Source organism: Pseudomonas sp. SHLD1 (assembly GCF_028640935.1).
Taxonomy (GTDB): domain Bacteria; phylum Pseudomonadota; class Gammaproteobacteria; order Pseudomonadales; family Pseudomonadaceae; genus Chryseomonas; species Chryseomonas aestiva.
The window spans coordinates 397,090-508,442 of record NZ_JAQZAD010000023.1 but is presented as its reverse complement, the minus strand read 5'-3'; the positions used below and the strand labels follow the sequence as shown (position 1 = coordinate 508,442).

Below are 111,353 nucleotides of genomic sequence, written 5' to 3'. Positions count from 1 at the left end.
AAGTTCAGCGCCATCACCCTGCGTGAATTTCGCCAGGCCGTGGACGTCCTGAAAGCCCACGCCGGCCTGCGCGGCGTCATCGTCACCAGCGGCAAGGACGTCTTCATCGTCGGCGCCGACATCACCGAATTCGTCGAGATGTTCGGCCGGCCGACCGAAGAGCTGCAGGCCGGCATCGCCGAGATCAACCGCATCTTCAACGACTTCGAAGACCTGCCGGTGCCCACCGTGGCCGCCGTGGGCGGCATCGCCCTGGGTGGCGGTTGCGAGATGACCCTGGCCGCCGACTACCGGGTGCTGAGCACCGCGGCGCGCATCGGCCTGCCGGAAGTCAAGTTGGGCATCTATCCGGGCTGGGGCGGTACCGTTCGCCTGCCGCGCCTGATCGGCAGCGACAACGCCATCGAGTGGATCGCGTCCGGCAAGGAAAACGACGCCGCCACCGCCCTCAAGGTCGGCGTGGCCGATGCCGTGGTCGCGCCCGAGCACCTGTTCGACGCGGCGCTGGACCTGGTCCGCCGCGCCGCCGCCGGCGAGCTGGACTACCGCGCCAAGCGCAAGCCCAAGCTGGAAAAGCTGCAGCTCAATGCCATCGAAGCCATGATGGCCTTCGAATCGGCCAAGGGTTTCGTCGCGAGCCAGGCCGGCCCGCACTATCCGGCCCCGCTGGAAGCCATCAAGGCCATCCAGAAGTCCGCCAACTACGGTCGCGACAAAGCACTGGAAGTCGAAGGCGCCGGTTTCGCCAAGATGGCCCAGACCTCGGTGTCCGCCAGCCTGGTCGGCCTGTTCCTCAATGACCAGGCGCTCAAGCGCAAGGCCAAGGTGCTGGAGAAGCAGGCTGCGCCGGTCAAGCTGACCAGCGTGCTGGGCGCCGGCATCATGGGGGGCGGCATCGCCTACCAGTCCGCGCTCAAGGGCACCCCGATCCTGATGAAGGACATTCGCGACGAAGCCCTGGAACTGGGGCTGAGCGAAGCCAGCAAGCTGCTCAACAAGCGTGTCGAGAAGGGCCGCCTGGAGCCGGCGAAGATGGCCGAGGCGCTCAATCGCATCCGTCCTACGCTGTCCTATGGCGACTTCAAGAGCGTCGACCTGGTGGTCGAGGCCGTGGTCGAGAATCCCAAGGTCAAGCAGGCCGTATTGGCGGAAGTGGAAGGCCAGGTGCGCGAGGACGCCATCCTCACCTCCAACACCTCCACTATCTCCATCAGCCTGCTGGCCCAGGCGCTCAAGCGTCCGGAAAACTTCTGCGGCATGCACTTCTTCAACCCGGTGCACATGATGCCCCTGGTCGAGGTGATCCGCGGCGAGAAGACCAGCGAAAGGGCCATCGCCACCACCGTGGCCTATGCCCGCCAGATGGGCAAGAATCCCATCGTGGTCAACGACTGCCCCGGCTTCCTGGTCAATCGCATCCTCTTCCCGTACTTCGGCGGCTTCGCCGCGCTGCTGGCCCAGGGCGCCGACTTCCAGCGCGTCGACCGGCTGATGGAGAAGTTCGGCTGGCCCATGGGCCCGGCCTACCTGATGGACGTGGTCGGCATGGACACCGCCCACCACGCCCGCGACGTCATGGCCGAGGGCTTCCCCGAGCGCATGAAGGAAAGCCGCAAGACCGCGGTGGACGCCCTCTACGAAGCCCAGCGCTTCGGCCAGAAGAACGGCAAGGGCTTCTATGTCTACGAGACCGACAAGAAGGGCAAGCCGAAGAAGGTCGCCGACCCGGCCGTGGCCGAGTTGCTGGCACCGGTCACCTACGAGCAGCTTGAGTTCACCGACGAGCAGATCGTCGAGCGGATGATGGTGCCGCTGTGCCTGGAAGCCGTGCGCTGCCTGGAAGACGGCATCGTCGACAGCGCCGCCGAAGCCGACATGGGCCTGATCTACGGCATCGGCTTCCCACCCTTCCGTGGCGGTGCGCTGCGCTACATCGACAGCCTGGGCGTGGCCGAATTCGTCGCCATGGCCGACCAGTACGCCGACCTCGGGCCGCTGTACCACCCGACCCCCAAACTCCGCGAAATGGCCGCCGCTGGCCAACGCTTCTTCGGTTGAGCCTGGAGTAAAGAAATGAGTCTGAATCCGAGAGACGTCGTCATCGTCGACTTCGCCCGCACGCCCATGGGCCGTTCCAAGGGCGGCATGCACCGCAATACCCGCGCCGAGACCCTGTCCGCGCGGCTGATCGACGCGGTCCTCGACCGCAATCCCCAGGTCAATCCGGCCGAGGTGGAAGACGTGATCTGGGGCTGCGTCAACCAGACCCTGGAGCAGGGCTGGAACATCGCCCGCATGGCGTCGCTGCTGACCCGCATCCCCCATACCAGCGGCGCCCAGACAGTGAGCCGGCTGTGCGGCTCCTCCATGAGCGCCCTGCACACCGCCGCCCAGGCGATCCAGACCGGCAACGGCGACGTCTTCGTCGTCGGCGGCGTGGAGCACATGGGCCACGTCGGCATGATGCACGGCGTCGATCCGAACCCCCAGCTGTCGCTGCACGCCGCCAAGGCCTCGGGCATGATGGGCCTCACCGCCGAGATGCTGGGCAAGATGCACGGCATCACCCGCGAGGCCCAGGACCAGTTCGGCTACCGTTCCCATCAGCTGGCCTGGAAGGCCACCCAGGAAGGCAAGTTCAAGGACGAGATCATTCCCCTGGAAGGTCACGACGAGAACGGCTTCCTCAAGGTCTTCAGCCATGACGAGACCATCCGTCCGGAAACCACCCTCGAAGGCCTGGCTGCCTTGAAGCCGGCGTTCAACCCCAAAGGTGGTACCGTGACCGCCGGCACTTCCTCGCAGATCACCGACGGCGCCTCCTGCATGCTGGTCATGTCGGCGCAGCGCGCCCAGGACCTGGGCCTGCAGCCGTTGGCCAGGATCCGCTCCATGGCCGTGGCCGGGGTGGATCCGGCGATCATGGGCTACGGTCCGGTCCCGGCCTCGCAGAAGGCCCTCAAGCGTGCCGGCCTGACCATCGCCGACATCGATTTCATCGAGCTCAACGAAGCCTTCGCGGCCCAGGCCCTGCCGGTGCTCAAGGACCTCAAGGTGCTCGACAAGATGGAGGAAAAGGTCAATCTGCATGGGGGCGCCATCGCCCTGGGCCACCCCTTCGGTTGCTCTGGCGCCAGAATTTCAGGCACGCTGTTAAATGTCATGAAACAGAATGACGGCACCTTCGGCCTGGCCACCATGTGTGTGGGGCTTGGCCAGGGCATCACCACGGTGTTCGAACGCCTGCGCTGATCCGCCGCAGCGTGCGTCATCCGACCGGGGCGCCCCCAGGGCTGCCCCGGTTTTCTTTTTTCGAGGTGGAACATGGCATTGCAGACGGGACTTTACCGGCACTACAAGGGTCAGCAGTATCGGGTGCTGGGTCTGGCCCGGCATTCGGAGACCGAAGAAGAGCTGGTCATCTATCAGGCGTTGTATGGTGAATATGGTCTCTGGGCGCGTCCCCTGAGCATGTTTCGCGAGAGCGTCCAGGTGGATGGCGAGCAGGTGCCGCGCTTCGCGCTGATCAGCGTCGAAGCCGCTCCCTTGGGTCTGGATGCCACGCCGCAGCCTTGACCTTGCCGACATCGCCACTATATATAGCGGTGCCGCGTTGGCCGACCGCCCCCGGCGCACCAGACTGAAATCGATCTGGTCCTCCATCCGCCTTTATGGCGCTCGCCTTTCGCTCGCTTACCGCCTTCAAGCAGGAATCTGACTCTCCCATGGGTAAATCGCTGGTCATCGTGGAATCCCCGGCCAAGGCCAAGACCATCAACAAGTATCTGGGTAACCAGTACGTGGTGAAGTCGAGCATCGGCCATATCCGCGACCTTCCCACCAGCGGCGCCGGCACCGCCAAGGAGCCCGCCGCCAAGACGCGCAAGACCGCCGCCGAGGCGCCCGCGCTGTCACCCAAGGAAAAGGCCCGGCGCCAGCTCTTCACCCGCATGGGCGTCGACCCCGAACACGGCTGGAAGGCGCACTACGAAATCCTGCCCGGCAAGGAAAAGGTGATCGAGGAACTGCGCCGCCTGGCCAAGGACGCCGACACCGTCTATCTCGCAACCGACTTGGACCGCGAAGGGGAGGCCATCGCCTGGCACCTGCGGGAAGCCATCGGCGGCGACGACTCGCGCTACAAGCGCGTGGTCTTCAACGAAATCACCAAGAAAGCCATCCAGGAGGCCTTCTCCCGGCCGGGCGAACTGGACATCAATCGCGTCAACGCCCAGCAGGCGCGGCGCTTCCTCGACCGCGTGGTCGGCTACATGGTCTCGCCGCTGCTGTGGTCGAAGATCGCCCGTGGCCTGTCCGCCGGTCGAGTGCAGTCGGTGGCGGTCAAGCTGGTGGTGGAGCGCGAGCGCGAGATCCGCGCCTTCGTCCCCGAGGAATACTGGGAAATCCACGCCGACCTGGCCACGCCGAAAAAGGCCCAGGTGCGTTTCGAAGTGGTGCGCGAGAAGGGTGAAGCCTTCAAGCCGCTGAACGAAGCCCAGGCCAAGGCCGCCCTGACCAAGCTGGAAAAGGCCGCCTATCGCATCGCCAAGCGTGAAGACAAGCCGACCAGCAGCCGGCCCTCGGCGCCCTTCATCACCTCCACCCTGCAGCAGGCGGCGAGTAATCGCCTGGGCTTCGGGGTGAAGAAGACGATGATGATGGCCCAGCGTCTCTATGAGGCCGGCTACATCACCTACATGCGTACCGACTCGACCAACCTGTCGGGCGATGCCATCGCCATGGCCCGTGGCTACATCGAGAGTGAATTCGGCAAGCAGTACCTGCCGGAAAAAGCCAATGTCTACGGCAGCCGCGAAGGCGCCCAGGAAGCGCACGAGGCCATCCGCCCGTCCGACATCAACGTCAAGCCCAACAGCCTGTCGGGCATGGAGCGTGATGCCGAGCGCCTGTACGAGCTGATCTGGCGCCAGTTTCTAGCCTGCCAGATGCCCCCGGCCGAATACCTGTCCACCACGGTGACCGCGGCGGCGGGTGACTTCGAGCTGCGTGCCCGTGGCCGTATCCTCAAGTTCGATGGCTATACCCGGGTCCTGCCGCAGCAGGGCAAGCCGGGCGACGATGATGTCCTGCCCGAGATGAAGCAGGGCGAGGACCTCGGCCTGGTCAAGCTCGACCCGAGCCAGCACTTCACCAAGCCGCCGGCCCGCTTCTCCGAAGCCAGCCTGGTCAAGGAACTGGAGAAGCGCGGCATCGGCCGGCCGTCGACCTATGCCGCCATCATTTCCACCATCCAGGATCGCGGCTACGTGACGGTGCACAATCGCCGGTTCTATGCCGAGAAGATGGGCGACATCGTTACCGACCGGTTGAACGAAAGCTTCGCCAACCTGATGGACTTCAGCTTCACCGCCAACATGGAAGGCAACCTGGACAACGTCGCCCAGGGCGAACGGGACTGGAAGAATCTGCTCGACGAATTCTATGGGGATTTCAAGCAGAAGCTGGAATACGCCGAAGCGGGCGAGAAGGGCATGCGCGCCAATCAGCCAACCCTGACGGACATTCCCTGCCAGCTCTGCGGCCGGCCGATGATGATCCGTACCGCCTCCACTGGCGTCTTCCTGGGCTGCTCCGGTTACGCCCTGCCGCCCAAGGAACGCTGCAAGGCCACCATCAACCTGGTGCCGGGCGACGAGATCGCCGAAGACGACGAGGGTGAATCCGAGTCCCTGGTCCTGCGCGGCAAGCACCGGTGCCCGATCTGCAGCACCGCGATGGATGCCTATCTGATCGACGAGCACCGCAAGCTGCACGTCTGCGGCAATAACCCGGACTGCCCGGGCTACGAGATCGAGGAGGGCAGCTATCGCATCAAGGGCTACGAAGGCCCGTCGCTGGAATGCGACAAGTGCGGCAGCGAGATGCAGCTCAAGACCGGCCGCTTCGGTAAGTTCTTCGGCTGTACCAACCCGGCCTGCAAGAACACCCGCAAGCTGCTCAAGAACGGTGAGCCGGCGCCGCCGAAGATGGACGCCGTGCCCATGCCGGAGCTGCGTTGCGAAAAGGTCGACGACACCTATGTGCTGCGTGACGGCGCTTCGGGCCTGTTCTTGGCTGCCAGTGGCTTCCCGAAGAATCGCGAGACCCGCGCGCCGTTGGTCAGCGAATTGCTACCTCATCGCGACGAGATCGATCCCAAGTACCATTATCTGCTCAGTGCCCCGGTGAAGGATGCCGAGGGTCGCCCGGCGGTGATCCGCTTCAGCCGCAAGACCAAAGAGCAGTACGTGCAGACCGAGGTCGAGGGCAAGCCCACCGGTTGGAAGGCCTTCTACGACGGCAAGAAGTGGCAGGTGGAAGAGAAGCGCTAGGGCCTCGGGCTCCGGCGTGAGACAGGCGGTCGGTGTGAGCCGGCTCCAGGAGATGGGCATGGCCAACGAGCGTTACACCCGCACCAACCAGAAGCTCTATTTCGCCGGCCTGGCGCTGGACAACTGGCGCTCGGCTCAGGCGGCACCTTCCGTACAAAGCCAGGGCCGCATCATGGCCGAGCGCGAGGCCTGCCTGTTTCACCTGCATGGCGCCTTGCTGGGCCTCTGTCAGGAGGTGGCGGGTTTCTACCGCCATCCCACCATGGAGGCCACATCGCTCGCCGTACTGCTCTCACCTGAAGCCTTGAACGAGGCGCCCAGTCCGGAAATGGGGGAGCTGGTGGAGCTGGCTGGCAATCCGGAGACCTGGCTGGCACGGCTGATCGCCGAATACCAGCGGCTGCTGCAGCCGCCCCAGGCGCCACGACGGCCCAAGCAGGACCCGACGCTGGCCTTGATCGAGGCGGTCAGCCTGGAACCGCCCGAGCCGGAACTGGGTCTTGAAGAAGTGGAAGCCTGGCGCGACAGCCTCAAGCAAACGGCGCTCAGATTCCGCGGTGCCATGACCGAGTGGTAGGCCCGTTCCACCAGCAACTCATCCAAGGCTGCCAGGATGCTGGCCTTGCAGACCGTCGAAAAAGGCTCAGGCAAGTCAGCCTCTCAGACCCCACGCTGTTACACTATCCGCTTAGCTGTGGAGATACTGAATGACTACTGCCTACCTGGAAATCGTTGAACTCTCCGATGGTCGCATCGTGTTGCGCCGTGCGGACGACGAGGAAGCCCTCGTTACCCTTGAGTTTTCCAGCGATGCCAAGGATTTCCTGCATGGACAGCAGATAGAGGTGGCCAAGGCCATGTTCAACCTGGGCGTGCAGATGGCGGGTCGCTTGGCCGAAGGCGACAGCCTTCAGCGTGACGATCAACCCCGCGTTCTGCACTGACTCTCCGCCTGATCCGGCATTCCGCGCGGGAATGCCACCGCTATATCCCTTTCTGCCTGTTGCCTACGCGAATCTGACGTTCAGACTCTGGCTGTTGCCTTGGGCCGCGGCGCGTGCCAGTTGCTGCTTGCCCGCATCGCTCAGGTCGTGCAGCCAGCTGATCACTGTGTGACTCTGTCCCTTGCGCAATACCTCACAGGCCAGTTGCAGGGTCTTGGCCGCGCTCGGCGTCTGCAGCAGCAGCACGCGCTCCGGATTAAGATGGGTACTGCGCAGCCAGGCGTTGCTGAGCAGCGACGGCGGCGTGACCAGCGTCAGCCAGCGGGCATCGTCCTTGTCGCTCAGCTGGCGCAGGATGGGCGCCAGCAATTGCAGGCACTGCTCCTGGCTACCGTGCAGGGACATCTCGCTGAAGGTGTCCGGCAGCGAAGCGGTCGGCAGCTCCCGTGCCGGCTTGCCGGACTTGGGCAGAAAGGCGGTCAGCTCCTGCAGCAGGAGCTCGGGTGCCAGATCCAGCTCTTGAAAGGACGAGCGCGGTGCATCGAACATCAGGGGAAATTGCATGGCGACCTCCTGGAGGCGACTCGATCAAATCCACTTGACGTCATGTACCACGGATACATGACGTCACTGTGCTCAGCCTGGTCTTGAGCGCTTTACGAAGCGCGAACAGATACCCCCGATCAAGACCTCGGCGTAAGGCAAAAGGCGTGATAACGGCTGGCCCGAAGGCCAGCCTTAGACGTTAACGGCGGATGACGCCAACGCTTAACCCTTCGATGGCGAATTCCTGGGTAGAAAGATCGACTTCGATAGGGGAGAACTCGGGATTCTCTGCCAGCAGGGTGACCTGGTTGCCCGAGCGCTTGAATCTCTTTACGGTGACCTCGTCGCCCACCCGGGCCACGACGATCTGGCCATTGTGCACCTCGCGGGTCACATGGACAGCCAGGAGGTCGCCATCGAGGATGCCGACGTCTCTCATGCTCATGCCCTTGACCTTGAGCAGGTAGTCGGCACGTGGCTGGAAGAAGGCCGGATTGATGGCGCAGTTCTCTTCGACGTTCTGTTCGGCCAGGATGGGCGCGCCCGCGGCGACCCGACCAATGACCGGCAGGCTCTCGTCGGCCTTGCGCGTGGCATCCAGACCCGGGATGCGGATGCCCCGGGAGGCGCCCGGCGTCATCTCGATGGCGCCCTTGCGCGCCAGGGCCTTGAGGTGCTCCTCGGCCGCGTTCGGCGATTTGAAACCAAGCTCCTGCGCGATCTCCGCGCGGGTAGGCGGAAAGCCATTGGCTTCGAGGCAACGCTTGATGAAGGCCAGGATCTCGGCTTGTCGCGGTGTCAGTTTCAGCATGATGCACGTCGCGTCGTCTAATGATGCTGTGATTATATACAGTAACTCAGGGTGGTAGGCAAGGCCGCCGCCCAGGCCTTCGGACGACAGGCCGGATTCACCGCAATCTGCCTCCCGGGCGTGGATCGCCGGCTCTTTCACGCCCCTGTGCAGACCCCTCGAGTCCAGCTCGCGATTGACTTGGATAGCGTTTGAAACATATGTTTCAAACGGAAATTCATCTATCGAGGAAGGTCATGGCGCAGTCGGATACCGTAGAGCGCATTCTGGATGCGGCCGAGCAGCTGTTCGCCGAGCGCGGCTTTGCCGAAACCTCGTTGCGACTCATCACCACGCGAGCCGGGGTCAACCTGGCTGCGGTCAACTATCACTTCGGCTCGAAGAAGGCCCTGATCCAGGCGGTGTTCTCGCGCTTTCTCGATCCCTTCTGCTTCAACCTGGAGCGGGACCTCGATCAGTGGCAGCCGAAGAACGGCGAGGAGGTGAGCCTGGAGGCGCTGCTGAATCTGCTGGTGGATCACTCCCTGGCCATCAAGCCGCGGCATGGCAATGACCTCTCGGTGTTCATGCGGCTGCTGGGCCTGGCCTTCAGCCAGAGCCAGGGCCACCTGCGCAAGTACCTGGAACAGACCTACGGCCGCGCCTTCCGCCGCTTCCTGCTGCTGGTGAATCGAGCCGTGCCCGAGATTCCGCCGCTGGAGCTGTTCTGGCGCGCCCACTTCATGCTGGGCGCGGCGGTGTTCAGCATGTCCGGCATCAAGGCGCTGCGGGCGATCGGCGAAAACGATTTCGGCGTCGATACCCATACCGATCAGGTACTGCGACTGATGGTGCCCTTCCTCGCCAGCGGAATGCGCGCCCCCACGGCGATGCACGCGCCGGAGCTGGCCCAGGCGCAGTATCGGCCACGGCGGCCGGTGGTCGCGGAGACGGCCGAGAGCTACTAGGCTGCGAGGCCGGCGGTGCCTGGGGTAAGCTTGCGTCCCTTTCACGGCGCCGTGCGCCGGAGCATTCGGACGAGGTACCCATGCAAGGCTCCCTGATGGTCGATATCGCTGGCACCTGGCTCACCGCCGAGGATCGCCAGCTGCTGCGCCAGCCGGAGGTGGGTGGACTGATCCTGTTCGCCCGCAACATCGAGACCCCCGGGCAGGTACGGGAACTGTGCCGTGCCATTCGCGCGGTGCGGCCGGAGCTGTTGCTGGCCGTGGACCAGGAAGGCGGTCGCGTGCAGCGCCTGCGCCGCGACGTGGTGCGGTTGCCGGCCATGGGGCAGCTGGGCGGGCGCGGGGACAGCCTGGAGCTGGCCCGACTCTGCGGCTGGCTGATGGCGACCGAGATCCTGGCGGTGGGGCTGGACTTCAGCTTCGCCCCGGTGCTGGACGTCGACCATGGGCGCAGCCAGGTCATAGGCGCCCGTTCCTTCGGCAGTGCCGACCAGGTGATCGAGCTGGGCAGCGCCTTCATCACCGGCATGGGCGACGCCGGCATGGCCGCCACCGGCAAGCACTTCCCCGGCCATGGCTGGGCCGAAGCCGACTCCCACTATGCCATTCCCACCGACGAGCGCGATCTGGACACCCTGCTGCGCACTGACCTGCGCCCGTTCCAGGCTCTCTTGCCGACCTTGGGTGCGGTGATGCCCGCTCACGTCATCTATCCCGCGGTGGATCCCCAGCCTGCCGGCTTTTCCCGACGCTGGCTGCAGGACATCCTGCGCGGCCAGCTGGATTACCAGGGCGTGATCTTCAGCGACGACCTGTCGATGGCGGGTGCCCATGTCGCGGGCGATGCCGGCCAGCGCGTCGAGGCGGCGCTCAGCGCCGGCTGCGACATGGGGCTGGTGTGCAATGACCGCGCAGCGGCCGAGCTGGCCCTGACCCGGGTACAGCAGCTGGGCGTCTCGCCCGCGCCACGACTGGCCAGCATGAGAGCCCGCCGCCTCGTCGATCTCGATTACCGCCAGCAACCGCAGTGGAGTCTTGCCCTGCGGCGGTTGCGCCAGGCTGAACTCATCTAAAGGACGTTTCCATGACTACCTACGCCATCATCGGGGGTACCGGCCTCACCGCGCTCGCGGGTCTGGAGCTGGACCAGGCCCAGACCTTCGAGACGCCCTGGGGTGTGCCCTCGGCGCCCGTGCAGCGTGGCCACTATGCCGGCCGCCCGGTGCTGTTCCTGGCCCGCCACGGCCATCCGCATCGCATTCCGCCGCACCAGGTCAACTACCGCGCCAACCTCTGGGCGCTCAGGGAGGCCGGCGCCGAAGCCATCGTCGCGGTGAATGCCGTGGGTGGCATCCATGCGGCCATGGGCAGTGGCCACCTGTGCGTGCCCCACCAGCTGGTGGACTACACCTGGGGGCGCGGCCATACCTTCTTCGAAGGCGCGGACCTCGAGCATGTCACCCACATCGACTTCAGCTTTCCCTACGACGAACCCCTGCGCCAGCGGCTGTTGAATGCACTGCGCACGCTGCAGCTGCCGCACAGCGACCATGGCGTCTATGCCGCCACCCAGGGGCCGCGGTTGGAGACTGCAGGGGAGATCGTGCGGCTGGAGCGTGATGGCTGCGATATCGTCGGCATGACCGGGATGCCGGAAGCGGCCCTGGCGCGCGAACTCGCTCTGCCCTATGCCTGCCTGGCGCTGGTGGTGAATCCGGCGGCCGGCAAGGTGCAGCGGGAAATCACCATGGCCGAGATCGAAGCGGTCCTGGCCAGCGGCATCGACGAGGTGCGTCAGGTACTGGCCGAGGTGCTGACAGGCTGATAAGCGCCAAGCCGCTCCCTGGATCAACCGGGAACGGCTCGTCGGTCAGCTGGCGGCGGGTGTCAGGCGATCGAACAGGGCTTCCAGAACGTTGAAGCGCTCTTCCGCCCGCTCCATCGGCACCTGGAACTTGAACAGGGTCGCGCCCTCCAGCCGGTACTTCTTCGGCTGTGCCTGGATCATCTTCACCAGCACCAGCGGATCCACCTGGGTATCGGCGGCGAACTCCAGCCGCCCGCCCTGGGGGCCCGCATCCACCTTGACGATGCCCAGGCCTTCCGCGCGCAGCTTGAGCAGCGTCAGGCGCACCAGATTCTTGGTCGGTTCCGGCAAGAGGCCGAAGCGGTCGATCATCTCCACCTGCAATTCCTTGAGGGCGTCTTCGTCCGGCGCCGAGGCGATGCGCTTGTAGAGGATCAGCCGCGCATGGACATCGGGCAGGTAGTCTTCCGGGATCAGCGCGGGAACGCGCATGTTGATGTCCGGACCGCCGCCCAGGGGCTTCTCGAGGTTGGGCTGCTCGCCCTTACGAATGGCCTTGACCGCCCGCTCCAGCATTTCCATGTAGAGGGTGAAACCCACCGCCTGGATCTGCCCGCTCTGGCCTTCGCCGAGCAGTTCGCCAGCGCCACGGATCTCCAGGTCGTGGGTCGCCAGGATGAAGCCGGCCCCCAGGTCCTGGGCACCGGCGATGGCTTCCAGGCGCTTTTCGGCATCCGGCGTCATGCCCTTGCGCGGCGGCGTGAGGAGGTAGGCGTAGGCCTGGTGGTGACTGCGCCCGACGCGGCCGCGCAGCTGGTGCAGCTGGGCCAGGCCGAACTTGTCCGCGCGCTCGATGATGATGGTGTTGGCATTGGGCACGTCGATGCCGGTCTCGATGATGGTCGAGGCCACCAGCACGTTGAATCTCTTGTGGTAGAAGTCGCTCATCACCTGTTCGAGATCGCGTTCGCGCATCTGCCCGTGGCCGATGCCGACGCGGGCCTCGGGCACCAGCTCGGCCAGTTCGCGGGCGCGCTTCTCGATGGTCTTGACCTCGTTGTGCAGGAAGTACACCTGGCCGCCGCGCAGGAGCTCGCGCAGCAGGGCTTCCTTGATCACCGCGTTCTGCTCTTCCATGACGAAGGTGCGCACCGAAAGCCGGCGGGCCGGGGGCGTGGCGATGATGGACAGGTCGCGCATGCCGGCCACGGCCATGTTCAGGGTGCGCGGAATCGGCGTGGCGGTGAGGGTGAGGATGTCCACCTCGCTGCGCAGCGATTTCAACTGCTCCTTCTGACGCACCCCGAAGCGGTGCTCCTCGTCGATGATGGCCAGGCCCAGGTCCTTGAACTTCACATCGCCCTGCAGCAGCTTGTGGGTGCCGATGATGATGTCGATCTTGCCATCGGCCAGCTCGCGCGCGGCGGCGGCGACTTCCTGGGCCGACTTGAAGCGGCTCATCACCTCGACGCGTACCGGCCAGTCGGCGAAGCGGTCACGGAAGCTGTTGTAGTGCTGCTGGGCGAGCAGGGTGGTGGGGACCAGCACCGCCACCTGGCGCCCACCGTGCACGGCGATGAAGGCTGCGCGCATGGCCACCTCGGTCTTGCCGAAGCCCACGTCGCCGCAGACCAGGCGATCCATGGGCGTGCCCGCCAGCATGTCCTTGTGCACCGCCTCAATGGCGGCCTGCTGGTCCGGCGTCTCCTCGAAGGGGAAACCGGCGGAGAAGGTCGCGTAGTCGGCGGCCGGGTCCCTGAAGGCATAGCCCTTGCGCGCGGCGCGGCGGGCATAGATGTCGAGCAGCTCGGCGGCGACGTCGCGCACCTGTTCGGCTGCCTTGCGCTTGGCCTTCTGCCAGGTCTCGGACCCCAGCTTGTGCAGCGGCGCCAGGGCATCGTCGGTGCCCGAATAGCGGGCGATCAGGTGCAGGCTGGCCACCGGTACATAGAGCTTGGCGTCGTCAGCGTATTCGAGCAGCAGGAATTCCTGGGGCTGATCGTCCAGCTCCAGGGTGATCAGGCCCATGTAGCGACCGACGCCATGGTCGATGTGCACTACCGGCGCGCCTTCGCGCAACTCGGTGAGATTCTTGATGACGTTCTCGCCGGCATCGCGACCCTTCTCGCGGCGGCGGCGCTGCATGATGCGCTGGCCGAACAACGGATTTTCCGGGATCAGGGCGACACCGGCGTCATCCAGCACCAGGCCCTCGTCCAGCGGCGCCAGGGCGATGGCGATGCGCTCGGCGCTGGCCTGGAAGGCCGCCCAGCCCTCGACCTGGCCCGGGCGCAGATTCAGTCGGGCCAGCAACTCCAGCAGCACTTCGCGGCGACCGGCGCTTTCCGCGGTGAACAGCACCCGGCCGGGAAAATCGGTGATGAAGTGCTCCAGGGCCGCCAGCGGCTGGCTGGCCTTGGCATCGATGGCCAGGTCCGGCAGCGCTCGGGCCGTGAAGCGCTCGCGGCCCACACCGGATTCCAGGTCGTCCGCGCCGATGACCACCCGCGGCCAGTTCTTCAGGCGCGCGAAGCAGTCTTCCACCGGCAGGAAGACATCGGCCGGCGGCAGCAGCGGCCGCTCCGGATCGACCCGACGGTCCTCGTAGCGATTGCGGACATCGGTCCAGAACTGCTCGGCGGCCTGCTCGATACCCGGCAGGGAAAACACCTGGGTATTGGCCGGCAGATAGTCGAAGAGGGTCGAGGTCTCGTCGAAGAACAGCGGTAGGTAGTACTCGATGCCCGCCGGCGTGATGCCGCTGGCCAGATCCTGATAGATGGGACAGCGGCGATAGTCCACGTCGAAGCGCTCGCGGAATCGCGCGCGAAAGCCGGTCACGGCTTCTTTATGCAGCGGGAATTCCCGCGCCGGCAACAGGCGGATGCTGTCGACCTTGTCGATGGATCGCTGCGTTTCCGGATCGAAGGTCCGCAGCGTCTCGATCTCGTCGTCGAACAGGTCGATCCGATAGGGCAGGTTGCTGCCCATGGGAAAGAGGTCGATCAGGGCGCCGCGCACGGCGAATTCGCCATGTTCGTACACCGTGTCCACATATCTGTAGCCGGCCGCTTCCAGGCGCGCGCGGGTGGCTTCGACGTCCAGCCGTTGGCCGACGTCCAGCACCAGGCTGCTACCAAGCAGGAAACGGGTGGGTGCCAGGCGGTGTAGGGCAGTCGCCAGCGGGACTACCAAAATGCCGTGGGAGAGCTCCGGCAGCCGATAAAGCGTCGCGACGCGCTGGGAGATGATGTCCTGGTGCGGTGAGAAGACATCGTAGGGCAGTGTCTCCCAGTCGGGGAAATTCAGCACCGGAAGCTCGGGAGCGAAGAAGCGCAGTTCCTGCTCCAGGCGATCAGCGGTCTGGCTGTCCTGGGTGATCAGCAGGGTGAAGCGGCGAGTCGCGGCCTTGGCGGCTTCAGCGATGGCGAGGGCTAGCGCGGCGCCGGGCAGGTTGCCCCACTGTTGGCGGCCGGCGGTTTCAGGAATTGACGGGGTACGCAAAACTGACACGCGGGCGGAACTCCGGTGGATTTCGGGAGGGTTGGGATTGTAACGACCGGGCTTTCGCGCTGTCAGTGCAGCGACGCGCGTAGATTGCCTGGGAGAGGCAGCGCGGTCATAATGTAGTTCCTTTTTTCAGCTCCTACATAGGGAAGAATTTGTCGTGAGTCAGAAGCCTGAGCAGTGCCTTGAAGAATGGATCGATCGCGAAGCGCTCGCCGAGGCCATGATTCCCCTGATTGGTCAGCTGTACCGTAACAACAATGTTGTGACCTCGATTTACGGTCGCGGTTTGGTCAACCGTTCGGTGATCTCCATTCTCAAGGCCCACCGGTTCGCCCGCCAGATCGACAACGTCGAGCTGTCCGTGCAGGACACCTACCCGCTGGTGAAGGCCCTGAGCGAGCTGGAACTGGGTGCCGCCTCCATCGACCTGGCCCGCCTGAGCCTGAAGTTCAAGGCCGAAGCCGCCGGTCGCGACCTCAAGGACTTCCTGCGCAGCGAGCTGTCCGCCGTGGTCGGCAAGCAAGGCGTCGAGCAGCGCAAGGGCAAGGACGTGGTGCTCTACGGCTTCGGTCGTATCGGCCGTCTGCTGGCGCGCATCCTCATCGAGCACCAGGGTAGCGGCGACGGCCTGCGCCTGCGCGCCATCGTCGTGCGCAAGGGCGCCGACAACGACCTGGTCAAGCGTGCCAGCCTGCTGCGTCGCGATTCCGTGCACGGCTCCTTCGACGGCACCATCACCGTCGACGAAGCCAACAGCACCCTGTGCGCCAACGGCACCCTGATCAAGGTGATCTACTCCAACGATCCCACCACCGTCGACTACACCGCGTACGGCATCCAGGATGCCATCGTGGTCGACAACACCGGCAGATGGCGCGATGCCGAAGGCCTGGGCCAGCACCTCAAGTGCAAGGGCGTCTCCCGCGTGGTGCTGACCGCGCCCGGCAAGGGCAGCCTGAAGAACATCGTGCATGGCATCAACCATGACACCATCACCGCCGAAGACACCATCGTCACCGCGGCCTCCTGCACCACCAACGCCATCGTGCCGATCCTCAAGGCGGTCAACGACAAGTACGGCATCGTCAACGGTCACGTCGAGACCGTGCACTCGTACACCAACGACCAGAACCTGATCGACAACTTCCACAAGGGCGACCGCCGTGGCCGCAGCGCCGCGCTGAACATGGTGATCACCGAGACCGGCGCCGCCAAGGCCGTGGCCAAGGCCCTGCCGGAACTGGCCGGCAAGCTGACCGGCAACGCCATCCGCGTGCCGACGCCCAACGTTTCCATGGCGATCTTGAACCTGAACCTGGAAAACGGCACCAGCAAGGACGAGATCAACGAGTACCTGCGCGAAATGGCGCTGCACTCGCCGCTGCACAAGCAGATCGATTTCGTGAACTCGCCGGAAGTGGTCTCCAGCGACTTCGTCGGCTCCCGTCATGCCGGCGTGGTCGATGCCGGCGCCACCATCGTCAGCGACAACCGTGTCGTCCTCTATGTCTGGTACGACAACGAGTTCGGTTACAGCTGCCAGGTCGTGCGGGTGCTGGAAGAGATGGCGGGGGTCAATCCGCCGGCCTTCCCGGCCTAAGTCTTGCGCGCTAGGCAAGGCTGACTTGCAAGAAAAAACGGGAGCCCAGGTGGCTCCCGTTTTCGTTTTGACCGGGTTTTGCGCCACAATAGCGGCCCGTGACAAGAGGTCGCAGCCCCCTGGGGGCGATCTCGCGTCGGATCCGGCCTCGCATGAGGCGGTCCGGCTCCAGCCGTCGCCTGCGGACGGCTAACCTTCTGAGGAGAAAGCATGGCGGTCTATAGCTACGACGTGGTGGTACTGGGTTCGGGACCGGCCGGCGAGGGCGCGGCGATGAACGCCGCCAAGAATGGCCGCCGCGTGGCGGTGGTGGACAATCGCCAGGTGGTCGGCGGCAACTGCACCCACCTGGGTACCATTCCCTCCAAGGCGCTGCGCCATTCGGTCAAGCAGATCATCCAGTTCAACACCAACGAGATGTTCCGCTCCATCGGCGAGCCGCGCTGGTTCTCCTTTCCCGATGTGCTGCGCAGCGCCGAGCGGGTGATCGCCCGGCAGGTGTCGTCCCGTACCGGCTACTATGCGCGCAACCGGGTCGACCTGTTCTTCGGCACCGCCAGCTTCGCCGACGACAACACCATCGAGATCGTCAACCTGCGCGGCGACCTGGAGCGCCTGGTGGCCAAGCAGGTGGTCATCGCCACGGGTTCGCGTCCCTATCGCCCGGTGGATGTGGATTTCAGTCATCCGCGCATCTACGACAGCGACACCATCCTGTCGCTGACCCATACCCCGCGCCGGCTGATCATCTACGGCGCCGGGGTGATCGGCAGCGAATACGCGTCCATCTTCAGCGGCCTCGGCGTGCTGGTGGACCTGATCGACAACCGCGACCAGCTGCTCAGCTTCCTTGACGACGAAATCTCCGACGCCCTGAGCTATCACCTGCAGAACAACAATGTGCTCATTCGCCACAACGAGGAATACGAGCGCATCGAAGGCCAGGAAAACGGCGTTGTCCTGCATCTGAAGTCCGGCAAGAAGCTGCGCGCCGATGCCCTGCTGTGGTGTAACGGCCGGACCGGCAACACCGACCAGCTGGGCCTGCAGAACGTGGGCCTCTCGGTCAACAGCCGGGGCCAGGTCACCGTCGACGAGAACTACCGGACCTCGGTCGCCAACATCTATGCGGCGGGCGACGTCATCGGCTGGCCGAGCCTGGCCAGTGCCGCCTACGACCAGGGGCGTTCGGCGTCGGACAACATCCTGCACGACAACAATGGGCGGGTGGTCAACGACATTCCCACTGGCATCTACACCATTCCCGAGATCAGTTCGCTGGGCAAGACCGAGCGCGAGCTGACCCAGGAAAGGGTGCCCTACGAGGTCGGCAAGGCGTTCTTCAAGAGCATGGCGCGGGCGCAGATCTCCGGCGAACCGGTGGGCATGCTGAAGATCCTCTTCCACCGCGAGACCCTGCAGGTGCTGGGCGTGCACTGCTTCGGCGACCAGGCGTCGGAGATTCTGCACATCGGCCAGGCGATCATGAACCAGGAAGGTGCAGCGAACAGCATCCGCTATTTCGTCAACACCACCTTCAACTACCCGACCATGGCCGAGGCCTACCGGGTGGCGGCCTTCGATGGTCTGAATCGGTTGTTCTGAGCAGGGCGGCTCTCTTCGCGATAGCTCGTAGGTTGGGCTGAGCGTAGCGAAACCCAACAATGCCTAGGGTCAACTCGGGCTGTTGGGCTTCGACGATGAAGCTGTCTCAACCCAACCTACGACGCCACACGGCACCCGTAGGTTGGGCTGAGCGTAGCGAAGCCCACTGATGCCCAGATTCGATTCGTCAGGCCCTTACCCCAACGTCCGTCGCGCCAGGCTCGGGAAGTCGGTGATCAGGCTGTCCGCACCGAAATCGGCCAGGCGACGCATCAGGCTGGCGTCGTTCACCGTCCAGACCGAGACGTGCAAGCCCTGGCGCTGCGCCTTGAGCAGTCGCTCCGGGGTGCACAGCGTCCAGTTCAGCGCCAGCAGGTGGCAGTCGTAGTGAGCGGCCACCTTGAGCGGATCCAGCCAGGCGTATTCCGCCACCAGCCCACGCGCCAGCTGCGGCGTATCGCGCTGCAGGGCGCGCAGGACCTCGCGCGAGGCGCTGGTCACGGTGATCCTGTCCTGCAGGCCGAATTCCTCGACCAGCTGGGCGATGGCCCTGACGGTCTGTGCCGCCCGCACCCGGGAGGCGCTCTTCACCTCCAGCTGCCAGTGTTCGAAGGCGCACTTCTCGAACAGCTCGCGCAGGGTGGGGATGGGGCAGGGGCGTGGCCAGGCCGGGCCGCCCTGGCGGGCATCCAGGGCGACCAGATCGGCGACGGCCTTTTCGCTGACCTTGCCGCCTCGCCCGGTGGTACGTTTCAGGGTCGGGTCATGAATCACCACCAGCTCGCCATCCCGGGAGAGGTGCAGGTCCAGTTCGCAGCGCCTGACGCCCAGCTCCAGGCACAGCTCGAAACCGGCCAGGGTATTTTCCGGGGCTTCGCCGCGGGCACCGCGGTGTCCGTAAATGAGGGTCATGAAGGCTCCTAGGGTGACGTGACCGGGCGTCGCGGTTCACGGACCGCGTCCAGCACCCGATCGTTTTCGAAATAGACGCTGAAATCTCGGTAGTCCCAGCGGCGAATCGCCGGGCGTCCGACCGGCGGATGCTCCCGGTCGGGCAGGCCGAAGCGCTCCAGGACCTGACTGCGACTGTCGCCGCGCAGGGGCAGCGGGGTACTGCCATCGCCCTGCTGGCCCAGCGGGATCTGCAGGGTCTCGGCCCAGCCGGGCAGGGCTGTGCCGAGCAGCAGGAACGCCAGCCAGGGGCGTTTCACGTCTCGTCTCCGCGGTCGGCGCGCCGTACCCGGGCCTGCTGGCGCAGGACATGGCGCGCCAGCAGCTGGCGCTGGGCGTCTTCCAGGTCGATGAAGCTGGTGCCGATCTCGTACCCGCCGGCCACGGCCTGGCAACCGGTCACCTCCGCCAGCACCTGCAGGCCCAGGCCCTGGGGTGGCAGTGCCATGCGCAGGTCGAGCCGGGTGCCCAGGGCGTAGGGCTCGGCATCGACGAAGGCCAGGCCGCCCTCGGACAGCACCACGTCGCGGGTGGCGCCGCTGTCGTGCAGGAGATTCCAGGTGAAGGCCTGGCCGAGCAGGTCGAGGCGCTTGTTCACCAGGCGCAGGCAGGCGGTGACGGCGCGGTCGCGCTCGTCCAGATTGCGCAGCAGGTGACGGGATTCGAATTCCAGCTGATGCAGTTCGCTCAGGAGTGCGAACAGCGGCGCGGTCTCGCCGGGGACCCCGTCGGCAGGGCTGATTTGCAGTGCGATACGGTCGGTGATGCGATAGTATTCCCGCCGTTCACGCGCGTCTGGGGTGGTCATGTCGGGCCGCTCCGTGGGTGATGGCCCCGAGTGTAGCCGGCGAGCCGGCACGGTGTCGCCGTCCAACCCGCAGGGCGCCTACGTCTTTCCGCCGTGCAAGCGAGCCTATGTTCAGACCCCTGCCGATCTACCTTGGCCTGCGTTACGTCCGCGCCAAGCGCCGCAACCATTTCGTCTCCTTCATCTCGCTCACCTCCATGATCGGCCTGGCCCTCGGCGTGGTCGTCATGATCGTGGTGCTGTCGGTCATGAACGGCTTCGATCGCGAGATGCGCGATCGCGTCCTCGGCATGATTCCCCATGCCACGGTGGAGTCCTACCAGCCGGTGCCCGACTGGCGTAGCGTGCGCGAATTGGCGCTGCAGAACAGCCAGGTGGCCGCGGTGGCGCCCTTCACCCAGTTGCAGGGCATGCTGGCCCACGACAAGGCGGTGCAGACGGTGTTGCTCAACGCCATCGATCCGGCCGAGGAGCCCAAGGTCTCGATCATCCCCAGCTTCATGCGCGAGGGCCGGCTCGACGACCTCAAGCCGGGCGAATTTGGCATCATCATCGGTTCCCTGGCCGCCGAGAAACTGGGCGTGAAGGTTGGCGACAAGCTCACCTACATCGCCCCGGAAGTGGCCGTGACCCCTGCCGGCATGTTTCCGCGCATGAAGAGATTCACCGTGGTGGGCATCTTCAGCGTCGGCGCCGGCGAGCTGGACGGCTCGGTGGGCCTGATCGACATCGAGGACGCCGCGCGACTGCAACGCTGGCCGGCGAACGCGGTGCAGGGTGTGCGCCTCAAGCTGCACGACCTGTTCCAGGCGCCCGACGTGTCCTGGAACATCGCTCGCCAGTTGCCGGGCAACGACTGGTACGCCCGCGACTGGACCCGCACCCACGGCAATCTCTACCAGGCCATCGGCATGGAGAAGACCATGATCGGCCTGCTGCTGCTGCTGATCGTCGCCGTGGCCGCCTTCAACATCGTCTCCACCCTGGTGATGGTGGTGACCGACAAGAAATCCGACATCGCCATCCTGCGCACCCTGGGCGCCACGCCCCGGCAGATCATGGCGGTGTTCATGGTCCAGGGGACCTTCATCGGCGTCATCGGCACCGCCATCGGCTGCCTGCTGGGCGTGCTCGCCGCGCTCAACGTCAGTGCCGCCCTGGCCTGGGTGCAGCGGGTCACCGGGCACCAGTTCCTCAACGCCGAGGTGTATTTCATCGACTACCTGCCGGCGCAGCTGCAGCTGCACGACGTCCTGCTGGTCTGCGGCGCGTCCTTCGCCCTGAGCTTCCTGGCCACGCTCTATCCCTCCTGGAGCGCCGCCCGTACCCAACCCGCCGAGGCCCTGCGTTATGAATGATCGAGCCGTTTTGCGTTGCCAGGACCTGGGCAAGCGCTACGAGGAAGGCCCCCAGACTGTCGAGGTGCTGAGCAACGTCCAGCTGACCCTGCAACCGGGCGAGCGGGTGTCCATCGTCGGCAGTTCGGGGTCGGGCAAGACCACCCTGCTGAACCTGCTCGGCGGCCTGGATACCCCCAGCAGCGGCAGTGTCTGGCTCGACGGCGAAGAGCTGTCGGCGCTGAACGAGAAGGCCCGCGGCCTCTTGCGCAATCGCGCCATGGGCTTCGTCTACCAGTTCCACCACCTGCTGCCCGAATTCAGCGCCCTGGAGAACGTCTGCATGCCGCTGCTGATCGGCAAGGCCTCCATCGGCGAAGCCCGCGAGCGCGCCGCCAAGCTGCTGGAGCGGGTCGGTCTCGGTCATCGCCTGGGCCACAAGCCGGCCGAGCTGTCCGGCGGCGAGCGCCAGCGGGTGGCCATCGCCCGGGCGCTGGTCAACCAGCCCAAGCTGGTGCTGCTCGACGAACCCACCGGCAACCTCGACCAGCACACCGCCCACGGCATCCAGGACCTGATGCTGGAGCTGTCCACCTCGCTGCGCACGGCCTTCCTGGTGGTGACCCACGACCAGGTGCTGGCCGGCCAGATGGACCGGATGCTGCGTCTGGACGAAGGCCATCTGGTCGACGCCACGCCGGCCCGGCAGGTCTGAGGTCGCCATGTTCAGACCGCTTTCGCTGTTCATCGGCCTGAGATACACCCGCGCCAAGCGGCGCAAGTCGTTCATCTCCTTCTTCTCGCTGGTCTCCATGTTCGGCCTGGCGCTGGGCGTGCTGGCCATGATCCTGGTGCTGTCGGTGATGAACGGCTTCCAGGAAGAAATGCGCGGCCGCATCCTCGGCATGGTGCCTCATGCCTTCATCAGCGCGGCCCAGCCGCTGGACGACTGGCGGCCGCTGGCGGCCAAGGCCGAGCAGCAGCCCCATGTGCTGGCGGCGGTGCCCTATACCCAGTTGCAGGGCATGCTCTCGGTACGGGGCCGCATGCAGCCGCTGCTGGTCGACGGCATAGATCCGGCCCAGGAAAAGCGCGTGTCCATCGTCGGCGAGCGCATGACCCAGGGCAGTCTCGACGCCCTCAAGCCGGGCGAGTTCGGCATCGTGCTGGGCGAGATCGCCGCGCGACGCTTCCAGCTGGAGCCGGGCAGCCAGGTCACGGTGATCATCCCCGAGGTCGGGGCCACCGGCAGCATCACCCCGCGGCTGCGGCGCTTCACCGTGGTCGGTACCTTCAAGGTCGGCGCCGAGCTGGATGCCTCCCTGGCCCTGATCAACGTCGCCGATGCCGCCCCGCTCAAGGGCTGGCAGCCGGGCCAGGTGGAAAGCATCCGCCTGGCGCTGGACGATCTGTTCCAGGCGCCGCGCATCTCCCGTGAGGTGGCCAAGGCCCTCGGCGACGGCTACCAGGCGCGTGACTGGACGATCTCCCAGGGCAGTCTGTTCCAGGCGATGCAGATGGAAAAGACCATGATCGGCCTGCTGCTGCTGCTGATCGTCGCCGTGGCTGCCTTCAACATCATCGCCACGCTCATCATGGTGGTGGCCGACAAGAAGGCCGATATCGCCATCCTGCGCACCCTGGGCGCCACGCCCGGGCAGATCATGGCGGTGTTCATGGTGCAGGGCACGGTGATCGGCCTGGTCGGTACCCTGATCGGCGGCGTGCTGGGCGTCATCGCGGCACTCAACGTCAGCAGCTGGATCGCTGCCCTGGAGCGCCTGGTCGGCCACAAGCTGTTTGGCGGTGACATGTACTTCATCAGCAACCTGCCGTCGCGGCTGGAGTTGGAAGACGTGGTGCTGATCGCCGTCGCCGCCCTGAGCATGAGTTTCCTGGCGACCCTCTATCCCGCCTGGCGCGCCTCGCGCACCTCACCGGCCGAAGCCCTGCGCTACGACTGACCTCCCGCCGGGCCAGGTGGCGCCATGCCCCTGGCTCCGCGGCGTCCAAACTGCTCTAATCCGCGCTTCCGAAGCCCTTTCGGCTCTCCAAGGATGGAGTCCTGATGCGCGCCGCTCTGCTGTCCTTCGCCCTCGGCGTGCTGCTCCTGCGCGCCTTCGCCACGCTGCCGTCGCTATCCCTGCTGGCAGCGCTCGCGGCGGCGGCCCTGGTGCTGCTGTTCACCCGCTTCCTGGCGCTCGGTGCCTTTGGGCTGGGCCTGGCCTGGGCGCTGCTCAATGGCCACTGGGCACTGGACGATCGCCTGGGTCCGGCGCTGGAGCAGCGGGTGCTGTGGGTCGACGGCCAGGTCAGCGGTCTGCCGGTCGTGGACGCCGACTCGGTGGGCTTCGTGCTCGCCGGAGCGACCAGCCGCCGTAACCTGAAACTGCCGGCGCGGATCCGCCTGAGCTGGCACGGAGGGCCGCGCCCGCTGGCCGGCGAACGCTGGCGCCTGGCCGTGGAATTGCGCGGCCCCGCAGGTCTGGTCAACCCCCTCGGTCAGGATCGCGAAGCCTGGTTGCTGGCCCAGGGCATAGGCGCCACGGGCAGCGTCAAGGATGGCCAGCGCCTGGCCGCCGCCAGTGGCCTGGCGACCTGGCGCGACGGCATCCGGCAATACCTGCAGACGCGGGATCCAGCCGGGCAGGGCGGCCTGCTCGCCGCCCTGGTGGTGGGCGACGGCTCGGGTATCACCGATGCCCAGTGGCAACTGTTCCAGGACACCGGCACCGTGCACCTGATGGTGATCTCCGGGCAGCACATCGGCCTGATCGCCCTGGGCGTCTATGCCGGGGTGGTCCTCCTGGCGCGCCGTGGTCTCTGGCCGCGTCAACTGCCCTGGCGCCTGTCCGCGGCGGTGCTGACGATCGCCACCGCGCTGGGCTACGGACTACTGGCCGGCTTCGAGGTGCCGGTGCAGCGGGCCTGCGTCATGGTCACCCTGGGCCTGCTCTGGCAGCTCGGGCGCCAGCAGGTGCGGCTGGCGGACGCCGTCCTGCTGGCCCTGGTCCTGGTGCTGGCTGCCAATCCGCTGGTCAGTCTGCTGCCCGGGTTCTGGCTGTCCTTCGGCGCCGTACTGTTGCTGCTGTGGAGCTTTGCCGGCCGCCTGGGCCGACTGCCCTGGTGGCTCACCCTCGGGCGCGCCCAGTGGTGCATGGCCGTGGGCCTGGCGCCGCTGCTCCTGGCGCTGGGCCTGCCCCTGAGTCCGAGCGGCCCGCTGGCCAATGCCCTGGCCGTGCCACTGATGGACCTGGCCATCGTGCCCCTGGCGCTGGCGGGGACCCTGCTGTCCCTGCTCTGGTCGCCGCTGGGGACTCCGGCCTTGCTGCTGGCGGGTGGCCTGCTGCAGGGACTGCTCTGGCTGCTGAGCGGATTGGCGCACCTGGCTGCGGCCTGGCAGCCGGTCCTCGCGCCCGCCTGGGCGCTGTGGCTGGCGGGGCTGGGAGCACTGCTGGCGCTACTGCCCGCGGGTGTGCCGCTACGAGGGTTCGGCGCGCTGCTGATGCTGCCGGGGCTGTTTCCCCCACCGCCGGTACCTGCGGAGGGGCTGGCGCGGATCACCGTGCTGGACGTGGGGCAGGGTCTGGCGGTGCTGGTGCGCACCCGCGACCATGCGCTGCTCTACGACGCCGGTCCGCGCCAGGGCAGCTATGACAGCGGCGCCCGGGTCGTGCTGCCCAACCTGAAGGCCGTCGGCATCGGCGCCCTGGATGTCATGCTGCTCAGTCATGCCGATGCCGACCACGCCGGCGGTGCGCCGGCCGTGGCCAGGGGACTGCCGCCAGGGCAGGTACTCAGCGGCGAGGCCGGTCGACTCACGCCGGAATTGCACGCGCGGGACTGCACGGACGGCGCCGAGTGGCGCTGGAACGAGGTCGTCTTCACCACCTGGTGGCACCCCGCTGCGGATTCCAACGCCTCGTCCTGCGTGCTCAGCGTCGCGGCGAGGGGCGAGCGCCTGCTGCTGACCGGCGACATCGATGCCCGCCGTGAAGCGGAGCTGGCGGCCAGCGGGGTGCCGCTGACGGCGGAGTGGCTGGTCGCTCCGCACCACGGCAGTCGCAGCGGCTCCAGCGCCGCCTTCATCGATGCCGTCCAGCCGCGTGGCGTACTGATCTCCCGGGGGCTGAACAATCGCTATGGCCATCCCCATCCCCAGGTACTGGCGCGCTATCGCGAGCGCGGCGTGCTGCCCTACGACACCGCCGCGCTGGGCGCCCTCAGCTGGACCCTCGGTCGTTGGGAGGCGCCACGCGGGCGGCGCCAGGAACGCCATTGGTGGCTAGCACCGCCACCGACACCTTGAGGCGTTCGTGCTAGAGTGGCCGCATTTTGCGGCAGGGGTAACGGTCTCGTGTTCGAAATGGTCAAAGCTGGCGGCTGGATGATGCTGCCGATCATCCTCAGTTCCATCCTGGCCACGGCCATCATCGCCGAGCGGTTGTGGACCCTGAGACGCAGCCGGGTCGCACCGCCGACACTGCTCGCCCAGGTCTGGCGCTGGATCCAGGACAAGCAGCTCAATGCCGAGCGGCTGCGCGAATTGCGCGCCGGATCGCCCTTGGGCGACATCCTCGCCGCGGGCCTGACCAACTCCCGTCATGGCCGCGACATCATGAAGGAAGCCATCGAGGAAGCCGGCAGTCGCGTGGTGCACGACCTCGAACGCTATCTCAACACCCTTGGCAGCATCGCCGCCCTGGCACCCCTGATGGGCCTGCTCGGCACGGTGTTCGGCATGATCGACATCTTCAGCGCCTTCATGAACGACGGCATGGCCAATGCGCCCATCCTCGCCGGCGGCATCTCCAAGGCGCTGGTCACCACCGCCACCGGCCTGCTGGTGGCGATTCCCGCGGTGTTCTTCCATCGCTACCTGCTGCGCCGGGTCGATGAGCTGGTGGTCGGGATGGAGCAGGAAGCGGTCAAGCTGGTGGACATCCTCCACGGCGATCGCGAGGTGGACGTCCGCGAAGGGGCTCCGGCGTGAAATTCCGTCGCCGCGCCGGGGGCGCTGCCCGCGAAGAGGTCTATATCAACCTGGCCTCCTTCATCGACGTCATCTTCGTCCTGCTGCTGTTCTTCGTGGTGACCGCGACCTTCAGCAAGCCCAGCCAGCTGAAGATCGAACTGCCCGAGGCCGACAGCGCCGCGGCGGCCGCCAACCAGGCCAAGACCCTGGAAATCAGCATCACCGCCGAAGGCCAGATGGCGCTCAACGGCCAGACCCTGGCGCGCAACGACCTGACCGGCCTGACCACCGCGCTGCAGCGTGAATCCGGCGGCGACAACAGCCTGCCGCTGGTGATCACCGCCGATGGCCGCGCCACCCACCAGTCGGTGGTCCTGGCCATGGATGCCGCCGGCAAGCTGGGCTTCAGCCAGTTGCGCATCACCACCCTCGAGGCCCAGGCGAAACGGCCGTGAGCCTGGGCGAGCGCCTGGTGCGCGCCTGGTACCAGGGGCATCCGGCCCTGGGCCTGCTGACGCCACTCGAAGCCCTCTATCGCCAGATCGCCCGGCGCAAGCGCCAGCGTTTCCTGGCGGGGCAGGGCAGCATCCATCGCGCGCCGGTGCCGGTCATCGTGGTGGGCAATCTCACCGTCGGCGGTACCGGCAAGACGCCCATGATCCTCTGGCTGATCGGCCATCTGCGCGCGCGTGGGCTGAGAGTCGGGGTGGTCAGCCGGGGCTATGGCGCCACGCCGCCGAGCCTGCCCTGGCGGGTGCGGGGCACCGACAGTGCCGCCGTCGCCGGCGACGAGCCGCTGCTGATCGTGCAGCGCACCGGGGTGGCCCTGGTCACGGATCCCGATCGTGGCCGCGCGGTCGAACGATTGCTCGCTGAGGAAACTCTCGATGTCATCCTCAGCGACGACGGCCTGCAGCACTATCGGCTGGCCCGCGACCTGGAACTGGTGATGGTCGATGCGGCGCGCGGCTTCGGCAACGGTCGCTGCCTGCCGGCCGGGCCGCTGCGCGAACCCCTGGAGCGCCTGGCCGAGGTGGATGCCGTGATCCACAATGGCGCCGCCGTTGATCCTGCCGACGGCTACGGCCTGACCCTGCAGCCCAGCGCCCTGGTCAATCTGCGCAGCGGCGAGACGCGATCGCTGGATTTCTTTCCGCCGGGGCAGCGCCTGCACGCCCTGGCCGGCATCGGCAACCCCGGCCGTTTCTTCGCCACCCTCGAAGGACTACACTGGCAGCCGTTGCCCCATGCCTTCGCCGATCACGCCACCTACAGCGCGGCAGAGCTGGCCTTCACGCCGGCGCTGCCGCTGGTGATGACCGAGAAGGACGCGGTCAAGTGCCGCTCCTTCGCCGCCGCCGACTGGTGGTACCTGGCGGTGGACGCCCAGCCCTCGGCCGCCTTCGTCGCCTGGCTGGATGGGCGTCTCGAGCGCCTCCTGCCCGAACACTCTCACTGACGGAATCTTCGCCCATGGATCTCAAGCTGCTGGACATCCTCGCCTGCCCCCTGACCAAGAGCCCGCTGATCTTGAGCGACGACAAGACCGAGCTCATCAGCAAGGCCGCCGGCCTGGCCTTCCCGATTCGCGACGGCATCCCGGTGATGCTGGAAAGCGAGGCGCGCATCATCACCACGGACGAGCGTCTGGACAAATGAGCCCCGCCTTCACCGTCGTCATCCCGGCGCGGCTCGCCAGCACCCGACTGCCCAACAAGCCGCTGCTCGACATCGCCGGCAAGCCGATGATCCAGCACGTCTGGGAGCAGGCCCGGCGCAGTGGCGCCGAGCAGGTGGTGGTGGCGACCGACCACGACGACATCCTGCGTGCCTGCGAAGGCTTTGGCGCCCGGGTCCTGCTGACCCGTGCCGACCATGCCTCGGGCACCGATCGCCTGGCCGAGGTGGCCGAGCTGCTCGGCCTGGCCGATGACGCCCTGGTGGTCAACGTCCAGGGTGACGAGCCGCTGATTCCGCCCGCGGTGATCGACCAGGTGGCGGGCAATCTCGCCGCCCATCCCGAAGCCGGGGTGGCCACCCTGGCCGAGCCGATCGCGGACGTCGACAGCCTGTTCAATCCCAATGTGGTCAAGGTGAGCACCGACCTGAACGGCCTGGCGCTGACCTTCAGCCGGGCGCCGCTGCCCTGGGCGCGCAATGCCTTCGCCGCTGATCGCGCGCAGCTGCCCCAGGGCTATCCCTATCGCCGCCACATCGGCATCTATGCCTATCGCGCCGGCTTTCTCGCCGATTTCGTCAGCTGGGGTCCCTGCGCCCTGGAAGAGACCGAAGCCCTGGAACAACTGCGTGCGCTCTGGCACGGCGTGCGTATCCACGTCGCCGATGCCCTGGAAGCGCCCCAGGCCGGCGTGGATACCCGGGAAGACCTCGAGCGCGTCAGACGCCTGCTGGGAGCCTAGATGACCCTGCGCATCCTGTTCGTCTGCATGGGCAACATCTGCCGCTCGCCCACCGCCGAAGGCATCCTCAGGGCCAAGCTGGACGCCGCCGGTCTTGCCGATGCGGTGGAGCTGGACTCCGCCGGCACCGGCGACTGGCATGTCGGCAAGGCGCCGGATTCCCGTGCCATCCAGGCTGCGGCGGGTCGCGGCTATGCCATCGGCGACCTGCGCGCGCGCCAGGTCGCCGAAGACGATTTCCAGCGTTTCGACCTGATCCTGGCCATGGACCAGGACAACCTCGCCTGGCTGGAACAGCTGCGCCCAGATGAGGGCGCCGTGCCCGAACTCTTCCTGGCGCGCCAGGGCCTGGCGGTGGACGAAGTGCCCGATCCCTACTATGGCGGCGCAGCCGGCTTCGAGCGGGTCCTCGACCTGCTGGAAAGCGCCTGCGATGGCCTGGTCGCCGAGGTGGCTGCCCGTCATGGTCGCTGAGCTGCAACAGCAGGTCCCGCTGCAAGGCCTCAACACCTTCGGCCTGGTGGCGCACGCCGACCGCTATCTGGAAGCCGCCAGCGACGCCGAGGTCCGCGCGGCCCTGGAGCTGGCCCGGCAACTGGGCGTGCCCCTGCGGGTGCTGGGCGGCGGCAGCAACCTGGTCCTGCCCGAACGGGTCGAGGGCCTGGTGCTGCGGCTGACCGCGCGCGGCATCCGTCTCCTGGCGGAGGAGGGCGATGCCCTGCTGGTGGAAGCCGAAGCCGGCGAGCCCTGGCATCCCTTCGTCCTGGCCACCTTGGCCAATGGCTGGTACGGCCTGGAAAATCTCAGCCTGATCCCCGGCACCGTTGGTGCCTCGCCGATCCAGAACATCGGCGCCTATGGCGTCGAATTGAAGGACAGATGCGCCGGGGTGACGGCGCTCGACCGCCACAGTGGCGAGCTCCATGACCTCATCCCGGCCGACTGCGCCTTCGCCTACCGCGAGAGTCGCTTCAAGGCCGAGGCCGGGCGCTGGATCGTGCTGCGGGTGCGCTTCCAGCTCAGTCGTAAGCCGCAGCTGATGCTGGACTACGGTCCGGTGCGCCAGGCGCTCACCGAGGCGGGCGTCACGCAGCCGACTCCCGAAGACGTCAGCGCAGCCATCTGCAGCATCCGCCAGAGCAAGCTGCCCGACCCGGCGGTGCTGGGCAATGCCGGCAGCTTCTTCAAGAATCCGGTGGTGACCGCTGGCGAGGCCGCGGCGCTGCATGAGCGCTATCCGAGCCTGCCGACCTATCCGCAGGCCGATGGCAGCGTCAAGCTGGCCGCCGGCTGGCTGATCGATCAGGCCGGCTGGCGCGGACATCGCGATGGCGCCGTGGGCGTGCATGCCGCCCAGGCGCTGGTGCTGGTCAACTTCGGTGGCGCCCGCAGTCGCGACGTCCTGGCTCTGGCCGAGCGCATCCGCGCCTCGGTGCACGAGCGCTTCGGCGTGACGCTGGAGATGGAGCCGGGAAGCCTGACGTGACCGATGACGCCCCCGATGCCCAGCGCCGCCGCCTGCTGATCGCCGCCACCTCCGCCGTCGGCGGCCTGGGACTGGTGGCGGGCAGCGTGCCCTTCGTCTGCGCCCTGCGGCCCAGTCGTTCGGCGGCGGTGGCGGCGGCGCCGGTCGAGGTGGACCTCAAGGCCTTGCGCGAAGGCGAGCAACTCACCGTACAGTGGCGCGGCCAGCCGGTGTGCGTCCTGCGCCGCAGCGCGGCGGACCAGGCGCGGCTCCTGGCCGGCGAGGCGGGGCTGGCCGACCCGGACTCCCGGGAATCCAGCCAGCCACCCTATGTCGATCCGCACCTGAGATCGCGGCGACCGGACATCTTCGTCGTCACCGCGATCTGCACCCACCTGGGCTGCATTCCCTCCCTGGCGCCAGGCGCGGCGGATCGGGACGGGGGCTATCTCTGTCCCTGCCATGGCTCCCACTTCGACCTGGCCGGCCGGGTCTATCGCGACCAGCCGGCGCCGCTGAATCTGGCCGTGCCACCCCATCATTTTCGTGGTGACACCCTGCTGGTGATCGGCAGCGACGGGGAGGGGGCGGCATGAGCAACGACGAGCCCGGCTGGCTGGAGCGACGACTGCCGATCGGCGCCTTCTGGCGGCGGCATATCGGCGACTACCGGGTGCCGCGCAATCTCAACGTCTTCTACCTGTTCGGCTCGCTGCTGATCTTCATCCTGGCACTGCAGGTGCTGACGGGGCTCTGGCTGCTGTTCGGCTATGAACCCACCGTGAAGGGCGCCTTCGCCTCGGTCCAACTGTTCATGCGCGAGGTGCCCTTCGGCTGGCTGATCCGCCACCTGCACGCGGTGGGCGCCTCGGCGCTGTTCGTCTGCCTCTATCTGCACCTGCTGCGCGGCCTGCTCTATGGCTCCTATCGCGCGCCGCGTGAGCTGGTCTGGAGCTTTGGCGTGCTGCTCTATGTGCTGCTGCTGGCCCAGGCCTTCTTTGGCTATCTGCTGCCCTGGGGGCAACTCTCCTACTGGGGCGCCCAGGTGTCCCTGAGCGCGGTCGAGGCGCTGCCCCTGGTAGGCCCGAGCCTGGCCGATCTGCTGCGCGGCGGGGTGGTGCTGTCCGACGCCACCCTGCGGCGCTTCCAGGCCCTGCATGTGGTTGGGCTGCCGCTGCTGATCCTCGCGCTGGTGAGCCTGCACGTCGTCGCCCTGCGCCAGACCGGCTCGAACAACCCCGAGGGCGACGAGCGCGATGTCCGAGGTGCAGCCGGGGTGCCTTTCCACCCCTATCTGACGCTCAAGGACCTCTGTGGTCTGGCAGTCTTCCTGCTGGTGTTTCTCGCCGTGGTACTGCTGGCGCCGGACCTGGGCGGGCTGGTGCTGGAACCGGCCAACCAGCAGCCGGCCGATCCGCTGGTGACCCCCGCGCACATCGCCCCGCCCTGGTACCTGGCGCCCTTCTATGCGCTGCTGCGGGCGGTGCCGAGCAAGGCCGGCGGTCTCGGCCTGGCGGCCCTGGCCATCGCCCTGCTGTTCGTGCTGCCCTGGCTGGATCGCAGCGCGGTCCGCTCGGTCCGGCACAAGGCCTGGCCGGCGCGGCTGGGGCTGTACCTGGCCTGTCTGGCGTTTGTCGCCCTGGGCGTGCTGGGCGTGGTCGCGCTGACCGACCAGCGCCTGTGGCTGGCGCGCCTGGCCGCGGGTGTCTATTTCATCGGCCTGCTGGGCATGCCCTGGTACAGCAGGCTGGGTCGTCCGCGTGCGCCAGCGGAGTCCCGGTCATGAGTCGCGTCCTGCTGCTGGGCCTGCTTTTGCTGTGCAGTGGTCTGGCCATCGGCGCCGCAGGCGATCCCCGGGCGGGAGCCATCAGCTTCGGTCGCTATTGCCTGGCCTGTCATGGCCAGGAGTACCAGCGCTTCGACCGGGTCGCCGCCGATCTGCACCTGGACCTCGCCAGCTGGGCGCCCGGACGCACCGCCAGCGCGCCCATGCTCGGCCTGCTCAAGCCCGAGGATGCCCGGCGTGCCTTTGGCAGCGTGCCGCCGGACCTCACCCTGATCGCCGCGGTGCGCGGCGAGGCCTGGTTGCGTGCCTTCCTGCAGGAATTCTATGTGGCGCCCGGGCGGCCGCTCGGGGTCGACAACCTCAGGGCGCCCGGCACCCGCATGCCCGATGTCCTGGCCGCCCTGCGCGGCCGCCAGGTGCGCGATTGCAGCGCGGGGCGTTGCGTGCTGCGTCTGGAGCCGGGCAGTGGCGCCCAGACCCCCGAGCAGTTCGCCCGTACCGTCGACGATCTGGTCGCCTACCTGAGCTATTCGGCCGCGCCGGAGCGTCGCCTGGCCTGGCGCCTGGCGCCCTGGGTACTGGGTTACCTGGTGCTGTTCGCCGTCCTGGCGTTCTGGCTCAAGCGCGAATTCTGGCGGCGATTGCCCGACAGTGAGCGATGAGGCTAGGTCTCGGGCGGCAAGGTGCGAGATAATCCCGCCTTTGCAGCTTCGCCCCCAACGGGGGAGGGACCCATGGGCGCCATAACCCGCCTGACCTGTTTCCATGATCCCGAGGATCACTACAGCCACCGGATCCGTCTGATCCTGGCGGAAAAGAACGTCGAGTGCGAGCTGATCGCCGTGCGCCGTGGCGAATGCCCGCGGCAGCTGGCCGAGCACAATCCCTATGGCACCGTGCCGACGCTGATGGATCGCGACCTGGTGCTCTATGGCACCGAAGTACTCATGGAGTACCTCGAGGAGCGCTATCCGCATCCGCCGCTGTTGCCGGGCTATCCGGTCACCCGCGGTCAGTCGCGGCTGCTGATGCACCGCATCGGGCGCGACTGGTGCACCCTGGTGGACGCCATCCTGCAGGCGGCGCCGGGCGCCGATCTCGCTGCCGCGCGCAAGGAGCTGCGCGAGAGCCTGACCGGCGTGGCGCCGATCTTTGCGGAAAAACCCTTTTTCCTGAGCGACGACTTTTCCCTGGTGGACTGTTGCCTGCTCCCCCTCCTGTGGCGACTGCCGCGCCTGGGCATCGAATTGCCCCGGGCCGCCAAGCCGCTGCAGGACTACATGGATCGCATGTTCGCGCGCGACAGTTTCCGATCCAGCCTTTCGGTCACCGAGCGTGAGATGCGCTAGAGGAGAACCCCATGAATTCCAGTCGCCCCTACCTGGTCCGCGCGCTCTACGAGTGGATCGTGGACAACGACTGCACGCCCCATCTGCTGGTCAATGCCGACTACGCTGAGGTGCGCGTGCCGCCGGGCTATGCCAACGATGGCCAGATCGTGCTGAACGCCTCGCCCAGTGCCGTGCGTGACCTGCACATGGACAACGAGGCCGTGAGCTTCAACGGTCGCTTCGGTGGCGTGGCCTACAACCTCTATGTCCCGATCGGCGCCATCCTGGCCATCTATGCCCGCGAGAACGGCCAGGGCATGGTCTTCGACAGCGAGCCCACCCCGCCGGATGACCAGGGTCCCGACAACGGCGGCAGCAAGCCCGAGGCGCCCAAGCCGGCCCCGGCGCGGCCGAGTCTGAAAGTGGTCAAGTGAGCCTGACGGCCTGCCGCTGAATCTCTCTGCGGCAGGCAAGAAAAAGCCCCTGTCGGCGCTGCCGGCAGGGGCTTTTTTCGTAAGCCAGGTGAACTCAGCGCTTGAGCGAGGCCGGCAGGTGCGGCTGGATCTGCGTCAGCAGGCCACGGAAGCACTTGGGGTTGCCGGCGACGATGTGGCCCTTCTCGAGGAAGTCGTGGCCGCCATTGAAGTCGCCGATCAGGCCACCGGCTTCCTGGACCAGCAGGGCGCCTGCGGCCATGTCCCACTCCGACAGCCCCATTTCCCAGAAGGCGTCGAAACGACCGGCGGCGACATAGGCCAGGTCCAGCGCGGCGGAGCCGGCGCGGCGGATGCCGGCGGTCTGGCCGATCAGGCTGCGGAACATGCCCAGATAGTTGTCCAGGTGGTCGACGTCATTGGCGCGGAAGGGGAAGCCGGTACCCAGCAGGGCGCCTTCCAGGCTGCGCCGATTGGTGACGCGGATGCGCCGGCCGTTCAGGGCGGCGCCGCGGCCACGGCTGGCGGTGAATTCTTCCTGGCGCACCGGATCCAGGACCACGGCGTGTTCCAGGCGGCCCTTGTACTTGCAGGCGATGCTGACCGAGAAGTGCGGGACGCCACGGAGGAAGTTGGTGGTGCCGTCCAGCGGGTCGACGACCCAGACGTAGTCGGCGCCTTCGCCTTCGCCCGCCAGGTAGCCGGATTCCTCACCGTAGAAACCATGGGTGGGGTAGGCCTTGCGCAGGGTGGCGAGGATGGTCTGCTCGGCGGCCCGGTCGACTTCGGAAACGAAGTCGTTGGCGCCTTTTTCGTCGACGGCGATCACGTCCAGGCGCTCAATCGAACGGAAAATCAGTTCACCGGCGCTGCGGGCCGCGCGCAGTGCGATGTTCAGCATGGGCTGCATGGATAAATCACCTGGGTTGTATAAGGAAAGCCGGCAATGATAGCAGACTTCGCGGCGCTGGAAGGGGTATTCGTGGCCAGCGGGCGCCTGTGGGCGTAGTATACGGCGCCGATTTCCCGCGTCCGTTCGAGGATAGCCACGTGCTGCACAACATCCGCGTCGTTCTGGTCAATACCAGCCATCCCGGCAACATCGGCGGTGCCGCCCGGGCAATGAAGAACATGGGCCTGTCGCGCCTCTATCTGGTCGATCCCGAGGACTTTCCCAGTGGCGAGGCCAATGCCCGCGCCTCCGGGGCCAATGACGTGCTCGACGCCGCCATTGTGGTCGACACCCTGGAAGAGGCCCTGACCGGCTGCAGCCTGGTGCTCGGCACCAGCGCCCGCGATCGGCGCATCCCCTGGCCGCTGCTCGATCCGCGGGAATGCGCCACCACCTCCCTGGCCCAGGTGGAGCAGGGCGGCGAGGTGGCCCTGGTATTCGGGCGCGAATACGCCGGCCTGACCAACGAAGAGTTGCAGCGCTGCCACTACCACGTGCACATCCCCTCGGATCCGGCGTTCGGCTCGCTCAACCTCGCCGCGGCGGTCCAGGTGCTGGTGTACGAGGTGCGCATGGCCTGGCTGGCGGCGCAGAACCAGCCGACCAAGATGAACAAGGTCGAGGCCACCGCCATGCTCAACACCCAGCCGGTGACGGTGGAAGAGCTGGAGCTCTATTACGAGCACCTGGAGCAGACCCTGGTGGAGATCGGCTTCCTCGATCCGGCCAAGCCGCGCCACCTGATGAGTCGCCTGCGCCGCCTCTATGGGCGCGCCGGCATCAGCAAGCTGGAGATGAACATCCTGCGTGGCATCCTGACCGAAACCCAGAAGGCCGCCCGCGGCGAATCCCACCCGCGGACTATCCCTCCGATAGATAATGCCTGAGTGATTTGGTGGGTTTTATAGTTGACCTTTTTTGTCGGGAATCCGATAATCAGGTCATCCGATGCAACCCGCTCGAGTTCGTCATGAGACTGACCACCAAAGGCCGCTATGCCGTAACCGCCATGCTCGACCTGGCGCTGCACGCCCAGCGGGGCCCGGTGTCGCTGGCCGACATTTCCGAGCGGCAGGGCATTTCGCTGTCCTATCTGGAGCAGCTGTTTGCCCGGCTGCGCCGTGGCGCGCTGGTCAACAGCGTACGCGGTCCCGGCGGCGGTTATCAGCTGGCGCGCGACATGGGCGGTATCCATGTGGCCCAGGTGATCGATGCCGTCAACGAATCCGTGGATGCCACCCGCTGCCAGGGCGGTGGGGGCTGTCACCAGGGTGATACCTGCCTGACTCACCACCTCTGGTGCGACCTGAGCGATCAGATCCACACCTTTTTGAGTGGCATTACCCTGGCCGACCTGGTCGCCCGCAACGAGATCCAGCAGGTGGCCAAGCGTCAGGACACCAAGGCCTGTGCCAGCAAGCAATCGCCCTTAGCGGTCGAAAAAATCGAAGCGTCCACCATCGACTGAGCAGAGACGCCCGTCTGATTAGGAGTAACCGATGAAATTGCCGATCTACCTAGACTATTCCGCCACCACGCCCGTCGATCCGCGCGTCGCTCAGAAGATGAGCGAGTGCCTGCTGGTGGACGGCAACTTTGGCAACCCCGCATCGCGCTCCCACCTGTTCGGCTGGAAGGCCGAGGAAGCCGTGGAAAACGCCCGTCGTCAGGTGGCCGAACTGGTCAACGCCGACCCGCGCGAGATCGTCTGGACCTCCGGTGCCACCGAGTCCGACAACCTGGCCATCAAGGGCGCCGCGCACTTCTACCAGAACAAGGGCAAGCACCTGATCACCTCCAAGATCGAGCACAAGGCGGTGTTGGACACCACTCGCCAGCTCGAGCGTGAAGGCTTCGAGGTCACCTATCTCGAGCCGGGCGAAGACGGCCTGATCACCCCCGAGATGATCGAGGCGGCCCTGCGTGAAGACACCACCCTGGTGTCCATCATGCACGTCAACAACGAAATCGGTACCGTCAACGACATCGCCGCCATCGGCGAGCTGACCCGCTCCCGTGGCGTGCTCTTTCACGTCGACGCCGCCCAGTCCACCGGCAAGGTCGAGATCGACCTGGAAAAGCTCAAGGTCGACATGATGTCCTTCTCGGCCCACAAGACCTACGGCCCCAAGGGCATTGGCGCCCTCTACGTCCGTCGCAAGCCGCGCGTGCGTATCGAGGCCCAGACCCACGGCGGTGGCCATGAGCGTGGCATGCGTTCGGGCACCCTGGCGACCCACCAGATCGTCGGCATGGGCGAAGCCTTCCGCATCGCCAAGGAAGAGATGGTCCAGGAAAATGTCCGCATCAAGGCCCTGAGCGATCGCTTCTACCGGCAGTTCGAAGGCCTGGAAGAGGTCTACCTGAACGGCAGCCTGCTCCATCGCGTGCCGCACAACCTGAACCTGAGCTTCAACTACGTCGAAGGCGAGTCGCTGATCATGGCGCTCAAGGACCTGGCGGTCTCGTCCGGTTCGGCCTGTACCTCGGCGTCTCTGGAGCCGTCCTACGTCCTGCGCGCCCTGGGCCGCAACGACGAGCTGGCGCACAGCTCCATCCGCTTCACCTTCGGTCGCTTCACCACCGAAGAAGACGTTGACTACGCCGCGAGCAAGGTCACCGAAGCCGTCAACAAGTTGCGCGAATTGTCTCCGCTGTGGGACATGTTCAAAGAAGGCGTAGACCTGAGTCAGGTCGAGTGGCAAGCCCACTGACCCACCCTGATAAGCGAGGATTGAACCATGGCATACAGTGAAAAGGTCATCGACCACTACGAAAATCCGCGCAACGTCGGCAAATTCGACGCGGCCGATCCCGATGTCGGCACCGGCATGGTCGGCGCCCCGGCCTGCGGCGACGTGATGCGCCTGCAGATCAAGGTCAACGAGCAGGGCATCATCGAAGACGCCAAGTTCAAGACCTACGGCTGTGGCTCCGCCATTGCGTCCAGCTCCCTGGCCACCGAGTGGATGAAGGGCAAGAGCATCGAGGAAGCGGCGTCGATCAAGAACAGCATGATCGCCGAAGAACTGGCGCTGCCGCCGGTGAAGATCCACTGCTCGGTACTCGCCGAAGACGCCATCAAGGCGGCGGTCAGCGACTACAAGCAGAAGAAAGGCCTGCTCTAAGGAGGAACCATGGCGATCAGCATGACCGAGTCCGCCGCCCGCCACGTGCAGCGTTCCCTCGAGGGGCGCGGCAAGGGAGAGGGCATCCGCCTGGGCGTTCGTACCACGGGCTGCTCGGGGCTGGCCTACGTGCTCGAGTTCGTCGATGAATTCGCGACCGAGGACCAGGTGTTCGAAAGCCATGGCGTCAAGGTCATCATCGACCCCAAGAGCCTGGTCTACCTGGACGGCACCGAGCTGGATTTCGTGCGCGAAGGCCTCAACGAGGGCTTCAAGTTCAACAATCCCAACGTGCGTGGCGAGTGTGGCTGCGGCGAAAGCTTCAACATCTGAGGCCGGCCATGGGTAAGCCCTGTCACTTCGCGCTGTTCGAGATCCGGCCCGCCTTCGAGATCGACCAGGCGGGTCTGGCCTCGCGTTACCGCGATCTGGCGCGCACGGTCCATCCGGATCGATTCGCCGATGCGCCGGAGCGCGAGCGTCGCCAGGCGCTGGAGCGCTCGGCCGAGCTCAACGAGGCCTATCACGTGCTGCGCGCCCCGTCGCGCCGTGCGCGCTATCTGCTGGAGCTCGAAGGGCACGAGATGCCGCTCGAAGCGACCATCCAGGACACCGAATTCCTCATGCAGCAATTGCAGTGGCGCGAGGAGTTGGAAGACCTGCAGGACGCGGGCGACAGCGCGGGCATCCCCGCCTTTCGCCAGCGGCTCAAGGATGCGCAGCGCGACATCGAGCAGGCCTTCGCCGCGATCTGGCAGGACCCCGCCCAGCGCGAGCCTGCCGAGCGCCTGGTCCGTCGCATGCAGTTTCTCGACAAGCTGGCCAGCGAGATCCGCCAGCTCGAAGAGCGTCTGGACGATTAATCACAGGTGTCGCTCAGGCACCGACAACCATAAGCCGACTAGCCAATGGCTCTATTGCAGATAGCCGAACCCGGAATGGCGCCCAAGCCGCACCAGCGCAAGCTGGCGGTGGGTATCGATCTGGGCACCACCAATTCCCTCGTGGCCGCCGTCCGCAGTGGCGTGGCCGAGACCCTGCCCGACCTGCAGGGCGAGGTGATCCTGCCGTCCGCGGTGCGCTATGCCGCCGACGGCGTGGAAGTGGGGGCCGGCGCCAAGGCCGCCGCCGCCCAGGATCCCTTCAATACCATTCTCTCCGTCAAGCGCCTCATGGGGCGTGGCATCGCCGACGTCAAGCAACTGGGCGAGCAGTTGCCCTATCGCTTCGTCGCCGGTGAATCGGAAATGCCCTTCATCGATACCGCTGCCGGGCGCAAGAGTCCGGTGGAGGTCTCCGCCGATATATTGCGGGTGCTGCGCGAGCGGGCCGAGGCCACCCTGGGTGGCGAACTGGTCGGCGCGGTCATCACCGTGCCGGCCTATTTCGACGATGCCCAGCGCCAGGCCACCAAGGACGCCGCCCGCTTCGCCGGCCTGAACGTCCTGCGCCTGCTCAACGAGCCTACCGCGGCCGCCGTGGCCTACGGCCTGGACCGGGGCGAGGAGGGCGTGGTCGCCATCTACGACCTGGGCGGCGGTACCTTCGATATCTCCATCCTGCGCCTGACCCGCGGTGTCTTCGAGGTCATGGCCACCGGTGGTGACAGCGCCCTGGGCGGCGACGACTTCGATCATGCCATCGCCAGCTGGATCGTCCAGCAGGCCGGGCTGTCCAGCGATCTGGATCCGGGCACCCAGCGGCGCCTGCTGCAGAGTGCCTGCGCCGCCAAGGAAGCCCTGTCCGCTGCCGAGCGCGTCGAGGTCGGTCATGGCGACTGGTCGGGCGTGCTGGAACGCGGCACCTTCCAGGAACTCATCGCGCCGCTGGTCGCGCGCAGCCTCAAGGCCTGCCGCCGTGCCCTGCGCGATGCGGAAGTGGAGCCGGCGGACATCGCCGCCGTGGTCATGGTCGGCGGATCCACCCGCGTGCCCTATGTCCGTGAAGCCGTGGGCGAGCTGTTCGACTGCACCCCGCTCACCGACATCGATCCGGATCGTGTGGTCGCCATCGGCGCCGCCCTGCAGGCCGATTCCCTGGCCGGCAATCGCGCTGGCGAAGAATTGCTGCTGCTGGACGTCATCCCTCTGTCCCTGGGGCTCGAGACCATGGGCGGTCTGATGGAGAAGATCATTCCGCGCAACACCACCATCCCGGTGGCGCGGGGCCAGGACTTCACCACCTATCGCGACGGCCAGACCGCCATGCTGGTGCATGTGCTGCAGGGCGAGCGCGAACTGGTCAAGGACGCCCGCTCCCTGGCCCGTTTCGAATTGCGCGGTTTCCCGCCCATGGTCGCCGGTGCCGCCAAGATCCGTGTCACCTTCCAGGTCGATGCCGATGGCCTGCTCGGCGTCAGCGCCCGCGAGCTGTCCAGCGGCGTGGAAGCCAGCGTCCAGGTCAAGCCGTCCTACGGCCTGACCGACGGCGAGATCGCCAACATGCTGCAGGACTCCTTCCGTCATGCCGGTGACGACATGCAGGCCCGCGCGCTGCGCGAGCAGCAGGTCGAGGCCCGGCGGCTGATCGAGGCGGTCACCGCCGCCCTGGCCGCCGATGGCGAGCGCCTGCTGGACGCCGAGGAGCGTCAGGTGATCGAGCTGGAAATCGGCCAGCTGGCCGAGCTGCTGGACACCACCGACCTCCAGGCGCTCGAAGAGCGGACCAAGCGTCTTTCTCACGTAACCGATGCCTTCGCCGCCCGGCGGATGAACGCCTCGGTCAAGGCGGCCCTGGCGGGTCGTCGTCTCAACGATATCGAGGAGTAGTTCCATCATGCCGCAGATCACCCTGCTGCCCCACGCCGAGCACTGCCCCGAGGGTGCGGTCTTCGAAGCCAGCGAAGGCGAAACCATCATCGCCGCGGCCATGCGCAACGGCATCGAAATCGAGCACGCCTGCGAGATGTCCTGCGCCTGCACCACCTGCCACGTGGTCGTCCAGGAAGGCTTCGATTCCCTCGAGCCCTCCGATGAAGTCGAAGACGACATGCTGGACAAGGCCTGGGGCCTGGAGATGCGTTCGCGCCTGTCCTGCCAGGCGGTAGTAGGCAGCGAAGACCTGGTGGTGGAGATTCCGCGCTACACCATCAACCAGGTTTCCGAAGGTCACTGAGGACAGCTGTCATGGCACTGAAATGGACCGATGTGCTGGATATCGCCATCGAACTCAACGACGCCCATCCTGACGTGGATCCGCGCTACGTGAATTTCGTCAAGTTGCGCAATTGGGTCGTGGAGCTGCCGGAATTCGACGACGATCCCCAGCGGGGTGGCGAGAAGGTGCTGGAGGCCATCCAGGCCGCCTGGATCGAAGAGTCCGCCTGACGCATCGCCCGTACCGCGCTACGCTTTTCACCGGGACCCGCGTATAATCCGCGGGTTTCGTTTTTGCTCTATTCCCACATTCGGAGTTCACATGTCTGTTCAACGTACCCTGTCGATCATCAAGCCCGATGCCGTATCCAAGAATGTCGTCGGTGAGATCGTCACCCGCTTCGAGAAGGCTGGTCTGCGCATCGTCGCTGCCAAGATGGTCCAGCTGTCCGAGCGCGAAGCCGGTGGCTTCTACGCCGAACACAAAGAGCGTCCCTTCTTCAAGGATCTGGTCTCCTTCATGACCTCCGGTCCGGTCGTGGTCCAGGTGCTGGAAGGCGACAACGCCATCGCCAAGAACCGTGAGCTGATGGGCGCCACCGATCCCAAGAAGGCCGACGCCGGTACCATCCGTGCCGACTTCGCCGTCTCCATCGACGAGAACGCCGTCCACGGTTCGGACTCCGAAGCGTCCGCCGCTCGCGAGATCTCCTACTTCTTCGCAGCCACCGAAGTCTGCGAGCGCGTCCGCTAAGGATGAGCGCTGGCCAGGGAAGCGGCCAGCCCGCCTTCCTGGCACCGCCCGCGCCCTGCGCGGGCTTCAAACAGATTTCGTCGAGGTGATCCCATGACCATAGCCACCGATAAGGTCAATCTGCTGGGCCTGACCCAGCCGCAACTCGAGTCGTTCTTCGAGTCCATCGGGGAGAAGCGCTTTCGCGCCGGCCAGGTCATGAAGTGGATCCATCACTTCGGCATCGACGATTTCGACGCCATGAGCAACCTGGGCAAGGCGCTCAAGGAAAAGCTCAAGGCCGCCGCGGAAATCCGTGGTCCCGAGATCGTCAGCGAGGACATCTCCCGCGACGGCACCCGCAAGTGGGTGATCCGCGTCGCCTCCGGCAGCTGCGTCGAGACCGTCTACATCCCGCAGAACGGCCGCGGCACCCTGTGCGTGTCGTCCCAGGCCGGTTGCGCGCTGGACTGCAGCTTCTGCTCCACCGGCAAGCAGGGCTTCAACAGCAATCTCACCGCCGCCGAAGTGATCGGCCAGGTGTGGATCGCCAACAAGTCCTTTGGCAGCGTGCCCGCCAAGATCGACCGCGCCATCACCAACGTGGTGATGATGGGCATGGGCGAACCGCTGCTGAACTTCGACAACGTCGTCGCCGCCATGCGCATCATGATGGACGACCTCGGCTATGGCATCTCCAAGCGCAAGGTCACCCTGTCCACCTCGGGCGTGGTGCCGATGATCGAAGAGCTGGCCAAGCACATCGACGTCTCCCTGGCGCTGTCGCTGCATGCGCCCAACGACGAGCTGCGCAACGAGCTGGTACCGATCAACCGTAAGTATCCCCTGGCCATGCTGCTCGATGCCTGCCAGAGGTACATCCGGCAACTGGGTGAGAAGCGCGTCCTGACCATCGAGTACACCCTGCTCAAGGACGTCAACGACCTGCCCGAGCACGCCTTGCAGATGATCGAACTGCTGCGCAACGTGCCCTGCAAGATCAACCTGATTCCCTTCAATCCCTTCCCGCACTCCGGCTACGAGCGGCCGAGCAAGAACGCCACCCGCCGTTTCCAGGAGCTGCTGATGCAGGCCGGTTTCAACGTCACGGTGCGCACCACCCGCGGTGACGACATCGACGCCGCCTGCGGCCAGCTGGTGGGGCAGGTCATGGACCGCACCCGCCGCAGCCAGCGCTACATCGCCGTTCGTCAGCTCGACGGTGCCGAAACCGTAACGCCGCTCCAGGGCTGAGGGCGCGACCATGGCGATCACGCGCTTTGCGGCTGTCGCGCTCGTCCTGCTGGTCGGTGGCCTCGCCGGCTGCGTGACCGAGGGTGACCGCAACCCCATGGATACCCGCCAGGGACGGATGCAGGCCCGTGATGCCTACATTCAGCTCGGCCTTGGCTATGTCCAGCAGGGCAATACCGAGCAGGCCAAGGTGCCGCTGAAGAAGGCCCTGGAGCTGGATTCGTCCAGCGCCGACGCCCATGCCGCGCTCGGACTGGTGTTCCAGGCCCAGGGCGAAACCGACCTGGCCGATCAGGAATACCGCCTGGCCCTGCGCGAACGGCCCCACGATGCCCGCATCCTCAACAACTACGGCAGCTTCCTCTATGAGCAGGGGCGCTACAAGGATGCCTACGAACGCTTCACCCAGGCCGCCGAGGACAGCCTCTATCCGGAGCGCGCCCGGGTGTTCGAGAATCTCGGCCTGACCGCCCTGCGACTCAATCAGGTCGACTTGGGCAAGGAAAATCTGGAAAAATCCCTGCGGCTGGATCGCAATCAGCCCAGAGCCCTGTTCGAATTGGCTCAATTGGCCTACCAGACGCGCGATTACGTGCCGTCCCGGAGCTATTACCAGGCCTTCAGCCAGCTAAGCCCCCAGGATGCCCGCAGCCTGCTGCTCGGGATCCGTCTTGCCGAGGTGTTCAATGATCGCAACACCGCCGCGAGCTATGCCCTGCAGCTGAAGCGCCTCTACCCGAACTCACCTGAATATCGTCAACTTCAGTCGGAGCAGAAATGACCGCAGTGCAATCCGAAGCGGTACACGCCGGACGGGGCAATCCCGGTGAGATCTTGCGTCAGAAGCGGCTGGAGCTTGGCTGGAGCCAGGCCCAGGTCGCCCAGAATCTCAATCTCAGCGAGCGCATCATCGAGCAGCTCGAGTCCGGCAACTATCAGCAGATGCCGGGGCACACCTTTGCCCGCGGCTACACCAAGGCCTATGGCAAGCTGCTCGGCCTGGACCAGATCGAGCTGGTGCGTACCTTCGACGGCTATACCGGCACCGATGCCAAGGGCAGCACCGTGCACAGCCTGGGGCGGCTCGACGAGCCGGTGCGGCTGTCGCGCAATGTCCTGAGATTCGTCAGTTTCATCCTGGTGGTGCTGATCATCGCCATGGGCCTGTTCTGGTGGCAGGAGCGCAGTCGCCAGGCCTCCAGCGCCAGTGCCGTGAGCATGGAGCATGTCGAGGTCGAGGGCGCCGACGGCAAGACCGAGATCCATCCGATCGACGAGCCGGAAGAACAGCCTCCGGCCGCCGCCCAGCAACCGGCGACCACCGTGCCTTCCCCGGTGGGCACACCGACGCCGGATGCCAATGCCGTCGCCGCCATGACCGCCCCCACCGCCGCGCCCACCCCAGCCCCGGTAACGGGTTCGACTACGCCGGCCCCGACGGCGCCCACCGCAGCGGCTCCTGCCGCGCCGGCCAGCGCGGCACCCGTCGCCGGCAGCGACAGCCTGAACATCCGCTTCACCGCCAGTTGCTGGACGCAGGTCAGCGACGGTACCGGCAAGATCCTCTTCAGCGGCGTGAAGAAGGGCGGCGAGAGCCTCGAATACACCTCGATCAAGGCGCCGGTGAACATCCGTCTCGGCTTCGCCCGCGGTGCCCAGATCTCCTACAACGGCCAGGTCGTCGACCTTGCGCCCTACACCAAGGGCGAGACCGCCCGCATCAAACTCGGTCAGGCCGGACAATGACGTCCGGCGACCCCATGGGAAACCAGCATGCATAGCGAATCGCCCATCAAACGTCGGTTGTCCCGCAAGATCTGGGTCGGCTCGGTACCGGTCGGCGGCGATGCCCCCATCGCCGTGCAGAGCATGACCAACACCGAAACCTGCGACGTCGACGCCACCGTGGCCCAGGTCCAGCGCCTGCAGGACGCCGGTGCCGACATCGTGCGCATCTCGGTGCCCGACATGGACGCCGCCGAAGCCTTCGGTCGCATCAAGCAGCGGGTCAGCCTGCCGCTGGTGGCCGACATCCACTTCGACTACAAGATCGCCCTGCGCGTGGCCGAGCTGGGCGTGGACTGCCTGCGCATCAACCCCGGCAACATCGGTCGCGAAGACCGGGTCAGGGCGGTGGTCGACGCGGCCCGCGAGCGTGGCATCCCGATCCGCATCGGCGTCAACGCCGGTTCGCTGGAGAAGGACCTGCAGAAGAAGTATGGCGAGCCCACCCCGGAAGCCCTGGTGGAATCAGCCATGCGCCACGTCGACCACCTGGAGAAGCTGGACTATCCGGACTTCAAGGTGAGCGTGAAGGCCAGTGACGTCTTCATGGCCGTGGCCGCCTATCGCCAGCTGGCCACCCGCATCGAGCAGCCGCTGCACCTGGGCATCACCGAAGCCGGCGGCCTGCGCTCGGGTACGGTGAAATCCGCCGTGGGTCTGGGCATGCTCCTGGCCGAAGGCATCGGCGACACCATCCGCATCTCGCTCGCGGCCGATCCGGTCGAGGAGATCAAGGTCGGTTTCGACATCCTGAAATCCCTGCGCCTGCGTTCGCGTGGCATCAACTTCATCGCTTGCCCGAGCTGCTCGCGGCAGAACTTCGATGTGGTCAAGACCATGAACGAGCTGGAAGGGCGCCTGGAGGACCTGCTGGTGCCCCTGGACGTCGCGGTGATCGGCTGCGTGGTCAACGGCCCCGGCGAAGCCAAGGAGGCCCACGTCGGCCTGACCGGGGGTACGCCGAACAACCTGGTGTACATCGACGGCAAGCCGGCCTCCAAGCTGAACAACGACAATCTGGTGGACGAGCTGGAAGGGCTCATCCGCCGCAAGGCGGCCGAAAAGGCCGAAGCGGATGCCGCACTCATCGCGCGCAGCTGAAAGATCAAGGAATAAGGCCCTTTCGTGAGCAAGTCCCTGCAAGCCATCCGTGGCATGAACGATATCCTGCCGGAGCAGACTCCGGCCTGGCGCTACCTGGAACGTACCTTCGCGACGCTGCTCGATGGCTATGGCTATCACGAGATCCGTCTGCCCATCATGGAGTTCACCGAACTCTTCGCCCGCGGCATTGGCGAGGGCACCGACGTGGTCGACAAGGAGATGTACACCTTCCTCGACCGCAACGAGGAGTCCCTGACCCTGAGGCCGGAAGGCACCGCGGGTTGCGTGCGGGCCGTGCTCGAACATGGCATGACCGGCGGTGGCCAGGTGCAGAAGCTCTGGTACGCCGGGCCGATGTTCCGCTACGAGAAGCCGCAGAAGGGTCGCTATCGCCAGTTCCACCAGATCGGCGTGGAGGTGTTCAACCTGCCCGGTCCGGACATCGACGCCGAGCTGATCGTGCTCACCGCGCGCCTCTGGCAGCGCCTGGGCCTGACCGATGCCGTCACCCTGCAGCTCAACAGTCTGGGTTCCAGTGCCGATCGCGTGCGCTATCGCGAAGCCCTGGTGGCCTATCTGCAGGACCGCTTCGAGCAACTCGACGAAGACAGCCAGCGCCGCCTGACCACCAATCCGCTGCGCATCCTCGACAGCAAGAACGCCCAGACCCAGGCGCTGCTGCAGGACGCCCCGACCCTGGCGGATTACCTGGACGACGAATCCCGCGCCCACTTCGATGGCCTCAAGGCCCGCCTGGACGCCGCCGGCATCCGCTACCAGATCAATCCCAAGCTGGTGCGAGGCCTGGACTACTACGGCCGTACCGTCTTCGAGTGGGTCACCGACAAGCTGGGTGCCCAGGGCACCGTCTGCGCCGGTGGCCGCTACGACGGCCTGATCACCCAGTTCGGCGGCAAGCCTACCCCGGGGGTCGGCTTCGCCATGGGCGTCGAGCGCCTGGTGCTGCTGCTGGAAACCCTGGAGCGGCTGCCCGGTGATCTGCAGCGCCCCGCCGATCTCTATCTCTGCGCCTTTGGCGAGGCGGCCGAACTGGCCGGCCTCAAGCTGGCCGAGCAACTGCGCGATGCCCGTCCCGACCTGCGTCTGCTGGTCAACGCCGGCGCCGGCAGCTTCAAGAGCCAGTTCAAGAAGGCCGACAAGAGCGGCGCGCTCTGGGCGATGATCCTGGGTGAGGACGAACTGGCCGCGCAACAGGTGGCGCTCAAGCCGCTGCGTGGCGAGGCGCCCCAGGAAAAGGTCGACTTCGCGGCCCTGGCCGCCCGTCTGGACGAGATTTTGCCCCCGGCCGGTTCCGGTCGCGGGAATTGAGGAGAACGGATTTGAGTTCCATCGACGACGACAATCTGGTGGTCGCCAAGGCCTGGTGGCAGCGTAACGGCAAGCCGCTGCTGGCCGGTGGCGTCATCGCCCTGGTGGCGGTACTCGGCTGGCAGGGCTGGCAGCGTTATCAGAACAACCAGGCGCAGGGCGCCTCGGTGCTCTATCAGCAACTGGTGGAAGCCGCCCTGGCGCCCGGTGGCAAGGTCGACACCGCGCGGGTGACCGATACCTACGGCAAGCTCAAGCAGGATTATTCCGGTACCGCCTACGCCCAGTACGGGAGTCTCTTCGTCGCCAAGGTAGCGGTGGAGAACAACCGCCTGGATGACGCCGCCGCCGAACTCAAGGCCGTGGTGGACAAGCCCCACGACGCCGAACTCGGCGAGCTGGCGCGGCAGCGCCTGGCCCGGGTGCTGGCCGCCCAGGGCAAGGCCGAGGAAGGCCTCAAGCTGCTGGATGGCGAGGCGCCCAAGGCCTATGTCGCCAACCGCGAAGAATTGCGTGGCGACCTCCTGGTGGCGCTGAAGAAGCCGGCCGAGGCCCGTGCCGCCTATGAAAAAGCCCGCGCCGCGCTGCCCAACGATGCAGCCGAAGGCGTGCTGCAGATGAAACTCGATGATCTCGCCAAAGGAGACGCCTGATGTTGCGCTGGAAGCCTATCGCGGTACTGGGTCTCGCCCTTGCGGTCGTCGGGTGCAGCAGCACCGGCAAGAAGGAATTGCCGCCGGCCGAGCTGAAGGACATCAAGGCCGAAGTCCGGCTGGATGAAGTCTGGAGTCGCTCGGTGGGCGACGGCCAGGGCAAGGAATACAACCGCCTGGTACCGGCCGTGGACGGCCAGACGATCTTTGCCGCCGATGCCGATGGCCGGGTCATGGCGATGAATCGCGAGACCGGCCAGGTGCTGTGGAAGAAGGACCTGGACCTGCCGGTATCCGGCGGCGTCGGGGTTGGTTCCGGCCTGGTACTGGTTGGCACCCTGCGGGGCCAGGTGATCGCCCTCGACAGTGCCAGTGGCGACGAGAAGTGGCGCGCCCAGGCGTCCAGCGAGGTGCTGTCCGCCCCGGTGGTCAACAACGACGTGGTGGTGGTGCAGTCCCAGGACGACAAGCTGCAGGCCTTCGAGCTGGGCAGTGGCACCCGTCGCTGGATCTACGAAGACACCCAGCCGGTGCTGAGTCTGCGCGGTACCGGTGCTCCCCTGGTCACCAACCAGGTGGTCATGGCCGGTTTCGCCAGCGGCAAGGTGGTCGCCCTGGACGTGCAGCGCGGCCTGCCGCTGTGGGAACAGCAGATCGCCGTGCCCAAGGGCCGTTCCGAACTGGAGCGGATCGTCGACGTGGACGGCGGCCTGTCGCTGTCGGGCGACACCCTCTATGTGGTCAGCTACAACGGCCGCGTGGCGGCGCTCAATCCGGCCAACGGCCAGATCCTCTGGCAGCGGGATGCCTCCAGCTACGACGGCGTGGCCGAAGGCTTCGGCAACGTCTACCTGAGCCTGGACAACGGTACCGTGGAAGCCGTCGAGGAATCCTCGACCTCCGCGCTCTGGACCAATGCCGACCTGGCCCGTCGCCAGCTCACCGGCCCGGTGGTCTGGTCGAGCAACGTGGTGGTGGGCGACTACGCCGGCTACATCCACCTGCTGAGCCAGGTCGATGGGCGTTTCGTCGGTCGCACCAAGGTCGACGGTGACGGCGTCCGGGTACGGCCACTGGTCGTCGGCGACATGCTCTATGTTTACGGCAATGGCGGTAAACTCGTCGCCTATCGTCTGCGCTAGAAACTATTATCCTCAACCGATGGCCGCTACCGTGAAGTTCGGTAGCGGCCATCGTGTTTTCTGCTCTGGGAGAGCCGCATGGTTCCCGTAATTGCCCTGGTGGGGCGGCCGAACGTCGGCAAATCCACGCTTTTCAACCGCCTGACCAAGACCCGGGACGCCATCGTCGCCGACTTTGCCGGCCTGACCCGCGATCGCAAGTACGGCGAAGCCAAGTGGCAGGGACGCACCTACATCGTGGTCGACACCGGCGGTATCTCCGGTGACGAGGAAGGCATCGACCTGAAGATGGCCGAGCAGTCGCTGCAGGCCATCGAAGAATCCGATGCGGTGCTGTTCCTGGTGGACTCCCGCGAAGGCATGACCGTCGCCGATCAGATGATCGCCGAGCATCTGCGCAAGCGAAACAAGCGCACCTTCCTGGTGGCCAACAAGGTCGACACCGTCGACCCGGATATCGCCCGGGCGGAATTCAGCCCGCTGGCCATCGGCGACGCCTATCCCATCGCGGCGGCCCATGGGCGCGGCGTGAACAACCTGCTGGAAGACGCCCTGGGCGTCTTTCCCAAGGATGAGGTCGAGGTCGAGGAGCTCACCGAGGAGCAGGTGCGGGCGGCCGCGGAAGAGGGCGGTGACGTCTTCCGTCGCGTGCAGGGCATCGACGAGACCACCGGCATCAAGATCGCCGTGATCGGCCGGCCCAACGTCGGCAAGTCGACCCTGGTCAACCGCATGCTCGGTGAAGAGCGGGTGATCGTCTATGACCAGGCCGGCACCACGCGCGACAGCATCTACATCCCCTTCGAGCGCAACGAAGAACGCTATACCCTGATCGACACCGCCGGCGTGCGCCGCCGCGGCAAGGTCTTCGAGGCGGTCGAGAAGTTCTCGGTGGTCAAGACGCTGCAGGCGATCCAGGACGCCAACGTGGTGATCTTCGTCATGGACGCCCGCGAAGGCGTGGTCGAGCACGACCTCAACCTGCTCGGCTTCGTGCTGGAAACCGGTCGCGCCCTGGTGATCGCTCTCAACAAGTGGGACGGCATGGAGTCCGGCGAGCGCGACTATGTCAAGACCGAACTGGAACGCCGCCTGCTGTTCGTCGACTTCGCCGACATCCACTTCATCTCGGCGCTGCATGGCACCGGCGTGGGTCACCTGTACAAGTCGGTGCAGCAGTCCTTCGCCTCGGCCACCACCCGCTGGCCGACCAGCCGCCTCACCCAGATCCTCGAGGACGCGGTGCAGGAGCACCAGCCGCCGATGGTCAGCGGTCGCCGCATCAAGTTGCGCTATGCCCACCTGGGCGGCGCCAACCCTCCGCTGATCGTCATCCACGGCAACCAGACGGATGCGGTGCCCAAGTCCTATACCCGCTATCTGGAAAAGACCTATCGCCGGGTGCTCAAGCTGGTGGGTACACCGATCCGCATCGAGTACCGCGGTGGCGAGAACCCCTTCGAGGGCAAGAAGAACACCCTCACCGAGCGCCAGGTCAACAAGAAGCGCCGGTTGATGAGCCACCACAAGAAGGCCGAGAAGAAGCGCAAGGACAAGCGCCGGTAAGCCGGTCGGGCGTTGTGCAGGGAAGGGGGCTAATAGCCCCCTTTTTCTTTGTCAGAGGATTGGGGCGAGGAGGCTCCTCGCGCACCGAACTTCCCTCTTTCCCTTTGGGAGAGGGGATGTTTGGATCAAGCCTTGTACCCAGGCTATGCCTAGACCGCTGGCTGATCGGCATAGCACTACTTGCCCTCTCGCACAAAAAATCGCAGTCTGCCGATCTCCCTCCAGCCAGACCCGTGCCCGCGCGATGATCCAGAGCAAGCTTCCCGACCTCGCCGTCACCATCTTTACCCGCATGTCCCAGCTCGCCGCCCAGACCGGTGCGCTGAATCTGTCCCAGGGCTTTCCCGATTTCGACGGCCCGGCCGAGCTGCTCGCGGCGGTCGGTCGCCATGTCGCGGCCGGTCACAACCAGTACGCGCCCATGACCGGACTGCCGGCGCTGCGCCAGCAGGTGGCGGCCAAGGTCGCCCGCTTCTATGGCCGGGAGGTGGATGCCGAGGCCGAGGTCACCATCGTGCCCGGGGCTACCCAGGGGCTGTTCTGCGCCCTGCAGACGCTGGTGCGACCAGGCGACGAGGTGATCGTCTTCGATCCCTGCTACGACAGCTACGAACCCTCGGTGCAACTGGCCGGCGGGCGCTGCGTGCACGTACCCCTGGCGCTGCCGGGCTTCGGTATCGACTGGACGGCGCTGGAAGCGGCCCTGGGTCCGCGCACCCGCGCCATCGTGCTCAATACCCCGCACAATCCCAGCGGGGCCCTGGTCAGCGCGGCCGAACTGGATCGCCTGGCCGACCTGATTCGTGGTCGTGACCTCTACCTGGTCAGCGACGAGGTCTACGAGCACCTGGTCTACGACGGCGAGCGCCATGCCAGCGTCATCGCCCACGACGAACTCTATGCCCGCGCCTTCGTGGTCAGCTCCTTCGGCAAGACCTATCACGTCACCGGCTGGAAAACCGGCTATGTGGTGGCGCCGCCGGCTCTGTCGGCCGAGTTGCGCAAGGTGCACCAGTACGTGAGCTTCTGCGGGGTGACGCCGATCCAGGCCGCCTTGGCCGACTTCATGGCCGCCCATCCCGAACACCTTGGCGAGCTGCCGGCCTTCTACCAGGCCAAGCGCGATCTCTTCTGCGATCTGCTGGGCAACTCGCGCTTCGGCTTCCAGCGGGCCGCCGGCACCTATTTCCAGGTGGTCGACTATTCCGCCATCCGCCCGGATCTGGACGACGTGGCCATGGCCGAATGGCTGACGCGCGAGCATGGCGTCGCCGCCATTCCGCTCTCGGTGTTCTACCAGACACCGCCCGCGGACCTGCGCCTGGTGCGCTTCTGCTTTGCCAAGCGCGAAGACACCCTGCGTCAGGCAGCGGAGCGGCTATGCGCGATCTGACCCTCAACCAGGACCTGCGCCTGGCACTGGTGCAGAGTGAACTGGCCTGGCACGATCCGGCCGCCAATCGCGCGCATTTCGAGCGTCTGCTGACGTCAGTGGGCGACACCGACCTGGTCATCCTGCCGGAGATGTTCACCACCGGCTTTTCCATGGATTCGGCGACCCTGGCCGAGCCCGCGGAGGGGCCAACAGCGGCCTGGATGAGCGAACAGGCGCAGCGTCTCGGCGCGGTGGTCACCGGCAGCCTGATCGTGAGGGACGCGGATGGCCAGCACCGCAATCGCCTGTTGTGGGCGACGCCTGATGGCGATCTGCAGCACTATGACAAGCGCCACCTGTTTCGCATGGCCGGCGAGCACGAGCACTATGCCCCGGGCGAGCAGCGGCTGCGGGTGACACTCAAGGGTTGGCGGATCCGCCCGCTGATCTGCTACGACCTGAGATTCCCGGTGTGGAGTCGCGCCCAGGACGATACCGACCTGCTGCTCTATGTGGCCAACTGGCCGGCGCCGCGGCGCGGGCACTGGAACCGCCTGCTGCCGGCGCGGGCCATCGAGAATCTCTGCTATGTCGCCGCGGTGAACCGCCTCGGCAGCGACGGCAATGGCCATCCCTATGCCGGTGATAGCCAGGTGCTGGACTTCCAGGGTGAACCCCTGGTCGAGGCCGGCGCAGTAGCCGGCATCTTCCACACGACGCTCTCGGCGACGGCCCTCACAGCTTATCGCCAGCGCTTTCCGGCGCAGCACGATGCCGACGCCTTCCGCCTGGACTGATCAGGCCCAGAAGGGCGCTGGCTGGGCGGCGTGCTGATGGATCAGGGCGACGGCCTGGTCCACGTCCGCCGCGGTGGTGTAGCGACCCAGACTGAATCTGTAGCTGCGTGCGGCCTGTTCGGCGGTGAGGCCCAGACCCCGCAGCACATGGGAGGGCGCCGCCTTGGCCGAACTGCAGGCCGAGGTGGTCGAGAAGGCCAGCTGGCGTTGCAAAGACAGGGTATCCAGCGGCGTGGCGAAGGTCAGATTCGTGGTGTGGGGAATGCGCTGACGGGCACAGCCATTGAGCTGCATGCCGGGCAGAGTCCGGACCCCGGCCAGGAACCGTTCGCGCAACTGGCCGAGTCGCTCGTTCTCCCGCGCCATCGCCTGGCCGGCGAGGGCGAAGGCGGTCCCCATGCCGACGATCTGGTGGGTGGCCAGGGTGCCCGAGCGCAGCCCGCGCTCGTGGCCGCCGCCATGGATTTGCGCCTGCAGGGCGCCCTCGGCACGCGGACCCACATAGAGGGCGCCGATGCCCTTGGGCCCATAGGTCTTGTGCGCGGAAAAGGACATCAGATCGACTTCCAGGCCGGTCAGGTCGATGGCGACCTTGCCGGTGGCCTGGGCGGCGTCCACGTGGAAGAGGGCGCCACGGGCGCGCACCAGCCGGCCGATGGCGTCGATGTCGGTCAGGGTGCCCAGCTCGTTGTTCACCACCATCAGCGAGACTAGGCAGGTGTCCGCCCGCCAGGCCTGCTCGACGGCGGCCGGAGTGATGAGACCTGCCGCGTCCGGCGTCAGGTAGGTGACGGCGAAACCCTCCGCTTCCAGTTGGGCCGCGGTATCGAGCACCGCCCGGTGTTCCAGGCAACTGGTGATTAGGTGGCCGCGCCCGCGACGCCGGGCCACGCCGAGCAGGGCAAGATTGTTGGACTCGGTGGCGCCGGAGGTCCAGACCAGTTGCTCGGGCCGGGCACCGACCAGCTCGGCCACCTGCTGGCGAGCGGTGTCCACGGCGCGCTGGGCGTCGTTGCCGAAGGCATGGCCGCGGGAGGCGGGATTGCCGAAGACGCCCTGGCGCCCCAGGCAACCCAGCATGGCTTCGATGACGACATCGTCGACAGGAGTGGTGGCGGCGTAATCGAAATACAGGGGGTAAGCGTCCATGGCGGCCTCGCGCGTTTGAATGGAACTAGGCTAACGCTCGCGCTCGTGAAGAAATTTGCTTTTTTATCGTCTATTGGCGTTTTCGAGAGAATAGAATTCTCTCGAATAGCTTTTATGGGGAAATCCATTTCATGGATCGCTTCGATCGCGCCATTCTCGAGATCTTGCAGCAGGACAGTACCCGACCGGTGGCCGATATCGCCGAGCGTATCGGCCTGGGCACCACCGCCTGTTGGCGGCGAATCCAGAAGCTGGAGGAGCAGGGGGTCATCCGCGCCCGGGTGGCGCTGCTCGATCCCCGGCAGCTCAACGTGGGGGTGACGGTCTTCGTCTCGGTGCGCACCAACCAGCATGCCATGGACTGGCTGCAGCGTTTCCACGAGGCGGTGGCGGCCATTCCGGAAGTGGTCGAGCTCTATCGCATGGCCGGCGACACCGACTACCTGATGCGCATCGTGGTCCCGGACATCGCCGCCTATGACGGCGTCTACAAAAGGTTGATCCAGGTGCCGGGGCTGCTGGACGTCAGCTCCAGCTTCGCCATGGAGCAGATCAAGTACAGCACGGCCTTGCCGCTGGATTATGTGCGATGAGAGGGTTGGTCTATCGCGACCATGGGCCGCTCCTACGGCTAAATCGGAGCGCGTAGGAGCGGCCCATGGTCGCGATTGGATCCTATGATCGCTGCCAGACCGTAGGTTGGGCAGAGACGGCTTCATCGTCGAAGCCCAACACCGGCGGCGCCTTGAGACAGGACCTGTTGGGCCTCGCTACGCTCAGCCCAACCTACGGCGGCCCGTCATGACCGCGATGAAAGGGGTCAGGTGGCGCCAAGTGTCAGCGATAGGCGCTGACCTGATCCAGCAGGGTGATGTCATCGGCTGGCAACTGCAGCCGGGTCGCCGCGATCAGGTCGTCGAGTTGCGCCTGGGAGGTGGCGCTGGCGATCGGCGCGGTGATGCTGGGGCGGGCGATCAGCCAGGCCAGGGCGACCTGGGCCGGGGTAGCGTCGTGCTTTTCGGCGATCTCGTCGAGGCCGGCCAGGATGGCCACGCCGCGTTCGTCCAGGTAGCGCTTGACCATCTCCGCGCGCGAACCCTGCAGATCGTCCTTGGTGCGGTACTTGCCGGTCAGGAAGCCGCTGGCCAGGGAGAAATAGCTGATCACGCCCAGGCCGAGTTCCTCGACCACGGGCTCCAGGTCGGTCTCGTAGTCCTGGCGTGCATGCAGGTTGTAGTGGGGCTGCAGGCTCTGGTACGCCGGCACGCCCAGGCGTTCGGCGATCCTGGCCGCTTCGCGCAGGCGCTGGCCGCCATAGTTGGAGGCGCCGATCACCCGCACCTTGCCTTGCTCCACCAGCCGGGCGAAGGCGCCCAGGGTTTCCTCCAGCGGGGTATCCTCGTCATCGCAATGCGCCTGATAGAGATCGATGCGGTCGGTCTGCAGACGCTTGAGCGAAGCTTCCACCGCCTGCTGCACATAGCTGGCCTTGAGGCCCTTGCGGCCTTCGCCCATGTCCATGCCCAGCTTGGTGGCCAGGATCACCTGGTCGCGCTTGCCGCTGCGGGCGAACCATTTGCCCAGCAGGGTCTCGGATTCGCCACCGCTGTTGCCGGGTGCCCAGCGCGCATAGACGTCGGCGGTGTCGATGAAGGTCAGGCCTGCCTCGATCAGGGCGTCCAGCATGTGAAAGGACTGGGCTTCGTCCAGCGTCCAGCCGAAGACGTTGCCACCGAAGCAGAGTGGCGGCACCTGGAGGTCTGAGTGGCCAAGGGTACGTGTGTGCATGGAATCCTCATCCGGTTGGGGGAGTCATGCAGGTTACGACCGATGGCCGCGGCTCAAGGTTCGAGGCGTGACGACCCCGGCCACTCCCGCAGGGGGAGGGGTTTGCCGAGGGCATAGCCCTGGGCGTAGTCCACGCCGATGGTGCCGAGCAATTCGAAGGTGGCCTGGGATTCGACGAATTCGGCGATGGTCTCGGCGCCCAGGTGATGGGCGACCTGGTTGATGGACTCGACGATGGCGCGATCCAGCGGATCCTGGTCGAGGGTGCGGATGAAGCTGCCGTCGATCTTCACGTAGTCGACGCGGAAATGCTTGAGGTAGGCGAAGGAGCTGAGGCCGGCGCCGAAGTCGTCCAGGGCGATGCGGCAGCCGCGTTCGCGGACCTGGCTAATGAGGGCGGAGGCCACCGAGAGCTTGTTGATCACCGCGGTCTCGGTCAGCTCGAAGAGCAGGCGCTGCGGATCCAGCGGCGAGGCGGCGATCAGCTCCAGCAATTCGGGCAAGAAATCGGGATCGCTCAGGCTGTTGCCCGAGAGATTGATGCCCACGTGGAGCTCGGGTCGTTCCTGCAGCCAGGGCACCAGCTCGACCAGCACCTGGCGCACCACCCAGCGGTCGATGCTGCTCATCAGGCCGAAGCGCTCGGCAGCCGGGATGAAGGTGGCCGGCGAGATCAGCTGGCCCTGGACATCGCGCAGGCGCAGCAGCAGCTCGACGTGCTGCGCGGTGCTGCCGGTGGCACGCGTGGGGACGATGACCTGGGCGTGCAATTCGAAGCGGTGCTGTTCCAGGGCTTCGCGCAGGCCGCTGGCCATGAGGATCTCGCGGTGCTGGCGTTCCACGTCCTCGCTGCCGGCGCGATAGAGCGCCGCGCGATTGCGCCCCGCGTGCTTGGCGGTGTAGCAGGCCACGTCGGCCTGGCTCATCAATTCGGCCGGGCTGCGGGTCTCGGCGGTGATGGCGACGATGCCGGCACTGGCGCCAACGTCGTAGATCCGGTCCTGCCAGTTGAAGCGTACGGCACCTATGCTGGCGATGAGCTTTTCGGCGACGGCCTCGGCCTGTACCAGGTCGCAGTCGCGCAGCAGCAGGGCGAATTCGTCGCCGCCGATGCGCGCCACGGCGTCCGAGCCGCGCAGGGAATCGCGCAGCAGGGTGCCCAGTTCACGCAGCAGCAGGTCGCCGGCGGCATGGCCGGCGGAGTCGTTGACCACCTTGAAGCGGTCCAGGTCGATGAAGCACAGCGCATGCTGGATGGTGCCGGCCTGGGCCTGCTGCCAGGCGGCGTCCAGCTCCTGCTCGAACTTCAGGCGATTGTAGAGACCGGTGAGGGCGTCGTGGGAGGCGTTGTAGCTCAGCTCGCGCTGCAGGTTGCGGGCATGGGTGACGTTCTGGAACACCAGCACCGCGCCGATGATGTGGCCATCCACCGTGCGTACCGGCGCGGCGGAGTCCTGCACCTCGTGTCTTTCACCCTGGCGGCTGAGCAGCACCGCGCCTTCGTCCAGCGAGGTGATGGTCTGCTCGCGCAGGCAGCGGGTCACCGGACTGGGCAGGACCTCGTCGCTCTGGCTGTCGTGGATGCGGAACACCTCTTCGTGGCGGCGTCCCTGGGCATCCGCCAGCGACCAGCCGGTGAGCTGCTCGGCGACCGGATTGAGAAAGAGGATGCGGCCGTCCATGTCGGTGGTCAGCACGGCGTCGGCGATGGAAGCCAGGGTGACCTGCAGCCGTTCCTTTTCTTCGTAGAGCGCCGTGGTCAGCTGGTGATGCTCGGTGACGTCGCGGTTGCTGCCGACCATGCGGCAATAGCCGTCGCCGCTTTCGATGGCGATGACTTCAGAACGGATCCAGCGAACGACGCCATCCCGGCGAACGATGCGAAACTCGTGCTCGTAGGAGGACAGGCTGCTGATGGAGGCACGGAAGAGCCTCATTGACGCCTCGCGATCCTCGGGATGCAGGGCTTCGATCCAGGTCGCCAGCGCGTAATTGCCATCGATCAGCGGCAAGCCATAGAGCTGGTGGACCTTGGCATCGGCGATGAATTGACGGCTGCGACCGTCCCACTCCCAGATGCCAACGTTGCTGGCACGAATCGCCAGTTGCAAGCGCTCGCGCAGATGCGCGCTGACTTCATCGGCGCGTCGCTCGGCATCGATATCCCGAACCTGCAACAGATAGCCCGTCAGTAGATCCTGGTCGTTGTGGTCTGGCGAGCAAGCCATCATCACCCAGAGGGCATGGCCGTCATGGTGACGGAGTCGCAGCGTCTGCTCGTGCTCGCCCAGGTCGGGCTCGGCCTGGGCGTCGGCCAGCAGATCGCCTAGGGACTGGCCTTCGAGGGCATGGCGCGAATAGCCCAGCATGGTTTCCAGAGCCGGGTTGACGTCCGACAGCAGCCCCTGGATGGACACCAGCGCCATGCCATAGGGGGCGGTCTGCATGGCGTGTCGATAGCGTGCCTGATTGCGCAGCACCCGCTGATGCTGATGGCGGCTCTGTTGCACCGCCGATGCCAACAACAACGGCGGGATCTGCATCAGTGCCACGGGTATGTAGGTGAGCGCCTGGGTGGCCAGGGACGCGCCGGTCAGATCAATGACATGATCGTAGGCAAGCAGGTTGCCCAGCAGGAAGATGTTGAGTCCGCCGATCAGCGCCGTACCCTCTACGGTGAGCCGCATGGTCAGCATCAGCAGCAGCATCGCCAGGTAGACGAAGGGGTAGGGCAGGTAACTCAGGATGCAGATCGCCAGCAGAGGGCTCAGGCCCAGCAGGGCGATGAATTCCTTGCGCCCGTATGGCGTGAAGGTAGCCAGCGTCACCGGCCAGCGTAGCAGCGCCAGGGGTAATACCGTGAGAAGCCCCAGGGCGTCACCGATATACCAGTGCACGGCCACAGTCAGCAGTCTGGCTTCCCCGGTGAGACCCATCATCAGGGTCCCCAAGGCCGCGCCTAGTAGCGGCGGCAGGAGGACGCCATAGATGAGCAGGCGGCCCATCGCCGCGACGTTGCGATTGAATACCAGATTCTGCCGCTGCAACAGCGTGGTGCCCAACAGAATCTCGGCAAGATTGCTAGCGCCGAATCCCAGGCCATGCAGCGCTGTCCCGCCCGTCAGGAGGTCCGCCAGCACGGCGGCAACCAGAATGGCGCCAGCCTGTAGCGGCCACCGTTGCGGCGGACTGCGCAGTAGCCACGCCAGCGCCAGACCATTGGGTAACCACAGCGCCGGTACCGCACTGGGATCTTGGCCGGTCAGTGTCAGGCACAGCAGAGAAGAGAGCAGGAACACGCCGCAGAGTGCCAAGGCGCTACCCAAGGCGGGCGGAAACCGAAGCAAAGATACGTTCATCGACCGTCCGTAACGGACCGCTTTCGGCGTGGCGCTGCACGGCGGGAGCGGAGATTCCTCAAAGCGGCCAGTATCTAGGCAGAGGGGACATAAAAAAAGGGAACACCGACAGGTATTCCCTTAGTTTGACGAATGTCAGTCTCAGGCGGCCTTGGCCTGGGCCTGGGTGACCGCGCGGTTCAGGGCGCTGAGCAGGGCACGGAAGCTGGCCGTGGTAATGTTCTCGTCGATGCCGATGCCATGCAGCGGACGCTGGCCTTCCAGCCGGACCTCGATGTAGGAGGCGGCCTTGGCGTTGGCGCCGGCGCCGATGGAGTGCTCATGGTAGTCCATGATCTCCACCGCTTGGGGCAGGCTGGCGACCAGGGCTTCCAGCGGCCCCTTGGCGGTGCCGTGCCAGTGCTCGGTACGACCGTCGACGGCGACCTTGATGTCGACGGTGGAGGTGCCGTCCTCCTCGCGCAGCTTGTGGCTGACCAGGGCGTAGGGAGTCTTGGCCTGCAGGTATTCCTGTTCCAGCAGCGCATGGATCTGCGCCGCGCTCATCTCCAGGCCCAGGCGGTCGGTCTCGCGCTGTACCACCTGGCTGAACTCGATCTGCATGCGACGCGGCAGGCTGATGCCGTATTCCTGCTCCAGCAGGAAGGCGATGCCGCCCTTGCCCGACTGGCTGTTGACGCGGATGACCGCCTCGTAGTCGCGGCCGATGTCGGCCGGGTCGATGGGCAGGTAGGGGACTTCCCAGAGGGCGTCCGGCTTCTGCTGGGCGAAGCCCTTGCGGATGGCGTCCTGGTGGGAGCCGGAGAAGGCGGTATGGACCAGGTCGCCGACATAGGGATGACGCGGGTGCACCGGCAACTGGTTGCACTCCTCGACGGTCTTGCGCACGGCGTCGATGTCGGAGAAGTCCAGCTCGGGATCGACGCCCTGGGTGTAGAGGTTGAGCGCCAGGGTCACCAGGCAGACGTTGCCGGTGCGCTCGCCGTTGCCGAACAGGCAGCCTTCGACGCGATCGGCGCCGGCCATCACCGCCAGTTCCGAGGCGGCCACGCCGGTGCCGCGATCGTTATGGGTGTGGACGCTGATCAGCACGCTGTCGCGGCGGTCGATGTGGCGCCCGAACCATTCGATTTGGTCGGCGTAGTTGTTGGGCGTGGCGCACTCGATGGTGGCCGGCAGGTTGAGGATGAGCTTGTTGGCCGGGGTCGGTGCGAACACCGCGATCACCGCGTTGCACACCTCGACGGCGAAGTCGGTCTCGGTGGAGCTGAACACCTCGGGGGAATACTCGAAGCCCCACCGGGTCTCCGGCTGCTCGGCGGCCAGGCGCACAATGGTCTGGCCGGCGGCCACGGCGATGGCCTTGACGCCGGCCTTGTCCTGGCCGAAGACGATGCGGCGGAAGCTCGGCGCACAGGCGTTGTAGTAGTGGACGATGGCGCGCTTGGCGCCCTTGAGCGATTCGAAGGTGCGCTCGATGAGGTCGTCACGGGCCTGGGTCAGCACCTGGATGGTGACGTCGTCGGGGATATGACCGCCCTCGATCAGCTCGCGGACGAAGTCGAAGTCGGTCTGGGAGGCGGAGGGGAAGCCCACCTCGATCTCCTTCAGGCCCACGGCGACCAGGCACTTGAAGAAGGCCATCTTCTTCTCGGCGTCCATCGGCTCGATCAGCGACTGGTTGCCGTCGCGCAGGTCGGTGGACAGCCAGATCGGCGCCTTGTCGATGACCTTGTCCGGCCAGGTGCGGTCGGGCAGGGCGACGGGCGTGAAGGGACGGTACTTCTGCGAGGGATCTTTGAGCATGGTCATGGCGATTCTTTCCTTGGGCGGGGTCGGGACTTACGAAGCGAGCGCGGTCGAGCTTCGCAGTCGTGGACTGACCAGTCGCAGGCAGCGGTGCTGCCGGAGAAGGATGAGGGTATGGGCGTTGTGCATGGCGCTAACGTTAGTCCGCTCGGGGCAGGTCTCGCAATGTTCTTTTTGAAATTGGCAGAAATGTGTGCCTGGAAAGTTTTAGTGAGCATTTATTGCTCAATAGGGCTAGTTATTGGTGATTTCTAAATGAGTGGGCTGGTGTTTTTTATGTAACCCGAGATCGCTAGGGTGATCCCTGCCGCCAGGCCGGGGTCAATGCTGGACGATTCCCGGCAACCGAATGGAAGGAAGGCGTCCATGAAGACTCTGGCGTTGATAGGGCTGATGGCCACACTGGGCGGCGGCGTGACGGCGGCAGCCCAGGCTGCCGACAATCCTCTGGAGGCGGAACGCTGGAAGACGCGCCCGCTGGTCCTGGTCGCGCCGACGGCGAACGATCCCCAGGTGGCGAAGCTCCGCGAGGAGCTGGCGCAGCCGGCCAATCGCGAAGCCTTCGTCGAGCGCGAGATGGTGCTCTATACGGTGGTGGGGGAGGCGGGTAGTCGCAACGACGAGCCGCTGCGGCCGGAGCAGACCCGGGCGCTGCTCAAGGCGCTGGACGCCCGTACCGGCCAGCCGGCGACGCTCTATCTGGTGGGCAAGGATGGCGGCGTCAAGGTGCGGGAGCAGCAGGGATGGTCGCTCAAGGCGCTGTTCGGCACGGTCGACCGGATGCCGATGCGGCGGTAGGGCAGGACCTTCACCCCAGCCCTCTCCCCGGGGGAGAGGGGGTACTCCGAGACCAGCCGGACGCGTGTAGGGTGGACAACGGCGCAGCCTTGTCCCCGTGGGAGTGCCGAGCCACCGGAAACATTGCGGGCTTAGTGCCTGAGCTGATCGCGGCCATGGGCCGCTCCTACAGGCTCCGATGTGACCGTAGGAGCGGCCGCATCGGCGGACCGCCATGGCCGCGATAAGTAAGGTGGCGTGCCGTCAGTGGAAAGCGCTGGCGCGGTTTTCCACGCTACGGGGCTGGGGTTTTCCCTCACCCCAGCCCTCTCCCCGGGGGAGAGGGGGTTCTCCGAGGCCATCCGGACGCCGTGTAGGGTGGACAACGGCGCAGCCTTGTCCACGCGGGTAAGGTGCTGTGCCGTCAGTGGAAAACGCTGCGCGGTTTTCCACGCTACGGGCTGGGGTTTTCCCTCATTCCAGCCTTTCCAGGGGGAGAAAGGTACAGGCACGGTAGGTTGGTTTGAGCGTCTAGCGAAACCCAACAAGCCCAGCCCTCAGGCGTAGACGTAGGGCCCACCCTGCTCCAGCGCCCGTTGATAAGCCGGACGGGCATGGATGCGCTCGAGGAAGTCCACCAGCTTGGGACGCTTGCCGTTGTCCAGGCCGGCGCGGCTGGCGGCGGCTTCCAGGGGGAAGCTGAGCTGGATGTCGGCCGCGGTGAAGCGATCGCCGACGAACCAGCCGCTGGCGCCCAGCTGGCTTTCCAGGTAGTCCAGGTGCAGGTCGAGCTGGGGCTGGATGAAGCTCGCGGTGGCCTTGGCGGCGATGCCCTTGGCGATGGGCCTGGCGAAGAAGGGCATGGGCGAGGTGGCGATGCGGTCGAACACCAGCTTGAGCAGCAGCGGCGTCATGGCCGAGCCTTCGGCGTAGTGCAGCCAGTAGGTGTAGCGCACGAACTCGGGACTGTCCTGGGCGGGCAGCAGCTGCGGCCCGTAGCGCCGCGCCAGGTAGTCGACGATGGCGCCGGATTCGGCCAGGGTCAGGTCGCCGTCGACGATTACCGGCGACTTGCCCAGCGGATGCACCTTGCGCAACTCCGGCGGGGCGAACAGGCCGCCCGCCGCTCGCTCGTAGCGCTGTACCCGATACTCGATGCCCAGCTCTTCGAGCAGCCAGAGCACCCGCTGGGAGCGGGAGTTGTTCAGGTGGTGGACGACGATCATGGTCTTTCCTTAGGCCTGGGCGGGCGATCAGGGCGCCGGGGTGCCCGGTTCGCCGAGGGAGGTCATGGCCTCGGTCGGCTCCAGCCGCTTGCGGAAGTCGCGTCCGCTCGGGTGCTGGAACACATGGAGGCCGAATTCCGGGAGGATCGAGAGCAGGTGGTCGAAGATGTCCCCCTGGATGCTTTCATATTGCGCCCACACCGTGGTGTTGGTGAAGCAGTAGATCTCCACGGGCAGACCCTCGCCGGAGAGTGGCATCTGGCGGACCAGCAGGGTCATGCCCTGATGCACCCCGGGGTGCGCGCGCAGGTAGCGTTCCACATAGGCGCGGAAGGTCCCCAGGTTGGTGACCCGGCGGGTATTGACCGGTTCCTGGCCACGCTTTTCCAGCTTGCGATTCCAGTCCGCCAGTTCCTGCTCCTTGGCGGTGAGGTAGTCGTCCAGCAGGTTGAACCGATGCAGGTGCTCGCGCTCGGCGTCGCTAAGGAAGTGCACGCTGTTCTGGTCGATGTTGAGCGCCCGCTTGATGCGGCGGCCACCGGCTTCCTGCATGCCGCGGTAGTTGCGGAAGGAGTCGGTGATGAATCTCTTGGTCGGGATGGTGGTGATGGTCTTGTCGAAGTTCTGCACCTTGACCGTGTGCAGGGCGATGTCGATGACGTCGCCATCGGCGTTGAGCTGGGGCATCTCGATCCAGTCGCCGACGCGGATGATGTCGTTGCTGGAGATCTGCACGCTGGCCACCAGGGACAGCAGGGTGTCCTGGAAGATCAGCAGCAGTACCGCGGCCATGGCGCCGAGGCCGGAGAGCAGGATCAGCGGCGAACGGTCGATCAGGGTGGCGATCATCAGGATGACCGCGATGGCGTAGATGACGATCTTGCTGACCTGGACATAGCCCTTGATCGGCTTGAGCCGCGCCGACGGTCGCCGCGAATAGAGCACGTTGACCACGTTCAGGGCGCTGCCCAGGGCCAGGGCGATGGTCAGCACGATGAAAGCGCTGCAGACGTTCTGCACCACGGTGACCAGGGCCTCGGGACGCCCGGGCACCAGTTCGATGCCGATCGAGAGCACCAGGGCCGGGACGATGTTGGCCAGCCGACCGATGACGCGATGGTGGTTGAGTTCCTGATCCTGACCGAAGGAGGTGCTGCGCAGCAGGCGATAGAAGCCGCGCACCAGGATGCGCTTGACGATCCAGTTGAGAACCCAGGCTGCCAGCAGCAGGCCGAGGCAGGCGACCAGGGTGAGCAGTTGCGGATGTTTTTCCAGGTCGTCGATCAGGTTGGTCAGGGCCGTGGGCATAGGGGGTCTCTTGGCGGGATACTACGGGCGCCACGTTAGCAAAGCTGCGCCCCGCGTGCCGTATTCGTCGCCTCGGGTCGGTCCAAGGTTCAGCCCCTCCAGGAAAATTTCCATGCGCTTTTTCCCCGCCTTTCTCACCCTCGTCGCGGTCCTGCTGCTCGCCGGTTGCGCCGGGCGTCCCTTCGGACCGCCGACCCTGGATGATCGCCTGGCCGACCTCGGCTATCGGCAGGGCGCTGCCCTGGACACCATCCTGGGCTTCGATCTCTCCGGCTGGCACTACCTGGACACCCGGCACCTGGCGTTGGGCACTGGATTGGGCCGCGCCTACCTGGTGGACTTCGCGGTGCCCTGTCGCAACCTGGCTGCCGGCAATCGCCTCGGTTATCGCTCGCGGGCGGCTGGCCTGCGGCCGGGTGATTTCCTCGTTTCCACCGATGCCCGGGGCAACCGTATGGAATGCCCCATCGGCGGGCTGTATCGCCTCGATCCCTTGCGTTGAAATCCCCATGATCCTGACCCTCGGGCATTCCAATCACCCGCTGGCGCGCTATATCGAACTGCTGCAGGCGCAGGAGGTGACGGCCGTGGCCGATGTGCGCTCGCAGCCCTATAGCCGGCACGTACCCCAGTATCGCCGGGAGGCCTTGCGCGAAGCGCTGGCTGCGGCCGGGATCGCCTATGTATTCCTTGGCCAGGAGCTGGGCGCACGCAGCCCGGATCCGGCGCACTACCAGGATGGGCAGGTGCGCTACGACCGCCTGGCTGCCAGCGCGCTGTTCCAGCAGGGATTGCTGCGGCTGGAGCAGGGCCAGGCGCGCTGGCGGATCGCCCTGCTGTGCGCCGAACGCGATCCCCTGACCTGTCATCGTGGCCTGCTGGTGGCGCCCTGCCTGATACAGCGGGGCCTGGCGGTCGCCCATATCCACCCGGACGGTCGCCTGGAAAGCCAGGCCGAGCTGGAAGACCGGCTATTGGCCGCGAGCGATCTGGCGGACGGCGATCTGTTCAGTTCGCACGCGGAGCGGCTGGCGCGGGCCTATGCCCGCCACGGCTGGGGCTAGGTGCCTAGGGCTCCACTGGCTCGCGTTTCTTCCACCAGCCGGCGAACAGGCCGACCGGATAGATCGTCACCATGACGGCGAAGACCAGCCAGGTGCGCCAGGACCAGGCCGACAGCACGAAGCCCTGGGAGAAGCCCACCAGCAGGTAGCAGGCCGCGGTGACCAGCAGGATGCTGCCGAGGGCGCTGCCGAAGCGAGGTCTTGGGGTCATGGCGGCGGTTCCAGGTCGGGGCAAAGGAGGGCGTCCCTTTTAAGCCAGCGCCGGACGCCTGGCAATGCCCCCGACTGCAACCAATTGTTTGCTGCCGGTCAGGGCTTGAAGGCACCGATGAAGATGCTCGGATCCACGCGCACGTCGTTGAGGCTGACGTTCCAGTGCAGATGGGGGCCAGTAGCCCGCCCGGTGCTGCCGACGCGACCGACCACGCCGCCGCGAGGTACCTCCTGGCCGACCTGGACATCGATGCGCGAGAGGTGGCAGAACATGCTGATCAGGCCCTGGCCGTGATCGACGAACACCGTCTTGCCATTGAAGAAGTAGTCACCCACCAGCACAACCTTGCCAGCGGCCGGGGCCTTGACCGGGGTGCCGGCGGGCACGGCGAAGTCCAGGCCCGAATGTGGATTACGCTCCTGGCCGTTGAAGAAGCGGCGCAGGCCGAAGGGACTGGAGAGCGGACCGTCCACGGGCTTGTCCAGCAGCAGGTTGCTGGGCTGGTTGGGCGAGAACAGCCGGTAGGCGGCCTGCTGTTCGGCCAGTTCGCGCTCGAAGCGCTTCAGGTCCTCAGGATTGGGCGTGACCTGGCGCTGGTTCTTCAGGGTTATGCGCTGCTCGGCGTAGTGCCGGCTGCCGACCGTGAACGCCAGGGACGCGGCGCCGGCGACCTCCAATGGCTGGCGGCCAGTGGCCGTGCCCAGGGGGATGCCGACGATGGCTACCCAGCCATTGCCGTCCTTGACCACCAGCACCGGCTTGCCCTGGTAGCGCACCCGCGGCGCCGCGTCACCCGGAATGGGGACCACGGCGACGCCGCCCGGCACGGGTTTGTCCAGCAGGCGTTGCAGGTAGGTACCGGCGTGGGCGGGCAGGGCGAGGAACAGGCAGCAGAGCAGCGGCAGCAGGCGGGACATGGGAATTTCCAGCGACGAAAATACCCATGCTGGAGCAGGCAAGGGCCGCGGGCAAGGCGCCCGCGGCATTCTTCATCAGTTGGGGACGATCTTGTAGAGCACGGTTTCCAGCGCCGGCTTCTGCTTGGGATCGAAGAAGCTCATCTCGGGGATGCGCGAGTCCGTGACGTAGACGGTGCCATCCGGACCGCGGCCGAAGGTGTCCGGCCAGATCAGCTTCTTGTCCTGTACCAGGGTGGTGAGCTGACCGTTCTCGCGGATCTTTACCGCATGGTCTTCCACCGCGCTGACATAGAGGCGCCCTTGCGGGTCCATCAGCAGGCCATCGGCCGGACCGTTCTCGCCGACCTTTTCCACCTTGGCCGGCAGGCTGGCGAGTTCGTCGCCCTGCAGCGCCGCGGTAGGAATGCGGTAGAGGGTATTGCCCTTGACCGCCTGCCAGTAGAGGTAGTCGCCGGCCGGGGAGAGGGCGATGCCGTCGGCGGAAAATTCCACGCCACGGCCATCCGGACGCACCAGCGGCTCGCCATCGGCCTTGACCTTGACGCCCTTCTCGGCCTGGGTGCTCGGATCGCCATCCAGGGCGCGGCGGGCCTTGCCGCTCTCCAGATCCAGCACCACCAGGGCGCCGCGGGCACCGGAGTCGGTGATATAGGCATGGCGGCCATCCGGGCTGAATCTGACGTCGTTGAGGTAGCTGCCCTGGGGTGCCACGCTCTCGTCCAGGGCGTAGACCTTGCTCACCTGATTGCTGGCCAGGTCGATCTTGACCAGCTTGGGCGCGCCGGGCACCACCAGGGCCTGGGCCGGAGCGCCCGGGTCGATCACCCAGAGACTGCCGCGACCGTCGGCCACCACGGATTGCACGCAGACCCAGTGATTGCCCGGGGTCAGTTCGTCGCGCTTGGCATTGCGCCAGCCGTTCCAGGCCGGGTCCGGATAGGGCGCCAGGCTGCCGTCGGGCTTGAGTTCGGCGACCGATACCTCGCTGTCTTCGGTCCAGCGCGGGAAGTTGACGAAGATCCGTCCGCTCTCGCTGACGGTCACGCCGGTGACCTGGTGATCGAAGCTGGCGACCTTTTCCAGTTTGGCGCTGGATTCAGCGGCCAGGGCGACGGGTGCCAGGGGCAGGGCGGTCAGCAGGGTGGCCAGGGCGAGGCGGGAGAGGGCAGGTCTGGGCATGGCGGATTCCTGATAGGTGACCGGAGAAGCCGGTCCTGCAGTTACGACTGCGCCAGCCCCGTGGAAGATCGCCAGGGCCGACAGCCGGCCGGCCCTTGGCCTGCGCGGGAACGTCCGTGGAAATCCCGGGGTCCTCCTTCAAACCCCAAGGAGAAGACCATGCCTCGTCTGATCAACAGCAGCCTGGCGCTGCTGACCCTCGGCGCTCTGCTCGCCGGTTGCGACAAGTCACCGGAAATGCCGCCACCCCAGCGCAGCGAGGTGGTACAGAAGAGCGCACCGGGCAGCGATCCGGCCGCCCAGTCGCCCGAGCGGACCGTGGAGCAGCCCCACCGGTAGGGCTCGGAGTCTCAGCTCGCCGGCACGCCCTTTTCCCAGACGTCCCAGTGCTCGACGATCTCCTGCACCAGCGGATTGCCGGTGCGATAGAGATTTTCCAGCGCCGGGGCGAAGCCGCCCTGCTTGGCGTAGTCGAGCAGATTGGCCACCTCGGAGGCGCCCTTGGCCGGGCGGTCGAAGTCGGAGCCGGCGCGGACCACCGCCAGACGTTGCAGGTCGACCTTGCCCAGGCGGCTGGCGCGCAGCAGCGCTTCGTAGGTGGCGTTGTCTTCCTGCTGGGTGGTGCAGTAGCGGCCCTGGCCGTCGGTGACCAGGCGGGTCCATTCCTCGGCCCGTTCGGAGAGGCGGGTACCGGAATACCAGGTATCGCCGGCCAGGGTGTCGCAACGGGTCACCACCGGCGGCTGGTTGGCCGGGGCGTAATCGTAACGTTGGCGCCAGGCCTTGGATTCCGCGCTCTCGGTCAGCTCGGCCTGGCGCGACAGGGCATAGGCCTTGTCTCTCAGGCGCACATTGAGTTCGAAGACCTCGGTCTTGTAGTCCAGCGGCGGTTTCTCGCCAGGCCCACGGGTGTTGATCCCCAGGTAACCGGTGGGCCAGTCCTTGGGCACGTCACGGGGATCGAGCTCCCACTGGATGCCGAAGTCCACCAGATAGCGCGCCCAGGCGGTGGTGCCCAGGGTGCCTTCCTTGGGGCTGATCCCGGCGATGCCGGCGACCAGGAAATAGGTGTGTTTGAGGTCGAACCTGGGCGACAGGGTCAGCGCCAGGGTCGAGGCGGCGGCGTTGGCATGCCCCATTCCGGTGGTCATCAGGCACACCCGTGCCTCATTGCAGAGCACATCGGGATAGTCGGCGGAGAGTCCGTCGACGGCGACCTTGTGGCTGAGCTTGAGGCGATCGATCCAGGTCTGGGCCTCGGGGGCGAACATCGCCACGATCATGACCTTGGGCTGCAGCGGCGCGGCGGGCGGGGTCGCGGCCTGGGCCGCGCCGGCCAGCAGGGCGGTGGTGAGGGGGAACAGGGAAGCGCGCAGAAGGGAATGCATGAGGGGCCTCGGTAGGGGGAAATCCTGACCGAGGGTTCAAGATGCATGCCACCATCGGTCCGGGTTGGACCGATTAGTCCAACAGAGACAGAGTGATGGGTTCCTGGTGATTGTCCAGTACCCGGACCGCCAATTCGCCCTCGGCGAGCCGGGCGGTGAGCTTTTGCCCATTGGCGACCTCGGCGGCGGCACGCACGGCATGGCCCCGCTCGTCGAGCAGGATGCTGTAGCCGCGACCCAGGGTGGCCAGGGGGCTGACGATCTGCAGGGTCTGGACGGTACCGGCCAGGCGCTGCTGACGCTCCTTCAGCTGCCGCTGCATGACCCGTGGCAGGCGTTCGGCCAGCTGCTCCAGCCGTTGGTGCAGCAGGGCCAGCTGGCGCCCCGGATGTTGGCCGGCCAGCCGGGTGTCCAGGTGGGCCAGGCGATCGCGACGGCGATTCTGGGCGATGACATAGGCACGGCGCAGGCGCAGATCCAGGTCGTCCAGCCGTTGGGCCTGCTGGCGCAGGCGCTCGCCAGGATGCCGTAGGCGGCGGCTGCAGGCGTCCAGGCGCAACCGCTCGCGGGCCAGTCGTTCGCGCATGCGCAAGAGCAGCTGGCGATGCAGACCGTCGAGGCGCTGGCGCAGGTCGGCGCTATGGGGCGCGAGCAATTCCGCGGCCGCCGAAGGCGTCGGCGCGCGGACATCGGCGACGAAGTCGGCGATGGAGACATCGGTCTCGTGCCCCACGGCGCTCACCACCGGGGTCCGGCAGGCGGCCAGGGCACGGGCCACGGGTTCTTCGTTGAAGCACCAGAGGTCTTCCAGCGAGCCGCCGCCGCGCGCCAGGATCAGCGCATCGAAACCCTGGCGGTCGGCCAGTTGCAGGGCGCGGACGATCTGGGCGGTGGCCTCGCGGCCCTGCACCGCGGTGGGGATCAGCGTCAGTTCGACCTGGGGCGCCCGTCGCCTGAACACGCTGACGATGTCGCGGATCACCGCGCCGGTGGGCGAAGAGACGATGCCGATGCGTTGCGGATGGGCAGGCAGCGCGCGCTTGCGCTCGGCGGCGAACAGCCCTTCGGCGGCCAGGCGCTCCTTGAGCGCCTCGAAGGCCAGGCGCAGGGCGCCGTCGCCGGCGGGCTCGACGCTGTCGAGAATCAGCTGGTAGTCACCGCGGCCCTCGAACAGCGAGACCTTGCCGCGCACCTTGACCGCCAGGCCGTCACGCAGCGCCTGGCGCAACCGGCTGGCGTGCTGGCGGAACAGCGCGCAGCGCACCTGGGCCTGGCCGTCCTTCAACGTGAAATACAGGTGGCCCGAGGCGGGCTTGGCCAGGTTGGAGATCTCGCCCTCGACCCAGACCTGGGCGAAGACATCTTCCAGCAGCACCCGGGCGCGGCTGTTGAGCTGGCTGACGCTGAGCACCTCGCGGTCGAGACCGAGGCGGGCGAAGGGGTCCTTGAACATGGGGCGCTTTCTGTGGCTTTCGTCGGCCTCACCTTAGCAGCTCTGGGCGTGGGGCGAGCAGCACATTAAGCTGCGCGCCCCTTCCTTCGAGACCCGTGTTCCATGACCCTGCGCCAGACCATCCTCGCTCCCCGCATTTCCAGCCATCCGCGGGTGGAGCGCACCGCCGTGGAGATTCTCGGCTGGCTCGCCGCCAGTGGCGTGGTCAGGGCCGAGGCCTCGCCCTGCCTGCCCAGTCGCGGCCGGCGTGGCCATGCGCCGGGTCCGCGACTGACCGAGGTGCTGCGCCTGGCGCCAGGCATGGACGATCCGCGCGATTTCGCCGATGGCGGTCTGGAGATCGTTACCGAGCGCTGCATCTTCACCCCGTTGGAGGGCTTCGAAGGGCGCGCCCGCTGCCCCGCCTGCCGCCGCGAGATCGGCGAGGCGCTGTTCGAGCATCTGGAGGTGTGGATGCCGGCGGAAAGCGACAACTTCGCCTGCCCGGAATGCGCTCACGAAGACGACATCAACGGCTTCGACTTCCCCCAGCCCTGCGCCTTCTCCGACCTGGGCTTCATCTTCAACCACTGGCCGGCGCGGGCCTTCGCTCCGGCGTTCCTGGAGGAATTCCGGAGAAGGCTGGGGCAGCCGTTGGCGGTGGTGGAGGTGTAGGGGGGCGTTTTTAGCGCGCCCATGGCGGTCCGCGATAGATCCGTAGCGTGGAAAACCGCGCAGCGTTTTCCACTGGGCCTAGGTGCCTGACGGTGGACAAGGCTGCGCCGTTGTCCACCCTACAAGTCTGAGCGTAGGTTAAGTTGAGACGGCTCTTTCGTCGAAGCCCAGCAGGGGAGCGCGGCGGGGCGTGCGAGGTGTTGGGCTTCGCGTTGCTCAGCCCAACCTACAGGAGGGTAGGTTGGGCTGAGACGGCTCTATCGTCGAAGCCCAACAGGGGCGCAGGCAGCGTGGGGTATTGGGCTTAGGCCCTGAGCGTGCGCAACCATTCCAGCCCGGCCGAGGTGTCGCCCCGTGGACGGTATTCGCAGCCGATCCAGCCGTCGTAGCCGAGGGCGTCGAAGCGCTCGAACAGGTAGGGGTAGTGCAACTCCCCCAGGTCCGGTTCGTGGCGATCGGGCACCCCGGCGATCTGCACGTGGCCGATGCCGGCGAAGTCGCGCTCGAAGGTCTTGCTGACGTCGCCCTCGACGATCTGGCAGTGGTAGCAGTCGAACTGCACCTTGAGGTTGCTGGCACCTATGGCCTGGCGGATGGCCTGGGCGTCGTCCTGGCGATTGAGGAAGTAGCCGGGCATGTCGCGCTCGTTGATGGGCTCGACGAGGATCGTCACCCCGGCCTTGGCCGCCTGTTCGACGGCATGGGCCAGGTTGCCCAGGTAGGTGTCGCGGGCGCGGGCCCGGTCGACCCCGGCGGGCAGCAGGCCGGCCATCACATGCACCAGGCGATTGCCCAGCACGGCGGCGTAGTCCAGCGCGCGGTCGATGCCGGCGCGGCACTCGGCCTCGCGACCGGGCAGGGCGGCCAGGCCGCGTTCGCCGGCGGCCCAGTCACCGGGCGGGGCGTTGAACAGCACCTGGGTCAGGCCGGCGGCGTCCAGACGGGTCTTGATCTCGGCGGCGGTGTGCTCATAGGGAAAGAGGTATTCCACGGCCTGGAAGCCATCCGCGGCGGCGGCGGCGAAGCGGTCGAGGAAGGCATGCTCGGGGTAGAGCATGCTGAGGTTGGCGGCGAAACGGGGCATGGCTTGTCTCCCAGATCAGACGAAGGGCCAGAGCAGCAGGGTGATGGCGAAGCCCAGGCACCCTAGCAGGGTGGTCAGGACGGTCCAGGTACGCAAGCCGTCGGCGACGCTCAGGCCGACCAGCTTGGTGAAGATCCAGTAGCCGGCGTCGTTGATGTGCGACACGGCCAGACCACCGGCGCCCATGGCCAGGCAGAGCAGGGCCATGTGGTTGGCCGAGAGGTCGAGGGTGGCGATCAGCGGGCCGAGGATGCCGGCGGTGGTGACCAGGGCCACGGTGGTGGAGCCTTGTACCGCGCGCAGCAGCAGGGTCAGCACGAAGCCCAGCGCGAGCACCGGCAGGCCGGTGGCGCGCAACAGCTCCGAGACCACCGCGCCGATGCCGGTGTCCACCAGCACCTTGCCAAAGACGCCGCCGGCACCGGCGATGAGGATGACCATGGCCACGCCGGGCAGCGCCGAGCCGATGACGTCCGAGACCTGCTCGCGCGACCAGCCGCGGCGGAAGCCCAGCACATAGGCGCACAGCAGGGTGTCGATCAGCAGCGCCACCAGGGGCGCGCCGACCACGGTGAAGATGTCGCGCAGCAGGTTGCCGGCCGGTAGCCAGCTGGTGGCCAGGGTGCCCAGCAGGATCAGCACGATGGGCAGCAGGATCAGGGTCACCACCAGGCCGAAGCCGGGGGCCGGGGCGGGCGGCAGACCGGCGGCGAGGCCGGCCGGGGTCTCGTCGACCTTGACCGCGGCGGCGCCGAGGCTGGGCAGGCCGGGGGCCATGTCCTGGCCGCGGCCCCACTGCTGCAGGTGGGTGTCGGTGATCTGCGGACCATAGACGTCGCTGCGGATGTCGTCGGTCATGGGGTAGTGACGACGGGTCATGCGCCCGGCCACCCACCAGCCGATCAGGGCCAGCACGGCGGTGATCGGCAGGCCGAACAGCAGCACCCGACCCAGGTCGGCGCCCAGCTGGCCGGCGGCGGCCACGGCGCCCGGGTGGGGCGGCAGCATGGCATGCACGGTGAGCATGGTGGCGCACATCGGCAGGGCGAAGACGATCAGCGGCTTGCGCGCGGTGCGGGCGATGCCATAGGCCAGCGGCATCAGCACGATCACGCCGACCTCGAAGAACACCGGGATGCCGACCAGGAAGCCGGCCAGGGTCAGGGCCAGCGGCGTGCGTCTGTTGCCGAAGCGCTCGATCAGCGTCTTGGCCAGGGCCTCGGCGCCGCCGGAGAGCTCGATGATGCGGCCGATCATGGCGCCCAGGGCGATGATGATGGCGATGTGGCCGAGGATCTTGCCCATGCCGCCTTCGATGGTGGCGACCAGCTTGGACGGTTCGACGCCAGCGGCCAGGGCCACCAGGATGCTCACCAGCATCAGCGCCACGAAGGGCTGGAATTTGTACTTGAGAACCAGGAACAGCAGCAGGGCGATGCCCGCTGCGGCGATGAGGACCAGCAGCAACGGACTCATGAGCGGGACTCCGGGCAGGTGAGGCTGACGACGTGGGACATGGCACTTTCCTCGCTATTGTTGTTTTTCCAGGGCAAGCCGATCCCGCGATGGCCGGCGAGGGCCATCGTGGGGGTGTTGCGGTAGCGCGGGCTTCAGGTCACCAGACGGCGCCGAAGGTCTCCGCCAGTTCGGCCAGGGCGGCGGCATCGAGCGGCGCCGGGCGCGGCTCGCTGAGCAGCCACAGCCGCGCGGTTTCTTCCAGCTCCTCCAGGGCGAAGCTGGCCTTGCTCACGCTGCTTTCCCAGACCACCGGGCCGAGGCGTTCGAGCATCACGCCGCGGACCCGGTTGGCCAGTTGCGCCACCTGCTCGGCGACGCTGGCGGCGCCGGGGCGGGCATAGGGAATCAGCGGGATATGGCCGACCTTCATCACCTGGTAGGGGGTGATGGGGGGCAGGATGTCGTCCGGGCGCCAGACGCCGGCCAGGGTCAGGGCCACCAGGTGGGTGGAGTGGGTGTGCACCACGCCGCCGACGCCGGGATTGCGGTCGTAGACCTGGCGATGCAGGGCCAGGGTCTTGGATGGCTTGTCGCCGGAGACCCAGTCGCCATCCAGGCCAACCTTGGCGATGGCCGCCGGATCCAGGCGACCGAGGCAGGCGTCGGTGGGGGTGATCAGCCAGCCGTCTTCCAGGCGGGCGCTGATGTTGCCGGCGCTGCCCACGGTGTAGCCGCGGGCATAGAGGCTGGCGCCGACGGTGCAGATCTCTTCGCGCAGGCGGGCTTCGGCGCTCATGGCTGTTCTCCCGCCAGCTGGCGCAGGGCCTTGGCGAAGAAGTCGCGGCTGCCGAAGTTGCCGGACTTGAGCGCCAGGGCCAGGGGTTCGCCCTGCACCTGGCCGAGGGTGGCCGGCACGCCCGGATCGATCTGGGCGCCGATGCGCAGGGCCTGTACACCCAGCGCCTGGACCACGGCGCCGGAGGTTTCGCCACCGGCCACCACCAGACGGCGTACGCCGCTGTCGAACAGGCCGCGGGCGATCAGGCCGAGGGCGCGTTCCACCAGTTCACCGGCGCGCGCCACGCCCAGCTCGCGCTGGATGGCCTTGACCTCGTCGGTGGGACTGGTGGCATAGATGAGCACGGCCTGGCCCTGGTCACGCGCCCAGGCGAGGGCGGCGTCGATACTGTCGTCACCCTGGGCCAGGGCCAGCGGGTCCAGGCGCAGGGCCGGGCGACCGGCTTCCAGCCAGGCGGCGACCTGGCCATTGGTGGCCTGGGAAGCGCTGCCGGCCAGCACGGCTTCGCCACCGGCGGGCAGCGCCAGGGCGGCGGCGTCATGGGCCTGGAGCAGGCCGGCGCGGCGGAAATTCTCCGGCAGGCCCTGGGCAATGCCTGAACCACCGGTGACCAGGGGCAGCTCGGCACAGGCCGTGCCCAGGGTGTGCAGATCGGCGTCGGACAGGGCATCGGCGATGGCCAGGCGATGACCCGAAGTCCGCAATTCGGCGAGGGCCGCGCGCACGGCCTCGGGGCCCTTGGCGACCTGGTCGTAGCGCAGCAGCCCTACCTTGCCGCCGCTCTGGGCCTGCAGCACCCGCACCAGGTTGGCGTCGCCCATGGGCGTCAGCGGGTGGTGCTGCATGCCGGACTCGCTGAGCAGCTGGTCCTGCACGAACAGGTGGCCGCGGAACAGGGTGCGCCCGGTTTCCGGGAAGGCCGGGCAGGCCAGGGTGAAGTCGCAGTCCAGTGCCTCCTGCAAGGCCTCGGCTACCGGGCCGATGTTGCCTGCGGCAGTGGAATCGAAGGTCGAGCAGTACTTGAAGAAGAATTGCCGGCAGCCGCGCTGGCGCAGCCAGGCGAGGGCGGCCAGGGATTCGCTCACCGCCTCGGCGGCCGGCGTGGTGCGGGATTTCAGCGCCACTACCACGGCGTCGGCCGCTTCGAGTTCGGCGTCGGCCGCGGGCACGCCGATCACCTGCACGGTGCGCATGCCGCCACGCACCAGCATGTTGGCGAGATCGGTGGCGCCGGTGAAGTCGTCGGCGATGCAGCCCAGCAGCGGGCGTGTCTCGGTCTGGCTCATGGGTTTCACTCCGCGGCCTTGGGCAGCTCGATGCCCGGGAAGATCTTGATCACCGCCGAGTCGTCTTCACGACCATGGCCGGCGGTGGACGCCTGCATGAACATCTGGTGGGCGGTGGCCGACAGCGGCAGCGGGAATTTCGAGGTGCGCGCGGTATCCAGCACTAGGCCCAGGTCCTTGACGAAGATGTCCACGGCGGACAGCGGGGTGTAGTCGGCCTTGAGGATGTGCGGCACGCGATTCTCGAACATCCAGGAATTGCCGGCGCTGTGGGTGATGACCTCGTAGAGGGCGTCCGGATCGACGCCTTCGCGCAGGCCCAGGGCCATGGCCTCGGCGGAGGCGGCGATGTGCACCCCGGCCAACAGCTGGTTGATGATCTTGACCTTGGAGCCCTGGCCGGGCGCATCGCCTAGGCGATAGACCTTGCCGGCCATGGCGGCCAGGACTGCCTCGCCCTTGGCGTAGGCTTCCGCGGTGCCGGAGGTCATCATGGTCATCTCGCCGCTGGCGGCCTTGGCGGCGCCCCCGGAGAGCGGGGCGTCCAGCAGCAGGATGCCGCGCTCGGCCAGGCGCTCGCCCAGCTCGACGGCATAGGCCGGCGCCACCGTGGCGCAGGCGATCACCAGGCTGCCCGGCCGCAGGGCAGAGGCGGCGCCGCCTTCACCGAACAGTACGGCTTCGGTCTGCTCGGCGTTGACCACCACGGTGATGAGGATGTCGCAGCTGTTGGCCAGGGCCGCGGGCGAGGTGCAGGCCACGCCGCCTTCGCTGGCGAAGCTTTCCAGCACGCTGGCGCGCACGTCGCAGGCATGCACGGCGAAGCCGGCACGCAGCAGCGAACGGGCGACGCCCAGACCCATGGCCCCGAGGCCGATGACACCGACGTTGTCTTGCATCTTGTTGTTCTCCAGAAAAGGTCAGGCGAAGCCGGCCTGCCGCAGGCGGCGGGCGGCGTTGTAGATGTGCTGGCGGGCGGCGTTGGCGGCGGCCAGGGGATCGCCGAGGCGGATGGCGGCGACGATGGCCTGGTGTTCTTCATGTACCTGGCGGGAAAAATCCTCGCGCCGCGCCTCGTTGGTGCGGGTGATGCGCGTGGCTGTCTCCAGGTACTGGCTGACGAATTCCAGGGTCCTGATGAAGTAGGGATTGCCGGTGGCCTGGGCGATGGTGCGATGGAAGGCCACGTCGGCCCGTACCCCGTCATGGCCGTCGGCGACCTCTTCGTCGATGGCGGCCAGGGCCTCGTCGATGGCGACCAGATCGGTCTCGCTGCGGTTGATGGCGGCTTCGGAGGCGATCTCGGCCTCGATGGCGCGACGCAGGTCCAGCAGGTGGAAGACGCTGCCGGGCAGACTGGCTTCGTCGGCGTCGATGCGCAGCGGGCGGATGCTGGCGTGGGCCGTGACGAAGATGCCGCGACCCTGCTGGGGCTGCAGCACGCCTTCGTTCTTCAGCCGCGAGATGGCCTCGCGCACCACGGTGCGGCTGACACCGAAGGCTTCGGACAGCAGGGCTTCGCTGGGGATCTTGCTGCCGGGGGCGAAGACGCCGGCTTCGATCTTGTCCAGCAGCTGCTGGGCGACGTTGTCGCTCAGCACATTGGCGGGAACCTTGGCGAACATGGAGACCTGCTTATGTGGTTGTAAGGTTGTCATACAGGTTGTGGAGCTACTTTCGCACAGGCTTTTGCCTTTGTGTAGTGGTTTTGGCTGAGGCACTACCGACTTTTTGTGATGGATTCTACGGCTGGCAGATGCAGGCTAGAGCCACTATGGAGAGTTATAATGTAACATTTGCGGATGGAGGGCTCCCTTATGACCCCTGAAGAACTCGCGGCACAACCTGCCACGGACTACATGAACGAGGTCCAGCGGGAATTCTTTCGTCGACTGCTGCTCACCCAGCGCGGCGACCTGCAACGGCTGATCGACGAGCAGGTGGAAGACCTGCGCGGCCTGGACACCCACGGCGACCCGGCCGATGTCGGTAATGCCGAGCGGGAACGCCAGTGGCAGCTGCGCCAGCTGGAACGGGAAAAGAAGCTGCTGGACAAGATCGACGAGGCCCTGGAGCGCCTGGCCCGCGACGACTACGGCTGGTGCCAGGAGACCGGCGAACCCATCGGCCTTGCCCGCCTGCTGTTGCGGCCTACCGCGACCCTCAGCGTGGAAGCCAAGGAGCGCCAGGAGCAGCGCGAGCGGCATCTGCAGTCGGCGTGAGCGGCGGTAGCCGCGCTTTCCCTCACCCCAGCCCTCTCCCTGAGGAAGAGGGGGCAAAGCGCACCCGTAGGTTGGGTTGAGACAGCTCCATCGTCGAAGCCCTACAGAGCCCGGCGGCGTCGGGCTTCGCTGGCGCTCAACCCAACCTACGCCAGCCGCTGCGCCTCGAACAATTCGCCTGGTCGCACGATCTGGTCGCGGGCGGCGATCAGCGGCAGGTCGCGGCTGCCGGGGCCGGTGCGGGCGACCAGGGCGTAGAGCGCGCTGACCGCATGGGATGCGGCAGCAGGTGTGGACTGGCCGTTGAGCAGTTGGCCCAGCAGCACCGCGGAAAAGACATCGCCCATGCCGTTGGGCAGCGGCTGCAGGTCCAGGTAGGGCGTCTGCACCAGCCAGGCATCCGCCGCCTCCACCACCAGGGTGCTGAGGACGTCGGTGGGCAGGTCCGGGGTGCGCAGGCTGGTGATGACGATGGTCGTAGGGCCCGGTTGGCCGGGGCGACCGAGCAGCAGTCGGGCGGCGCTCACGGCGTCGGCGGTGTCGGCCAGCGGCTGGCCGTGCAACAGCTCGAATTCGTACTGGTTGGGAGTGATCAGGCTGGCCTGTTCGATGGCGCGGCGGCGCAGGAAGTCGGGGATGCCGGGACGCACGAAGATGCCGCGGCCGACGTCGCCCATCACCGGATCGCAGAGATACTGCAGGTCGCCACGCTGACGGCGGATCTCCTGCACCACGCCAAGGATCACCTCGCCGATGGCGGCGTCGCCCAGGTAGCCGGAGAGCACCGCCACGCAGCGCTCCAGCACGCCGCGGGCGCGCAGGCCGTCGAGTACGTCGTGGATGTGTTCGGGCGGAAAGACCTGGCCCTTGAATTCGCCATAGCCGGTGTGATTGGAGAATTGCACCGTGTTGACCACCACCGGCTGCAGGCCAAGCAGTTGCAGCGGTAGGGTGGCGGCGGCATTGCCGACGTGGCCGTAGGCGACATGGGACTGGATGGACAGCACCAGCGGCGGCTGGGCGGGCAGGGCGGCGGGCATGGCGATCTCTCGGGCGGCGGGCTCGGGGCAGGAGCCGGAAGGGTGGAGGCCTGCAGCTTACCGCAGCCCTTCCGGCGAACCCTAACCCGCCTGTGGCGGTCTGCATCGGCAGTGCAGATCGCTCCCGGCGCTGGCTACACTGGAGCGGCTGTCATTCGTCTCTAGCCCCAAGGAGAAACGGGGAATGTCCGAGCTTCGCTTCGCACGTCTGGTGTTGGGTCTGCAGGCCCTGGTCTGGTTTGGCCTCGCCCTGGCGCATTGGTTCTATCCCTACGAGATGGCCAACGCCCGCGGCATGGTACTGATGGATTCGGCGTCGGTGGCCGAGGCGCGGGTCTGGTACGGCGGCATGCAGTTCGCCCTGGCGCTGTTCGCCGTGCTGGCCTTTCGCCGGGCGGAATGGCTGTCGGCCGGCCTGCTGCTGGTGGCCTTCGTGCAGCTGACGCTGTTCGTGGTGCGGCTGATCAGCGGCGTACTGGGCGAGTCGGCCACCGCCGAGCTGGATCTCTATTCCCAGGGCTATCGCCTGGTGATCGGCATCCTGGCCCTGCTGGCGCTGCGCGCCCACCGCCGCCACGAGCAGCGGGAGCTGGAGAATCGCCGCCTCTACCAGGGCCAGTAATCGGACCGGCGTCAGCCGCTAGCGTCCGGGCCGGGGCCGTGCGGTGTCGATCTGGTCGCTGCGGCTCAGGCCCAGGGTCAGTTGGCGACAGAGGTCGAGGAATTCGACCATGGCCCCGGTCTGGTACTTCTGCTTGTGCCAGATGAAGCAGAACTGGCGACGCAGATCGAGGGTTGGCGTCTCGATGGGCACCAGGGTGCCGCGGGCGAAGGCATCGCGCAGCGCCAGCCGCGACAGGCAGCCGATGCCCAGCCCCGACTCCACCGCGCGCAGGATGGCCTCGGTGTGTTCCAGCTCCAGGCGCACGTCCAGCGGCTGGGCGTGATGCCGCATGGCCTGGTCGAAGGTCAGGCGGGTGCCGGAGCCCTGTTCGCGCAGGATCCAGGCCTGGGCTTCCAGTTCGGCCTGGGCGGCCTGTCTGCCTGCCAGGGCGTGTCCGGGCGCGCAGAACGCCACCAGTTCGTCCTCGATCCAGGGCTGCACCTCCAGGTCCGGATGCTGGCAGTCGCCCTCGATCAGGCCGAGGTCGATGTCATGGTTGGCGATGCGCTGCACCACGCTGGCGGTGTTGTGCACGTGCAGCCGCACCCGGCAGTCGGGATGGCGCTGCATGAAGTCGCCCAGCAGCAGGGTGGCCAGGTAGTTGCCGATGGTAAGGGTCGCGCCGACCTCCAGGGAGCCGAAGCCGGTCTTGCCGCGCAGCAGGTTTTCCACCTCGGCGCTGCGGTCCAGCAGGGCCACCGCCTTGGGTAGCAGCTGACGACCCAGGGCGTTGAGCGTCAAACGCTTACCGGCGCGGTCGAACACCCGGCAGTCGAATTGCCGTTCCAGTTCGCCCAGGGCGGTACTGGTGGCCGACTGCGACAGACTGAGCGCCTCGGCCGCGCGGGAAACGCTTTCCTGGCGGGCCACGGCGACGAAGACCTCGAGTTGACGCAACGTGAATCTCATATCTGCCTTTTGGATAACCGATATTCGAATTATTCATTTCACGGATATTTTCCCCCTCTATAAACTGTCGCGCAATTTCTATCCAGCCCCGGGCTGTACCGATTTTTCCTGGAGTCATCGATGAGCAACCTGTACACCGAGCGCGTCCTGAGCGTTCATCACTGGAACGACACCCTGTTCAGCTTCAAGACCACCCGCAATGCGGGCCTGCGTTTCGAGAACGGTCAGTTCGTGATGATCGGCCTGGAGACCGAAGGCGGTCGTCCGCTGATGCGTGCCTACAGCATCGCCAGCCCCAACTATGAAGAGCACCTGGAGTTCTTCAGCATCAAGGTGCCGGACGGCCCCCTGACCTCGCGCCTGCAGCACCTCAAGGAAGGCGACAACCTGATGGTAAGCCGCAAGCCCACCGGCACCCTGATCCTCAGTGACCTGAAGCCCGCCAAGCACCTCTATCTGCTGAGCACCGGCACCGGCATGGCGCCCTTCCTGAGCACCATCCAGGATCCGGAGACCTACGAGCGCTTCGAGAAGGTGATCCTGGTCCACGGCGTGCGCTACGTGAACGAGCTGGCCTACGCCGACTTCATCACCAAGACCCTGCCGGAGCACGAGTTCATCGGCGATCTGGTCCGCGAGAAGCTGATCTACTACCCCCTGGTCACCCGCGAAGAATTCCGCAACCAGGGGCGTCAGACCGACCTGATGCGCAGCGGCAAGCTGTTCGCGGACATCGGCCTGCCGCCGATCAATCCGCAGGACGACCGCGCCATGATCTGCGGCAGCCCGAGCATGCTGGACGAGACCAGCGCCGTGCTGAACGAATTCGGCCTGACCATCTCGCCGCGCATGGGCGATCCGGGCGACTACCTGATCGAGCGCGCTTTCGTCGAGAAGTAACGCGACCCGGCCTCACGAGAACCCGCCCTCCGGCGGGTTTTTCGTTTCCGCGGCCCGGCGGGCTGAACTCCCCCGGCGCCGGATCGGTCGGTTGCTGCAAGGCGTGTCATGGCGACACGCCATTGCCGGGAGCCCCCATGAAGCCCTATGTGATCTGCCATATGATGTCGTCGGTCGACGGTCACGCCCTCACCGACGGCTGGGACCGCGCCGTCAAGAAGCAGGCCGATGCCACCTACGAGCGCCTGGCCGAGCGCTTCGCCTTCGATGCCTGGGCCTGTGGCCGGGTGACCATGGAAGAGATCGCCCACGGCGAGGGCTATCCCACCGGCGTCGCCCAGGCGCCCATCCCGCGTACCCACCATTTCGCCAGGCGCGACGCCGCGAAGTACGCCCTCGCCATCGACCCCCAGGGCAAGGTGGCCTGGAAAAAGAGCGAGGCCCTGGATTCCCACGTGGTGGCAGTGCTCACCGAAGGGGTCAGCGACGATTACCTGACGCACCTGCAGAACATCGGCGCCTCCTACGTCTTCGGCGGCAAGGACGAACTGGATCTGGCGGCGGTGCTGGAGCTGCTGAACGCCGAACTGGGCATCGAGCGCCTGGTGGTGGAGGGCGGTCCCCACGTCAGCGGCTCCTTTGTCGCCGCCGGGCTGGTGGACGAGATCAGCGTGCTGATCATCCCGCTGGTGGATGGCCGCGGTGCCCATCCGGCCTCCTTCGAGATCGCCGAGCAGGCCTGGCAGCAGCCGCTGTACCTCAAGCTGGACGCGGCCGAAGCCCAGGACGACGGCAGCGTCTGGCTGCGTTATCGCCGCGGCTAGCCGAGCGCCTTGGCCAGGGCCAGGGCGTCGGCATCGGCTTCCGCCTGGGCCTCTGCCTGGGCCTGCAACGGACAGACCCCGCTGGCATAGCGGGCGATCACCTCGGGCACCTGGGCCAGGGGCACCGGGCGGCTGATGTGGTAGCCCTGGATGAAGTCGCAGCCCAGGGCACACAGCAGGCGCAACTGCTCCAGGTGCTCAACGCCCTCGGCGGTGACCTTGAGCTTGAGCGGTCGGGCCATGCCGATGATGGCCTGGACGATCTGATGATCGGCATTGCCCTCCGCCAGGCCGACGACGAAGGAACGGTCGATCTTCACGGTGTCGATCGGCAGGCGCTTGAGATAGGCCAGCGACGAATAGCCGGTACCGAAGTCGTCGATGGACACCGTCACGCCCAGATCGCGGATGCGCTGCAGCAATTCGGCGGTGGGCTGCACGTTCTTGACCAGGGCGTTCTCGGTGACCTCCAGCTCCAGCCGTCGCGGCGATAGCCGGTGGTCGTCCAGGCGCCAGGCGATCTGCCCGGGCAGGGCGTCGTTGCTCAGACTGAGCGCCGAGCAATTCACCGCGATGCGCAGGTCCGCCAGGCCGGCGGCGCTCAGCTCGGCCAGGTCCTGGCAGGCGCGCTTGAGCACCCAGGCGTCCAGTTCCTCGATGAAGCCGTTGGCCTCGGCCACGCCGAGAAAGCAGTTGGGCGCCAGCATGCCCAGGCGTGGATGATCCCAGCGGATCAGGGCTTCGGCCTTGTCCAGCTGGCCGCTGGCGACGTCGAGGATCGGTTGGTAGTAGAGCTGCAGCCCACGTTCCTCGACCAGGGCCTCGCGCAATTCGGCTTCCAGCTCCAGCTGCAGCGAGATCTTCTCGCGCAGGGTCTCGTCGAAGAAGCTGTAGGTATTGCGGCCATTGCCCTTGGACAGATAGAGCGCGAGATCGGCGCTCTTGAGCAATTCTTCGCAGCAGCCGCCGTCGCGGGGATAGAGGCTGATGCCGATGCTGGTGGTCATCACCAGGGTGCGGTTGCCGATGGTGACCGGATTGCGCAACCGCTCCAGGATGCGCTGGGCCAGTTGCCGGGCTTCCTCGGGCCCGGCGAGGCTGGCGAGGATGCAGAATTCATCGCCCCCGAAGCGGGCTACCAGATCGCCTTCGCGCACCGCGTCGCGAATGATCCTGGCCATGGCCACCAGCAACTGGTCGCCGGCGTCGTGGCCGAGGCTGTCGTTGATGCGCTTGAAGTGATCGATGTCGAGGAACATCACCCCCAGGCTGCGCCCCTGCTGGGCGTGGCGTTCGAGGATCTCGGCGAAGGCCTGGTTGAAGGCGCGGCGATTGTGCAGGTCGGTGAGGGGATCGTAGTGCGCCGCCTGTTGCAGTGAGGCGCGGGCTTCGTCGAGCTGGCCGACCAGGGAATTGACCCGCTCCAGGTCGTTTTCCTTGCGCTGCAGCTGGCGATCCGCCCAGGCCGCGCCCAGGCCGCCTATCCCCAGGAGCAGGGCGATGATGGCGATGCCGACGCCGAGCTGCCAGGAATTGCTGGCGCCCTGCAGGGTGCTTTCGGTCTCGGCGGGTGCGATCAGCACCATGGACCACATGCCGGTGAAATGCATGGCGGCAATGGCCAGGCCCATCACCAGGGCGGTGGCGATGCGCAGCCAGCGATAGATGCCGGTGTAGTGACGACGAAAGATCTGGATCAGTTGCAGGGCGGCGAAGCTGGCCCCTACGGCGATGGCGATCGACAGCAGGAAGGGCAGCGGGCGATAGAGCACCACGGCCTCGGTGTGTACCGCGGCCATGCCGGTGTAGTGCATGAGCACGATGCCCAGGCTCAGCACCGTACCGGCCTTGAGCCGCTGGCCCAGGGTGAGGTCGGGCTGGCTGAGGGCGGGCATGGCCATGAGTCCGGCCAGCACCACGATCAGCAGCGAGGCCAGGGTGATGAAGAGGTCGTAGTGCACCCGGGTGGGCACGGTGAAGGCCAGCATGGCGATGAAGTGCATGCCCCACACCCCGAAGCCGAAGCTCAGGGCGCCCATCAGGCTCCAGGCACGCCGCCGCGCCAGGGTACGGGTCTGGCCGATGCGCTCGGCGAACACCAGGGTGACGTAGCAGGCACTGACCGCGACGAGATAGGCGAGCGCCACCAGCCAGCCATCATGTTGGCCGTGCAGGTGCACCTGCTCTTGGGCAAGAGGGGCGACGAGGAAGTCGAGTCCCAGCCAGTTGTTCATTCCGTGGCCTCGGCAGGAAGTCTGGCGCGGCTGGAGGAAGACGGCCCGGCGGGATCTCCGTCCGGGTAGATTTCACCACGGCAACCTGCGCTCTGAGGTTAGCTTGCCTTGCCCTATCGGCGTGGTGAAGAGGTGCTTGAGTCTGCAGCCGTGCAGTTAGCGCGCGAGGTTTTTTTTGGAGCGGCAAAGTCACTTCGCCACCCGCCAGGCACAGGTCAGCGAAGCGCTCTGGATAGCTAGCTAGCGACTTTGTGATGTCACCTGGCTAGCACCATTACCGTTCGTCGAACAGGGGACTGACGAACGGTCATGTGGGGAAGAAATCGGCCAAACAGGCCGACGTGAAAGGATTCAGCTGACCACGCGGTAGCAGGGCTCGTAGGCCGCGCCGCCGGGCAGCTTCATCCGGTGCTGCTCGACGAAGGCCTGCAGGAGCCGATCCAGTGGTCGCATGATGTCGGGATCGCCATGGATCTCGTAGGGCCCGCGCTCCTCGATCAGCTGGATGCCCTTGGCCTTGACGTTGCCGGCGACGATGCCCGAGAAGGCGCGGCGCAGGTTGGCGGCCAGCTCATGGGGCGGCACGGCATGGGTCAGCTGCAGCGCGGCCATGTTCGCGTGGGTGGGGTCGAAGGGACGCTGGAAGCTTTCCTCGATGCGCAGCAGCCAGTTGAAGTGGAAGGCGTCGTGGCGCTCGCGACGGAATTGCTTGACCGCCTTGAGGCCCTGGGCCATCTGCCGGGCCACCTCGACCGGATCGTTGACCACGATCTGATAGTGGCGCTGGGCGGCTTCGCCCAGGGTGGCGCCGATGAAGGCGTGCAACTGCTCGAGATAGGGCGCGGCGCTCTGCGGCCCGGTGAGCACCACCGGGAAGGGGATGTCCTTGTTGTCCGGGTGCATGAGGATGCCCAGCAGGTAGAGGAACTCCTCCGCCGTGCCGGCGCCGCCCGGGAAGATGATGATGCCGTGGCCCGCGCGGACGAAGGCCTCCAGGCGCTTCTCGATGTCGGGCAGGATCACCAGTTCGTTGACGATGGGATTGGGCGCCTCGGCGGCGATGATCCCCGGCTCGGTGAGTCCCAGGTAGCGACCGCCCTGCAGGCGCTGCTTGGCGTGGGCGATGGTGGCGCCCTTCATCGGGCCCTTCATCACGCCCGGGCCGCAGCCGGTGCAGATGTCCAGGCTGCGCAGGCCCAGTTCGTGACCGACCTTCTTGGTGTACTTGTATTCCTCGGTGCTGATGGAGTGGCCACCCCAGCACACCACCATCTTGGGTTCCATGCCGGCGCGAAGGGTGCGGGCGTTGCGCAGCAGGTGGAAGACGTAGTCGGTGATGCCCTCGGAGCTCGCCAGATCGATGCGCAGGCTGCTCTGTTCGCTCTCGGTGTAGACGATGTCGCGCAGGGCGCTGAACAGCATCTCGCGGGTGCTGGCGATCATCTCGCCGTCGACGAAGGCGTCGGCGGGGGCGTTGATCAGTTCCAGGCGCACGCCGCGGTCCTGCTGGTGGATGCGGATCTCGAAGTCCTGATAGGCCTCGAGGATGGTCTTGGCGTTGTCGCTGTGGGCGCCGGTGTTGAGGATGGCCAGGGCGCACTGGCGAAAGAGCTGGTAGAGGTTGCCCGAGCCGGCGGCGCTGAGCTGCTGGACCTCGCGCTGGGAAAGGGTCTCCAGGCTGCCCTTGGGGCTGACCTGAGCGTTGATGACCTGTCTGCTTGGAGCCATAGATGCTTCCCTATCGGTGATACGGCCGAACGGCGGCCGTAGCCGGGTGCGGACCGCCTCATGCGATCCGGCAATGTCATTGTTGGGGCCTTGGACGCCGGAATGCAAACCGGGCGGCGTCAGAACGCCGCGGTCACGTCCAGTACCCGGATCCGGTCCGCGGTCGGATAGTGCCAGTGCACCTCCACGTCCCAGAGGCGCACCCCGTAGCGGCGCTCGGGCGCCGGCGTCTGATAGGCCGGTCGGGGGTCCTGAGCCAGGCACTGCTCGATCAGCTCGGCCAGGGGCTCGCCCAGCCGCTGGCCATGGGCCTCGGCCTGGGCCCGCGCGGCATCCGCCCAGCCCACCGCCAGGGCCGGCGGCGGCGCCTCGGCGATGGCGTTGTGGGCGCCCGGCGGGCTGTCGGCGTAGGGCACATAGGGCTTGATGTCCAGCACCGGGGTGCCGTCGAGCAGATCGATCCCCGAGAGCAGCAGCCGTCCCGGTTCCAGGCCGTCGAGGCGCACCACCGACTGGCCGATGCCATTGGGTCTGTGGGTGGCGCGGGTGGCGAAGACGCCCAGATACCGATTGCCACCCAGGCGCGGTGGCCGCACTCGCAGCCGTGGCTGGCTTTCCAGGGCCTGGTGGAAGAGAAACAGCAGCCAGACATGGCTGACGCCTTCCAGGCCGGCCACCGCTTCGGGCCGGTCGAAGGGCGGCAGCAGCTCCAGCACGCCACGGGCGGCCGGGGCCAGCGCGGGTTGCCGGGGAATGGCGAATTTCTCCTTGAAGCAGGAGCGGACGTGGCCGATGGGGGTGACGCTGTACTGCATGGGGCGGAGCCGTCTGACGCAGGGCCGGTCATTATGCCCTGCCCGAAGCCTCCGCGACCGCCGTGGCCGACGCCTCGCCGGCGTTGCGGCGCACCCCGCGCAGATTCATCGCCGCCAGGCCCAGCTGTAGCACGATCAGGGCATAGGCCTCCGCCTGCAGGCCCCAGGCGATCCACAGGCCGTTGCTCAGCAGGAACACCCAGAAGCCCAGGTTGCGCCGGCCCTGGCGCTGGGAGGCCACCAGCCAGGCGGCGAGCAGGGTGATGGCCATGGCCGGCCATTGCAGCAGATCGAGCGCTTCCATGGAAAACCTTCAAAAGAGTGACTAATGAAGGTGAGCCCTGGAAAGCGTCCCGAGTTCCGAGGGCTGGATTCAGGGCGCCGGATGGCGCGCCCGCGCGTAGGCGATGAAGCCCTCGATATCGGCACTGCACAGGTGTTCGCCGGCAGCCAGGATCTCGGCTTCGGGCCAGTCCCACCAGGCGATGTCGAGCAGCGCCTGGCAGGTGGCCTCGGGAAAGCGCCACTTGATGAAGCGCGCCGGATTGCCGCCCACCACCGCATAGGGCGGCACGTCGCGGGTGACCACGGCACCGGCGGCTACCACGGCGCCATGGCCGATGGTGACGCCGGAAAGGATCAGTGCATCGGTGCAGATCCAGCAGTCGCTGCCGATCACCACGTCGCCGCGGGTGCCGCCGTAGTCGGTGATGTGGGCCAGGTCGTCGACGAAGGCAGGGAAGGGATAGGTGGTCACCCAGTCCAGCCGATGCAGGCCGCCAAGCAGGATGCGCACGCCCTCGGCGATGGAGGTGTAGCACCCCAGGCGCAGGGTGGCGCATTCCTTGAGATCGAACACCTTCGGCGCGCCATAGGTGCCGGCGCCGATCTCGTAGTCGGGCAGCTCGCGGCGCAGGCGCGCCGTACGCTGATGCAGGCGGGGCAGGGCGGCCAGGGCCTGGCGTTCACGTTTCTTGCGCAGCTTGTCGAGAAAACCCATGGCGGTGCCCTGGCGAAAAGTATCCGGCAGGATACCCAAGCGCCCGGGCCGCGCTCAATCGCCGGGCTCGATCCGATCGCCCTCCATCGCCGGCAGGCCGAGCTGGTCGGCGAGATCCTGGAGGTCGCTCGCTTCGAGATTCCAGCCGCCGCTGGACACCTCGCCACCCGCCGGACCCTTTTCACGTGGGCGCTGGATGAAGGCAGTCGCCAGCCCCAGCTCCTTGGCCGCCTGCAGGTCGCCGTTGTGGGCGGCGCAGAGCATCACCTGCTCCGGTTGCAGGTCGAGCAGGGCGCAGGCGCCCAGGTAGACCTCCGCAGCCGGTTTGTAGCGCTGGAAGAGATCGGCGCCAAAGAGCATGTCCCACGGCAGTCCGGCGTGGCGGGCCATGTCCAGCAGGAGGCTGACGTTGCCATTGGACAGGGCGCAGACCGGATAGCCCTGGCGCAGTCGGGTGAGACCCGGCACGGCATCGGGCCAGGGGGTCAGCTGATGCCAGAGGCGATTGATCCAGGCCACCTCGGCGGTGGTCAGGCCGACCAGTCCGTGGCGGGGCAGCAATTCGTCCAGCGCCAGGCGATGGACCTCGTCGAGGGGCAGCCAGGGCAGGCTGCGGGCGGCGATCTGCGGCAGGATGGCCTCGTAGGCTTCGGCGCGCCAGGCATCGGCCAGCCGCTCCCAGTCGCCCTGGACGCCCTGCTTGGCGGACAGCCCCTGCAAGCCCTCGACCAGGCTGCCGCGCCAGTCCACCACGGTGCCGAAGACATCGAAAAGTAGCGCCCGAACGGTCGTCGTCATGGGTAGACTCCTGCAGAAGAAGGTTGTCTCCACCAGACGGAGCACGGATGACGGGGGTTCCCCCGGAGTGCCCGAAGGTCACCTCTCGCCAAAGGATCCCTGCATGACACTGCGTCACCTCAGCCACTGGGTGTTCGACCTCGACGGCACCCTGACCCTGGCGGTACATGACTTCGCCGCCATTCGCCGGCACCTGGGCATTCCCGAGCAGGCCGACATCCTCCACCACCTGGCCGAGCTGCCGGCCACCGAGCGCAAGGCCAAGCACGCCTGGCTGTTCGAGCACGAACGCGAACTGGCCGTCGCCGCCCGCCCGGCGCCGGGCGCGGTGGCCCTGGTACGCCGGCTGCACGAACAGGGCTGCCGGCTGGGCATCCTCACCCGCAATGCCCGCGACCTGGCGCTGCTGACGCTGGCCGCCATCGGCCTGGAAGACTGCTTCGATCCGCCTGCCGTGCTGGGGCGCGACGAGGCGGCGCCCAAGCCCGATCCGGGTGGCCTGCTGCGGCTGGCCGACCTCTGGCAGGTGGCGCCGGCCCGCCTGGTGATGGTCGGCGATCACCGCTATGACCTGGAGTGCGGGCGGGCCGTGGGCTGCCACACCCTGCAGGTCAATCAGCCGGGCGATCCCTGGCCGGCGGCGCGTGACCAGCGCTTCGAGACCTGCGCGGAGATCCTGGCGGCGCTCTGACGCTGGAAATTTGTCCGTTAGGCGTAAATAGTCTGTTGTTTGCCTGGCCGCTGGCTAAGATGCCGGCTTCGCATCCAGGTCGGGCCAGCCGTATGAGCCTCCACACGCCTTTGAGCGATCAGCCAGCCTCCAGCGATCTGCGCCAGTACGAGCGCCAGACGCTGGAAAGCCTTGCCACCGGGCTGCCCCTGACCCAGGTGCTCCACACGCTGCTGCAGCGGGTGGAGGTCCTGGCCCAGGTCCGCCTGCATGCCTGCATCCTGTTGCTCAGCGAGGATGGCCGTTATCTGCAGGACGGCATCGCGCCGAGTCTGCCGGACGCCTACAGCCGCGATCTCGGTCGGCTGGAGATCGGGCCGCTGGCGGGCTCCTGCGGCACTGCCGCCTACCGCCGCGAAGCCGTCTATGTCGAGGACATCGCCTGCGACCCGCTGTGGGCCGGCGCTCGCGACCTGGCGCTGCGCTATGGCCTGCGGGCCTGCTGGTCGATGCCGCTGCTGGCCCTGGACGGTCGGTTGCTGGGCACCTTCGCCAACTATTTCCTCGAGCCGCGGCGCCCCCTGGCCGCCGAGCGCGACGCCTTCCGCCTGGTCACCGAGACCGCCGCCCTGGCCATCGAGCGCCATCAGGCGGATCTGCAGCTGCGCGAGAGCGAAGACCACTATCGGCACCTGGTGGAACTCAATCCGCAATACACCTGGACCTGCGATCCCGGTGGCCGGCGCATGGTCTTCTCGCCGCGCTGGCAGCAGCTGACCGGCCAGCCGGTACTGGAAGCCGAGAGCTTCTGGGCGCTGCTGCATCCGGACGACCGCCGGACGACGCGGCAGGCCTGGGACGCTGCGCGCAGCGCTGGTCAGGCCTACGATCGGGAGCACCGGGTACGGGTGGCGGACGGCAGCCACTGCTGGCTGCGTACCCGCGCCTATCCGCGGCGCGATGCGGCGGGCACGGTGATCCGCTGGTATGGCACCAGCGAAGACATCGACGACCGCCGCGAGGCCGAGGAGGCCCTGCGCCGCGAACGCGCCACCCTGGAGCTCCAGGTGCGGGCACGGACCGCCGAATTGGAGGAGCGCAATCGCCAGCTGCGCGAAGAGATGCAGAATCGCGCCCAGGCCGAGGAGCTGCTGCGCCAGGCGCAGAAGATGGAAGCCGTGGGCCAGCTCACCGGCGGCATCGCCCATGACTTCAACAACCTGCTGGCCGGCATCCAGGCCAGCCTGGATCTCATGCGCCGCCGCCTGGCGCCGGAGGCGCTGAACGGGGTCGGCAGTCTGCTCGATACCGCCACCCAGTCGGTCGGCCGGGGCGCCAGTCTGACCCATCGACTGCTGGCCTTTTCCCGCCGCCAGACGCTCAATCCCCAGGCGGTGGACGTCACCCGGCTGATCGGCGATTTCCAGGAGTTGCTGCGGCACAGCCTGGGGCCGCAGATCCGCTGCCAACTGGAACTGGACGCCGAACTCTGGCTGGTCGACGCCGATCCGCACCAGCTGGAAAATGCCCTGCTCAACCTGGCCATCAACAGCCGCGATGCCATGCCAGCGGGCGGCAACCTGACCATCCGCGCGCGCAACTGGGTACAGCCCGACGCCGATCCGGCGTTGCCGGCGGGCGATTACCTGCTGATCGAGGTGGGCGACGATGGCGTGGGCATGACGCCAGCGGTGCTGGAACGGGTCTTCGAGCCCTTCTTCACCACCAAGCCGGTGGGCCAGGGCTCGGGCCTGGGGCTGTCCATGATCTATGGCTTCGTCCGCCAGTCCCGTGGCCAGGTGAGCGTGACCAGCGCACCGGGGCAGGGCTGTCGGGTGAGGCTGCTGCTGCCGCGCCATCCGGCCCTGGCCGTCCAGGCACCCCTGACCGTCGCCAGCGCCCCGACCGCCCGTGCGCTACCCGGTGTCCGGGTGCTGCTGGTGGAGGACGACGAGGTCATTCGCCAGTTGCTGGTGCAGGTGTGCGTCGACCTCGGCTGGCGCTATCGCGACGCCGTCGATGCCGAAGCGGCGCTGGCGGCGCTGCGCGAAGGCGAGGGCTTCGACCTGCTGATCACCGATGTCGGGTTGCCGGGGCTGAACGGCCGCTTGCTGGCCGGGACGGCCCGTACCCTCAGACCCCACCTGCCGATTCTCTTCATCACCGGCTATGCGGCGGGCGACGAACCTCCCGTGCCCCTGGTCGGCGCGCGCATGGCGCTGCTGGGCAAACCCTTCACCCTGGAGGCCCTGGTCGCCCAGGTGCAGGCGCTGCTGGACGCGCCCGCCGCCCTGGAGCGCTGAGGCTAGTCGCCGGCGCCGAACAGCGCCCGGCGGCCTGCGGGCGAGGTGAAGATGGCATCGCCGTCGTGACCGACGCCGGGCACCTCCACCAGCTGCTGACGCAGCCCCGGATGACGGCCTTGCAGGTAATGGTAGTAATTCAGTCCGCGGGCCAGGCGATAGGGGCCCTGGGCCTCGGCGGCGCAGCCCTTGTCCAGCGCCGGATGGTTGGGGTTGGTGTCCTCGGCGCCCAGCAGATAGGTGAGGTCGAGCCCCGCATAGTGCTGCTCCAGGCTGGCCGCCGGGCGTCCTTCGGCATAGGCTGGCAGATCCTGCATGCCGTATTTCCAGGTGTCGAAGTCCGGGCAGCTGGCGGCGTCGGCGAAGGGCACGGGCTGGCCCTGGGCATCCGGACGGCGGGCATCGAAATAGGCATAGGACGACGGATTGGCCACCACGTATCTCAGGCGGATGCCGTGGGCGGCGAGGGCGCGCTCGCCCTGGCCGAGCACGGCGTAGCGCTGCACCACCTGGCCACCGCCGGAATGCCCGGCGATCACCACCTCCTGCAGATTGGGCAGCAGCCGGCGCTCCGCCAGCCGTGCGAGCAGGGCGTCGAACACCGCGAAGCTGCTCAGCGGCTGCGGACCCAGGGCGGGTTCGCCACCCATCCAGGCATTGCCCTGCCAGCGCAGCAGGGTGTCCGGCAGCTGATGACGCTGGATGTCCGTTTCGTTGAGGAACTGCGGGGCGATCACCAGGGTGTCCGCCGCGGCGCCGGCCGCCGCCGTGGCCGTCTCGCCGGAGCGGAAATAGGTCGCGGCATTGCGCAGGCGACCGTGCACGATCACCAGGGCGCGGCGGATCTCCAGATGGGGCTGGTTCCAGTCGGCCGACAGCTGCAGGGTGGCCTGCGCCTGGCCAATCGGTAGCCGGTCGCCGACGATGCGGGCGACCCCCTCATGAGGCGCCGCCAGGGCGGAGCCCCAGGCCAGGGCCAGGCACAGCGCGAACAGGCGACGCATCGGGGATCTCCCGGTAGAGGTCAGAGCGCCTTGGCGGCGAAGGTGTCGCAGCTCTCCACCTTGCCACTCTCGAAGCCGGTACGGAACCACTTGACCCGTTGCGCGGAGCTGCCATGGGTGAAGGAATCCGGTACCACGCGGCCCTGCGACTGGCGTTGCAGGCGGTCATCGCCAATGGCGTTGGCGGCGTTCAGCGCCTTCTCCAGGTCACCCGGCTCCAGCCAGTTCAGCCGCTTCTGGGCATCGTTGGCCCAGACCCCGGCATAGCAGTCGGCCTGCAATTCCAGGCGCACTGATAGCCCGGTGGCACCCTCGGTAGGAATGCCGCGACGACGCGCCGCTTCCATCTTGCTGGTGGTGCCGGTGAGGTTCTGCACGTGGTGGCCGACCTCGTGGGCGATCACGTAGGCGCGGGCGAAATCGCCGTCGGCGCCGAAGCGCTGCTGCAGTTCCTGGAAGAAGGTGAGGTCCAGGTAGACCTTGCTGTCTACCGGGCAATAGAAGGGACCGCTGGCCGCGGTGGCGCCACCGCAACCGGATTGCACCTGGCCGTTGAACAGCACCAGCTTGGGCGGCTGATACTGCTCGCCATGGGCCTGGAAGATGCGCGTCCAGGTGTTTTCGGTCTCGCCCAGCACCACGCGGACGAAGTCCACCTGGCGATTGTCGGCCGGCGCGGTGGTCTCCTGCTGGCTCGGCGCGCCCTGGCCGCTGAGGCTGATCAGGTTGCCGAGGATCTGTGTCGGACTCTGGCCGCTGAGCAGGCCGAACACCACCACCAGGGCCACGCCGCCCAGGCCGAGGCCGCCGCCGATCTTCATGCCGCGTCCACCGCTGGCCTGTTGCACGTTGTCGCTACGTTGTCCCTTGTCCCACTGCATGGCGCTTGCCTCCTGATCTTTGCTATCGCTAGGACCGCAGGGCGCGCCAAAAATGCGTTACCGGAAATGACAACGCCCGCGACGGGCGCGGGCGTTGGTGGCAGAGCGGAGCGTGGGATCAGGCCGCGGTCTTGCCCTGCTTGAGGCTTTGCATGTCGATCACGAAGCGGTACTTCACATCGCTCTTGAGCATGCGCTCATAGGCTTCGTTGATGTCCTGGATGGCGATCTGCTCGATGTCCGAGACGATGCCGTGCTTGGCGCAGAAGTCCAGCATCTCCTGGGTCTCGCGGATACCACCGATGAGCGAACCGGCCAGCTGGCGGCGCTTCATCACCAGGTTGAACACGCTGGGCGCCGGGTGCGGCTCGGCAGGTACGCCGACCAGGGTCATGGTGCCGTCCCACTTGAGCAGGGTGAGGAAGGCGTCCAGGTTGTGCGGCGCGGCCACGGTGTTGAGGATGAAGTCGAAGCTGTTCGCGTGCGCGGCCATCTCGTCTTCGTTCTTCGAGACCACCACCTCGTCGGCACCCAGGCGCAGGGCGTCGTCCTTCTTGTTGGCGCTGGTGGTGAAGAGCACCACGTGGGCACCCATGGCATGGGCGATCTTCACGCCCATGTGGCCCAGGCCACCCAGGCCGACGATGCCGACCTTCTTGCCCGGACCGACCTTCCAGTGGGCCAGCGGCGAGTAGGTGGTGATGCCGGCGCACAGTAGCGGCGCCACGGCGGCCAGGTTCTCGGTGTGGCTCACCTTGAGCACGAACTTCTCGTTGACCACGATGTGGTCGGAGTAGCCGCCCTGGGTGTTCTCGCTGCCACCGTAGAGGTTGCCGTTGTAGGTGCCGGTGAAGCCGTTCTCGCAATAGGATTCTTCGCCGGCATCACAGGGCGCGCAGTGCTGGCAGCTGTCGACCATGCAGCCGACGCCGACGCTGTCGCCGACCTTGAAGTTCTTCACGTGGGCACCGACCGCCGTCACCTTGCCGACGATCTCGTGACCGGGCACGGAGGGAAAGAGGGTGTTGTTCCACTCGTTGCGCGCGGTGTGCAGGTCCGAATGGCAGACGCCGCAGAAGAGGATGTCGATCTGCACGTCGTGGGCGCCGGGTTCGCGCCGCTCGAAGGAGTAGGGCGCCAGGGGCTGGTCGGCGGACTGGGCAGCGTAGCCTTGGGCTTGGCTCATGAGATACCTCATCTAGGTGGTGGAACCGGGGGTGGAACGTCGCGGCCAGGCGAACCTGGCCAGGTGACAAACCGCCGATCCTGCTTAGCCAGAGCCGACGGCGCCAATCGATCGTCTCGATAATCGTCATGCCGCCCATCGATGGAACTCATGGGCGAGGGGTGCGAGATTTTACGACCGGGGTGCCCGCGCGGATGTTCCCGCCCCCGGCGCGGCAGCCGGGGCCGGTCGTCGAGCGGTCGTGGCTAGCGCGCAAGCTTCGGGGCCACGGTGGGCAGCAGGCGACTGGCCAGATGCTCCAGCAACAGCCGGACCCGTGGCAGGGTCTCGCGACTGCGCGGCCACACCAGGTTGATCGGCGAGCCCTCGACGCCGTGTTCCGGCAGCACGTCCACCAGGGCGCCGCTGGCCAGGTGCGTGGCGATCAGCCAGGTCGGCAACTGGGCGATGCCATGCCCCGCCAGGGCGGCCAGCACCTCGCCTTCGCCATCACCCACCACCAGGCGCGGCTGGAACACCCAGCGTTCGCTGTCGCCCGGCTGCTCGCCGCGCAACTGCCAGGGGCTGACCAGGCCGTCGGCCTGGCGAAAGCCGATGCACTGGTGATCGACCAGCTCGGCCGGGGTCAGGGGTCGGCCATGCCGGGCGAGATAGGCCGGCGCGGCGCAGAAGACCTGGCGCTGGGTGCCGAGGAAACGATGCCCCAGGCTGGCCGGCCAGGCGTCGGAGCCGCCGATGCGCACCAGGATGTCGATGCCCTCGTGGACCGGATCGACGAAGCGATCCGACAGCGACAGATCCGGTTGCAACAGCGGATAGCGATGCAGCAGCTCCAGGATCAGCGGCAGCACGTGCAGGCGGCCGTAGGAGGCGGGCAGGTCGATGCGCACCCGGCCATGGGGCTCGCCGTCCTGGGCGGTCAGCCCCAGTTCGGCCTGCTCCAGCTCGGCCAGTACCCCGGTGCAGGTACGGTAGAAGCTGGCGCCGGCCTCGGTCAGGTTCAGGCGGCGGGTGGTGCGCTGGAACAGCCGGACGCCCAGGCGGCTCTCCAGGCGGGCCACGCTCTTGCCGATGGCCGAACCGGTGAGATTGAGGCGCTCGCCGGCCGCGGTGAAGCTGCCGAGGTCGGCTACGGTGACGAAGACGTCGAGGCCCTTGAGGCGTTCGGAGGAATACAAGGCTGGCTCCCGATTGCGGAATCTGATTCCTGATAAACAGGAATTTATACCCAGGATACGCCGTTAGTTCTCCAATAGGCTGGAATCAACCCTGGGACAAGGCACTCCCTTATCTACAGCGCCTGCGACCGCCGCAGGCCGTCTCTCATCCCTATCTGGAGGTTTCATGCGCAAGGGCACCGCTCTCATCGTCGGCGTGACCGGCATTTCCGGCTACAACCTGGCCAACACCCTGGTCGCCTCGGGCTGGACCGTCTATGGTCTGGCGCGCAAACCGGTGGCGCAGGAAGGCGTCATCCCGGTCGCCGCCGACCTGCTCGACGCCGAATCCACCCGCCAGGCGCTGGCCGGCCTGCCGATCAGCCACGTGTTCTTCTGCACCTGGACCCGTCGTGCCACCGAGAAGGAAAACGTCGAGGCCAATGGCGCCATGATGGACAACCTCTGCCAGGCCCTGGACGGTGCGCCGCTGCAGCACCTGGCGCTGGTCACCGGCACCAAGCACTACCTGGGTTCCTTCGAGGAATACGGCAGCGGCAAGGCCGAGACGCCCTTCCGTGAAAGCGAACCGCGCCAGGCCGGCGCCAACTTCTACTACACCCTGGAAGACATCCTCTTCGCCGCCGCGGAGCGTCACGGCTTCGGCTGGAGCGTGCACCGCTCCCACAGCATGATCGGCCAGGCCAAGGGCACCAACGCCATGAACATGGGCCTGACCCTGGCGGTCTATGCCTCCCTGTGCAAGGCCACCGGCCAGCCCTTCGTCTTCCCCGGTTCCCGTACCCAGTGGGACGGCATCACCGACGTCACCGACGCCGGCCTGCTCGCCGAGCAGCTGGAATGGGCCGCCCTGGCCCCGGCCGCGCGCAACCAGGCCTTCAACACGGTCAACGGCGACGTCTTCCGCTGGCGCTGGCTGTGGGGCGAGATCGCCGCCTTCTTCGACCTGGAGCCGGCACCCTATCCCGAGCAGCCCATGCCGCTGGAAGCGCGGCTGAAGGACGTGGCGCCGGCGCAGTGGCGCCAGCTCGCCGAGGAGCACGACCTGGTGGAAGCCGACGTCGACAAGCTTGCCTCCTGGTGGCACAGCGACGCCGACCTGGGCCGCGAGATCGAGTGCCTCAACGACATGACCAAGAGTCGTGACCTGGGCTTCTTCGGCTATCGCGACACCCGGGCGAGCTTTCTCGACCTCTTCACCCGGCTGCGGGCCCAGCGCCTGATTCCCTGAGCCGCTCTGGATCGCCGGTTCCCGTGAGCGCGGGCAGCCGGCGGTTTTCACCGGCTGTTTCCGGTGCGCAGAATGCGCTTTCCTGTCGCAGGATGCGCCCCATGCTCGAAACCCTTGCTGCCCTGATTCCCGCCCTCAGTCCGCTCGATTGGCTGTTCATCGAAGCCATCGTGGTCCTGGCCTATCTGATCTTTGGCGTCGCCGGCTTTGGCAGCGCCCTGGTCGCCGGTCCCCTGCTCACCAGCTGGATGCCCCTGTCGCGCATCGTGCCCCTGCTGGTGATGCTGGATTTCCTCGCCTCCTTCCACAACTGGCTGCCGGATCGCCGCGCCATCGCCGGCCGCGAACTCAGGCGACTGCTGCCGATGCTGCTGCTCGGCGCCGCCCTGGGCACCTACCTGCTGATGCGCACCGATGCCCGGCTGCTGATGCTTTGGCTGGGGCTCTTCGTGATCGTCTATTCCACCTACAGCCTGCTCACCCCCAAGGGCTTTCGCCAACTGGCGCCGGTATGGTCGATCCCGGCGGGCGGGGTAGGGGGCCTCTGCGGCGCCCTGTTCGGCAGCGGCGGCTTTCTCTATGCGCTCTATCTCAATGGTCGCCTGCAGGACAAGAACGCCGTCCGCGGCACCCAGAGTTTTCTCATCGGCTGCAGCGCCTCCATCCGCATCGTCCTGCTGCTGCTCGCCGGCGCCTACAGCGACGGCCGCCTGCTGCTCCTGGCGGTCTGCCTGCTGCCGGCCATGCTGCTTGGCGGCTGGATCGGTCGCCATCTGCAACGACGCCTATCGCGAGAGCGCTTCACCCGCCTGGTGACCTGGCTGGTGCTGGTCTCGGGGGTGACCCTGATCGGCCGGTATCTGGCGGGGTAGCCAGGCCTTCATGCGGCATAAGACCCGTAGGTTGGGTTGAGACGGCTCCATCGTCGAAGCCCAACGAGACCGGACACCCCTGTTGGGCTTCGCTGCGCTCAACCCAACCTACGTCGCCTCGACGGCGTGTTCGGGCGGAAACCCCTTGGCGTTTTCCACCCGAAGCCCACGGCGGGAACTCCCGACCCCTCATCCCGCTCCGCTCTATACCCCCAACGGCGGAGAATCCTCCATGCTCACCTCCATCCAGGCCGGCGTCCTGGACGTGGCCTACCAGGTCCAGGGACCGGACGCTGGGCATCCAGTCCTGCTGCTGCATGGCTTTCCCTACGACATCCACGCCTACGCCGAGGTGGCCGACGAACTGGCCGCCGCTGGCTGCCGGGTCCATGTGCCCTATCTGCGCGGCTACGGCGCCACTTGCTACCTGAGCGCCGACACCCCGCGCTCCGGCCAGCAGGCCGCGCTGGCCCATGATGTCCTGGCGCTGCTCGATGCCCTGGGCCTGGAGCGGGCGACCCTGGCCGGTTACGACTGGGGTGGCCGCGCCGCCGGTATCGTCGCCGCCCTCTGGCCCGAGCGGGTCGCGGGACTGGTGCTGGGAGACGGCTATCCGATCCAGGACATCACCGCCGCGGCTACCCAGCCCGCCGAGCCGGCGGCAGAGCTGCGCTATTGGTACCAGTACTATTTCCACGGTGAGCGGGGGCGCGCCGGCCTGGCGGCCCATCGCCGCGACTTCTGTCGACTGCTCTGGTCGCTGTGGTCACCCAGCTGGCGCTTCAGCGACGCCACCTATGCGCTTAGCGCCGCGGCCTTCGACAATCCCGATTTCGTCGACACCGTGATCCACTCCTATCGCCACCGCTACGGCCTGGCACCGGACGATCCGGCCTATGCCGAGACCGAGCGCCGGCTCGCCGCGCAGCCACCCATCCACGTGCCCACCACGGTATTGGCCGGTGCCGACGACGGGGTCACCCCGGTGCAGGGTGAGGCCAGGGTGGCGCAGCACTTCAGCGGACCCTTCCGCTACGAGGTGCTACCCGGCTGCGGCCACAACATCCCCCAGGAAGCCCCCGCCGCCTTCGCCGCCGCGGTAAGGGAGCGGCTGCCGTAAATGTCGGGGAGGTGTTGGGCTTCGCTGCGCTCAACCCAACCTACGGTCGAGCCAGGTGCCGAGTGATAGGTTAGGTTGAGCCGGCTCCATCGTCGAAGCCCAACGGAAGGCCGCGTAGGGTGGATAACGGCGCAGCCTTATCCACGCGATCCACGCGCCCCCAAGCCTACCGCCCCGACACCTCCGGATTGGCCAGGCCGGTCGGTTCGCCGGCGAAGAAACCCACCAGGTTGGCGAAGGCCTCGCCGAAATAGAGTTCGTAGCTGTGCTTTTCCACGTACCCCAGGTGCGGGGTGCAGAGCACCTGGGGATGGGCCAGCAGGGGATCGTCCGGCGCCACCGGCTCCTGCTCGAAGACATCCAGCGCCGCCTGGCCGGGATGACCTTGTTCCAGCGCGGTGAGCAGGGCGCCGGGTTCGATCAGGCCGGCGCGGGCGGTGTTGACCAGCAGCGCGCTCTTCTTCATCCGCGCCAGGTCCTCGGCGCGCACGCAACCACGGCTGCGCTCGCTGTATCTCAGATGCAGGCTGATGACATCGGCCTCGGCGAAGAAGGCCTCCTGGCTGGTCGCCGCGCGATGGCCGTCGGTTTCGGCGCGCGCGCGCGAGGCCTCGCTGCCCCAGACCAGCACCGGCATGCCGAAGGCCTGGCCGTAGCGCGCCAGGCGCTGGCCGATCCTGCCGTAGCCCCAGATGCCAAGGAGCTGCCCGTCCAGCCGCTCGCCCAGGTTGACCTGCCAGCGTCCGGTATAGAGGGCATCGATGGCCGGCTTGAGCTTGCGCCGGGCCATGAGGATCAGCGTCCAGGTCAGCTCGGCGGTGGAGACCGGCGAGCCACTGCCCTCGCAGACCGCTATCCCCCGGTGGGTGCAGGCGGCCACATCGAGGTGGGCGGTGGCCTTGCCGGTCTGGCTGATCAGCTTGAGGCGCGGCAGGTGCGCCAGCAACTCGGCGTCGATCCGGGTCCGCTCGCGGGTCAGCACCAGCGCATCGGCATCGCGGAAGCGCTCCACCAGCACCTTGGGGTCACGCTCGGCGTCGTGATAGAGCGTCACCTGATGCCCGGCGCGCTGGAGCAGAGGGTAGCAATCCAGGGTTTCGACGACGTGCTGGTAGTCGTCGGGGATGACGATATGCATGGCGGGCTCCGTTGTTGTTCTGGACGGCCAGTGGAGCACTTGCAACGTCGTCCGACAAGCATGAAGCGGGGTGGTGGACAAGGCTGCGCCGTTGTCCACCCTACGCGTAGCCTGGAAAACCGCGCAGCGTTTTCCGGGGTTCGTTTCCTAGTAGGGAATCACCAGCGGCGTACCCGCCAGGGGATTCTCGATCACCGCGCACTTGAGGCCGTACAGCGCCTCGATCAGCTCGGGGGTGACGATCTCCGCCGGCCGGCCCTCGGCGAGGATGCGACCGGCGCGCAGGGCGATGATGTGGTCGGCGTAGCGACAGGCCTGGTTGAGGTCGTGCAGTACCGCCACCAGGGTGCGGCCGCCCTCCCGATTGAGGCGGCAGAGCAGCTCCATCAGCTCCACCTGGTGGGCGATGTCGAGAAAGGTGGTGGGCTCGTCGAGCAGCAGCAGCGGGGTCTCCTGGGCCAGTGCCAGGGCGATCCAGACACGCTGGCGCTGGCCGCCGGACAGGCTGTCCACCGCCCGCTCGGCCAGCGCCAGGGTGTTGGTGGCTTCCAGGGCGTGCTGCACCGCGCGTTCGTCGGCCTCCGTCCAGCCGGCGAAGGCCTGGCGATGGGGATGGCGCCCGCGGGCCACCAGGTCGCTGACCAGGATGTCGTCCGGCGCCACCGCGCTTTGCGGCAGCAGGCCGATGCGGCGGGCCACCTCACGGGTCGGCAGGTCCTGGATCAATCGGCCGTCCAGGCGCACCTCGCCGGCACTGGGACGGATCAGCCGCGCCAGGCTGCGCAGCAGGGTCGACTTGCCACAGCCGTTGGGGCCGATGATGACGGTGAAGCGCCCATCGGGCAGCCGTACATCGAGGTCGGCGCAGATCGGCTGGCCGCCGTAGCCGACGGTGAGACCGTGGGCGGCGAGGCGACTGGAAGGGGCGTCTTGGCTCATGAGGTCCGCCGCCATTCGCGGCTCAGCAAAAAGATCAGATAGAGGCCGCCCAGGGCGCCGGTCAGCAAGCCGACCGGAATCTGGAAGGGCGCCAGCAGCCGCTGGGCCAGCAGGTCGGCCAGGGCGGTGAGGCAGGCGCCGAGCAGGGCGGGGGCGAGGATGCCGAGATCGGCGCTGCGGGTCAGGCGCCGGGCCAGCTGGGGCGCCGCCAGGGCGACGAAGCCGATGGGACCGGCGGTGGCGATGGCCAGGGCGGCCAGGGCCACGGCAACCGCCAGCAGCAGATTCTGGCTGGGCAGCACGGCCAGGCCCAGGGCCCGGGCCAGGTCGTCGCCCAGCTCCAGCAGGCGCAACCGCCGCGCCAGCCAGGCGGCCAGCGGCAGGAGCAGCAGGCAGCCGGCGAGCAGGGTCAGGGTGCGACTCCAGGTCAGCATGTCCAGGCTGCCGAACAGCCAGAGCCGGGCCTCCTGGGCTTCGTCCAGCTCGGCGCGGGTCAGCAGGTATTCGTTGAGCGAGGCGAGCAGGGCGCTGATGGCTATGCCCAGCAGGATCATCCGCTCGCCGCGGATCCCCGCCAGGGCCGCGAGGCCCGCTACCAGTACCGCGGCCAGCAGGCCGCCGCCGAGGGCGCCCAGCATCAGCGCCGCGCCGCCCAGTTGCAGCCAGAACAGGGTGATCAGGGCGCCACTGGCCGAGCCGACGGTGAAGCCCACCAGGTCCGGACTGGCCAGGGGATTGCGCGCCAGGCGCTGGAAGATGGCGCCGCTGGCGCCCAGGGCGGCGCCGACGCCAAAGGCCGCCAGCAGCCGCGGCAGGCGCAGATCCAGCAGGATCAGACTGGCCAGGGCATCGCCCCGGCCGAGCAGGGTGACCGCCACCCGGTGCGGCGCCGGGGCGAAGGCGCCACCGGTAAGGGTCAGGGCGCAGATGCCGATGGCCGCCAGCAGAAGCAGCAACAGGCAGGCCTTGAAGCGCGCCGAGCGGCGGGGGGCGAAGCGATGACGACTCAAGGGCGCACCCGCCGGGCGGAACGGATGATCAGCGCGAGCAGCACCGGGGTACCGAGCAGGGCGCAGACGATCCCGGCTTCCAGCTCGCCCGGCAGGGCCACGCGGCGGCCCAGGGTGTCGGCCAGCAACAGCAGATTGGCACCGGCCAGCGGCGCCAGGGCCAGGATCCAGCGCCAGTCGGCGCCCACCAGCAGGCGCAGGGCATGGGGCACCACCAGGCCGAGAAAGCCGATGGGTCCAGCTACCGCGGTGGCGGCGCCGCACAGCAGCACGATGGCGCCGAAGGCCAGCAGCCGCAGTTGCCCGGGGCGGGCGCCCAGGGCGCGACCCAGGTCGTCGCCCAGGGCCAGGGCATTGAGACGGCTGCCCAGGGGCAGGCCCAGCGCCAGGCCGATCAGCAGCAACGGCAGGATCCCGAGGGCGCCGCCCGGCGTCTGGCCGCTCAGGGCACCCACCGCCCAGAAGCGGTAGCTGTCGAACACCGCACTGTCGAACAGGGTGATGATGCCGGTGCAGGCGTTGAGGCTGGCGCTGAGGGCGATGCCGGCCAGGATCAACCGTATGGGCTGACCACGGGCCGGGGCGCTGCCACCGAGCAGATAGACCAGGCCGGCGGCCAGGGCCGCTCCCAGCAGGGCACAGGTCAGGCGCATCGGGGCGTCGTCCAGCCCCACCAGCGACAGCCCGGCCACCACGGCGAAGGCCGCCCCGGCATTGATCCCCAGCAACCCGGGATCGGCCAGCGGATTGCGCGTCAGCGCCTGCATCAGGGCACCGGCCAGGCCCAGGGCCGCGCCCACCAGCAGCCCGAGCAGGGTGCGCGGCAGGCGCAGTTCCCAGAGCACCACGGCGTCGGTGGAGTCATCGGGCGCGACGAGCAGGTGCAGGATCTGCGCCGCCGACAGCGACCGCGCCCCTATGCCCAGACTCGCCACCACCGCCAGCGCCAGGACGATCAGCAGCAGGACCAGCACCAGGCCGCCGCGGGCCGCGGATGCTCGTTGCGCAAGGGGCGCGGGGCGGGCTGGCTGGGTCATGTCACCCCCAGGGCGCCGGCGACCGTGCCGATCACCTGGCGGGCCGCGAGGGGGCCGGCGTTGAGATAGAAGGCGTCGGTGTCCACGCGGATGGCTCGGGAATTGCTCACCGCAGTGAGTCGAGGCCACAGCGGCTGTCGCGCCAGGCTGGCCAGGGCGGTGCCCTGCTCGGCATAGAACAGCCAGTCGGCGTCGGCCAGGTCCAGCAACTCGGCGCTGACGTCCCGCGAGGTGCCCTTGAAGCGCTGCGCCGCCGGACGGGTCATGCCCATGGCCTGCAGCAGGCCGCCGGCAAAGGAATCCGCGCCCATCAGGCGCAGTCGCGCGCCGCTGGAAAACAGCAGGGAGGCGGAGGGCGGCTGGGCGCCGAAGCGCTGCGCCAGGCCGGCCAGCTCAAGATCCAGGTCCGCCAGCAGTCGCTCGGCCTGCTGCCGGCGGCCCAGGGCATCGGCCAGCAGCAGGAAATCCGGTCGCCAGTTGCCGCCGGTGCCGCGCGCCACCACCGTGGGGGCGATGCGCGAGAACAGCTCCAGCCCGCCGGCCTTGAGCACGGTGCGATTGAGCACGATCAGATCCGGCGCCAGGCGTGCCAGGGCTTCCAGATCCGGCGCCTGGCGACTGCCCAGATCGACCATGGCCTCCAGCTCCTGCGCGCGGCTGGCGAGGGCGGTGCGCAGATAGCCGGGCGCCAGTTCGCGATTGTCCACACGGGTGGTGCCCGCCGGGATCACGCCCAGGCTCAGGGCGGCGTCCAGCTGGCCGGTGGAGATCACGGCCACCCGCTGGGGTTGGCGCGGGATCAGGGTGCTGCCCACCACATGCTCCACCTGCCGCGGAAAGTCGCCATCGACGACCGCTGCACGCGCGAACACCCGACCGGACAGGCCGGCGAGCAGGACGGTACCGGTGGCGAGCTGGAGAAAGGCGCGACGATCGAGCATGAGGGTGACTGGCTGAAGACGGAAAGAGGCACGCCAGGCGGGCCGAGGCCCCGTGGCGGGGCGGCTAGGATAGAGCATCAGCACCTGGCTGACATCCGCTGTCCATTGCCTCTTTCTGGCTCAGGGCGATTTTCTTCGCCCGCTCTCGGCGGTGCTGTCGCCTCCATTGTTCCGAGCCGCCAGATCGCGCGAAAGCCACGGGACCCCAACGTCTGGGCAGGCAGGGATCCCGCGGCCGGGTGCCGGGCCCTAGCTGCCTATGCCGCGCGGACCGGCGGACACCGTACCGGCCACGTCCTGCAGATCCTGGATGCCCACCAGTTGGATCAGCGAATCGGCGGCGTCGATCTGACCGGTATCGCCCACGTTATGCAGAACGTAGGTGTCCGAGCCATAGTGAAAGACCGCGGCACGCTCGTTGTAGGCCATGGATTGCGCCACCTGTTGCAGTGCGCCGTACAGGCTGTTGGCGCCCTTCAGGGCCGCATCCGCCACCGTGGTGACCGCCTCGGGTTTCTGGATCGAAAAACCGAAGATGAGCTGGTCTTCACTGGCCTGGTAGTCGGTAATCGTGACGTGGTTGGCCGCCAGAGAGCGATTGGCGGCGGCGCTGCTGCTGCCATCGAAGTTGGCCAACGTGCCGTTGCCCAGGGTGTCGACGATGAGGTAGTCCCGGCCTTCACCCAGGGTGATGGTAGCGCCGTGACCGTAGTTGCCCCTTACGGTGGCATTGTGCGCCGCGACGCCCTTTTCGATGGACAGGTCGATGGAGTCTCCACCCGCACCGGCGTTGATGACCATATCGGCCTGCTGGATGTAAGCCGATATATCGTCCCCACCGGCACCCGTGTCTATCGTCAACGGCTTCACCCTGGAATTGCCGAGCGCGGCGACGCTGTCCAACTCCGCTGCGGCGATGGTGCTGACATAGAGAAAATCGCCCGCGCTGCCAGTCGTTACCGTCTTGAGAAAGGCGCTCTCGCTACGCACGTCGGGGCCATCGCTTCTGTAGGCATTGGTCAGGTCGATGAACAGGCCGACGGTGGACTGGGAGCCGTCGAACGTCTGCAGCCCGTCGAAGTTGCTCAGGTCGACGTGAGACCACAGGTTGAGGTCATTGGTGGGCACATCGGTGAGGCTGACGGTCAGCTTGGCAATGCTGGAATCCAGCGAGGTGTCTCCCGGTGTGGTGCCGCGGGTATGGCCATCCAGGAGGGTTCGTTGCTCTTCGTAGTGACCGATGAGGCTCACTTCATTCAACGTCGAGCCTGCCGTGTAGTGCGGGCCGTTGGCGTCGAAGGTCTTGGCGAAACCGACCTTTGCCGCGGCGGCGTTGATGTCGAGGGTAAGGCGCGGCTGGTTCTGGAACGCGTAGTAGCTGACGCCGTCGAAGGTACCGGCCGGCGTGGCGGGTACGGCGGCCTGGGCTGCCCTGGCAAAGGCGGCGGATGGATTGGAGAGGGTCTGGTCAGCGTCTAGCGGATGTTGCTTGGCAGTCATGGCGTTCATCCTTGGTGAAAGTCAGGTTGAGCGCTCGCTGAACTTGCTCAGGGGAGCAAACGACTTGAACAAACGAACGTGGGCTGGACAGTGCCTGCCTTTCCACGCCCCGTCAGTGAACCATGCCTCATTCGTTGGCGCTGAAGGACGGTGCCGGAAGAGGGGATCGTACCTTTCAGCCCTCGGCCGGTTTTCGCACGCTGAGGGCTAAGAGGTACGCGTATCCTTTAGATCAAAAGCTCACGCTGGCACTCAACCGCGCCGTCCGCGGCTCGCCCACCGCGACCTGCAGCGGGCTGTTGGCGCTCGATGGGTAGTACTGCTTGTCGAACAGGTTGTCGACGTTGAGCTGCAGTCGGGTCTGGTAGCCGGTCACCGGCAGGTCCCAGCGCAGGAAGGCGTCGGCCACGGTGTAGCTGCTCATGTAGAAGCTGTTGGCCGCATCGCCGGCGCGCTCGCCGACGTAGCGGGCGCCGCCGCCCAGACGCCAGTCGCCCAGGTTCGAGGGCATTTGCAGGTGATGGGTCAGGTACAGGCTGCCCATGTGCTCGGGTGCCTGGGTCAGACGATTACCCTCATTGCTGGGGTCATCCAGCACCTTGGTCTTGTTGTAGGCATAGGTGGCGATCATGTCCCAGCGCTCGGCCAGGCGACCGGTGAGATCCACCTCCACGCCTCGTGAGCCAACCTTGCCGGCGGCTTCGCCAATAGTCAGGCCGCGCTCGGTACGAGTGGTGACCACGTTCTTTTTCTCGATGTCATAGAGCGCGACGTTCAGGTTCAGCCCCGGCGCCAGGTCATACTTGGCGCCTACCTCGAAGCTGCGGCCTTCTTCGGGATCGAAAGTAGTACCCAGGTCGTCCACCGTGGTGTTGGGGACGAACGAGCGGCTGTAATTGCCATACAGCGATAGATCGTCGGTGGCCTTGAATACCAGTCCGGCCAGTGGTGTCACTGCGTGATCGCGCTTGTCCAGGTTGACCACATGGGGTGCCAAACCCTGAGCCGCGTACTGGTCGAACTGCTGATAGCGCCCGCCGAGGACCAGGATCCAGCGGTCGTTGAGGTGCCAGTTGTCCTTGAAGTACAGGGAGGTCGAGTCGAGGTCGCTATCCTGGTTGCTCTGCGTCGGACTGAGATCGCTCGGCGGCGCCAGGTTGCCATAGACGGGCGCATTGATATTGATGTTTCGCCGCGTGTTGGTGTTGCGATAGGTCTTGCCGCGGTACTGGCTGTTTTCTTCGTGGTCAATGCCTACCAGCAGCTCATGACGTTGGCCAAACACTTCCTGACTGCCGATGAAGTCCCAACTGGTGTACTGGGTCTCGTAGTCGTAGTGGGCGCCATTGGCCGCCCGCAGCAGGTTGCCATTGGCGGCTAGAGAGGCTGGCTGAGCGAAGTCCAGGCTGTACCTGTCATTGTTCCAGGCGTAGATCAGCCGCGTCTTCCAGTCGTCACTGAGCTGGTACTCGAAACGAGCACTGGCCGTCTCGGTGATGCCTTTGGTCTGGGCCCATTTCTCGTCGAGGCGCTTGTCGTAGCTGGCGCTGCTGGGATGCCCATTGACGAACACCGTCCCCCGATCCACCGGGCCGGTGTAATCATTGTAGGAATAGGCCAGGGTCAGGCTGGCGCGCTCGCCGGTCCAGGACAGCGACGGCGCCACCAGGGTGTGCTGATCCACCCCGTAGTTGCGCCAGTAGTCCTCGCTCTGCCGTTCGGCGATCAGCCGATAGGCGAAGCCGCTGTCGCCCAGGGGACCGGTGGTGTCGACGCCGAGATTGCCGCCGCCTTCGCTGTAGGCCGAGCCGCTCAAAGTGGTGCGCTGTTGATACTGCGGTTGTTTGCTGACCACGTTGATCAGGCCGCCGGGCTCCAGGGCGCCATAAAGCAGAGAGGCGGGGCCCTTCAGGACTTCCACACGCTCGGCGGTGGCGTCGAAGTTATGCGACAGATTCGAGCGCACCCCGTCGCGGAAGATGGAGCCGTCGGCGTTGGTGCCGAAGCCGCGTTTGACGAAGGCATCCTTGGTCCCGGCCAGGGTGTTGCTCTGGGTCACGCCGCTGACGAATTTCGAGGCATCGTCCAGGGTCCGCACCTCGTAGTCCTGGATCAGCTGCGGAGTCACGGTCTGCACCGACTGCGCCTCTTCCTTGATCGGCACATCGCTCTTGCTCGCGGTCGAGGCCCGGGTCGCGCGATAGCCCTGGTCGGCCTCCGTAGCCGTGGCGGAAATGTCCATGGGGGCGAGGCTGGCGTTTTCCGCGGCCAGGAGGCCCGAACTGGTCGCCAGGGCCAGGGTGCTGAAGGCGAAGGGCGCAAAACGGCGAAGGGCTCTGGGCGGCGTGTTCAAGGGTGATCTCGAGAGGGGCGGGGAAAGTGGCGGCGATTCTATGTTGATAGTCATTCTCACGTAAATCGAATCCTCTTACCGTTGGTGTCCAGGTCCGTTGCCGCCCATCCCCAAGCGCAGGTATAATGTCGCGCTCCTAAATTTTCCCGCCCGGGAGCGCCCGCCATGCTGCGCATCAGCCAAGAAGCCCTGACGTTCGACGACGTTCTCCTCATCCCCGGCTATTCGGATGTCCTGCCGAAAGACGTCAGTCTCAAGACCCGCCTGACCCGTGGCATCGAGCTGAACATTCCCCTGGTGTCCGCCGCCATGGACACCGTGACCGAGTCCCGTCTGGCCATCGCCATGGCCCAGGAAGGCGGCATCGGCATCATCCACAAGAACATGACCGTCGAGCAGCAGGCCGCGGAAGTCCGCAAGGTCAAGCGCTTCGAGGCCGGCGTGGTGAAGGACCCCATCACCATCGACGCCGACGCCAGCGTGCGCGACCTGTTCGACCTGACCCGTATGCACAACATCTCCGGTGTTCCTGTGCTGTCCGGTCGTGACCTGGTCGGTATCGTCACCTCCCGCGACGTGCGCTTCGAAACCCGTCTCGACGTGCCGGTGCGCGAAGTCATGACCCCCAAGGATCGCCTGGTCACCGTGCGCGAAGGCGCCGACAAGCAGGAAGTCCGCGAGCTGCTGCACAAGCACCGCATCGAGAAGGTGCTGATCGTCGACGAAGCCTTCGCCCTCAAGGGCATGATGACCGTCAAGGACATCGAAAAGGCCAAGGCCTACCCCAACGCCAGCAAGGACGACGCCGGTAGCCTGCGCGTCGGCGCAGCCGTCGGTACCGGCGCCGAGACCCCCGAGCGCGTGGCCGCCCTGGTCGCCGCTGGCGTCGACGTCATCGTGGTCGACACCGCCCACGGTCACTCCAAGGGCGTGATCGAGCGCGTGCGCTGGGTCAAGGAGACCTATCCGCAGGTCCAGGTCATCGGCGGCAACATCGCCACCGCCGAAGCCGCCAAGGCTCTGGCTGACGCCGGCGCCGACGCGGTCAAGGTCGGTATCGGCCCGGGCTCCATCTGCACCACCCGCATCGTCGCCGGTGTCGGCGTGCCGCAGATCTCCGCCATCGCCAACGTCGCCGCCGCTCTCGAAGGCACCGGCGTCCCGCTGATCGCCGACGGCGGCATCCGCTTCTCCGGTGACCTGTCCAAGGCCATCGTCGCCGGTGGCTACTGCGTGATGATGGGCTCCATGTTCGCCGGTACCGAAGAGGCCCCGGGCGAGGTCGAGCTGTTCCAGGGCCGCTCCTATAAGTCCTACCGCGGCATGGGCTCCCTGGGCGCCATGTCCCAGACCCAGGGCTCCAGCGACCGCTACTTCCAGGACTCCGCCTCCGGCGCCGAGAAGCTGGTCCCCGAGGGCATCGAAGGCCGCGTCCCCTACAAGGGCCCGCTGGCGGCGATCATCCACCAGCTGATGGGCGGCCTGCGTGCCTCCATGGGCTACACCGGTTGCGCCACCGTCGAGCAGATGCGCACCAAGCCGCAGTTCGTGCGCATCACCGGCGCCGGCATGGCCGAATCCCACGTCCACGACGTGCAGATCACCAAGGAAGCACCTAACTACCGCGTTAGCTGATTCCTGATCTGTCGTTCTTATCGTTGCGATTCGGGGCTGTCTAGACAGCCCCGAATCGTCTGAACCTAGCGCTATCGAGACCTGGCCATGTCCCAAGACATCCACGCCCACCGCATCCTCATCCTCGACTTCGGCTCCCAGTACACCCAGCTCATCGCCCGCCGCGTGCGCGAACTGGGCGTCTATTGCGAGCTGCACCCCTTCGACATGGACGACGCCGACATTCGTGCCTTCGCTCCGCGCGGCATCATCCTCGCCGGTGGCCCCGAGTCGGTCCATGAGGCTGGCAGCCCGCGCGCACCCAAGGCGGTGTTCGACCTGGGCGTGCCCCTGTTCGGCATCTGCTACGGCATGCAGACCATGGCCGAGCAGCTCGGCGGCAAGGTCGAAGGCTCCAACATCCGTGAATTCGGTTATGCCAAGGTCGACGTGGTCGGCAAGAGTCGCCTGCTCGAAGGCATCCAGGACCACCTCGACGACGACGGCGTACTCGGCCTGGACGTCTGGATGAGCCATGGCGACAAGGTCGGCAAGCTGCCGGAAGGCTTCCACATCGTCGCCAGCACCCCCAGCTGCGCCATCGCCGCCATGGGCGACGACGAGCGCGGCTGGTACGGCGTGCAGTTCCACCCCGAGGTGACCCACACCAAGCAGGGCGGGCGGATCCTCTCGCGCTTCCTGAAGGACATCTGCGGCTGCGAAGCCCTCTGGACCCCGGCCAACATCGTCGAGGACGCCATCGCCCAGGTGCGCGCCCAGGTCGGCAGCGCCAACGTGCTGCTGGGCCTCTCCGGCGGCGTCGACTCCTCCGTGGTCGCGGCCCTGCTGCACAAGGCCATCGGCGACCAGTTGACCTGCGTCTTCGTCGACAACGGCCTGCTGCGCCTGCACGAGGGTGACCAGGTGATGGCCATGTTCGCCGAGAACATGGGCGTCAAGGTGATCCGCTCCAACTCCGAGCAGCGCTTCCTGACCAACCTGGAAGGCGAAGCCGACCCAGAGAAGAAGCGCAAGATCATCGGCCGCACCTTCATCGACGTCTTCGACGCCGAAGCCAGCAAGCTCGACAACATCAAGTTCCTGGCCCAGGGCACCATCTACCCCGACGTCATCGAGTCGGCCGGCGCCAAGACCGGCAAGGCCCACGTCATCAAGTCCCACCACAACGTCGGCGGCCTGCCCGAGGAGATGAACCTCAAGCTGGTCGAGCCGCTGCGCGAACTGTTCAAGGACGAGGTGCGCAAGATCGGTCTGGAGCTGGGCCTGCCCTACGACATGGTCTACCGCCATCCCTTCCCGGGCCCGGGCCTGGGCGTGCGCATCCTCGGCGAAGTGAAGAAGGAATACGCCGACCTGCTGCGCCGCGCCGACGACATCTTCATCGCCGAACTGCGCAAGGCCGACTGGTACCACAAGGTCAGCCAGGCCTTCGTCGTCTTCCAGCCGGTGAAATCCGTTGGCGTGGTCGGCGACGGCCGCCGCTACGCCTGGGTCGTCGCCCTGCGCGCCGTTGAAACCATCGACTTCATGACCGCCCGCTGGGCCCATCTGCCCTACGAGCTGCTGGAAAAGGTCTCCAACCGCATCATCAACGAAATCGACGGCATCTCCCGCGTCACCTACGACGTCTCGAGCAAGCCACCGGCGACGATCGAGTGGGAGTGATTCCGCGTCCGGCAGAGACCGGTACGTCTAGCAGAAAAAACCCCAAAGCCCGCGTAATCGCGGGCTTCCGCTTTTTGTGCCGGCCAAACTCAGGCAGTATTCTACATAAGAAGTATGGT

At 66.9% G+C, this 111,353-nt stretch carries 107 protein-coding genes (1 of these 107 running past the window's edge); 64 read left to right on the top strand and 43 right to left on the bottom strand.

The annotated features are described in order from the left end of the window. The 6 genes from fadB to PVZ77_RS18440 all read left to right on the top strand — a co-directional run. Nucleotides 1-2,058, top strand: the 3' portion of a protein-coding gene (gene fadB, locus PVZ77_RS18465) for a fatty acid oxidation complex subunit alpha FadB (RefSeq protein WP_273807990.1). The gene continues 90 nt to the left of window position 1, outside the view; only the last 2,058 of its 2,148 coding nucleotides appear in the window; the start codon falls outside the window, past its left edge; it ends in the stop codon at nucleotides 2,056-2,058. Nucleotides 2,059-2,073: 15 nt separating this feature from the next. Then, nucleotides 2,074-3,252 carry an acetyl-CoA C-acyltransferase FadA gene (gene fadA / locus PVZ77_RS18460; protein ID WP_273807988.1) on the top strand — a complete coding sequence of 393 codons (1,179 nt, stop codon included), beginning with the start codon at nucleotides 2,074-2,076 and terminating at the stop codon, nucleotides 3,250-3,252. A gap of 72 nt (nucleotides 3,253-3,324) precedes the next feature. Then, nucleotides 3,325-3,576 (top strand): DUF1653 domain-containing protein, encoded by a 252-nt coding sequence (locus PVZ77_RS18455; RefSeq protein ID WP_208692317.1) that lies wholly within the window; start codon nucleotides 3,325-3,327, stop codon nucleotides 3,574-3,576. Between the two features lie 149 nt (nucleotides 3,577-3,725). Continuing rightward, nucleotides 3,726-6,332, top strand: coding sequence for a type I DNA topoisomerase (gene topA / locus PVZ77_RS18450; protein ID WP_273807984.1), 2,607 nt, complete (start codon nucleotides 3,726-3,728; stop codon nucleotides 6,330-6,332). 58 nt (nucleotides 6,333-6,390) lie between these two features. Then, nucleotides 6,391-6,909 carry a DUF6586 family protein gene (locus tag PVZ77_RS18445; protein ID WP_273807982.1) on the top strand — a complete coding sequence of 173 codons (519 nt, stop codon included), beginning with the start codon at nucleotides 6,391-6,393 and terminating at the stop codon, nucleotides 6,907-6,909. Between the two features lie 130 nt (nucleotides 6,910-7,039). Next, nucleotides 7,040-7,276: a hypothetical protein gene (locus PVZ77_RS18440; protein ID WP_007162387.1), complete on the top strand. Its 237-nt coding sequence runs from the start codon at nucleotides 7,040-7,042 to the stop codon at nucleotides 7,274-7,276. A gap of 63 nt (nucleotides 7,277-7,339) precedes the next feature. On the opposite strand, the gene sulA is transcribed toward PVZ77_RS18440, so the two are convergent. Then, a complete protein-coding gene (gene sulA / locus PVZ77_RS18435; RefSeq protein ID WP_273807980.1) occupies nucleotides 7,340-7,840 on the bottom strand; it encodes an SOS-induced cell division inhibitor SulA in 501 nt (166 codons plus the stop codon). 181 nt (nucleotides 7,841-8,021) lie between these two features. Next, entirely contained in the window at nucleotides 8,022-8,633 is a 612-nt protein-coding gene (gene lexA / locus PVZ77_RS18430) for a transcriptional repressor LexA (RefSeq protein WP_183628616.1), read from the bottom strand. Between the two features lie 236 nt (nucleotides 8,634-8,869). Between lexA and PVZ77_RS18425 the strand changes: the two genes are divergently transcribed. The 3 genes from PVZ77_RS18425 to PVZ77_RS18415 all read left to right on the top strand — a co-directional run bounded on the left by PVZ77_RS18425 (nucleotide 8,870) and on the right by PVZ77_RS18415 (nucleotide 11,405). After that, nucleotides 8,870-9,580, top strand: a complete 711-nt coding sequence (locus PVZ77_RS18425; protein ID WP_273807978.1) for a TetR/AcrR family transcriptional regulator — start codon at nucleotides 8,870-8,872, stop codon at nucleotides 9,578-9,580. A gap of 80 nt (nucleotides 9,581-9,660) precedes the next feature. Next, a complete protein-coding gene (gene nagZ / locus PVZ77_RS18420; RefSeq protein WP_273807976.1) occupies nucleotides 9,661-10,653 on the top strand; it encodes a beta-N-acetylhexosaminidase in 993 nt (330 codons plus the stop codon). Nucleotides 10,654-10,664: 11 nt separating this feature from the next. Continuing rightward, nucleotides 10,665-11,405: an S-methyl-5'-thioinosine phosphorylase gene (locus PVZ77_RS18415; protein ID WP_273807975.1), complete on the top strand. Its 741-nt coding sequence runs from the start codon at nucleotides 10,665-10,667 to the stop codon at nucleotides 11,403-11,405. 45 nt (nucleotides 11,406-11,450) lie between these two features. On the opposite strand, the gene mfd is transcribed toward PVZ77_RS18415, so the two are convergent. Next, nucleotides 11,451-14,900 carry a transcription-repair coupling factor gene (mfd, locus tag PVZ77_RS18410; RefSeq protein ID WP_273807974.1) on the bottom strand — a complete coding sequence of 1,150 codons (3,450 nt, stop codon included), beginning with the start codon at nucleotides 14,898-14,900 and terminating at the stop codon, nucleotides 11,451-11,453. A gap of 154 nt (nucleotides 14,901-15,054) precedes the next feature. Between mfd and PVZ77_RS18405 the strand changes: the two genes are divergently transcribed. Continuing rightward, the gene (locus tag PVZ77_RS18405; RefSeq protein ID WP_158894588.1) at nucleotides 15,055-16,497 is read left to right on the top strand and encodes a glyceraldehyde-3-phosphate dehydrogenase; all 1,443 of its coding nucleotides are present in this window, start codon (nucleotides 15,055-15,057) and stop codon (nucleotides 16,495-16,497) included. A gap of 210 nt (nucleotides 16,498-16,707) precedes the next feature. After that, on the top strand, nucleotides 16,708-18,102 hold the full coding sequence (gene sthA, locus PVZ77_RS18400) for a Si-specific NAD(P)(+) transhydrogenase (RefSeq protein WP_273807973.1): 1,395 nt from the start codon (nucleotides 16,708-16,710) through the stop codon (nucleotides 18,100-18,102). Nucleotides 18,103-18,297: 195 nt separating this feature from the next. Here the strand turns inward: sthA and PVZ77_RS18395 are convergent, their stop codons facing one another. Genes PVZ77_RS18395 through PVZ77_RS18385 form a run of 3 tightly spaced genes read right to left on the bottom strand, consistent with a single transcriptional unit; the run spans nucleotide 18,298 to nucleotide 19,861 of the window. Further along, nucleotides 18,298-19,014, bottom strand: coding sequence for a glycerophosphodiester phosphodiesterase (locus PVZ77_RS18395; RefSeq protein WP_273807972.1), 717 nt, complete (start codon nucleotides 19,012-19,014; stop codon nucleotides 18,298-18,300). Nucleotides 19,015-19,022: 8 nt separating this feature from the next. Further along, a complete protein-coding gene (locus PVZ77_RS18390; RefSeq protein ID WP_273807971.1) occupies nucleotides 19,023-19,313 on the bottom strand; it encodes a phosphodiesterase in 291 nt (96 codons plus the stop codon). Then, complete coding sequence (locus PVZ77_RS18385; RefSeq protein ID WP_273807970.1) at nucleotides 19,310-19,861, bottom strand: PilZ domain-containing protein; 552 nt, start codon at nucleotides 19,859-19,861, stop codon at nucleotides 19,310-19,312. The genes PVZ77_RS18390 and PVZ77_RS18385 overlap by 4 nt, the downstream gene beginning before the upstream one ends. Before the next feature lie 107 nt (nucleotides 19,862-19,968). Between PVZ77_RS18385 and PVZ77_RS18380 the strand changes: the two genes are divergently transcribed. The 16 genes from PVZ77_RS18380 (at nucleotide 19,969) to PVZ77_RS18305 (ending at nucleotide 33,609) form a co-directional block, all read left to right on the top strand. Next, complete coding sequence (locus tag PVZ77_RS18380; RefSeq protein ID WP_007162399.1) at nucleotides 19,969-21,219, top strand: lipoprotein-releasing ABC transporter permease subunit; 1,251 nt, start codon at nucleotides 19,969-19,971, stop codon at nucleotides 21,217-21,219. Then, nucleotides 21,212-21,913 (top strand): lipoprotein-releasing ABC transporter ATP-binding protein LolD, encoded by a 702-nt coding sequence (gene lolD / locus PVZ77_RS18375; RefSeq protein ID WP_026083696.1) that lies wholly within the window; start codon nucleotides 21,212-21,214, stop codon nucleotides 21,911-21,913. The genes PVZ77_RS18380 and lolD overlap by 8 nt, the downstream gene beginning before the upstream one ends. Before the next feature lie 7 nt (nucleotides 21,914-21,920). Then, nucleotides 21,921-23,162 (top strand): lipoprotein-releasing ABC transporter permease subunit, encoded by a 1,242-nt coding sequence (locus PVZ77_RS18370; protein ID WP_273807968.1) that lies wholly within the window; start codon nucleotides 21,921-21,923, stop codon nucleotides 23,160-23,162. 104 nt (nucleotides 23,163-23,266) lie between these two features. Then, a complete protein-coding gene (locus PVZ77_RS18365) occupies nucleotides 23,267-25,507 on the top strand; it encodes a DNA internalization-related competence protein ComEC/Rec2 (RefSeq protein ID WP_273807967.1) in 2,241 nt (746 codons plus the stop codon). Between the two features lie 48 nt (nucleotides 25,508-25,555). Further along, the gene (locus PVZ77_RS18360) at nucleotides 25,556-26,191 is read left to right on the top strand and encodes a MotA/TolQ/ExbB proton channel family protein (protein ID WP_059315847.1); all 636 of its coding nucleotides are present in this window, start codon (nucleotides 25,556-25,558) and stop codon (nucleotides 26,189-26,191) included. Beyond that, a complete protein-coding gene (locus PVZ77_RS18355; RefSeq protein ID WP_273807966.1) occupies nucleotides 26,188-26,628 on the top strand; it encodes an ExbD/TolR family protein in 441 nt (146 codons plus the stop codon). Before PVZ77_RS18360 ends, PVZ77_RS18355 begins: the two co-directional genes overlap by 4 nt. Next, the gene (gene lpxK / locus PVZ77_RS18350) at nucleotides 26,625-27,632 is read left to right on the top strand and encodes a tetraacyldisaccharide 4'-kinase (RefSeq protein ID WP_273807965.1); all 1,008 of its coding nucleotides are present in this window, start codon (nucleotides 26,625-26,627) and stop codon (nucleotides 27,630-27,632) included. The genes PVZ77_RS18355 and lpxK overlap by 4 nt, the downstream gene beginning before the upstream one ends. Before the next feature lie 14 nt (nucleotides 27,633-27,646). Beyond that, entirely contained in the window at nucleotides 27,647-27,832 is a 186-nt protein-coding gene (locus PVZ77_RS18345) for a Trm112 family protein (RefSeq protein WP_007162406.1), read from the top strand. Continuing rightward, the gene (kdsB, locus tag PVZ77_RS18340; protein WP_273807961.1) at nucleotides 27,829-28,593 is read left to right on the top strand and encodes a 3-deoxy-manno-octulosonate cytidylyltransferase; all 765 of its coding nucleotides are present in this window, start codon (nucleotides 27,829-27,831) and stop codon (nucleotides 28,591-28,593) included. The genes PVZ77_RS18345 and kdsB overlap by 4 nt, the downstream gene beginning before the upstream one ends. A gap of 6 nt (nucleotides 28,594-28,599) precedes the next feature. Then, nucleotides 28,600-29,067, top strand: coding sequence for a low molecular weight protein-tyrosine-phosphatase (locus tag PVZ77_RS18335; RefSeq protein ID WP_273808051.1), 468 nt, complete (start codon nucleotides 28,600-28,602; stop codon nucleotides 29,065-29,067). Continuing rightward, on the top strand, nucleotides 29,057-30,079 hold the full coding sequence (gene murB, locus PVZ77_RS18330; RefSeq protein ID WP_273807959.1) for a UDP-N-acetylmuramate dehydrogenase: 1,023 nt from the start codon (nucleotides 29,057-29,059) through the stop codon (nucleotides 30,077-30,079). The genes PVZ77_RS18335 and murB overlap by 11 nt, the downstream gene beginning before the upstream one ends. Next, a complete protein-coding gene (gene petA / locus PVZ77_RS18325; protein ID WP_273807958.1) occupies nucleotides 30,076-30,654 on the top strand; it encodes a ubiquinol-cytochrome c reductase iron-sulfur subunit in 579 nt (192 codons plus the stop codon). The genes murB and petA overlap by 4 nt, the downstream gene beginning before the upstream one ends. After that, nucleotides 30,651-31,844: a cytochrome b gene (locus tag PVZ77_RS18320; protein WP_273807956.1), complete on the top strand. Its 1,194-nt coding sequence runs from the start codon at nucleotides 30,651-30,653 to the stop codon at nucleotides 31,842-31,844. The genes petA and PVZ77_RS18320 overlap by 4 nt, the downstream gene beginning before the upstream one ends. Next, complete coding sequence (locus PVZ77_RS18315) at nucleotides 31,841-32,506, top strand: cytochrome c1 (RefSeq protein ID WP_273807955.1); 666 nt, start codon at nucleotides 31,841-31,843, stop codon at nucleotides 32,504-32,506. Before PVZ77_RS18320 ends, PVZ77_RS18315 begins: the two co-directional genes overlap by 4 nt. A 72-nt stretch (nucleotides 32,507-32,578) precedes the next feature. After that, on the top strand, nucleotides 32,579-33,193 hold the full coding sequence (locus tag PVZ77_RS18310) for a glutathione S-transferase N-terminal domain-containing protein (protein WP_273807953.1): 615 nt from the start codon (nucleotides 32,579-32,581) through the stop codon (nucleotides 33,191-33,193). Between the two features lie 11 nt (nucleotides 33,194-33,204). Then, nucleotides 33,205-33,609 carry a ClpXP protease specificity-enhancing factor gene (locus PVZ77_RS18305; protein ID WP_183628658.1) on the top strand — a complete coding sequence of 135 codons (405 nt, stop codon included), beginning with the start codon at nucleotides 33,205-33,207 and terminating at the stop codon, nucleotides 33,607-33,609. A 94-nt stretch (nucleotides 33,610-33,703) separates the two neighbouring features. Here PVZ77_RS18305 and suhB read toward each other — a convergent pair whose 3' ends face one another. Further along, a complete protein-coding gene (suhB, locus tag PVZ77_RS18300) occupies nucleotides 33,704-34,519 on the bottom strand; it encodes a type III secretion system regulator SuhB (RefSeq protein WP_133862774.1) in 816 nt (271 codons plus the stop codon). A 140-nt stretch (nucleotides 34,520-34,659) separates the two neighbouring features. Between suhB and trmJ the strand changes: the two genes are divergently transcribed. The 20 genes from trmJ to PVZ77_RS18200 all read left to right on the top strand — a co-directional run bounded on the left by trmJ (nucleotide 34,660) and on the right by PVZ77_RS18200 (nucleotide 52,522). Next, the gene (trmJ, locus tag PVZ77_RS18295; protein WP_017639756.1) at nucleotides 34,660-35,448 is read left to right on the top strand and encodes a tRNA (cytosine(32)/uridine(32)-2'-O)-methyltransferase TrmJ; all 789 of its coding nucleotides are present in this window, start codon (nucleotides 34,660-34,662) and stop codon (nucleotides 35,446-35,448) included. Between the two features lie 83 nt (nucleotides 35,449-35,531). Further along, complete coding sequence (iscR, locus tag PVZ77_RS18290; RefSeq protein ID WP_017639755.1) at nucleotides 35,532-36,029, top strand: Fe-S cluster assembly transcriptional regulator IscR; 498 nt, start codon at nucleotides 35,532-35,534, stop codon at nucleotides 36,027-36,029. Nucleotides 36,030-36,060: 31 nt separating this feature from the next. Further along, the gene (locus PVZ77_RS18285) at nucleotides 36,061-37,275 is read left to right on the top strand and encodes an IscS subfamily cysteine desulfurase (RefSeq protein ID WP_263259550.1); all 1,215 of its coding nucleotides are present in this window, start codon (nucleotides 36,061-36,063) and stop codon (nucleotides 37,273-37,275) included. 27 nt (nucleotides 37,276-37,302) lie between these two features. Beyond that, on the top strand, nucleotides 37,303-37,689 hold the full coding sequence (gene iscU / locus PVZ77_RS18280) for a Fe-S cluster assembly scaffold IscU (RefSeq protein WP_007162419.1): 387 nt from the start codon (nucleotides 37,303-37,305) through the stop codon (nucleotides 37,687-37,689). A gap of 9 nt (nucleotides 37,690-37,698) precedes the next feature. Further along, the gene (gene iscA / locus PVZ77_RS18275) at nucleotides 37,699-38,022 is read left to right on the top strand and encodes an iron-sulfur cluster assembly protein IscA (RefSeq protein WP_273807951.1); all 324 of its coding nucleotides are present in this window, start codon (nucleotides 37,699-37,701) and stop codon (nucleotides 38,020-38,022) included. A gap of 8 nt (nucleotides 38,023-38,030) precedes the next feature. Continuing rightward, nucleotides 38,031-38,552 carry a co-chaperone HscB gene (gene hscB, locus PVZ77_RS18270; RefSeq protein ID WP_273807950.1) on the top strand — a complete coding sequence of 174 codons (522 nt, stop codon included), beginning with the start codon at nucleotides 38,031-38,033 and terminating at the stop codon, nucleotides 38,550-38,552. Nucleotides 38,553-38,597: 45 nt separating this feature from the next. Further along, complete coding sequence (gene hscA, locus PVZ77_RS18265) at nucleotides 38,598-40,457, top strand: Fe-S protein assembly chaperone HscA (RefSeq protein ID WP_273807949.1); 1,860 nt, start codon at nucleotides 38,598-38,600, stop codon at nucleotides 40,455-40,457. 7 nt (nucleotides 40,458-40,464) lie between these two features. Then, complete coding sequence (gene fdx, locus PVZ77_RS18260; RefSeq protein WP_273807947.1) at nucleotides 40,465-40,803, top strand: ISC system 2Fe-2S type ferredoxin; 339 nt, start codon at nucleotides 40,465-40,467, stop codon at nucleotides 40,801-40,803. An 11-nt stretch (nucleotides 40,804-40,814) separates the two neighbouring features. Next, nucleotides 40,815-41,015: a Fe-S cluster assembly protein IscX gene (gene iscX / locus PVZ77_RS18255; RefSeq protein WP_273807946.1), complete on the top strand. Its 201-nt coding sequence runs from the start codon at nucleotides 40,815-40,817 to the stop codon at nucleotides 41,013-41,015. Between the two features lie 91 nt (nucleotides 41,016-41,106). Then, complete coding sequence (ndk, locus tag PVZ77_RS18250) at nucleotides 41,107-41,538, top strand: nucleoside-diphosphate kinase (protein ID WP_273807945.1); 432 nt, start codon at nucleotides 41,107-41,109, stop codon at nucleotides 41,536-41,538. Between the two features lie 93 nt (nucleotides 41,539-41,631). After that, the gene (rlmN, locus tag PVZ77_RS18245) at nucleotides 41,632-42,771 is read left to right on the top strand and encodes a 23S rRNA (adenine(2503)-C(2))-methyltransferase RlmN (protein WP_273807943.1); all 1,140 of its coding nucleotides are present in this window, start codon (nucleotides 41,632-41,634) and stop codon (nucleotides 42,769-42,771) included. 10 nt (nucleotides 42,772-42,781) lie between these two features. Then, on the top strand, nucleotides 42,782-43,552 hold the full coding sequence (gene pilW / locus PVZ77_RS18240; RefSeq protein WP_273807942.1) for a type IV pilus biogenesis/stability protein PilW: 771 nt from the start codon (nucleotides 42,782-42,784) through the stop codon (nucleotides 43,550-43,552). Then, the gene (locus tag PVZ77_RS18235; protein ID WP_273807941.1) at nucleotides 43,549-44,517 is read left to right on the top strand and encodes a RodZ domain-containing protein; all 969 of its coding nucleotides are present in this window, start codon (nucleotides 43,549-43,551) and stop codon (nucleotides 44,515-44,517) included. Before pilW ends, PVZ77_RS18235 begins: the two co-directional genes overlap by 4 nt. 27 nt (nucleotides 44,518-44,544) lie before the next feature. Further along, on the top strand, nucleotides 44,545-45,657 hold the full coding sequence (ispG, locus tag PVZ77_RS18230; protein ID WP_231354549.1) for a flavodoxin-dependent (E)-4-hydroxy-3-methylbut-2-enyl-diphosphate synthase: 1,113 nt from the start codon (nucleotides 44,545-44,547) through the stop codon (nucleotides 45,655-45,657). A gap of 24 nt (nucleotides 45,658-45,681) precedes the next feature. Beyond that, nucleotides 45,682-46,989, top strand: coding sequence for a histidine--tRNA ligase (hisS, locus tag PVZ77_RS18225; RefSeq protein WP_273807939.1), 1,308 nt, complete (start codon nucleotides 45,682-45,684; stop codon nucleotides 46,987-46,989). An 11-nt stretch (nucleotides 46,990-47,000) separates the two neighbouring features. After that, nucleotides 47,001-47,642, top strand: coding sequence for a tetratricopeptide repeat protein (locus PVZ77_RS18220; protein ID WP_160923284.1), 642 nt, complete (start codon nucleotides 47,001-47,003; stop codon nucleotides 47,640-47,642). After that, nucleotides 47,642-48,784, top strand: coding sequence for an outer membrane protein assembly factor BamB (gene bamB, locus PVZ77_RS18215; protein ID WP_183628681.1), 1,143 nt, complete (start codon nucleotides 47,642-47,644; stop codon nucleotides 48,782-48,784). The genes PVZ77_RS18220 and bamB overlap by 1 nt, the downstream gene beginning before the upstream one ends. A 78-nt stretch (nucleotides 48,785-48,862) precedes the next feature. Beyond that, a complete protein-coding gene (gene der, locus PVZ77_RS18210; RefSeq protein WP_158892845.1) occupies nucleotides 48,863-50,350 on the top strand; it encodes a ribosome biogenesis GTPase Der in 1,488 nt (495 codons plus the stop codon). 244 nt (nucleotides 50,351-50,594) lie between these two features. After that, nucleotides 50,595-51,743 carry a pyridoxal phosphate-dependent aminotransferase gene (locus PVZ77_RS18205; protein WP_273807937.1) on the top strand — a complete coding sequence of 383 codons (1,149 nt, stop codon included), beginning with the start codon at nucleotides 50,595-50,597 and terminating at the stop codon, nucleotides 51,741-51,743. Then, complete coding sequence (locus tag PVZ77_RS18200; RefSeq protein ID WP_273807936.1) at nucleotides 51,731-52,522, top strand: amidohydrolase; 792 nt, start codon at nucleotides 51,731-51,733, stop codon at nucleotides 52,520-52,522. Before PVZ77_RS18205 ends, PVZ77_RS18200 begins: the two co-directional genes overlap by 13 nt. Here the strand turns inward: PVZ77_RS18200 and PVZ77_RS18195 are convergent, their stop codons facing one another. Next, on the bottom strand, nucleotides 52,523-53,671 hold the full coding sequence (locus PVZ77_RS18195) for an aminotransferase class V-fold PLP-dependent enzyme (RefSeq protein ID WP_273807935.1): 1,149 nt from the start codon (nucleotides 53,669-53,671) through the stop codon (nucleotides 52,523-52,525). Between the two features lie 131 nt (nucleotides 53,672-53,802). Between PVZ77_RS18195 and PVZ77_RS18190 the strand changes: the two genes are divergently transcribed. After that, nucleotides 53,803-54,264 (top strand): Lrp/AsnC family transcriptional regulator, encoded by a 462-nt coding sequence (locus PVZ77_RS18190; protein ID WP_133862755.1) that lies wholly within the window; start codon nucleotides 53,803-53,805, stop codon nucleotides 54,262-54,264. Between the two features lie 244 nt (nucleotides 54,265-54,508). On the opposite strand, the gene PVZ77_RS18185 is transcribed toward PVZ77_RS18190, so the two are convergent. The 3 genes from PVZ77_RS18185 to leuA all read right to left on the bottom strand — a co-directional run bounded on the left by PVZ77_RS18185 (nucleotide 54,509) and on the right by leuA (nucleotide 60,630). After that, a complete protein-coding gene (locus tag PVZ77_RS18185; protein ID WP_273807934.1) occupies nucleotides 54,509-55,459 on the bottom strand; it encodes an aldo/keto reductase in 951 nt (316 codons plus the stop codon). Nucleotides 55,460-55,512: 53 nt separating this feature from the next. Next, entirely contained in the window at nucleotides 55,513-58,818 is a 3,306-nt protein-coding gene (locus PVZ77_RS18180; protein ID WP_273807933.1) for an EAL domain-containing protein, read from the bottom strand. 141 nt (nucleotides 58,819-58,959) lie between these two features. Next, nucleotides 58,960-60,630 carry a 2-isopropylmalate synthase gene (gene leuA / locus PVZ77_RS18175; protein WP_273807932.1) on the bottom strand — a complete coding sequence of 557 codons (1,671 nt, stop codon included), beginning with the start codon at nucleotides 60,628-60,630 and terminating at the stop codon, nucleotides 58,960-58,962. Nucleotides 60,631-60,993: 363 nt separating this feature from the next. Between leuA and PVZ77_RS18170 the strand changes: the two genes are divergently transcribed. Then, complete coding sequence (locus tag PVZ77_RS18170) at nucleotides 60,994-61,425, top strand: DUF4174 domain-containing protein (RefSeq protein WP_273807929.1); 432 nt, start codon at nucleotides 60,994-60,996, stop codon at nucleotides 61,423-61,425. Between the two features lie 536 nt (nucleotides 61,426-61,961). Here the strand turns inward: PVZ77_RS18170 and PVZ77_RS18165 are convergent. Further along, complete coding sequence (locus PVZ77_RS18165; protein ID WP_273807928.1) at nucleotides 61,962-62,630, bottom strand: glutathione S-transferase family protein; 669 nt, start codon at nucleotides 62,628-62,630, stop codon at nucleotides 61,962-61,964. 27 nt (nucleotides 62,631-62,657) lie between these two features. Further along, a complete protein-coding gene (locus tag PVZ77_RS18160; RefSeq protein ID WP_273807927.1) occupies nucleotides 62,658-63,938 on the bottom strand; it encodes a mechanosensitive ion channel family protein in 1,281 nt (426 codons plus the stop codon). A gap of 112 nt (nucleotides 63,939-64,050) precedes the next feature. Here PVZ77_RS18160 and PVZ77_RS18155 point away from each other — a divergent pair, with 112 nt between their 5' ends. After that, nucleotides 64,051-64,440, top strand: a complete 390-nt coding sequence (locus PVZ77_RS18155) for a DUF6491 family protein (RefSeq protein WP_273807926.1) — start codon at nucleotides 64,051-64,053, stop codon at nucleotides 64,438-64,440. 7 nt (nucleotides 64,441-64,447) lie between these two features. Beyond that, the gene (locus PVZ77_RS18150; protein ID WP_273807925.1) at nucleotides 64,448-65,002 is read left to right on the top strand and encodes a DUF488 domain-containing protein; all 555 of its coding nucleotides are present in this window, start codon (nucleotides 64,448-64,450) and stop codon (nucleotides 65,000-65,002) included. 4 nt (nucleotides 65,003-65,006) lie between these two features. Here PVZ77_RS18150 and PVZ77_RS18145 read toward each other — a convergent pair whose 3' ends face one another. The 3 genes from PVZ77_RS18145 to PVZ77_RS18135 all read right to left on the bottom strand — a co-directional run bounded on the left by PVZ77_RS18145 (nucleotide 65,007) and on the right by PVZ77_RS18135 (nucleotide 67,315). Beyond that, nucleotides 65,007-65,213, bottom strand: coding sequence for a hypothetical protein (locus PVZ77_RS18145; protein ID WP_160923296.1), 207 nt, complete (start codon nucleotides 65,211-65,213; stop codon nucleotides 65,007-65,009). 98 nt (nucleotides 65,214-65,311) lie between these two features. After that, nucleotides 65,312-66,133, bottom strand: coding sequence for a M23 family metallopeptidase (locus PVZ77_RS18140; RefSeq protein WP_273807924.1), 822 nt, complete (start codon nucleotides 66,131-66,133; stop codon nucleotides 65,312-65,314). Between the two features lie 75 nt (nucleotides 66,134-66,208). Further along, nucleotides 66,209-67,315, bottom strand: a complete 1,107-nt coding sequence (locus PVZ77_RS18135) for an L-dopachrome tautomerase-related protein (protein WP_273807923.1) — start codon at nucleotides 67,313-67,315, stop codon at nucleotides 66,209-66,211. 159 nt (nucleotides 67,316-67,474) lie between these two features. Here PVZ77_RS18135 and PVZ77_RS18130 point away from each other — a divergent pair, with 159 nt between their 5' ends. Next, entirely contained in the window at nucleotides 67,475-67,654 is a 180-nt protein-coding gene (locus PVZ77_RS18130; RefSeq protein WP_273807922.1) for a hypothetical protein, read from the top strand. An 11-nt stretch (nucleotides 67,655-67,665) separates the two neighbouring features. Here PVZ77_RS18130 and PVZ77_RS18125 read toward each other — a convergent pair whose 3' ends face one another. Then, nucleotides 67,666-68,703, bottom strand: coding sequence for a purine-nucleoside phosphorylase (locus PVZ77_RS18125; RefSeq protein ID WP_273807921.1), 1,038 nt, complete (start codon nucleotides 68,701-68,703; stop codon nucleotides 67,666-67,668). A 73-nt stretch (nucleotides 68,704-68,776) separates the two neighbouring features. Further along, entirely contained in the window at nucleotides 68,777-70,156 is a 1,380-nt protein-coding gene (gene xseA, locus PVZ77_RS18120) for an exodeoxyribonuclease VII large subunit (RefSeq protein ID WP_273807920.1), read from the bottom strand. A 102-nt stretch (nucleotides 70,157-70,258) separates the two neighbouring features. Between xseA and PVZ77_RS18115 the strand changes: the two genes are divergently transcribed. Beyond that, nucleotides 70,259-70,810, top strand: a complete 552-nt coding sequence (locus tag PVZ77_RS18115; RefSeq protein ID WP_273807919.1) for a sugar ABC transporter ATPase — start codon at nucleotides 70,259-70,261, stop codon at nucleotides 70,808-70,810. A 304-nt stretch (nucleotides 70,811-71,114) separates the two neighbouring features. Here the strand turns inward: PVZ77_RS18115 and otnI are convergent, their stop codons facing one another. From otnI to PVZ77_RS18085, 6 genes are all read right to left on the bottom strand, one after another. Beyond that, nucleotides 71,115-71,894: a 2-oxo-tetronate isomerase gene (otnI, locus tag PVZ77_RS18110; protein ID WP_273807918.1), complete on the bottom strand. Its 780-nt coding sequence runs from the start codon at nucleotides 71,892-71,894 to the stop codon at nucleotides 71,115-71,117. Between the two features lie 15 nt (nucleotides 71,895-71,909). Further along, nucleotides 71,910-73,370, bottom strand: a complete 1,461-nt coding sequence (locus tag PVZ77_RS18105; protein ID WP_273807917.1) for a GntT/GntP/DsdX family permease — start codon at nucleotides 73,368-73,370, stop codon at nucleotides 71,910-71,912. Nucleotides 73,371-73,509: 139 nt separating this feature from the next. Beyond that, complete coding sequence (otnC, locus tag PVZ77_RS18100; RefSeq protein ID WP_231354589.1) at nucleotides 73,510-74,148, bottom strand: 3-oxo-tetronate 4-phosphate decarboxylase; 639 nt, start codon at nucleotides 74,146-74,148, stop codon at nucleotides 73,510-73,512. Then, nucleotides 74,145-75,437, bottom strand: coding sequence for a 3-oxo-tetronate kinase (otnK, locus tag PVZ77_RS18095; RefSeq protein ID WP_273807916.1), 1,293 nt, complete (start codon nucleotides 75,435-75,437; stop codon nucleotides 74,145-74,147). The genes otnC and otnK overlap by 4 nt, the downstream gene beginning before the upstream one ends. Nucleotides 75,438-75,442: 5 nt before the next feature. Further along, nucleotides 75,443-76,336: an L-threonate dehydrogenase gene (gene ltnD, locus PVZ77_RS18090; protein WP_273807915.1), complete on the bottom strand. Its 894-nt coding sequence runs from the start codon at nucleotides 76,334-76,336 to the stop codon at nucleotides 75,443-75,445. Between the two features lie 21 nt (nucleotides 76,337-76,357). Beyond that, on the bottom strand, nucleotides 76,358-77,062 hold the full coding sequence (locus PVZ77_RS18085) for a FadR/GntR family transcriptional regulator (RefSeq protein ID WP_007163085.1): 705 nt from the start codon (nucleotides 77,060-77,062) through the stop codon (nucleotides 76,358-76,360). A 192-nt stretch (nucleotides 77,063-77,254) separates the two neighbouring features. On the opposite strand from PVZ77_RS18085, the gene dksA reads away from it, so the two are divergent. Next, nucleotides 77,255-77,659: an RNA polymerase-binding protein DksA gene (gene dksA, locus PVZ77_RS18080; protein WP_273807914.1), complete on the top strand. Its 405-nt coding sequence runs from the start codon at nucleotides 77,255-77,257 to the stop codon at nucleotides 77,657-77,659. 146 nt (nucleotides 77,660-77,805) lie between these two features. On the opposite strand, the gene pdxY is transcribed toward dksA, so the two are convergent. Further along, complete coding sequence (gene pdxY, locus PVZ77_RS18075) at nucleotides 77,806-78,699, bottom strand: pyridoxal kinase PdxY (RefSeq protein WP_273807913.1); 894 nt, start codon at nucleotides 78,697-78,699, stop codon at nucleotides 77,806-77,808. Between the two features lie 184 nt (nucleotides 78,700-78,883). Between pdxY and PVZ77_RS18070 the strand changes: the two genes are divergently transcribed. Continuing rightward, nucleotides 78,884-79,321, top strand: a complete 438-nt coding sequence (locus PVZ77_RS18070) for a DUF4345 family protein (protein ID WP_133863180.1) — start codon at nucleotides 78,884-78,886, stop codon at nucleotides 79,319-79,321. Nucleotides 79,322-79,339: 18 nt separating this feature from the next. On the opposite strand, the gene PVZ77_RS18065 is transcribed toward PVZ77_RS18070, so the two are convergent. Then, nucleotides 79,340-80,272, bottom strand: coding sequence for a LysR family transcriptional regulator (locus PVZ77_RS18065; protein ID WP_273807912.1), 933 nt, complete (start codon nucleotides 80,270-80,272; stop codon nucleotides 79,340-79,342). Between the two features lie 120 nt (nucleotides 80,273-80,392). Here PVZ77_RS18065 and fpr point away from each other — a divergent pair, with 120 nt between their 5' ends. Both fpr and PVZ77_RS18055 read left to right on the top strand, forming a co-directional pair. Then, a complete protein-coding gene (fpr, locus tag PVZ77_RS18060; protein ID WP_007160677.1) occupies nucleotides 80,393-81,172 on the top strand; it encodes a ferredoxin-NADP reductase in 780 nt (259 codons plus the stop codon). Between the two features lie 137 nt (nucleotides 81,173-81,309). Beyond that, nucleotides 81,310-81,996 (top strand): dihydrofolate reductase family protein, encoded by a 687-nt coding sequence (locus PVZ77_RS18055; protein WP_273807910.1) that lies wholly within the window; start codon nucleotides 81,310-81,312, stop codon nucleotides 81,994-81,996. On the opposite strand, the gene PVZ77_RS18050 is transcribed toward PVZ77_RS18055, so the two are convergent. From PVZ77_RS18050 to PVZ77_RS18025, 6 genes are all read right to left on the bottom strand, one after another. Continuing rightward, on the bottom strand, nucleotides 81,993-84,230 hold the full coding sequence (locus tag PVZ77_RS18050; RefSeq protein WP_273807909.1) for a putative bifunctional diguanylate cyclase/phosphodiesterase: 2,238 nt from the start codon (nucleotides 84,228-84,230) through the stop codon (nucleotides 81,993-81,995). The two genes, PVZ77_RS18055 and PVZ77_RS18050, sit on opposite strands and share 4 nt — an antisense overlap. A gap of 351 nt (nucleotides 84,231-84,581) precedes the next feature. Continuing rightward, nucleotides 84,582-85,958 carry a nucleotide 5'-monophosphate nucleosidase PpnN gene (gene ppnN, locus PVZ77_RS18045; protein WP_273807908.1) on the bottom strand — a complete coding sequence of 459 codons (1,377 nt, stop codon included), beginning with the start codon at nucleotides 85,956-85,958 and terminating at the stop codon, nucleotides 84,582-84,584. A gap of 119 nt (nucleotides 85,959-86,077) precedes the next feature. Next, nucleotides 86,078-86,773, bottom strand: coding sequence for a tRNA (N6-threonylcarbamoyladenosine(37)-N6)-methyltransferase TrmO (tsaA, locus tag PVZ77_RS18040; protein WP_273807907.1), 696 nt, complete (start codon nucleotides 86,771-86,773; stop codon nucleotides 86,078-86,080). Nucleotides 86,774-86,804: 31 nt separating this feature from the next. Further along, nucleotides 86,805-87,077 (bottom strand): hypothetical protein, encoded by a 273-nt coding sequence (locus PVZ77_RS18035; protein ID WP_273807906.1) that lies wholly within the window; start codon nucleotides 87,075-87,077, stop codon nucleotides 86,805-86,807. A 69-nt stretch (nucleotides 87,078-87,146) separates the two neighbouring features. Beyond that, the gene (locus tag PVZ77_RS18030; RefSeq protein WP_273808050.1) at nucleotides 87,147-87,773 is read right to left on the bottom strand and encodes a CatB-related O-acetyltransferase; all 627 of its coding nucleotides are present in this window, start codon (nucleotides 87,771-87,773) and stop codon (nucleotides 87,147-87,149) included. A gap of 54 nt (nucleotides 87,774-87,827) precedes the next feature. Then, nucleotides 87,828-88,571 (bottom strand): haloacid dehalogenase type II, encoded by a 744-nt coding sequence (locus PVZ77_RS18025; protein WP_273807905.1) that lies wholly within the window; start codon nucleotides 88,569-88,571, stop codon nucleotides 87,828-87,830. Nucleotides 88,572-88,674: 103 nt separating this feature from the next. Between PVZ77_RS18025 and PVZ77_RS18020 the strand changes: the two genes are divergently transcribed. Then, nucleotides 88,675-89,262: an HAD family hydrolase gene (locus PVZ77_RS18020; protein ID WP_273807904.1), complete on the top strand. Its 588-nt coding sequence runs from the start codon at nucleotides 88,675-88,677 to the stop codon at nucleotides 89,260-89,262. A gap of 92 nt (nucleotides 89,263-89,354) precedes the next feature. Continuing rightward, a complete protein-coding gene (locus tag PVZ77_RS18015) occupies nucleotides 89,355-91,544 on the top strand; it encodes a hybrid sensor histidine kinase/response regulator (RefSeq protein ID WP_273807903.1) in 2,190 nt (729 codons plus the stop codon). A gap of 2 nt (nucleotides 91,545-91,546) precedes the next feature. Here PVZ77_RS18015 and PVZ77_RS18010 read toward each other — a convergent pair whose 3' ends face one another. The 4 genes from PVZ77_RS18010 to PVZ77_RS17995 form a co-directional block, all read right to left on the bottom strand. Next, entirely contained in the window at nucleotides 91,547-92,548 is a 1,002-nt protein-coding gene (locus PVZ77_RS18010; RefSeq protein WP_273807902.1) for an alpha/beta hydrolase, read from the bottom strand. Between the two features lie 20 nt (nucleotides 92,549-92,568). Further along, entirely contained in the window at nucleotides 92,569-93,429 is an 861-nt protein-coding gene (gene ypfJ, locus PVZ77_RS18005; RefSeq protein ID WP_273807901.1) for a KPN_02809 family neutral zinc metallopeptidase, read from the bottom strand. A 118-nt stretch (nucleotides 93,430-93,547) separates the two neighbouring features. Beyond that, nucleotides 93,548-94,615 (bottom strand): NAD(P)-dependent alcohol dehydrogenase, encoded by a 1,068-nt coding sequence (locus PVZ77_RS18000; RefSeq protein WP_273807900.1) that lies wholly within the window; start codon nucleotides 94,613-94,615, stop codon nucleotides 93,548-93,550. Between the two features lie 245 nt (nucleotides 94,616-94,860). Continuing rightward, complete coding sequence (locus tag PVZ77_RS17995; protein ID WP_273807899.1) at nucleotides 94,861-95,793, bottom strand: LysR family transcriptional regulator; 933 nt, start codon at nucleotides 95,791-95,793, stop codon at nucleotides 94,861-94,863. A 166-nt stretch (nucleotides 95,794-95,959) separates the two neighbouring features. Between PVZ77_RS17995 and PVZ77_RS17990 the strand changes: the two genes are divergently transcribed. The 3 genes from PVZ77_RS17990 to PVZ77_RS17980 all read left to right on the top strand — a co-directional run bounded on the left by PVZ77_RS17990 (nucleotide 95,960) and on the right by PVZ77_RS17980 (nucleotide 99,016). Next, on the top strand, nucleotides 95,960-97,024 hold the full coding sequence (locus tag PVZ77_RS17990) for an SDR family oxidoreductase (RefSeq protein ID WP_273807898.1): 1,065 nt from the start codon (nucleotides 95,960-95,962) through the stop codon (nucleotides 97,022-97,024). A 101-nt stretch (nucleotides 97,025-97,125) separates the two neighbouring features. After that, the gene (locus PVZ77_RS17985) at nucleotides 97,126-97,896 is read left to right on the top strand and encodes a sulfite exporter TauE/SafE family protein (protein WP_273807897.1); all 771 of its coding nucleotides are present in this window, start codon (nucleotides 97,126-97,128) and stop codon (nucleotides 97,894-97,896) included. A gap of 232 nt (nucleotides 97,897-98,128) precedes the next feature. Then, the gene (locus tag PVZ77_RS17980; RefSeq protein WP_273807896.1) at nucleotides 98,129-99,016 is read left to right on the top strand and encodes an alpha/beta fold hydrolase; all 888 of its coding nucleotides are present in this window, start codon (nucleotides 98,129-98,131) and stop codon (nucleotides 99,014-99,016) included. Between the two features lie 166 nt (nucleotides 99,017-99,182). Here the strand turns inward: PVZ77_RS17980 and PVZ77_RS17975 are convergent, their stop codons facing one another. The 7 genes from PVZ77_RS17975 to PVZ77_RS17945 all read right to left on the bottom strand — a co-directional run bounded on the left by PVZ77_RS17975 (nucleotide 99,183) and on the right by PVZ77_RS17945 (nucleotide 107,934). Then, nucleotides 99,183-100,154: a D-2-hydroxyacid dehydrogenase family protein gene (locus PVZ77_RS17975; RefSeq protein WP_273807895.1), complete on the bottom strand. Its 972-nt coding sequence runs from the start codon at nucleotides 100,152-100,154 to the stop codon at nucleotides 99,183-99,185. A 147-nt stretch (nucleotides 100,155-100,301) separates the two neighbouring features. After that, nucleotides 100,302-101,108, bottom strand: coding sequence for an ABC transporter ATP-binding protein (locus PVZ77_RS17970; protein ID WP_273807894.1), 807 nt, complete (start codon nucleotides 101,106-101,108; stop codon nucleotides 100,302-100,304). Then, the gene (locus tag PVZ77_RS17965) at nucleotides 101,090-102,103 is read right to left on the bottom strand and encodes a FecCD family ABC transporter permease (protein ID WP_273807892.1); all 1,014 of its coding nucleotides are present in this window, start codon (nucleotides 102,101-102,103) and stop codon (nucleotides 101,090-101,092) included. Before PVZ77_RS17965 ends, PVZ77_RS17970 begins: the two co-directional genes overlap by 19 nt. Next, nucleotides 102,100-103,077 carry a FecCD family ABC transporter permease gene (locus PVZ77_RS17960; protein WP_443218013.1) on the bottom strand — a complete coding sequence of 326 codons (978 nt, stop codon included), beginning with the start codon at nucleotides 103,075-103,077 and terminating at the stop codon, nucleotides 102,100-102,102. Before PVZ77_RS17960 ends, PVZ77_RS17965 begins: the two co-directional genes overlap by 4 nt. A gap of 59 nt (nucleotides 103,078-103,136) precedes the next feature. Next, nucleotides 103,137-104,081, bottom strand: a complete 945-nt coding sequence (locus tag PVZ77_RS17955) for an ABC transporter substrate-binding protein (RefSeq protein ID WP_273807890.1) — start codon at nucleotides 104,079-104,081, stop codon at nucleotides 103,137-103,139. Nucleotides 104,082-104,330: 249 nt separating this feature from the next. Beyond that, on the bottom strand, nucleotides 104,331-105,581 hold the full coding sequence (locus PVZ77_RS17950) for a hypothetical protein (RefSeq protein ID WP_273807889.1): 1,251 nt from the start codon (nucleotides 105,579-105,581) through the stop codon (nucleotides 104,331-104,333). Nucleotides 105,582-105,813: 232 nt separating this feature from the next. After that, on the bottom strand, nucleotides 105,814-107,934 hold the full coding sequence (locus PVZ77_RS17945; RefSeq protein ID WP_273807888.1) for a TonB-dependent siderophore receptor: 2,121 nt from the start codon (nucleotides 107,932-107,934) through the stop codon (nucleotides 105,814-105,816). Between the two features lie 165 nt (nucleotides 107,935-108,099). Between PVZ77_RS17945 and guaB the strand changes: the two genes are divergently transcribed. Together guaB and guaA are read left to right on the top strand one after the other, a co-directional pair. Beyond that, the gene (gene guaB / locus PVZ77_RS17940) at nucleotides 108,100-109,569 is read left to right on the top strand and encodes an IMP dehydrogenase (protein ID WP_273807887.1); all 1,470 of its coding nucleotides are present in this window, start codon (nucleotides 108,100-108,102) and stop codon (nucleotides 109,567-109,569) included. 87 nt (nucleotides 109,570-109,656) lie between these two features. After that, nucleotides 109,657-111,234: a glutamine-hydrolyzing GMP synthase gene (gene guaA, locus PVZ77_RS17935; RefSeq protein WP_273807886.1), complete on the top strand. Its 1,578-nt coding sequence runs from the start codon at nucleotides 109,657-109,659 to the stop codon at nucleotides 111,232-111,234. The last annotated feature ends 119 nt before the right edge of the window (nucleotides 111,235-111,353 follow it).

Bases quoted from the DNA above. Each gene is read 5' to 3' on its own strand.
- fadA (WP_273807988.1), top strand. From the start codon at position 2,074: ATGAGTCTGAATCCGAGAGACGTCGTCATCGTCGACTTCGCCCGCACG.
- PVZ77_RS18455 (WP_208692317.1), top strand. From the start codon at position 3,325: ATGGCATTGCAGACGGGACTTTACCGGCACTACAAGGGTCAGCAGTAT.
- topA (WP_273807984.1), top strand. From the start codon at position 3,726: ATGGGTAAATCGCTGGTCATCGTGGAATCCCCGGCCAAGGCCAAGACC.
- PVZ77_RS18445 (WP_273807982.1), top strand. From the start codon at position 6,391: ATGGCCAACGAGCGTTACACCCGCACCAACCAGAAGCTCTATTTCGCC.
- PVZ77_RS18440 (WP_007162387.1), top strand. From the start codon at position 7,040: ATGACTACTGCCTACCTGGAAATCGTTGAACTCTCCGATGGTCGCATC.
- sulA (WP_273807980.1), bottom strand. From the start codon at position 7,840: ATGCAATTTCCCCTGATGTTCGATGCACCGCGCTCGTCCTTTCAAGAG.
- lexA (WP_183628616.1), bottom strand. From the start codon at position 8,633: ATGCTGAAACTGACACCGCGACAAGCCGAGATCCTGGCCTTCATCAAG.
- PVZ77_RS18425 (WP_273807978.1), top strand. From the start codon at position 8,870: ATGGCGCAGTCGGATACCGTAGAGCGCATTCTGGATGCGGCCGAGCAG.
- nagZ (WP_273807976.1), top strand. From the start codon at position 9,661: ATGCAAGGCTCCCTGATGGTCGATATCGCTGGCACCTGGCTCACCGCC.
- PVZ77_RS18415 (WP_273807975.1), top strand. From the start codon at position 10,665: ATGACTACCTACGCCATCATCGGGGGTACCGGCCTCACCGCGCTCGCG.
- sthA (WP_273807973.1), top strand. From the start codon at position 16,708: ATGGCGGTCTATAGCTACGACGTGGTGGTACTGGGTTCGGGACCGGCC.
- PVZ77_RS18395 (WP_273807972.1), bottom strand. From the start codon at position 19,014: ATGACCCTCATTTACGGACACCGCGGTGCCCGCGGCGAAGCCCCGGAA.
- PVZ77_RS18385 (WP_273807970.1), bottom strand. From the start codon at position 19,861: ATGACCACCCCAGACGCGCGTGAACGGCGGGAATACTATCGCATCACC.
- PVZ77_RS18380 (WP_007162399.1), top strand. From the start codon at position 19,969: ATGTTCAGACCCCTGCCGATCTACCTTGGCCTGCGTTACGTCCGCGCC.
- lolD (WP_026083696.1), top strand. From the start codon at position 21,212: ATGAATGATCGAGCCGTTTTGCGTTGCCAGGACCTGGGCAAGCGCTAC.
- PVZ77_RS18370 (WP_273807968.1), top strand. From the start codon at position 21,921: ATGTTCAGACCGCTTTCGCTGTTCATCGGCCTGAGATACACCCGCGCC.
- PVZ77_RS18365 (WP_273807967.1), top strand. From the start codon at position 23,267: ATGCGCGCCGCTCTGCTGTCCTTCGCCCTCGGCGTGCTGCTCCTGCGC.
- PVZ77_RS18345 (WP_007162406.1), top strand. From the start codon at position 27,647: ATGGATCTCAAGCTGCTGGACATCCTCGCCTGCCCCCTGACCAAGAGC.
- kdsB (WP_273807961.1), top strand. From the start codon at position 27,829: ATGAGCCCCGCCTTCACCGTCGTCATCCCGGCGCGGCTCGCCAGCACC.
- murB (WP_273807959.1), top strand. From the start codon at position 29,057: ATGGTCGCTGAGCTGCAACAGCAGGTCCCGCTGCAAGGCCTCAACACC.
- PVZ77_RS18320 (WP_273807956.1), top strand. From the start codon at position 30,651: ATGAGCAACGACGAGCCCGGCTGGCTGGAGCGACGACTGCCGATCGGC.
- PVZ77_RS18315 (WP_273807955.1), top strand. From the start codon at position 31,841: ATGAGTCGCGTCCTGCTGCTGGGCCTGCTTTTGCTGTGCAGTGGTCTG.
- PVZ77_RS18310 (WP_273807953.1), top strand. From the start codon at position 32,579: ATGGGCGCCATAACCCGCCTGACCTGTTTCCATGATCCCGAGGATCAC.
- PVZ77_RS18305 (WP_183628658.1), top strand. From the start codon at position 33,205: ATGAATTCCAGTCGCCCCTACCTGGTCCGCGCGCTCTACGAGTGGATC.
- suhB (WP_133862774.1), bottom strand. From the start codon at position 34,519: ATGCAGCCCATGCTGAACATCGCACTGCGCGCGGCCCGCAGCGCCGGT.
- iscR (WP_017639755.1), top strand. From the start codon at position 35,532: ATGAGACTGACCACCAAAGGCCGCTATGCCGTAACCGCCATGCTCGAC.
- PVZ77_RS18285 (WP_263259550.1), top strand. From the start codon at position 36,061: ATGAAATTGCCGATCTACCTAGACTATTCCGCCACCACGCCCGTCGAT.
- iscU (WP_007162419.1), top strand. From the start codon at position 37,303: ATGGCATACAGTGAAAAGGTCATCGACCACTACGAAAATCCGCGCAAC.
- iscA (WP_273807951.1), top strand. From the start codon at position 37,699: ATGGCGATCAGCATGACCGAGTCCGCCGCCCGCCACGTGCAGCGTTCC.
- hscB (WP_273807950.1), top strand. From the start codon at position 38,031: ATGGGTAAGCCCTGTCACTTCGCGCTGTTCGAGATCCGGCCCGCCTTC.
- hscA (WP_273807949.1), top strand. From the start codon at position 38,598: ATGGCTCTATTGCAGATAGCCGAACCCGGAATGGCGCCCAAGCCGCAC.
- fdx (WP_273807947.1), top strand. From the start codon at position 40,465: ATGCCGCAGATCACCCTGCTGCCCCACGCCGAGCACTGCCCCGAGGGT.
- iscX (WP_273807946.1), top strand. From the start codon at position 40,815: ATGGCACTGAAATGGACCGATGTGCTGGATATCGCCATCGAACTCAAC.
- ndk (WP_273807945.1), top strand. From the start codon at position 41,107: ATGTCTGTTCAACGTACCCTGTCGATCATCAAGCCCGATGCCGTATCC.
- rlmN (WP_273807943.1), top strand. From the start codon at position 41,632: ATGACCATAGCCACCGATAAGGTCAATCTGCTGGGCCTGACCCAGCCG.
- pilW (WP_273807942.1), top strand. From the start codon at position 42,782: ATGGCGATCACGCGCTTTGCGGCTGTCGCGCTCGTCCTGCTGGTCGGT.
- PVZ77_RS18235 (WP_273807941.1), top strand. From the start codon at position 43,549: ATGACCGCAGTGCAATCCGAAGCGGTACACGCCGGACGGGGCAATCCC.
- ispG (WP_231354549.1), top strand. From the start codon at position 44,545: ATGCATAGCGAATCGCCCATCAAACGTCGGTTGTCCCGCAAGATCTGG.
- bamB (WP_183628681.1), top strand. From the start codon at position 47,642: ATGTTGCGCTGGAAGCCTATCGCGGTACTGGGTCTCGCCCTTGCGGTC.
- der (WP_158892845.1), top strand. From the start codon at position 48,863: ATGGTTCCCGTAATTGCCCTGGTGGGGCGGCCGAACGTCGGCAAATCC.
- PVZ77_RS18205 (WP_273807937.1), top strand. From the start codon at position 50,595: ATGATCCAGAGCAAGCTTCCCGACCTCGCCGTCACCATCTTTACCCGC.
- PVZ77_RS18200 (WP_273807936.1), top strand. From the start codon at position 51,731: ATGCGCGATCTGACCCTCAACCAGGACCTGCGCCTGGCACTGGTGCAG.
- PVZ77_RS18195 (WP_273807935.1), bottom strand. From the start codon at position 53,671: ATGGACGCTTACCCCCTGTATTTCGATTACGCCGCCACCACTCCTGTC.
- PVZ77_RS18190 (WP_133862755.1), top strand. From the start codon at position 53,803: ATGGATCGCTTCGATCGCGCCATTCTCGAGATCTTGCAGCAGGACAGT.
- PVZ77_RS18185 (WP_273807934.1), bottom strand. From the start codon at position 55,459: ATGCACACACGTACCCTTGGCCACTCAGACCTCCAGGTGCCGCCACTC.
- PVZ77_RS18180 (WP_273807933.1), bottom strand. From the start codon at position 58,818: ATGAACGTATCTTTGCTTCGGTTTCCGCCCGCCTTGGGTAGCGCCTTG.
- leuA (WP_273807932.1), bottom strand. From the start codon at position 60,630: ATGACCATGCTCAAAGATCCCTCGCAGAAGTACCGTCCCTTCACGCCC.
- PVZ77_RS18170 (WP_273807929.1), top strand. From the start codon at position 60,994: ATGAAGACTCTGGCGTTGATAGGGCTGATGGCCACACTGGGCGGCGGC.
- PVZ77_RS18165 (WP_273807928.1), bottom strand. From the start codon at position 62,630: ATGATCGTCGTCCACCACCTGAACAACTCCCGCTCCCAGCGGGTGCTC.
- PVZ77_RS18160 (WP_273807927.1), bottom strand. From the start codon at position 63,938: ATGCCCACGGCCCTGACCAACCTGATCGACGACCTGGAAAAACATCCG.
- PVZ77_RS18155 (WP_273807926.1), top strand. From the start codon at position 64,051: ATGCGCTTTTTCCCCGCCTTTCTCACCCTCGTCGCGGTCCTGCTGCTC.
- PVZ77_RS18150 (WP_273807925.1), top strand. From the start codon at position 64,448: ATGATCCTGACCCTCGGGCATTCCAATCACCCGCTGGCGCGCTATATC.
- PVZ77_RS18145 (WP_160923296.1), bottom strand. From the start codon at position 65,213: ATGACCCCAAGACCTCGCTTCGGCAGCGCCCTCGGCAGCATCCTGCTG.
- PVZ77_RS18140 (WP_273807924.1), bottom strand. From the start codon at position 66,133: ATGTCCCGCCTGCTGCCGCTGCTCTGCTGCCTGTTCCTCGCCCTGCCC.
- PVZ77_RS18135 (WP_273807923.1), bottom strand. From the start codon at position 67,315: ATGCCCAGACCTGCCCTCTCCCGCCTCGCCCTGGCCACCCTGCTGACC.
- PVZ77_RS18130 (WP_273807922.1), top strand. From the start codon at position 67,475: ATGCCTCGTCTGATCAACAGCAGCCTGGCGCTGCTGACCCTCGGCGCT.
- PVZ77_RS18125 (WP_273807921.1), bottom strand. From the start codon at position 68,703: ATGCATTCCCTTCTGCGCGCTTCCCTGTTCCCCCTCACCACCGCCCTG.
- xseA (WP_273807920.1), bottom strand. From the start codon at position 70,156: ATGTTCAAGGACCCCTTCGCCCGCCTCGGTCTCGACCGCGAGGTGCTC.
- PVZ77_RS18115 (WP_273807919.1), top strand. From the start codon at position 70,259: ATGACCCTGCGCCAGACCATCCTCGCTCCCCGCATTTCCAGCCATCCG.
- otnI (WP_273807918.1), bottom strand. From the start codon at position 71,894: ATGCCCCGTTTCGCCGCCAACCTCAGCATGCTCTACCCCGAGCATGCC.
- PVZ77_RS18105 (WP_273807917.1), bottom strand. From the start codon at position 73,370: ATGAGTCCGTTGCTGCTGGTCCTCATCGCCGCAGCGGGCATCGCCCTG.
- otnC (WP_231354589.1), bottom strand. From the start codon at position 74,148: ATGAGCGCCGAAGCCCGCCTGCGCGAAGAGATCTGCACCGTCGGCGCC.
- otnK (WP_273807916.1), bottom strand. From the start codon at position 75,437: ATGAGCCAGACCGAGACACGCCCGCTGCTGGGCTGCATCGCCGACGAC.
- ltnD (WP_273807915.1), bottom strand. From the start codon at position 76,336: ATGCAAGACAACGTCGGTGTCATCGGCCTCGGGGCCATGGGTCTGGGC.
- PVZ77_RS18085 (WP_007163085.1), bottom strand. From the start codon at position 77,062: ATGTTCGCCAAGGTTCCCGCCAATGTGCTGAGCGACAACGTCGCCCAG.
- dksA (WP_273807914.1), top strand. From the start codon at position 77,255: ATGACCCCTGAAGAACTCGCGGCACAACCTGCCACGGACTACATGAAC.
- pdxY (WP_273807913.1), bottom strand. From the start codon at position 78,699: ATGCCCGCCGCCCTGCCCGCCCAGCCGCCGCTGGTGCTGTCCATCCAG.
- PVZ77_RS18070 (WP_133863180.1), top strand. From the start codon at position 78,884: ATGTCCGAGCTTCGCTTCGCACGTCTGGTGTTGGGTCTGCAGGCCCTG.
- PVZ77_RS18065 (WP_273807912.1), bottom strand. From the start codon at position 80,272: ATGAGATTCACGTTGCGTCAACTCGAGGTCTTCGTCGCCGTGGCCCGC.
- fpr (WP_007160677.1), top strand. From the start codon at position 80,393: ATGAGCAACCTGTACACCGAGCGCGTCCTGAGCGTTCATCACTGGAAC.
- PVZ77_RS18055 (WP_273807910.1), top strand. From the start codon at position 81,310: ATGAAGCCCTATGTGATCTGCCATATGATGTCGTCGGTCGACGGTCAC.
- PVZ77_RS18050 (WP_273807909.1), bottom strand. From the start codon at position 84,230: ATGAACAACTGGCTGGGACTCGACTTCCTCGTCGCCCCTCTTGCCCAA.
- ppnN (WP_273807908.1), bottom strand. From the start codon at position 85,958: ATGGCTCCAAGCAGACAGGTCATCAACGCTCAGGTCAGCCCCAAGGGC.
- tsaA (WP_273807907.1), bottom strand. From the start codon at position 86,773: ATGCAGTACAGCGTCACCCCCATCGGCCACGTCCGCTCCTGCTTCAAG.
- PVZ77_RS18035 (WP_273807906.1), bottom strand. From the start codon at position 87,077: ATGGAAGCGCTCGATCTGCTGCAATGGCCGGCCATGGCCATCACCCTG.
- PVZ77_RS18030 (WP_273808050.1), bottom strand. From the start codon at position 87,773: ATGGGTTTTCTCGACAAGCTGCGCAAGAAACGTGAACGCCAGGCCCTG.
- PVZ77_RS18025 (WP_273807905.1), bottom strand. From the start codon at position 88,571: ATGACGACGACCGTTCGGGCGCTACTTTTCGATGTCTTCGGCACCGTG.
- PVZ77_RS18020 (WP_273807904.1), top strand. From the start codon at position 88,675: ATGACACTGCGTCACCTCAGCCACTGGGTGTTCGACCTCGACGGCACC.
- PVZ77_RS18015 (WP_273807903.1), top strand. From the start codon at position 89,355: ATGAGCCTCCACACGCCTTTGAGCGATCAGCCAGCCTCCAGCGATCTG.
- PVZ77_RS18010 (WP_273807902.1), bottom strand. From the start codon at position 92,548: ATGCGTCGCCTGTTCGCGCTGTGCCTGGCCCTGGCCTGGGGCTCCGCC.
- ypfJ (WP_273807901.1), bottom strand. From the start codon at position 93,429: ATGCAGTGGGACAAGGGACAACGTAGCGACAACGTGCAACAGGCCAGC.
- PVZ77_RS18000 (WP_273807900.1), bottom strand. From the start codon at position 94,615: ATGAGCCAAGCCCAAGGCTACGCTGCCCAGTCCGCCGACCAGCCCCTG.
- PVZ77_RS17990 (WP_273807898.1), top strand. From the start codon at position 95,960: ATGCGCAAGGGCACCGCTCTCATCGTCGGCGTGACCGGCATTTCCGGC.
- PVZ77_RS17985 (WP_273807897.1), top strand. From the start codon at position 97,126: ATGCTCGAAACCCTTGCTGCCCTGATTCCCGCCCTCAGTCCGCTCGAT.
- PVZ77_RS17980 (WP_273807896.1), top strand. From the start codon at position 98,129: ATGCTCACCTCCATCCAGGCCGGCGTCCTGGACGTGGCCTACCAGGTC.
- PVZ77_RS17975 (WP_273807895.1), bottom strand. From the start codon at position 100,154: ATGCATATCGTCATCCCCGACGACTACCAGCACGTCGTCGAAACCCTG.
- PVZ77_RS17970 (WP_273807894.1), bottom strand. From the start codon at position 101,108: ATGGCGGCGGACCTCATGAGCCAAGACGCCCCTTCCAGTCGCCTCGCC.
- PVZ77_RS17955 (WP_273807890.1), bottom strand. From the start codon at position 104,081: ATGCTCGATCGTCGCGCCTTTCTCCAGCTCGCCACCGGTACCGTCCTG.
- PVZ77_RS17950 (WP_273807889.1), bottom strand. From the start codon at position 105,581: ATGACTGCCAAGCAACATCCGCTAGACGCTGACCAGACCCTCTCCAAT.
- guaB (WP_273807887.1), top strand. From the start codon at position 108,100: ATGCTGCGCATCAGCCAAGAAGCCCTGACGTTCGACGACGTTCTCCTC.
- guaA (WP_273807886.1), top strand. From the start codon at position 109,657: ATGTCCCAAGACATCCACGCCCACCGCATCCTCATCCTCGACTTCGGC.